This is a genomic window from Spirosoma foliorum (assembly GCF_014117325.1).
Taxonomy (GTDB): domain Bacteria; phylum Bacteroidota; class Bacteroidia; order Cytophagales; family Spirosomataceae; genus Spirosoma; species Spirosoma foliorum.
Genome location: NZ_CP059732.1, coordinates 7,252,672 through 7,368,014, shown reverse-complemented (window position 1 = coordinate 7,368,014; position 115,343 = coordinate 7,252,672). Strand labels below are relative to the sequence as shown.

General features: G+C 46.6%; 100 protein-coding genes and 1 pseudogene (1 of these 101 running past the window's edge). 56 read left to right on the top strand and 45 right to left on the bottom strand.

Annotated features, from left to right (window positions below; translation table 11 throughout):
- The first annotated feature begins 997 nt into the window (after positions 1-997).
- Both H3H32_RS30970 and H3H32_RS30965 read left to right on the top strand, forming a co-directional pair.
- A complete protein-coding gene (locus H3H32_RS30970; RefSeq protein WP_182459606.1) occupies positions 998-4,312 on the top strand; it encodes a coiled-coil domain-containing protein in 3,315 nt (1,104 codons plus the stop codon).
- A gap of 110 nt (positions 4,313-4,422) precedes the next feature.
- Positions 4,423-4,782, top strand: coding sequence for a hypothetical protein (locus H3H32_RS30965; RefSeq protein ID WP_182459605.1), 360 nt, complete (start codon positions 4,423-4,425; stop codon positions 4,780-4,782).
- Between the two features lie 622 nt (positions 4,783-5,404).
- Here the strand turns inward: H3H32_RS30965 and H3H32_RS30960 are convergent.
- On the bottom strand, positions 5,405-5,863 hold the full coding sequence (locus H3H32_RS30960) for a hypothetical protein (protein ID WP_182459604.1): 459 nt from the start codon (positions 5,861-5,863) through the stop codon (positions 5,405-5,407).
- Positions 5,864-6,130: 267 nt separating this feature from the next.
- Between H3H32_RS30960 and H3H32_RS30955 the strand changes: the two genes are divergently transcribed.
- Positions 6,131-6,871, top strand: coding sequence for a hypothetical protein (locus tag H3H32_RS30955; RefSeq protein ID WP_182459603.1), 741 nt, complete (start codon positions 6,131-6,133; stop codon positions 6,869-6,871).
- 40 nt (positions 6,872-6,911) lie between these two features.
- On the opposite strand, the gene H3H32_RS30950 is transcribed toward H3H32_RS30955, so the two are convergent.
- The 3 genes from H3H32_RS30950 to H3H32_RS30940 form a co-directional block, all read right to left on the bottom strand.
- Positions 6,912-7,298 (bottom strand): hypothetical protein, encoded by a 387-nt coding sequence (locus tag H3H32_RS30950; RefSeq protein WP_182459602.1) that lies wholly within the window; start codon positions 7,296-7,298, stop codon positions 6,912-6,914.
- A gap of 541 nt (positions 7,299-7,839) precedes the next feature.
- A complete protein-coding gene (locus H3H32_RS30945; RefSeq protein WP_182459601.1) occupies positions 7,840-8,832 on the bottom strand; it encodes a hypothetical protein in 993 nt (330 codons plus the stop codon).
- Between the two features lie 99 nt (positions 8,833-8,931).
- Positions 8,932-9,351 (bottom strand): hypothetical protein, encoded by a 420-nt coding sequence (locus H3H32_RS30940; RefSeq protein WP_182459600.1) that lies wholly within the window; start codon positions 9,349-9,351, stop codon positions 8,932-8,934.
- Positions 9,352-9,474: 123 nt separating this feature from the next.
- Between H3H32_RS30940 and H3H32_RS30935 the strand changes: the two genes are divergently transcribed.
- From H3H32_RS30935 to H3H32_RS30920, 4 genes are all read left to right on the top strand, one after another.
- Entirely contained in the window at positions 9,475-9,663 is a 189-nt protein-coding gene (locus H3H32_RS30935; protein WP_182459599.1) for a hypothetical protein, read from the top strand.
- Between the two features lie 243 nt (positions 9,664-9,906).
- Entirely contained in the window at positions 9,907-11,301 is a 1,395-nt protein-coding gene (locus H3H32_RS30930) for a hypothetical protein (RefSeq protein WP_182459598.1), read from the top strand.
- The gene (locus H3H32_RS30925; RefSeq protein WP_182459597.1) at positions 11,270-11,485 is read left to right on the top strand and encodes a hypothetical protein; all 216 of its coding nucleotides are present in this window, start codon (positions 11,270-11,272) and stop codon (positions 11,483-11,485) included. The genes H3H32_RS30930 and H3H32_RS30925 overlap by 32 nt, the downstream gene beginning before the upstream one ends.
- Before the next feature lie 121 nt (positions 11,486-11,606).
- Positions 11,607-12,566: an antA/AntB antirepressor family protein gene (locus tag H3H32_RS30920; protein ID WP_182459596.1), complete on the top strand. Its 960-nt coding sequence runs from the start codon at positions 11,607-11,609 to the stop codon at positions 12,564-12,566.
- Between the two features lie 869 nt (positions 12,567-13,435).
- Here H3H32_RS30920 and H3H32_RS30915 read toward each other — a convergent pair.
- The gene (locus H3H32_RS30915; protein WP_182459595.1) at positions 13,436-13,912 is read right to left on the bottom strand and encodes a hypothetical protein; all 477 of its coding nucleotides are present in this window, start codon (positions 13,910-13,912) and stop codon (positions 13,436-13,438) included.
- 371 nt (positions 13,913-14,283) lie between these two features.
- A complete protein-coding gene (locus H3H32_RS30910; protein ID WP_182459594.1) occupies positions 14,284-14,583 on the bottom strand; it encodes a hypothetical protein in 300 nt (99 codons plus the stop codon).
- 146 nt (positions 14,584-14,729) lie between these two features.
- Between H3H32_RS30910 and H3H32_RS30905 the strand changes: the two genes are divergently transcribed.
- From H3H32_RS30905 to H3H32_RS38465, 4 genes are all read left to right on the top strand, one after another.
- Positions 14,730-15,200, top strand: a complete 471-nt coding sequence (locus H3H32_RS30905) for a LexA family protein (RefSeq protein WP_182459593.1) — start codon at positions 14,730-14,732, stop codon at positions 15,198-15,200.
- The gene (locus H3H32_RS30900) at positions 15,184-16,467 is read left to right on the top strand and encodes a Y-family DNA polymerase (protein WP_182459592.1); all 1,284 of its coding nucleotides are present in this window, start codon (positions 15,184-15,186) and stop codon (positions 16,465-16,467) included. The genes H3H32_RS30905 and H3H32_RS30900 overlap by 17 nt, the downstream gene beginning before the upstream one ends.
- A gap of 10 nt (positions 16,468-16,477) precedes the next feature.
- A complete protein-coding gene (locus H3H32_RS30895; protein WP_182459591.1) occupies positions 16,478-16,672 on the top strand; it encodes a hypothetical protein in 195 nt (64 codons plus the stop codon).
- A gap of 66 nt (positions 16,673-16,738) precedes the next feature.
- The gene (locus H3H32_RS38465; protein ID WP_508614167.1) at positions 16,739-16,936 is read left to right on the top strand and encodes a DUF6965 family protein; all 198 of its coding nucleotides are present in this window, start codon (positions 16,739-16,741) and stop codon (positions 16,934-16,936) included.
- 61 nt (positions 16,937-16,997) lie between these two features.
- Here the strand turns inward: H3H32_RS38465 and H3H32_RS30890 are convergent, their stop codons facing one another.
- The 7 genes from H3H32_RS30890 to H3H32_RS30860 form a co-directional block, all read right to left on the bottom strand.
- The gene (locus H3H32_RS30890; protein ID WP_182459590.1) at positions 16,998-17,927 is read right to left on the bottom strand and encodes a DUF5677 domain-containing protein; all 930 of its coding nucleotides are present in this window, start codon (positions 17,925-17,927) and stop codon (positions 16,998-17,000) included.
- 122 nt (positions 17,928-18,049) lie between these two features.
- The gene (locus H3H32_RS30885) at positions 18,050-18,553 is read right to left on the bottom strand and encodes a hypothetical protein (protein WP_182459589.1); all 504 of its coding nucleotides are present in this window, start codon (positions 18,551-18,553) and stop codon (positions 18,050-18,052) included.
- A gap of 218 nt (positions 18,554-18,771) precedes the next feature.
- On the bottom strand, positions 18,772-19,476 hold the full coding sequence (locus H3H32_RS30880) for a TIGR02391 family protein (RefSeq protein ID WP_182459588.1): 705 nt from the start codon (positions 19,474-19,476) through the stop codon (positions 18,772-18,774).
- Positions 19,477-19,585: 109 nt separating this feature from the next.
- Positions 19,586-20,236, bottom strand: coding sequence for a phosphoribosyltransferase (locus H3H32_RS30875; RefSeq protein ID WP_182459587.1), 651 nt, complete (start codon positions 20,234-20,236; stop codon positions 19,586-19,588).
- Positions 20,205-20,927, bottom strand: a complete 723-nt coding sequence (locus H3H32_RS30870; RefSeq protein WP_220472572.1) for a DNA-processing protein DprA — start codon at positions 20,925-20,927, stop codon at positions 20,205-20,207. The genes H3H32_RS30875 and H3H32_RS30870 overlap by 32 nt, the downstream gene beginning before the upstream one ends.
- Positions 20,928-21,004: 77 nt before the next feature.
- Positions 21,005-21,703, bottom strand: a complete 699-nt coding sequence (locus H3H32_RS30865) for a recombinase family protein (protein ID WP_182459586.1) — start codon at positions 21,701-21,703, stop codon at positions 21,005-21,007.
- A 1-nt stretch (position 21,704) separates the two neighbouring features.
- A complete protein-coding gene (locus tag H3H32_RS30860; RefSeq protein ID WP_182459585.1) occupies positions 21,705-22,073 on the bottom strand; it encodes a hypothetical protein in 369 nt (122 codons plus the stop codon).
- Between the two features lie 147 nt (positions 22,074-22,220).
- On the opposite strand from H3H32_RS30860, the gene H3H32_RS30855 reads away from it, so the two are divergent.
- Both H3H32_RS30855 and H3H32_RS30850 read left to right on the top strand, forming a co-directional pair.
- Positions 22,221-22,400, top strand: coding sequence for a hypothetical protein (locus tag H3H32_RS30855; protein ID WP_182459584.1), 180 nt, complete (start codon positions 22,221-22,223; stop codon positions 22,398-22,400).
- A 452-nt stretch (positions 22,401-22,852) separates the two neighbouring features.
- The gene (locus H3H32_RS30850) at positions 22,853-23,227 is read left to right on the top strand and encodes a hypothetical protein (protein ID WP_240543545.1); all 375 of its coding nucleotides are present in this window, start codon (positions 22,853-22,855) and stop codon (positions 23,225-23,227) included.
- Between the two features lie 88 nt (positions 23,228-23,315).
- On the opposite strand, the gene kbl is transcribed toward H3H32_RS30850, so the two are convergent.
- On the bottom strand, positions 23,316-24,524 hold the full coding sequence (kbl, locus tag H3H32_RS30845; RefSeq protein WP_182459583.1) for a glycine C-acetyltransferase: 1,209 nt from the start codon (positions 24,522-24,524) through the stop codon (positions 23,316-23,318).
- A gap of 4 nt (positions 24,525-24,528) precedes the next feature.
- Positions 24,529-25,491, bottom strand: a complete 963-nt coding sequence (locus tag H3H32_RS30840; protein WP_182459582.1) for an NAD-dependent epimerase/dehydratase family protein — start codon at positions 25,489-25,491, stop codon at positions 24,529-24,531.
- A gap of 211 nt (positions 25,492-25,702) precedes the next feature.
- Here H3H32_RS30840 and H3H32_RS30835 point away from each other — a divergent pair, with 211 nt between their 5' ends.
- A complete protein-coding gene (locus H3H32_RS30835; RefSeq protein ID WP_157587033.1) occupies positions 25,703-26,167 on the top strand; it encodes an Lrp/AsnC family transcriptional regulator in 465 nt (154 codons plus the stop codon).
- Positions 26,168-26,180: 13 nt separating this feature from the next.
- Here H3H32_RS30835 and H3H32_RS30830 read toward each other — a convergent pair whose 3' ends face one another.
- Entirely contained in the window at positions 26,181-26,795 is a 615-nt protein-coding gene (locus H3H32_RS30830) for a trimeric intracellular cation channel family protein (RefSeq protein WP_182459581.1), read from the bottom strand.
- Positions 26,796-27,416: 621 nt separating this feature from the next.
- On the opposite strand from H3H32_RS30830, the gene H3H32_RS30825 reads away from it, so the two are divergent.
- Positions 27,417-27,941: a hypothetical protein gene (locus H3H32_RS30825; RefSeq protein WP_182459580.1), complete on the top strand. Its 525-nt coding sequence runs from the start codon at positions 27,417-27,419 to the stop codon at positions 27,939-27,941.
- 269 nt (positions 27,942-28,210) lie between these two features.
- Here H3H32_RS30825 and H3H32_RS30820 read toward each other — a convergent pair whose 3' ends face one another.
- Positions 28,211-30,349, bottom strand: a complete 2,139-nt coding sequence (locus H3H32_RS30820) for a prolyl oligopeptidase family serine peptidase (RefSeq protein WP_240543544.1) — start codon at positions 30,347-30,349, stop codon at positions 28,211-28,213.
- Positions 30,350-30,561: 212 nt separating this feature from the next.
- Here H3H32_RS30820 and H3H32_RS37635 point away from each other — a divergent pair, with 212 nt between their 5' ends.
- Positions 30,562-31,803 carry a ligand-binding sensor domain-containing protein gene (locus H3H32_RS37635; RefSeq protein ID WP_240543543.1) on the top strand — a complete coding sequence of 414 codons (1,242 nt, stop codon included), beginning with the start codon at positions 30,562-30,564 and terminating at the stop codon, positions 31,801-31,803.
- A 105-nt stretch (positions 31,804-31,908) separates the two neighbouring features.
- Positions 31,909-33,792, top strand: coding sequence for a sensor histidine kinase (locus H3H32_RS37630; RefSeq protein WP_240543542.1), 1,884 nt, complete (start codon positions 31,909-31,911; stop codon positions 33,790-33,792).
- Positions 33,793-33,819: 27 nt separating this feature from the next.
- On the opposite strand, the gene H3H32_RS30810 is transcribed toward H3H32_RS37630, so the two are convergent.
- From H3H32_RS30810 to H3H32_RS30795, 4 genes are all read right to left on the bottom strand, one after another.
- Positions 33,820-34,359, bottom strand: a complete 540-nt coding sequence (locus H3H32_RS30810) for a 3'-5' exonuclease (RefSeq protein WP_182459579.1) — start codon at positions 34,357-34,359, stop codon at positions 33,820-33,822.
- 95 nt (positions 34,360-34,454) lie between these two features.
- Positions 34,455-35,972 carry a S41 family peptidase gene (locus H3H32_RS30805; RefSeq protein WP_182459578.1) on the bottom strand — a complete coding sequence of 506 codons (1,518 nt, stop codon included), beginning with the start codon at positions 35,970-35,972 and terminating at the stop codon, positions 34,455-34,457.
- A 186-nt stretch (positions 35,973-36,158) separates the two neighbouring features.
- Positions 36,159-36,368: a hypothetical protein gene (locus H3H32_RS30800; protein WP_182459577.1), complete on the bottom strand. Its 210-nt coding sequence runs from the start codon at positions 36,366-36,368 to the stop codon at positions 36,159-36,161.
- Positions 36,369-36,415: 47 nt separating this feature from the next.
- Positions 36,416-37,321 (bottom strand): DMT family transporter, encoded by a 906-nt coding sequence (locus tag H3H32_RS30795; protein WP_182459576.1) that lies wholly within the window; start codon positions 37,319-37,321, stop codon positions 36,416-36,418.
- Between the two features lie 282 nt (positions 37,322-37,603).
- Between H3H32_RS30795 and H3H32_RS30790 the strand changes: the two genes are divergently transcribed.
- The 11 genes from H3H32_RS30790 to H3H32_RS30740 all read left to right on the top strand — a co-directional run bounded on the left by H3H32_RS30790 (position 37,604) and on the right by H3H32_RS30740 (position 48,593).
- Complete coding sequence (locus tag H3H32_RS30790; protein ID WP_182459575.1) at positions 37,604-38,152, top strand: YceD family protein; 549 nt, start codon at positions 37,604-37,606, stop codon at positions 38,150-38,152.
- A 118-nt stretch (positions 38,153-38,270) separates the two neighbouring features.
- Entirely contained in the window at positions 38,271-38,465 is a 195-nt protein-coding gene (gene rpmF / locus H3H32_RS30785; protein ID WP_111345699.1) for a 50S ribosomal protein L32, read from the top strand.
- 146 nt (positions 38,466-38,611) lie between these two features.
- Positions 38,612-39,553 (top strand): phosphate acyltransferase PlsX, encoded by a 942-nt coding sequence (gene plsX / locus H3H32_RS30780; RefSeq protein ID WP_182459574.1) that lies wholly within the window; start codon positions 38,612-38,614, stop codon positions 39,551-39,553.
- 115 nt (positions 39,554-39,668) lie between these two features.
- Complete coding sequence (locus H3H32_RS30775) at positions 39,669-40,652, top strand: beta-ketoacyl-ACP synthase III (protein WP_182459573.1); 984 nt, start codon at positions 39,669-39,671, stop codon at positions 40,650-40,652.
- An 87-nt stretch (positions 40,653-40,739) separates the two neighbouring features.
- Positions 40,740-41,303 carry an elongation factor P gene (gene efp, locus H3H32_RS30770; protein ID WP_182459572.1) on the top strand — a complete coding sequence of 188 codons (564 nt, stop codon included), beginning with the start codon at positions 40,740-40,742 and terminating at the stop codon, positions 41,301-41,303.
- A 116-nt stretch (positions 41,304-41,419) separates the two neighbouring features.
- A complete protein-coding gene (accB, locus tag H3H32_RS30765) occupies positions 41,420-41,902 on the top strand; it encodes an acetyl-CoA carboxylase biotin carboxyl carrier protein (protein ID WP_182459571.1) in 483 nt (160 codons plus the stop codon).
- Positions 41,903-42,001: 99 nt separating this feature from the next.
- Positions 42,002-43,345, top strand: coding sequence for an acetyl-CoA carboxylase biotin carboxylase subunit (gene accC / locus H3H32_RS30760; protein WP_182459570.1), 1,344 nt, complete (start codon positions 42,002-42,004; stop codon positions 43,343-43,345).
- Between the two features lie 95 nt (positions 43,346-43,440).
- Positions 43,441-45,093 (top strand): sodium:solute symporter family transporter, encoded by a 1,653-nt coding sequence (locus tag H3H32_RS30755; RefSeq protein ID WP_182459569.1) that lies wholly within the window; start codon positions 43,441-43,443, stop codon positions 45,091-45,093.
- Positions 45,094-45,130: 37 nt separating this feature from the next.
- Positions 45,131-46,186, top strand: a complete 1,056-nt coding sequence (locus H3H32_RS30750) for a serine hydrolase domain-containing protein (protein ID WP_240543541.1) — start codon at positions 45,131-45,133, stop codon at positions 46,184-46,186.
- An 85-nt stretch (positions 46,187-46,271) separates the two neighbouring features.
- Positions 46,272-47,126, top strand: a complete 855-nt coding sequence (locus H3H32_RS30745; protein WP_182459567.1) for an inositol oxygenase family protein — start codon at positions 46,272-46,274, stop codon at positions 47,124-47,126.
- A gap of 84 nt (positions 47,127-47,210) precedes the next feature.
- Entirely contained in the window at positions 47,211-48,593 is a 1,383-nt protein-coding gene (locus H3H32_RS30740) for a high affinity choline transporter 1 (protein ID WP_182459566.1), read from the top strand.
- Here H3H32_RS30740 and H3H32_RS30735 read toward each other — a convergent pair.
- The 7 genes and pseudogenes from H3H32_RS30735 to lhgD form a co-directional block, all read right to left on the bottom strand.
- On the bottom strand, positions 48,561-49,097 hold the full coding sequence (locus H3H32_RS30735) for a GNAT family N-acetyltransferase (RefSeq protein ID WP_182459565.1): 537 nt from the start codon (positions 49,095-49,097) through the stop codon (positions 48,561-48,563). The genes H3H32_RS30740 and H3H32_RS30735 overlap by 33 nt on opposite strands.
- Before the next feature lie 42 nt (positions 49,098-49,139).
- Complete coding sequence (locus H3H32_RS30730) at positions 49,140-49,586, bottom strand: DinB family protein (RefSeq protein WP_182459564.1); 447 nt, start codon at positions 49,584-49,586, stop codon at positions 49,140-49,142.
- Between the two features lie 273 nt (positions 49,587-49,859).
- Complete coding sequence (locus tag H3H32_RS30725; RefSeq protein WP_182459563.1) at positions 49,860-50,312, bottom strand: NUDIX domain-containing protein; 453 nt, start codon at positions 50,310-50,312, stop codon at positions 49,860-49,862.
- A 161-nt stretch (positions 50,313-50,473) separates the two neighbouring features.
- Positions 50,474-50,974 (bottom strand): Dps family protein, encoded by a 501-nt coding sequence (locus H3H32_RS30720; RefSeq protein ID WP_182459562.1) that lies wholly within the window; start codon positions 50,972-50,974, stop codon positions 50,474-50,476.
- Between the two features lie 103 nt (positions 50,975-51,077).
- Positions 51,078-51,830: an SDR family oxidoreductase gene (locus tag H3H32_RS30715; RefSeq protein WP_182459561.1), complete on the bottom strand. Its 753-nt coding sequence runs from the start codon at positions 51,828-51,830 to the stop codon at positions 51,078-51,080.
- Between the two features lie 83 nt (positions 51,831-51,913).
- Positions 51,914-52,504: a Crp/Fnr family transcriptional regulator gene (locus tag H3H32_RS30710; protein ID WP_182459560.1), complete on the bottom strand. Its 591-nt coding sequence runs from the start codon at positions 52,502-52,504 to the stop codon at positions 51,914-51,916.
- Positions 52,505-53,702: pseudogene (gene lhgD / locus H3H32_RS30705) on the bottom strand (L-2-hydroxyglutarate dehydrogenase).
- A gap of 281 nt (positions 53,703-53,983) precedes the next feature.
- Between lhgD and H3H32_RS30700 the strand changes: the two are divergent.
- The gene (locus tag H3H32_RS30700; RefSeq protein ID WP_182459559.1) at positions 53,984-55,363 is read left to right on the top strand and encodes a sulfatase-like hydrolase/transferase; all 1,380 of its coding nucleotides are present in this window, start codon (positions 53,984-53,986) and stop codon (positions 55,361-55,363) included.
- 15 nt (positions 55,364-55,378) lie between these two features.
- Here H3H32_RS30700 and H3H32_RS30695 read toward each other — a convergent pair whose 3' ends face one another.
- Positions 55,379-56,638: an anthranilate phosphoribosyltransferase gene (locus H3H32_RS30695; protein WP_182459558.1), complete on the bottom strand. Its 1,260-nt coding sequence runs from the start codon at positions 56,636-56,638 to the stop codon at positions 55,379-55,381.
- Between the two features lie 457 nt (positions 56,639-57,095).
- Between H3H32_RS30695 and H3H32_RS30690 the strand changes: the two genes are divergently transcribed.
- On the top strand, positions 57,096-60,644 hold the full coding sequence (locus H3H32_RS30690; protein WP_182459557.1) for a DEAD/DEAH box helicase: 3,549 nt from the start codon (positions 57,096-57,098) through the stop codon (positions 60,642-60,644).
- Positions 60,645-60,744: 100 nt separating this feature from the next.
- Here the strand turns inward: H3H32_RS30690 and H3H32_RS30685 are convergent, their stop codons facing one another.
- The 4 genes from H3H32_RS30685 to H3H32_RS30670 all read right to left on the bottom strand — a co-directional run bounded on the left by H3H32_RS30685 (position 60,745) and on the right by H3H32_RS30670 (position 64,776).
- Entirely contained in the window at positions 60,745-62,121 is a 1,377-nt protein-coding gene (locus H3H32_RS30685; protein WP_182459556.1) for a Gfo/Idh/MocA family protein, read from the bottom strand.
- 43 nt (positions 62,122-62,164) lie between these two features.
- The gene (locus tag H3H32_RS30680) at positions 62,165-63,334 is read right to left on the bottom strand and encodes an alpha/beta hydrolase family protein (RefSeq protein ID WP_182459555.1); all 1,170 of its coding nucleotides are present in this window, start codon (positions 63,332-63,334) and stop codon (positions 62,165-62,167) included.
- Positions 63,335-63,615: 281 nt separating this feature from the next.
- Entirely contained in the window at positions 63,616-64,011 is a 396-nt protein-coding gene (locus H3H32_RS30675; RefSeq protein WP_182459554.1) for a DoxX family protein, read from the bottom strand.
- Positions 64,012-64,032: 21 nt separating this feature from the next.
- Positions 64,033-64,776, bottom strand: coding sequence for an SDR family oxidoreductase (locus H3H32_RS30670; protein WP_182459553.1), 744 nt, complete (start codon positions 64,774-64,776; stop codon positions 64,033-64,035).
- 96 nt (positions 64,777-64,872) lie between these two features.
- On the opposite strand from H3H32_RS30670, the gene H3H32_RS30665 reads away from it, so the two are divergent.
- Complete coding sequence (locus H3H32_RS30665; protein ID WP_182459552.1) at positions 64,873-65,217, top strand: winged helix-turn-helix transcriptional regulator; 345 nt, start codon at positions 64,873-64,875, stop codon at positions 65,215-65,217.
- 111 nt (positions 65,218-65,328) lie between these two features.
- Here the strand turns inward: H3H32_RS30665 and H3H32_RS30660 are convergent, their stop codons facing one another.
- Complete coding sequence (locus tag H3H32_RS30660; RefSeq protein ID WP_182459551.1) at positions 65,329-66,348, bottom strand: LacI family DNA-binding transcriptional regulator; 1,020 nt, start codon at positions 66,346-66,348, stop codon at positions 65,329-65,331.
- Positions 66,349-66,687: 339 nt separating this feature from the next.
- On the opposite strand from H3H32_RS30660, the gene H3H32_RS30655 reads away from it, so the two are divergent.
- From H3H32_RS30655 to H3H32_RS30615, 9 genes are all read left to right on the top strand, one after another.
- A complete protein-coding gene (locus H3H32_RS30655; protein ID WP_182459550.1) occupies positions 66,688-69,732 on the top strand; it encodes a SusC/RagA family TonB-linked outer membrane protein in 3,045 nt (1,014 codons plus the stop codon).
- Positions 69,733-69,829: 97 nt separating this feature from the next.
- Positions 69,830-71,305 carry a RagB/SusD family nutrient uptake outer membrane protein gene (locus H3H32_RS30650; RefSeq protein ID WP_182459549.1) on the top strand — a complete coding sequence of 492 codons (1,476 nt, stop codon included), beginning with the start codon at positions 69,830-69,832 and terminating at the stop codon, positions 71,303-71,305.
- Positions 71,306-71,461: 156 nt separating this feature from the next.
- The gene (locus tag H3H32_RS30645; protein WP_182459548.1) at positions 71,462-72,571 is read left to right on the top strand and encodes a hypothetical protein; all 1,110 of its coding nucleotides are present in this window, start codon (positions 71,462-71,464) and stop codon (positions 72,569-72,571) included.
- 105 nt (positions 72,572-72,676) lie between these two features.
- Positions 72,677-74,482, top strand: coding sequence for an FAD-dependent oxidoreductase (locus H3H32_RS30640; RefSeq protein ID WP_182459547.1), 1,806 nt, complete (start codon positions 72,677-72,679; stop codon positions 74,480-74,482).
- Between the two features lie 127 nt (positions 74,483-74,609).
- Positions 74,610-75,614 (top strand): FAD:protein FMN transferase, encoded by a 1,005-nt coding sequence (locus H3H32_RS30635; protein WP_182459546.1) that lies wholly within the window; start codon positions 74,610-74,612, stop codon positions 75,612-75,614.
- Positions 75,615-75,695: 81 nt separating this feature from the next.
- The gene (locus tag H3H32_RS30630) at positions 75,696-78,284 is read left to right on the top strand and encodes a glycoside hydrolase family protein (protein WP_182459545.1); all 2,589 of its coding nucleotides are present in this window, start codon (positions 75,696-75,698) and stop codon (positions 78,282-78,284) included.
- Positions 78,285-78,378: 94 nt separating this feature from the next.
- The gene (locus H3H32_RS30625; RefSeq protein WP_182459544.1) at positions 78,379-80,106 is read left to right on the top strand and encodes a sodium:solute symporter family protein; all 1,728 of its coding nucleotides are present in this window, start codon (positions 78,379-78,381) and stop codon (positions 80,104-80,106) included.
- Between the two features lie 3 nt (positions 80,107-80,109).
- The gene (locus tag H3H32_RS30620) at positions 80,110-82,173 is read left to right on the top strand and encodes a glycoside hydrolase family 2 protein (protein ID WP_182459543.1); all 2,064 of its coding nucleotides are present in this window, start codon (positions 80,110-80,112) and stop codon (positions 82,171-82,173) included.
- On the top strand, positions 82,148-84,427 hold the full coding sequence (locus tag H3H32_RS30615; RefSeq protein WP_182459542.1) for an FAD-dependent oxidoreductase: 2,280 nt from the start codon (positions 82,148-82,150) through the stop codon (positions 84,425-84,427). The genes H3H32_RS30620 and H3H32_RS30615 overlap by 26 nt, the downstream gene beginning before the upstream one ends.
- 145 nt (positions 84,428-84,572) lie before the next feature.
- Here the strand turns inward: H3H32_RS30615 and H3H32_RS30610 are convergent, their stop codons facing one another.
- The 4 genes from H3H32_RS30610 to prmA form a co-directional block, all read right to left on the bottom strand.
- Positions 84,573-86,288: a GMC oxidoreductase gene (locus H3H32_RS30610; protein WP_182459541.1), complete on the bottom strand. Its 1,716-nt coding sequence runs from the start codon at positions 86,286-86,288 to the stop codon at positions 84,573-84,575.
- A 60-nt stretch (positions 86,289-86,348) separates the two neighbouring features.
- Entirely contained in the window at positions 86,349-87,284 is a 936-nt protein-coding gene (locus tag H3H32_RS30605; protein ID WP_182459540.1) for a CPBP family intramembrane glutamic endopeptidase, read from the bottom strand.
- Between the two features lie 88 nt (positions 87,285-87,372).
- Positions 87,373-92,427: a hypothetical protein gene (locus H3H32_RS30600; RefSeq protein ID WP_182459539.1), complete on the bottom strand. Its 5,055-nt coding sequence runs from the start codon at positions 92,425-92,427 to the stop codon at positions 87,373-87,375.
- 38 nt (positions 92,428-92,465) lie between these two features.
- Positions 92,466-93,296 (bottom strand): 50S ribosomal protein L11 methyltransferase, encoded by an 831-nt coding sequence (prmA, locus tag H3H32_RS30595; RefSeq protein ID WP_182459538.1) that lies wholly within the window; start codon positions 93,294-93,296, stop codon positions 92,466-92,468.
- 112 nt (positions 93,297-93,408) lie between these two features.
- Here prmA and H3H32_RS30590 point away from each other — a divergent pair, with 112 nt between their 5' ends.
- Positions 93,409-94,194: a cysteine hydrolase family protein gene (locus H3H32_RS30590; RefSeq protein ID WP_182459537.1), complete on the top strand. Its 786-nt coding sequence runs from the start codon at positions 93,409-93,411 to the stop codon at positions 94,192-94,194.
- 21 nt (positions 94,195-94,215) lie between these two features.
- A complete protein-coding gene (locus H3H32_RS30585; protein WP_182459536.1) occupies positions 94,216-94,845 on the top strand; it encodes an LON peptidase substrate-binding domain-containing protein in 630 nt (209 codons plus the stop codon).
- A 79-nt stretch (positions 94,846-94,924) separates the two neighbouring features.
- On the opposite strand, the gene H3H32_RS30580 is transcribed toward H3H32_RS30585, so the two are convergent.
- Positions 94,925-96,076 carry an AI-2E family transporter gene (locus H3H32_RS30580; RefSeq protein WP_182459535.1) on the bottom strand — a complete coding sequence of 384 codons (1,152 nt, stop codon included), beginning with the start codon at positions 96,074-96,076 and terminating at the stop codon, positions 94,925-94,927.
- 295 nt (positions 96,077-96,371) lie between these two features.
- Here H3H32_RS30580 and H3H32_RS30575 point away from each other — a divergent pair, with 295 nt between their 5' ends.
- Positions 96,372-97,079 carry a response regulator gene (locus H3H32_RS30575; protein WP_182459534.1) on the top strand — a complete coding sequence of 236 codons (708 nt, stop codon included), beginning with the start codon at positions 96,372-96,374 and terminating at the stop codon, positions 97,077-97,079.
- Between the two features lie 87 nt (positions 97,080-97,166).
- Positions 97,167-98,201, top strand: a complete 1,035-nt coding sequence (locus tag H3H32_RS30570) for a sensor histidine kinase (RefSeq protein ID WP_182459533.1) — start codon at positions 97,167-97,169, stop codon at positions 98,199-98,201.
- 74 nt (positions 98,202-98,275) lie between these two features.
- Here H3H32_RS30570 and H3H32_RS30565 read toward each other — a convergent pair whose 3' ends face one another.
- Positions 98,276-99,538, bottom strand: coding sequence for an aspartyl protease family protein (locus H3H32_RS30565; RefSeq protein ID WP_182459532.1), 1,263 nt, complete (start codon positions 99,536-99,538; stop codon positions 98,276-98,278).
- 240 nt (positions 99,539-99,778) lie between these two features.
- Here H3H32_RS30565 and tpiA point away from each other — a divergent pair, with 240 nt between their 5' ends.
- Both tpiA and H3H32_RS30555 read left to right on the top strand, forming a co-directional pair.
- The gene (gene tpiA / locus H3H32_RS30560; RefSeq protein WP_182459531.1) at positions 99,779-100,543 is read left to right on the top strand and encodes a triose-phosphate isomerase; all 765 of its coding nucleotides are present in this window, start codon (positions 99,779-99,781) and stop codon (positions 100,541-100,543) included.
- 90 nt (positions 100,544-100,633) lie between these two features.
- On the top strand, positions 100,634-101,131 hold the full coding sequence (locus tag H3H32_RS30555) for a cupin domain-containing protein (RefSeq protein WP_182459530.1): 498 nt from the start codon (positions 100,634-100,636) through the stop codon (positions 101,129-101,131).
- Here the strand turns inward: H3H32_RS30555 and H3H32_RS30550 are convergent.
- The 3 genes from H3H32_RS30550 to H3H32_RS30540 form a co-directional block, all read right to left on the bottom strand.
- Complete coding sequence (locus H3H32_RS30550) at positions 101,124-102,194, bottom strand: DUF4097 family beta strand repeat-containing protein (RefSeq protein ID WP_182459529.1); 1,071 nt, start codon at positions 102,192-102,194, stop codon at positions 101,124-101,126. The two genes, H3H32_RS30555 and H3H32_RS30550, sit on opposite strands and share 8 nt — an antisense overlap.
- Positions 102,175-102,798 (bottom strand): hypothetical protein, encoded by a 624-nt coding sequence (locus H3H32_RS30545; protein ID WP_182459528.1) that lies wholly within the window; start codon positions 102,796-102,798, stop codon positions 102,175-102,177. Before H3H32_RS30545 ends, H3H32_RS30550 begins: the two co-directional genes overlap by 20 nt.
- Positions 102,799-102,872: 74 nt before the next feature.
- On the bottom strand, positions 102,873-103,460 hold the full coding sequence (locus H3H32_RS30540; RefSeq protein ID WP_182464533.1) for an RNA polymerase sigma factor: 588 nt from the start codon (positions 103,458-103,460) through the stop codon (positions 102,873-102,875).
- Positions 103,461-103,626: 166 nt separating this feature from the next.
- On the opposite strand from H3H32_RS30540, the gene H3H32_RS30535 reads away from it, so the two are divergent.
- The 7 genes from H3H32_RS30535 (at position 103,627) to H3H32_RS30505 (ending at position 110,293) form a co-directional block, all read left to right on the top strand.
- Positions 103,627-104,070, top strand: coding sequence for a hypothetical protein (locus H3H32_RS30535; protein WP_182459527.1), 444 nt, complete (start codon positions 103,627-103,629; stop codon positions 104,068-104,070).
- A gap of 126 nt (positions 104,071-104,196) precedes the next feature.
- On the top strand, positions 104,197-106,500 hold the full coding sequence (locus H3H32_RS30530) for an ATP-dependent helicase (protein ID WP_182459526.1): 2,304 nt from the start codon (positions 104,197-104,199) through the stop codon (positions 106,498-106,500).
- A gap of 26 nt (positions 106,501-106,526) precedes the next feature.
- Positions 106,527-106,730 carry a hypothetical protein gene (locus H3H32_RS30525; protein ID WP_182459525.1) on the top strand — a complete coding sequence of 68 codons (204 nt, stop codon included), beginning with the start codon at positions 106,527-106,529 and terminating at the stop codon, positions 106,728-106,730.
- Between the two features lie 3 nt (positions 106,731-106,733).
- Entirely contained in the window at positions 106,734-107,150 is a 417-nt protein-coding gene (locus H3H32_RS30520) for a PIN domain-containing protein (protein WP_182459524.1), read from the top strand.
- Between the two features lie 74 nt (positions 107,151-107,224).
- Positions 107,225-108,847: an OmpA family protein gene (locus H3H32_RS30515; protein WP_182459523.1), complete on the top strand. Its 1,623-nt coding sequence runs from the start codon at positions 107,225-107,227 to the stop codon at positions 108,845-108,847.
- 139 nt (positions 108,848-108,986) lie between these two features.
- Positions 108,987-109,856, top strand: coding sequence for a transglutaminase domain-containing protein (locus tag H3H32_RS30510; protein WP_182459522.1), 870 nt, complete (start codon positions 108,987-108,989; stop codon positions 109,854-109,856).
- Complete coding sequence (locus tag H3H32_RS30505) at positions 109,856-110,293, top strand: hypothetical protein (protein ID WP_182459521.1); 438 nt, start codon at positions 109,856-109,858, stop codon at positions 110,291-110,293. The genes H3H32_RS30510 and H3H32_RS30505 overlap by 1 nt, the downstream gene beginning before the upstream one ends.
- 81 nt (positions 110,294-110,374) lie before the next feature.
- Here the strand turns inward: H3H32_RS30505 and H3H32_RS30500 are convergent, their stop codons facing one another.
- Positions 110,375-111,322 (bottom strand): DUF8428 domain-containing protein, encoded by a 948-nt coding sequence (locus H3H32_RS30500; protein ID WP_182459520.1) that lies wholly within the window; start codon positions 111,320-111,322, stop codon positions 110,375-110,377.
- 379 nt (positions 111,323-111,701) lie between these two features.
- On the opposite strand from H3H32_RS30500, the gene H3H32_RS30495 reads away from it, so the two are divergent.
- Positions 111,702-112,517, top strand: a complete 816-nt coding sequence (locus H3H32_RS30495; RefSeq protein ID WP_182459519.1) for an Fpg/Nei family DNA glycosylase — start codon at positions 111,702-111,704, stop codon at positions 112,515-112,517.
- 54 nt (positions 112,518-112,571) lie between these two features.
- Positions 112,572-113,432: a pirin family protein gene (locus H3H32_RS30490; protein WP_182459518.1), complete on the top strand. Its 861-nt coding sequence runs from the start codon at positions 112,572-112,574 to the stop codon at positions 113,430-113,432.
- 37 nt (positions 113,433-113,469) lie between these two features.
- Here the strand turns inward: H3H32_RS30490 and H3H32_RS30485 are convergent, their stop codons facing one another.
- Positions 113,470-114,735, bottom strand: coding sequence for a DNA polymerase Y family protein (locus H3H32_RS30485; RefSeq protein WP_182459517.1), 1,266 nt, complete (start codon positions 114,733-114,735; stop codon positions 113,470-113,472).
- A gap of 143 nt (positions 114,736-114,878) precedes the next feature.
- Here H3H32_RS30485 and H3H32_RS30480 point away from each other — a divergent pair, with 143 nt between their 5' ends.
- Positions 114,879-115,343: the 5' portion of a LexA family transcriptional regulator gene (locus tag H3H32_RS30480; RefSeq protein ID WP_182464532.1), read on the top strand. 225 nt of this gene lie beyond the right edge of the window; 465 of the gene's 690 nt are visible here — the first part of the coding sequence; its start codon is at positions 114,879-114,881; the stop codon falls past the right edge of the window.

Below are 115,343 nucleotides of genomic sequence, written 5' to 3'. Positions count from 1 at the left end.
TACATTGGTATATTGGATGTAACGAGTCTCTTAGAAAACCGACTTTTCGGAGTTTCCGGAGTCAGTCACCCGCGTACGCGTTAGTGACGACCAGGAAAGTTTTTCTTACTCATAAAAGGGGCTAGAATGTTGGTAAATGTTGGTATTTCGGCAGCAAAAGACGAAACAGTCAGCTGCTTATATGGGCATTGAATGTTAACAATTGTTAACCTTTTGGGTATAATTTCCCTGTTATTGCTGACTACTCCGACCTTTTTTGCCTCAGTCACGCGCACACGCAATGAGAGCGAGCAAGGCTTTTCTACGGTCAATATACATGCATGAGTCTGAGTAAATTTTTCTTACCCGTAAACGCCCGTGTAGATCACTGAAGGTTTTTCTAGCATCATTACACGCATAGAGCGCAACAGAAGATTTTTTGGGGGTCATTACGCGTATATATGGCGATCTGAGCCTTTCCCTCGTTTTGGGCCTCAGTCACGCGCACGCCTATGATGAAGGCTTTGAAGATTTTTCTTACCCGTATAAACGCGAATAGGCCGCACCCTTCGTTTTTTGCCTCGGTCACGCCCGGGCGCGTTAGGAAGTTTTTCTTACTCGTTAAAAAAACTGTGATTCTGGCCAGCCAAAGTTTTAAAGCCCCAGTCCAGGGAGGATTGCTATAGGAGGGCCAAGCCTCATCGATTGAATTCTTTGCCTCAGTCACACACGCACGTATATAGGGTATCGACCTTGACTAAATACAGTGAGAAAACAGTGAGAACGTCGTATTGATCAAATCATTTTCAAATCATTCTTGCCTCCTCAGCCTTGGGAAGATTTTTCTTACCCGTATAAACACGGGACATTAACTATCTGACCTACGCCTGGAGTGAATAAAAGATTTTATGGGGGTCATTACGCGGGTATGGTTCTAGGCATTTTGTCGAATACTATAATATTCAATTGACATAAATCCCCCTATACCTTTCCCCTTTAACTTACTGATAATTAGGCAGTGAATAATTATATTGCTAATAACAAGGTCTATATAAATGGCACCATGGGAGAAGAAAATATTGTCCTGATTCAGATTAAAGTGTCTGAGGAGCAGGTCAAAGAAAAGGTACTGGCTAACCGGGAAGCGCTGATCCGCCTAAAAGCGGAAGCCAAAGCAACCAAAGCAGAATTTGACAAGGGTATTATCACAGCTCGCCAGTACGCCGAGTCTCAACGGGCTATTGAGACTCAGATCAAAGCTGCTAAGGAAGAAGTAAAGAAGGGAGAAGCAACCATAAAAAGTTATGCTGATACCCAGAAGAAAGCAGAAGTAATCACAAAGGGAGTTAGCCAATCGCTCAAAACAGCCATTCCTTTCTTTCGTGAGCTGACCGCTGCTCAAGAAGAACACATCACCTTGACCAAAGCCGTAAGTGATCGCATACAGGAGCTTTCTGATCAGTTCAAAGTAGAGGAGGCTAGTATCAAAGCTAATGTTTCTAGTATTGATACATTAGGCGAAAGTATTGCCGAACTCCGCATGTTGTACAGTGGGCTAAGTCAGGCCCAACGGGAGGATATCAATGTTGGCGGCAAGCTGTTGGCCCTGGAGGCAGATCTGACCCGGCAGGAGGAGAAGCACCAACGCACGATTGACAATTCTAAAAAAACGCTCAAGGACTACATTGGTGATATTGATATTTTAGGGTTCAATGTTGGCCAGACGGTCGAATCGTTTAAGTCAGGCGCTCAGGGAGCCGGACTATTTGCGAAGTCCATCTTTACGAGCCGAGGGGCGTTGATTGCGTTAACAGCGGTTCCAATCATTGCCCTCCTCAGCGGACTCTATATTATCCTGACCAAGAGTCAAAAGGGAATGGATTTCTTAGCCAGGGCGACTGCAGGCTTTTCATCTATCCTATCGGCAATTAGTAGCAAAGTAATTGCTGTTGGCGAAGCGTTAGCCAATGCATGGGATAATCCAACGCAGGCGGTCAAAGACTTTGGCAGTGCCATTGTCAACAGCATCATTAATCGATTTAAGGCTGTTGGCGTTATTATCGACGCACTCAAACAAAAGGACTTTGGCAAACTGGCCGATGGAGTCGTTCAGCTAGGAACTGGCGCAGTAGGCGCAGCTACCAAATTAAAGAACGCTTATGACGCGGGTGCTAAACTGGCCGACCTTAGCATTCAGATCAAAGAGGAGGAAATTAAGCTAAACACGGAGCGGGCGCGGAGTGAAAAGTATATCGAGCGCCAGAAACAGATTGCAGAGGACGCCACCAAATCAACTCAAAAGCGATCAACTGCGGCCAAGGCTGCTTTTGCTGAGAGTCAGAAGATCCAAAATGCAGAAGAGGCATTGCAGAAAAAACGGGTAAAACTTGCCGAGGATGAAGCGAAACAAAATCAAGGCAACCGGGAGTATCGACTGAAAGTATCAGAGGAGCAGGCTAAGTTAGATGAGATCGCTAAGAATCGAATTGGCGAGCGAACCGAACTGCAGAATCAATTAAACTCAATTGAGGCTGAGGGAGCAGCAAAGGCGCTAGAAAATGCTAGAAAGATAGAGGCTGAAAAAGTAGCTATTGCCGAAGAAGCGTTAGTTCAGGCCAAGAAGAACGGGGAAGATACGGTTGAGATTGAAGCCGAAATTCTCAAACGAACCATTGTACTCATTCAAGCCAAAGCAAATGCTGAGAAAGTAGCCGTTGAGGCAGGACGAGGGGCAGCCGCTCAACGTAAACTAATTCAGACGCAGGCGGACGCTGAGATTCTGGAAGCGACCAAACAAACTGCCCAGAAAGTGGCTGAAATCGTCTATTCCGTGAAGATAGCTGAAATTAACTCGACGTTAGCCCTAACCCGGAAAGGCACCAAAGAAGAATTGGACTTGCACCTTGAAAGTATTAACGCTGAAAGGATCAAGCAGCAACAGGCATTATTGCAGCGAGAAACCCAGCTTAAGCAAAATCTGAAAGACAGGCTATTGACGGAAGAACAGTACAAAAATGCTTACAATGATTTGCAGATTGAGATTGGTAATGTAGCTAACACAGCCGCTAGAGCAGCATCTGACGCTCGCTTAGAGTATGAAAAGAGTCTAGTTGGTCGTGAATCTGATTTGGCAAATCAAAAGCTTCAAATCCAACTAGACCTAGGCGATCAAAGTCTGTCCAATGAGCGAGATGTAGCTACGCAGCGAATTGACCTAGAAGAAAAGGTCCAGCTTGATCTATTAGAAATTGAGAAGAAGTATAATCAACTAAGTGATAAAGAATATGAAGTTCATCAGGAAGCGATTAAGGATAAAGCGATTGCCGCCCGAAAGGAACTGAATAAACAGATTGCCGAGGCAGACCTAACTAACGAGAAAGCGATCAATGATGCTAAGTTGCTTATCCTTCGAGACGGATCTAAAGCTCAGTTGAAAGTTCTGTTGGACAATCTGGCGATTGAGCGGCAGCAGAAAATTGATGCAGCTAAAGGTGATGCAAAGGCGATCCAAGCAATTGAGGACGATTACAATAATAAGCGCTTAAAGGCTAATGAAGAGTATCGCAAGAAGTTATCTGAGCAGGTGGTTGATATCGCAAATCAGGCGATATCAACGCTGACTAGTATTGTTGATGCGCAGGTAGCTAGTCAAACCTCAGCTTTAGATCAACGCTATCAGGCAGAGCTATCTAGTGTCGCATTGACTGCTGATGCTCGTGCCAAGATCGAAGCAGAGTATCAGAAAAAGAAAGACGATGTCGAGAAAAAGGCAAACCAGAAAAAAGCGAAGATTGCTACTGCCCAGAATTTAATCAATGGCGCCCTGGCCATCACTAAAGCGTTTGCAGAGCTGGGTCCAATTGGTGGTGCTATTGCAACGGCTTTTATTGCGGCTCAAGTAGTTGCGCAACAAGTAGTCATTGACAACCAGTCTGGCAAATTCGCCAAAGGTGGCTATTTGGAGGGTCCATCCCACGCCGAGGGTGGCATAAAGTACCGCCTGGGCAATCGGAATATTGAACTGGAAGGCGGAGAGGCCATCATCAATAAGAAGTCTACCGCCGAGAATTACGCGTTATTGTCAGCCATCAACTCCAGCAATAATAATGGGCGTGCTTTCCCAGGCATTAGACCATCTATTGGTCGAACCTTCGATATATCTCACGCCGTACCAAAGTTTGCTTACGGTGGCGTAGCGACCAGCCTAGAAACCGAAGCGATCACAAACGCCATCATCAAGGGAATGCAGGGCGTTAATATCCGTGTTGGTGTTGATCAAATAACCCGAGTGCAACGAGATGTAAAACAAGCTGAGGTAAGAGCAGATAGTTAAATTTATTTCATAAATTCGTTTTAAGGCATTTTTTACTCCAGATGATGAATTACCTTACTAAATTATTAAAACGCGCTGAGCGTACTTATTTAAGGGCAAGAATCGCATCTATGCGTCCTGACCTTGCCGGACTGCCATTTGAAACCATGCTTAGGCTCTTTCGGCAGAATGCCGTTGAAGACTATGCGATCTCCTACCAGGATTACCTTGATCAGAAGTTGTCTAAAAAGCCCATTCTTCACTCACTGGTAAAAAGGGCCTATGCTTATGATCCTGACCACTCAATTGGTTATTACCGGCTACAGTATGCGATAATGGAGAAACGGTTAGAGTTGGTTGAGGCCCAAAACATAGATCTGACCGGAGACCATGCCTTGTTGTTGGCGGATAACATTGGCCTTCGTGATGTTGCAAAGCAGGCTGTAGACATAGCTACCAATGCTGTCGGCCCTATTGCTCGACAAAACTAACCGATGGAAGTACCTCAACTGAGTGAAGAGCAAAAGCAGAGGGAGCTAGACCGGCTACTGATCAAAGTTCGATTGGGCGAGGATGTTGAAACAGCTCTAGGCAAGCGTAGGGCGTGGTTTTACAAAGCCTTAACCAGTCAGGAGCGCGGACCGGTACTGTCCGCACATATGGAGAATGTAGAGCGAAAGCAATTAGCTAGTAGATGTACTAATCACTAGTCAATCAAACCCAACACAAGGTATGTTTAATTTATCTCTATGTCTGGATATATTAGCCGTGATACTAGCCTACTTACTTGGTATGTATGGCTATGAGACGCACAACTCAATAGTTGACTGGTTGCGGACTAAAATTAAAGAAAGTACGAAGCAATAGCTTTCTGCAAATGCCCTTTTGATTAAGTCAAGGCTGACAAAGCGAATAAACGCGATATGAGGAGCTTTCTCCCATAGGTGTCTGTCTATATGTAAAACCACAGATCGTTGATCGTAGGAAATGTTTGGGGATGACAATGGAGTTTATTCGACTCTATGCGCAAAAAAAGAAAAGGGTAGCAACTACTACCCCCCTCTATTATTTTCCACCCATGATTATTATATAATTATAAAAGTGATCGATTGATCAATGCTTTCTTTTGGCTGGATCGGGGGGAGTCAGACGAACCCGGTAATTATTATAAACCCATGCGGCTATTTCATCAAAGTATTGAGCTGCGCCCGGGGGGTCCAGATCGGAAAGGGAGCGAACAACGGTAACGACCTGGCCAGCAATTTCGCATTGCTCACATAGAAACAGCGCATTCAGTACCTTATCGGTTTTGTCTCTATCCATCCGAATAAGCCTGCCAACCTCAACAACCAGGTAACTCCAGTAATACCCACGCTGACCATCACCAACCCGCCAACGTTTGCGGATTAGGTCAACAGCATACGTTCCGGCAGGAAGGGCACGAATAGCCCTATACAGCCGCTTACGTGTAGCGGGTTGCGTTGTATCAAGGTCTATGCTCTTTGTTGCTCTCACGCCCTTATTTACGTCTCCTTCTGCCTGATGAATAGCGCTGCTCTTTCGGCATCTCATGTAATACAGGTCGATTAGACTTTGACTTTATTAACAACTCTCTGTGCAAATTGGGGTCGATAGGAGAAAAGATGATAGTCTTCCCGTCTGAGCTTTTCTTTTTGAGTGCCCAATAGACTCGATCCGATGTAGGCGGAATTGAGGTGTAAACAGGCTTACGCCGGGTTGTAGTATCCATGCCACAATATAAGTATTTTTAGTAGTATATATAGCCACTTTTTTGTATTATTACTAAGCCTTTTGCAAACAACTAAAGACAGTAACGACATGCCTACGATTGTCCCATTCAATGACATAGAGAAAACCTTTGAGTTAAAGACCTTTGAACTTACGCTGAGCTGCGGCAAGTGCCCCAAAGGTCAATTAATAGCCAGCGAAAAACCCGCCGAGCCTGGACACATCATTCACGTATGTACGGACTGCCAGCGTGAGCAAGCTATTGAGGGAGTCAGTTACCCTTACACCACTGTTAGAAAGTTTCAGGTTGCTACGCGTAATATCGAACGCCAGGAGGTAATACCTGATAAAGAGCCGGACGATTACAACCAGGCAGATATAAATAAACTGTCAATGCCTGAGCTTATCACTCGCCTAAAGGCAACACGTAACCCTGAGCAGGTAGACTTTATTGAGGTAGGCACTGATTTTCAACTACGCCAGCAGGTTGATTTATGCCGAACGTTGTATGATATGGCTAGGGAAGCGGCTGAGCTTCGGGCTGAAATGGCACCTGTAGAAAAAAGGGGCATCCAATTAACACCCGTAAATATTCTAATGATGAATGCTGAGGCTGTAGCAGATGTACTAACGACAACCCGCTTTTCGACTGACATTGATCTTATTCAGGCGAATCAGGTTCTTAAAATGCTGTTGTTCTCCGCTCCTTTTCGTAAAGCACTCTATACCTCAGCAAGGGAGGTAGTTGCCAGTCGCAATAAAGACGCCAAGCCTCAGTCGGGTAAGCCGACAAAAGGCAGTGGAGCTAAAGCCAAGGTGGAAATGGTATAGTTGTCAAAGAGTAGTTCACTCTTAGTCTGGTAAGAGTGAACTACTCTTTAACGAGTTGAAGGCTATACTTCCCATCATTAATTAGATAGCCTTCGTTATTCTTAGTAATACCCCAATGCTTACTACTTACTCCATTCGCACCCTCACTCGTTAGAATTAACGAGTCATTCTTGACCTCCCAAGTTATAGGGTGATCGTTCGACACGGCCCCGACAACAGAACGAATACTACCTTTCTCATTTTTACCGAAAACGTATTCCATTTTGGTAGCGCCAGATATCAGGCTCCCTAATTCATCGTTGATGTTTGTAGAGTCTAATCGTAAAGTAGCTTGGTAGGTATTCCCTTCAAAAGTTCGGTTAGAAAGGCCGCCATTGCATCCAATCAGGATAAGAACAATTAGGGAGATATATAGTAGTTTAATCATTTGGTATAGGCTGGGATTATTGTGTATGGTCCGTACTCTCTTTCTAGTAGACGCTCAATAATTACCTCTGCATCCGCATAGGAGTCAACTTCCCTTATTGGTTTTCTATCTTCATCAAATACGGGGTAGAATGTGGTAGTCCCCCGAGCATCCATACCTTGGCCACCGCCTAATTTATACACATAGAACACCTGCTTCATAGACCTGTTAGTTTTTGCATCTAATAAATTCATGTGGTGCCTACATCTACTCGGAACGGTCGTAAAATTACCGCCCCATAATAAATACATATAAATAAAAATAAGGTGACACCCCTCCCCTCTTTCTTTTTTGCAGTCACCGGTGGGTATTAAGGGTTTAGGGTCTTAACTATTTAGACCAATACAGACGAAAAAAGATAAGAAAACACACACGCATCGTCCCTCGGCTAGAGGGCGAACTAGAGTCTTTTTCAACTCTTTATTTTATTTCAACTTTTATTTATAGTCTATTTTAATTGGCGGTTTTCCGCTTATCATTTGGCGGTTTTCCTCCTAATGCATTAGGAAGATTTCCGCCGACTGTAAAAATAACCCGAACTGAATTCGCTAGGATTCTGCAAAGCCCAGTCAATGAAATCAGCGGAAATATGGTTTACTCCGGAGCTATGTTCAGCAAAGAAATAGGCGATAGGGTTGCGGATGCTGGACGCATAGTTTACCATATCGTAGTTGTCAATGCGTTCAATTATCTTTCTGAGCGCGTCACTATTGGACGAGGCTTCACAGCTATAGAGAAATAGCGCACCACAGTAAGCACGAAATCCGTTTACAAGCGCGCCAAATCGTCGTTTTGTTTCCTCCTCAGAATGCCGGGCCTCCTCTAATGAGTAGTAGACAAAATATATGGTATCGCGGATATTTAGATAGGTCTTTTCATTGGCTTTCGGCTGCTTTTTCTTAAGATGATACTCGACTGGCACCGTCTGGTTAAAATGTCGCTGCTCCTCATAAAAAATCTCACTGAGTAACTTAAAATAGTCAATTTCAGTCTTATACTCCTTTTGCAGATTTTCTTCTGCTGACTCAATAGAGAGATTAACCACTTTTGCTATTTCGTGATAGTGTGCGGCTAGCTCCTTTAGTCTGGACTCAGAAACTCGAAAGATGGCTTTTAGTGCATTGGGACTAGACAGGCTATCGAACCGGATACGGTAGTGGGTGTTTTTAGGGAAACCCTTTATCTTGGTTTCTACAATACCGTTTTGCTTCAGGTAGGCAACTATCTTTCTTACTCGGTCCTTGCCAATCCCGTATTCCTGTTCTATTCGTTCGTAGGAGTGATAAAAGAACCCTTCTGATGTGCGATCCTCTGCAAAGCGTTTATAACTGTTATAGCAAAGGTATTCAAACAGGACGGCCCCGTCTGACTTAACACACTTATGGTCTAGCCGGTATTCCTGGAAGCGAATAATGTTTGTGGCTAGGCTATCATAGATCAGTTTCTTTTGCTCTTTAGTGAGCTTATTGTTTTGTATATTTGCCGTGTCGCTCATGTTAGGATTTGCGTCTAGCCGGGATCGGTCGCCAAACTTCAACCGGCTAAAGTCATTTATAGCCCTGCCTTATGGCGGGGCATTTTCCTTTGTAATATCTTAGCTTTTAGCGGCAAATGCAGTATAAATAGTAGCTATTGATGAAAGCAATGAGGCTACTTTATTATAAGCATCTACCTGATCAGGCTTAAGTTGCTTTTGTAGATTTTCCAATTCCAGCAATACCTTCTGAATATTCGCTTCATTGAGTGCGTCCATAACGGCGAAGCCACCTTGTTGGAAGAGATTGTGAGCTGACACCTTAAGGACTAAGAACGCACCTGCTCTTGTCGGGTTCAAATCGCTAATTAACCCCATTTCCTCAAAGTCCTCCAAGACAACATTCATTGTCTCTCGATCAACGCCCACAGTCTCTTGTAGTGATTGAGAATTGAACTCAACCATGCGTCCTGGACGCACATGAGCACACAGCCAGTGTAGTGTGTCGTCTTTAATCTTTGTTGTAATTAGAGGCAGCATCTTATGGCTTTTTCTGTTCCCAAATATACGTAATTATGCCCACTCTGTTTCGCTAAGCATACCTATGACTTGCAAAGCATTACAAAGAGTTTTATATTTATCTAAATTATTGAAAAGCAGGACATGGCGAAGCTATCAAGGACCTTCCGAATTTCGGATGATGCCAACAAACAGTTACTTGCCCTAAGTAGCTCATTTAAGGAGAGTGGTGGTGAAATCGTAGAGCGCGCTATAAAGCTACTATACGACAATCGGGAAGTAGAATTGAAGAAAGACAATGATGCCCGTATAGGATCACTCAAGTCAGCGTAATTATTTTTCTGCAATTAAAATCGCTGACGCCTGTTTTTGCATACAACGTAATGCTTTGGCTTGCAAAGAATAAATATAGTTACTATATTCGCTTAACAATCAGGGAAAATAAAAGAAGCTGCACAGTACCGATGAGGTTGCCCGGCTGAACTATGACCTCAGATAAAACAGTAAACCCCTTCGCTTTGCTTTCTCAGGGCCGGAGCGGAGGGGCTAGTGCTAATCATTTAAACTTTCATCTAAATGACAACGGGACAAAATTACGTTGGTGGGGATTCCCATGCAACACCAAATGAGCAAGTGGTCAATTCTGACCCACAGACGGCAAATACAGGTGGTGAAGTTGCCACTAGAACAGCCAGCACTCTAATTCCTCTCCCAAAATACTTTGACCAGGCAACTGATAGCTGGGATAACCTTACCCGATTTAGGCTTTATCTATCAGAAGTATTTATTGGGTATGTGACCTCTCCAGATTACCTCTTTAAAAACAAAGACGAAAAGAAGACTATGCGAGCCTATGCGCTTAACGGCGCAATAGCGAATCTGGTTGAACGGGCCGCCGAACAAAAGCTAGGACCACGTCTTACTCCAATTGAATCTTATGCTGACGTTGAGAAGAATCTGGAAGGGTCTATCTACAACCAGCCGGAGGCCTCCCCTATCTTTATGGATAGCCCTCTGTCCTGCATGGATATTGAGAAGCTACAGCAGTGGGTAGTGACTTTGCAGGACTTGGGCAGCATTCAGTCAAAAACAATTGACAGATTAAGCGGTGTAGTTGTCGAACAGGAAGGGAAACTTGAAGAAAAGAATGATCGCCTTGAGAGTAAGTCTCTGATAATTCAGAGGCAGGCGGAACAATCAACACGCGATACCCAACAGATCGAGCAACTGAAAGCCGAGCTAGCCCAGGCTAAAATTGCCAACACTCCCCCTAAGCCAGTAATCGAAAATAAGGCACCTAAGCCTGAGAGCAGCCATACGATTGGCTTGCACCTGAGCATAAACGGGATTGGTTACTCTTCCGAAGCTGAGGTAGTGCGCAGGGCGCTTATTGAGTACCGGGACGAACGATTAAAGCAGGCGATGCGTGACGTTGCCCGCGACCAGGCCGACGAAGCCTATAACGAATTTAAGGATTATCAAATCATTCAGCAGGTTCTTGATGAAATAGCAGAAGGCTTTGCTGAGTTAGCCGAAGAGAACAGTAGAGCCGCAAGCTACGCCGAGGGACCAAAGCATTACTCACTCTGGTTTAACTCAATAAAAGAGCGTGAGATACAAGATCGTCGAGAGTTTGTTGAGAAGTATTCAAGCCCGTACGAGGAAGAAGAGGAGCAGGAGGAAGGAGAAGAGGACGTAGCCCCTACGGTTGACCTAGAACCGGAATACTTGCAGGGCCTTAGCGAGGTTGATAAACAAATAATTTCAGGACTGAAGGATAAGGGGCTAAAAGAGGGTGGGCTTATTTTAATAGCCGATGGTTTTCGCAAAAGCGCCCTCTCGGGACCAGCCACACTGGACGAGGCTATAGCAAAAATCAACCAGAGCGTAAGTCCCGCCGATAAAGATCAGTCACAGACACAAAGCTCAACGCCAGGCGATGAAAAAGCCGCCGATACCCCCAACGCTTGAGCAGGTACTTACCCACGTACAACGCAACCGCCAACGCAGGCAGGTAGGCCAGGCATTTCATCGACACTTCGAGGCAAGAGGCTGGACTACAAAACGTAGTAAGTCAATCCTACCCCGATGGTGGGAAGAGCTTGATCGATGGATGTCCAGAGATAACGCAGATACCATTAAAAACGGCTTCTAGGTAATGATCAAAAGTAAAATGCAGATGCTGTACTCAGTTTTTGCGGGTATGCCTCCACCACATTTATAAGCACAATTATACTTATATCAATCAATAACTCACACAACTAAATAACAAAACAATGTCAACTCCAATTAAAATAGTCAACCATCCTGCGCTGGGGCTTTCTGTATCTGGTCGGGAATTATACGTCATAATAGGCAACTCTAAATCCAATCGGGATATCTTCTCAGACTGGTTTTTAGAGAAGATCCGTAAGACAGGCATAGTAGAGGGTAAAGACTATGTTCGTAGTACTGTAGTTTTACCTGAAAGTAGTAGTAATCGCAAAGGCGTAGAATACACCCTTTCTATTGCCGCAGCTAAAACGGTGGCTGCAGCACAGTTGGCAGGGCGTGGTAAGGGTGTAATCGCTTATATCAAGGAATATGAGCAATCTCTTTTGCAACATGCCGCAACTAGCGCACCTACTATTGATGCCCCTACACTGCCATTATTGACCTCCTCATTTAAGAATAACGAGTTGCAATCAATTACCCCACAGCCTAACTCTGTGATCATAGAAGCTCCCGATACACTCAGCCCAGCACAACAACTACTAAAGCAGGCACAGGCATTAGTAGAGGCCGAAGAGAAGCGAAAGAACGAGCCATCGCAGCCAACAAAAGAGGTGGGCGAATTAGCGATTCGTATGCTGGCAATGGAAGGCAAACTAAACCGAATTGGGCTGATAGAAGCAAAGGTTGTTTCGATGTTATCAATCTTTCAGCAGGCATCTCAAGTACTGCAAGATTTAGTACCGGCCGACGCGGAACAAATTATCGAGGAGCCTGCTACACCCACAACCCGGAGTACTTTGATTCGCTTAGTCAATAGTTTTGCCGCTGCGGATCGTAAGACAGAGCATGAAACGTGGAAATACCTCTATGGTCAATATGACCTTCGCAATGGGTTCAATGTGTATGCCCACGCGCCTACAAAAGGTGAACGCAATTACCTCAGCGTTATCGAGAAGCATGGGCACATTGATAGTCTGTATGTATTAGCTCGCAGATTACTTGTACTGCCAGAATTAAAATAGTTAGTTGTGTAGAGTGCGTAAAAGCCTGATTCCCTTATTCTGAGTACAATAGGTGGGGTCAGGCTTTATGAAATATACACTGGAAAGTATATTATCAGCGTTGCAAATTGCAACGCTGATAACTTATGTACTCAACCTTGCGTCCTATCTACCAATTTGGGTAACAGTGATTGATCAGTGATAAGGGGTTTTGCAACCCTTTTAAAAGCACCTATAAGGATATTGCTTTTTTGCTCACTTTATTAATCATTTACTCAGTAAGCCAAAAATCAAAGGTTATATTAAGCGCTATTGATAAGTTTTAGAAGTTGCATATACAACTTTATAATTGGGAGTCGCGCAAGCTGGCTTATTACGTATAGATATATGTAATTGTGTATTCTTCAAGCCCTTTTATTCTTTCCTGCAATTCCTCAACAGTAGGTACTTGAGACTTAGCCATTTAGTATGAATAATTATTTATCGGTGTGGGATCTTGTGTCTTACCCTTCTGTTAAAGCATACAACTATGTACTACTACTACAGGCTGAACGATCAGCCATTAAGCATAAGATTTACCTCAAGCCAAATAGTCCATCTCTACCGCCTAACGCTACGCGGGTAATATCATCAGGCAGGCTTTACGTCAACATATCAATTAGCGACGTTATTTATGGCCCCTATGATACCGGTATTACAACAAGGTTCGGCATCTTTGATGGGAGACATCGAATACGTATAACAGAAAGAAGTGCTGCACTTGTAGAAGAAATTCGACAGTATAGCACCTTCCTGGAGCAAGCACATTACAAATTGTTAAAACTAAAGAATCCAATGACCGGCAACGACATGATGGAAATAGTTAATGAGCTTCGTAACGAAGGCATATCTTAAAGGGCATTGATTGCACGTCTAATTTTGATCCCTTTGCCACCAGTCAATTTAGCTACTACTTCCTCTTGATTATTATCGAATTCCTTGGCGGCAAATTGCATAAGCTCCAGGAGCATGAAGAACGAACCTTCGCTGAGTTTGATTTTCAATTGCTTATAGGGTTGCAGAATCTTGCCAACCTCCTTGCCATTGTGTTGATTAATGTATACGTGCCCATTCTTTAGCCGTATCAATTTAAATACTTTCTGGTCGTAAACGTCTGTAACGGCACCATCAGTTACTTCGTGCAGATCGGTTTCGTTCTGCATCCACTCGGTAGACCAACGAATTTTAGCTGGCATGTCCTCGGCCGGGGCATCTTCCGGTAGGTCCAGTATTTTTCGGTTTATCTTCTTCTCGAGAGCGAGTTCGTTTTTTAGTGATTCTATTTGAGCTAAAAGCTCATCAACGGTGGGCTGTTTCGTTTTTGCCATAAATAGTAATGAGAAGGTGTGAGTAGCTAGTCACCATTATGGAAAAGTAAAGTGGGCCTCCATATTACTATTAGGCATAACCAAACAAAGAGGGTAAGTTTCCGACTTATGCCTAAAGGGCCGATTTAATAGCTTTATAGCTGTGATTCTTCTTCCAAACAGGTATTACCTCAGCAAAAAACAACTAAGTAATCAATCTTGCTTACATCGTGTAGTTACGCTATTCGTACAAACACTGTACTTGTGACGGTTCTTCTAGGACTAGCTTTTTTATGTGACCAATCCGCCCAATTACGTCTAATTGGCACGGTGGGTGAAAATCCCTAAAAGGTTGATTGTTAAAAAGTCAGTCTCCTTGGGGCTGGCTTTTCTTATACTAATTCCAGTGACGCCTTGACCGTATTCTTCACTCGATCAAGCGCTTCCTGATTTCCTGTTGCTTGGTACTCGGCCAGCGCCACTTTGCCAAATACATCTATTGTATTCCAGGCAGTCACATACGAATTAGGATCGTCGGCCAACTCGATGTACTCCCAAAGCAATTGCCGAAAGCGAGTAAACTCCTCACTAACCAATTCAGTTTTCTCATCTGTTGTCATTGTTCGCAGCCTGGATTCAGAAAGCATCAACTCAGCCATAGGCGAATTGGCAGCAGGTTCGGGATTACACATAAGAAAGAAGCTAGCTTATTAGGCTACAACCGTACGTAAAACACCCTTGTTCATCAATGACCGAACAGGAAGTTTATTGTATGAGACTTGTATAATATATAGCAAAACTCTATTATAGCGATTCGTTGACTTTTAGACACCGCTATATGATTGAAACCATTGACTTTATTCCTCCCGAAGACATTTTCCTGGTTGACCCCACCCGACGCAAAGACATACCCTACTTTGATATCGCCGTATCGGCAGGATTCGCCAATCCGGCCGATAATTATATCCGGGAACGGCTGAATCTCCAGGATTTATGCGTCCCTCATATCGACTGTACCTATTTCGTCAGGGCTAAGGGGGAATCGATGCTGGGGGACTACATTTTCCCTGGTTCAATCCTGGTTGTGGATTCCACCAGGCCCATTGAGACGGGGATGGTTATTGTCATCTGGGTCAATGAGGGTTGGTGTGTGAAGCGTTATATCGATAAGAATCCAATGATCATGCTTGAATCCAGCAACGAGAAATATGCTCCGATTTATCTGCATCCCGATCGAGACAAGATCAGCGTGCTGGGCGAGGTAACCTACATCGTATCAAAACCTCCTCGGTATGGTCGCCCTCGTTGATGCCAACTCGTTCTATGCCAGTTGCCACCAGATTTTTAGGCCCGATCTGGAAGGCAAACCGATCATCGTGCTCAGTAATCGGGACGGCAATGTGGTTGCCCGCAGCAAAGAAGCCAAGGAGTTGGGCATCAAAATGGGGCAAGCGTTCTTCGAGACGAAGGAATTAGTGAATGAGAAGCAGGTAGTCGTATTCTCATCGAACTACGAACTATACGGGGATATTTCGGCGCGAATGATGAGCGTACTCACCCAGTTTGCTCCCGATGTCGAAGTGTACAGTATTGATGAAGCGTTTCTCCAACTGGAAGACTACACGGGTGTCTATCCAACCTACAAAGGGTTGGGGCAGGCCATACGGACCTCTATCAGGCAGTGGCTACGACTTCCAGTCGGCGTGGGGGTAGGTCCCACTAAAACATTGGCCAAAGTGGCGAATCGACTGGCTAAGATAAAGCCCGAATGCCATGGGGTCTGTGTGCTGGAAACGCAGGCAGATATTGATGAAGCTCTATGGGGTTTTCCGGTCGAGGAGTTATGGGGTGTTGGTGGCCGGTCGGCCAGTAAACTCAAACGAGAGGGCATTCGAACCGCTTATCAATTGCGTGATGTCAATGATGATTGGATTCGTGGCGCCATGACGGTAAACGGCCTGCGGTTAGTACACGAATTGCGGGGGCTCAGCTGTAAGCTGTTGGAGGTCAATCAACCGCCTAGAAAATCAATCTGCACAGAGCCCGGCTTTGGTAAAGTCATTCCCGATCTGGACAATATCCTTGATGCCCTGACTACGCACCTATCCAGGGTTTGCGAAAAACTACGAAAGCAGGAATCGCTTTGTGGGGCGGTTACCGTTTGGCTTCGAACCGATCCACACCGAAGAACACCTGGCAATGGATTGCCCGCCAAGCAGTATAGTACCAGTGTTACGGTCCGTTTACCTCATCCAACCAGTTCGACACTGGAGATTATCAGGTACGCTGAATCCGGGGTGAAAGCCATCTTCAAATTTGGCTATAACTATCTGCGGGTGGGGATTATGCTAACAGACCTGGTGCCTGCTGACTACCGCCAGGTGGGGGTGTTTACGAAAGGGCCAGATGAGCGCTTGATCCGGCTTTCGCAAGTGATGGACAAAGTCAACAAACGCTACGGTCACGACACGCTGCGCATGGCCTCCCAAATGTACAATCCCGAGTGGCCAATGAAACAGAAGTACCTATCACCGCGCTACACCACGCGTTGGGAAGATATACTGGAAGTCAAGTAAGGCTATGGCTATGAATCCTGTTATCTCACCCGGCGACCGGGTCAGCGTGGAAGTATGGGCGAATGGCTTCTATCGCTATTCGCAAAAGGGCACCGTGTTGTATTGGACTAAAAGCGGGCGCATTTCAGTGAAACTAGCCGGAACAGGAGAAGTCAAGAATGTATCACCGGAGCGGGTGAAGAAACTAGCGGACGCAACTCAATAGCTACCGTTTACAAAATTTAGCTTCCTATAAGTTACCAATAAGTACCCATGATTTATATTGGTGAGCATGAACGAGATCAACGACCTACTCAGCTATTTTAAATTCCGCCACCTTCCTGAAACGCCGTTTATAATTTCCCGCTGGGCGAAGACTTGTAACTTGCGACACTGCGTGGATCTGGCGATGAGGAATGCCCAGAATGGCAATAAGACGAGCATCAAAACGCTGCGGCTTATACGAGAGAAGTTGCAAGTGATGAATTAAAAAAGCCCCAATCGGGTGGAAGGGGCTTTTATTGCCAGTAAGATGAGTTTATAGTACTACCCTAGGTTACGTTGATCAGTGGCTCTTTACCGGTTATTCTGATATAATGCTCCCGGACAGTCATATACCAATCTAGGTAGTCTTTTTTCTTATCCGGAATTCGCTTGTCAATGTAATATTCATACATCAACAGGGATAAGTTAAGAGCCCACTGAGCCACTTCCTGTACATTTCCAAAAAACCTTATTTGGTATATTTCGGCAGACCCATCATCGGCAATACTTGCCTTACCTGTAATAACATCGGTCCCATGAATTGGACCTGACCACCTGCGATATATCACATCATATAATCCCATATAATCCAGATGTTCGGCCATTTCTACGATATTTTTTGGGCCTTCGTAGAACCTATACCAAGCAGGGTCCTTTTCCTTTGCCGCCCTTAATCGCTGATATTCCTGCTCTGCCTCCTGATAAATAGGTTTCTGCAATAATGCTTCTATTGCGGCAATTTTTTTTTGCGCATTAGGATCGGTAGGTATAACCAAGCTTTGGGTATGACGATCTTTTCTAAGCTTCGCCCTTAACTGCTTCCCCATCTCAGAATCTTCATCTGTTCTCGTTAAATCCTTAATCTGTTTATGCAAATGCCATACTAAAAAAGCCATACCCCTTTTATCAGTATCCGTTTCAAGCATATATGATAGGCTAAAGTAAGTTTCCAGCATTGCCCTCAGTTGCAACTTGCAAGGGTCAATCGATGATTGCTTAACTTGAACAGATATTGAATCAACCAATTCTAGAAAATGTCGGAAGGACATTATGACCGGTGTATTATAGGCTTCAACCCGCTTTACTTCTGTGTCCCATTTTAAGATGTTAGAACCAAAATCGACAAATCGGTCAAGTACAATGTTTAATTTCTCCATCAGGTCTTTAACCGTTGGATCCATTTCTCTTGGAATAATATCGTCAATCGCGCTATACATAGCCACATTTGGTTTGGTTATAAATTAATAGCCACAAAGGTTAATGCCTACTGCGCTATCTTTTTGCGTAGTAGAAATAATTTTACCCTTCAGCGCAGATTAATTTTATTTCTTGTTTAGTGTTATTTTTTGTCAAGGGTTTGAGCTTCGGCAGGTACTATATAAATAAAATGCGGAACGAATAATATTCCTAGGACTAAAAAGTCTGCCGCTACCAAGTAACGGAATCTCCATTGGGCAACATACCAAACAAAAGTAGTAAGGCCAACAAACCAAAAGGAGCAGAAAGCCACAGTCGAATAGAATATCAGCCAGCCTTTGCTACTTGCTATCCCCAATTCTACTCCCAATTTATCTATATCTCTTGGCCCATATCTACTGCCGTCAATACTATCCGTAAACTGTAATATCGCAAATGTAAAAGTAGCAGTATACCATAACGAGGCAAGTACAAATCCAGTTATAATATAGATATATATGGGCGTTGCATGGAAGAAGCCAGGGACGATTAGATAAATTGCCACTAACCAAGAGCAGGTTAGGATAAGAAGAGAGGATAGTATAGACCAAACATTAAAGGGGATCGAGTCAATGATAGATCTTGAGGCATCAAGTTCTTCTTTCATAAGGTATTACGTTTTATATTTTGGTCTTGATTAACCTTATTACCAGAACCCCAAAGCCTCACAAAACTACTCAACTCCAACACGCTCAAGTATTCGCCGTACCTGTATCGGGTGGAACTCGCATCCCATAGCGGTAGTAAAGCCTGCAGCATTGAGATGGTCGATTATTTGTATATAACCCTTCCATCCTATTCAACGGGGATTGATTATATACTGATTCAGGCTGTACGGTTGGGATTGGGCTGGGACTCGTCCAATATTCTAAACAAGACACTTGCAAATGATAGCCATTCCAGCGTACGTTGTGGATCGTTCTGCTCAACGTTCAAGTGTGCTTTGGGATTTCGAATACCTAGCATTGCTCCGGCAAAAAGAAACATGAATCCCTGTTGCTCATCCTCATTATCACCTACAATCAGATAAGGATTTTTAAACGAAAAAGCTGATTGCATTAGCGGTGTATTGTCCGCTTTGAGGCCTGTCTTTTGCTTAACCGCTATATTTAAAGCTGTATAGGCCCTAAAAATGGCGTCGGCAAAATGACCATTTCGAAACAATTCTGAAGCGGCCGCTCGGACTTGCGGATGCAAATCTTTGAGGGGGTCACCATCAGTTGAGGTCTGAAAAACAACTTTCTGAATCGGTCGCTTTGCTTCTCGTGCTTCTAGATATGGGCGAAAACCACCATCCTCTTTTAAAATATGCGTGAAACTTGTACGAATCAACATAATATTTGTACCACGGATGGACTTTCGATTGAAAGCCTTGGGCGCTAGATTATACATGTCATCTAGCATCAACTCAATTCGTGCTAAATCCTTTTCGGGGAAGTCCGGCAAAAAGTGTTTTATATTATTAGCCGTTGTATTTGCCTTATCTAATATGAGATCCAAAATGGCATCATATACTTCGTATTGTTTCATTGTTTGTGGATTAATTATATTGATCTTTTACAAAACCATTACGTCCGTTATGGCAAGTGTTAGAGGGATTAGCCTAACCTATGACACCCTCCCGTTTACGAATCTTCGATTATGGATGTCTGTTTACATCAGCATTGCCGTCAAACGTGATATCGCCAATGGCTAGCTCGATAAACTGAGTAATATCATGCGTAAGCCCTTGCGTCCGAATAGATGCAAATACCCTTATTGGTGTATCTGGGAAAGCTTCTGCAAGACGAAGCGCACAAGCGAAAGATGTCCTTCCCTTGGTTAAAACATCATCTATTAATGTTATCCGTTCTGGAGGTACAACCTCCAACTCTCTTACAAATAAGCTTTTATATTGATCTTCAACCGTTGGGCGGTTCCCGGGCGATGAGATGGAAGACTTTTTTATTGGGTGAACTCGCTCTAAGTAAGGCTCAACTCTTCCAGCAAGACCAACATCGACAAGCTCATCGGCAATCAATTTAGAGGGCCATAGCCCCCCTGCTACTAAAAGAGAACTTCTTGGAACCGGAACAAGCACAACGTTATCGCCAAAGAAGTCATTAAAAATGTCTGTTCCTTCAAATTGACCCTTCAGATAGTTAGCAAATCTCCTCAGTGCTTCTGCGTTTCCATTTTTAAGCCTGAAACAAGCATCTCTTGAGTCTCTTGATACCTTAGAATTTCCCTTTGGAGAATAATTGGCTACTGTCGCATAGTTAAGCGGGGAAATCTGAGTAGCGTTCTGCATCAATTAGGCCTGAAGGTATGGTGTAAAATAAATCCTCAAAGTTGTCTTTCGATAGCAATTGAGCGCCGTATTTTAACATTTCCTTAGCCCACGATAAATTTCCTTCTTTAACAAGGTTTTCTAATAAATATAGTGGCCTTCCAAGTCTTAAGGCTTCCCAGCCTTGATGAACGGTTCCACTTTTTTCAGAGGCTTCAATAACTATGGTTGCATGACTGATCAAGGCCATAGTCCGGTTACGGATCGGGAAGTTTTTGGGCTGAAAAGGGGTGAGTGAGGGAAACTGCGAGATAACCAACTGCTCACAAGCTAAGATTTCAAAGAGTTCCTGGTTTGATTTTGGGTAAGGACTGTTCAGAGGAGTTCCTAGAACAGCTATTGTACTACCATTATACTTTAATGCAGCTTGGTGAGCAACAGTGTCAATTCCTTCAGCAAGTCCGCTTACTATAGTAATACCATGTTCAATTAAACGTCTTGAAACAATCTCAGCTCTCCTTATTCCATTATGCGTAGGTTTTCGGCTTCCGACCACGGACACGCGGCCCCCTCTTTTTAATAAATCTAGGTGGCCAGAATAGTAAGCTTTATGAGGAGCATGTTTCTTTTCAAATTCATTTAAAGCCCCAAACATGTCTGGGATTGAAAAAACAGGAAACTCTCCGCTCTCTTGCAGGTCTTTTCGATTCATAAAGTCTATCCTGTTAATTGTTAGGCAAAATGTAATTTATTATCTTTTCAATCAAGTTAAAATTATAATATAACTACTTAAGTCATTGCTTTCCGCTTAATCAAGCGCATAACCTGCGTAGCCTGGAATTCGCACCCACGTGCCGTAGTAAAGCCTGCACTATTTAGCTCGGTGGCAATCTCGCTGTAGTTCTTACCCGCCCGGTGCATCATATCGATCATAGAAGTAGCCCTACGATTGTCTTTATTCTCAATAGCGGCTCGCCTGGTTGCCTCAGCCCCCTTTAGCTGTGCTTCGGCCGTAAGGTTCTCCGGTTTGCCTAGTGTAGCGCCCTGGGAAATTTTAGCCTGTAACGCGGACTTCGTGCGGGAGCTGATCAATTCCCGTTCGTGCTGGGCAAGGGTGGCAAATATCCCGATAGTGAGCGTATTTGCATCAGGCATATCGACGCATTGAAAGTTTACCCCCGAATCCCGTAACGTGAAGATAAACGAGGCATTGCGGCTTAGTCGGTCGAGCTTGGCGATAACGAGGATAGCACCTTCTTTCTTCGCTCGATCAATCGCTGAGGCTAACTGCGCCCGTTGGTTATTCTTCCCTGACTCAACTTCTGTGAACTCCGCAATAATAGATCCTTTCACAAATCCCACGACCGAAGCCCGTTGACCTTCCAGTCCCAAACCCGAATCACCTTGCGCCCGGGTGGATACCCGGTAGTAAGCTACGTATTTGGTGGGGACTGAGCTGGCCAGCGTTGAGGTTGATTTCTTAGCCATTTTACCAAATATTATACTCCTTCAGCCTTTCAGTAACGAACTCAAGATTAGCTACAGGCTGTCCCTGTGGGCCATTTGCTGTAAATATGCCAATACCAATAAAAAAGGGGTTGACATTTTGCTGTTCGTCGTAATAACCAATATAAAGCTGGTAATTAAATTCCTCAGTTTCCCCACCTGGGTAAGTTAAAAGTAAGTGTATATCGGCTATAACCCCCAGCTGTCCATCCTCTGACAACGATTCAATTCGCACAGGCCTAGCCAATGCTTCTGTCATAAAAAGATTAGTAGCCTTATACGGCCCTTCTCTCCCAATTAAAGCTAAGAATATAGTAATGACCTGTTCGTGTGATAGTGTTTTTTGATTCATTTTGCCCCTTATTTTACAAGGCTTGAACGTCCGTTTAAGCCTTGTAAAGATAGTGTAATGACATGAGCAATACAAATATTTAGCCATTTTGTATTGATATTATCAATACACTTTATGTATCTTTAATAAACTTAAAATACAACACTAATGGCCAAAGAATCAGCATACTTGCAGGTCAGATTAAGCACTCGGCTAAAAGAAGACTTTCGGGCGATGTGTGAAGATAACGAAATAGACATGTCTGACAAGTTGCGTGAAATTATTGCCAATTTGGTACGAAATCATAAACGACAAGCCACCAAAGGCAATAAAACAGAGAACACATAAGGCAGGTTGGAGTTGGCTACCTGGTCAAAAATAATCCCTATTTGTACCTTAAAATAACTGATTTATTATATTTAATTGACTATCAATCAGTTAACTATACACATTAGGTTTTCAAAGAGAAATTGAAACCTGCTTTACAACACTAAGGCAACTGACAGAAAATAGTGAAAGGCTCCGTAATTGGGGCCTTTTTTGTTTGTACCGTGAAATTATACCGCCCCTTCCTATCTGGTATTTTATTCGCTTTGCGGTCTGATTTCCTTTGCTGTTTGTGGATCAACTCCTCCCTCTTGTTTGTCCGCAAGTGAACAATCTTTGTCCGGTTGTGGACGGCTTATAAAATTGGCACAAAGGCTAATCTATTGGTTATCAATAGAAATCAAAAAGTGGCACGAGCATTGAATTAATGGTATCAACTCAGTAAACAACACAAACACTAAACAACTACTACCATGTTACCACTAATGAGCAAAGTTGCTGCCTCTCTTTTACTAAGCGCTTCAACCCTGTTAAACCCTACAACACCCAAAGTTCTTTCCTTCGATGCGAGCGCCTACATTACCCTCGATCATCAAATCCGGCTGTCGGTTCAAAAGTCGGCCGAGGTACCTGTCGATGTTGTTCTTCGCAACAAAAGCCACGAAGTGCTTTATCAACACAGCATTGGCAAGAGAGAAGGGAAATACGCGGTTAAGTTGAATGTCGATGAACTGGCCGACGGCGAGTATGAACTGGAAATCAAATCGAACGAAGGCAGTATCGTTAAGCAATTAAATTTATCATCGAAACCCGTTCAGAAAGCGGTTCGGACCATTGCGATGAACTAAGATCATCAAGTTGAATCTAACAAAAATAGCCCGACACGTGTCGGGCTTTCTTGTTTTGTAGGCTGACCGGGCTGGCGATCCAGCATCACTAGCTAACAGCTTCCCCTACTTTAATAACGCCAAGCTTCTGCCCTACTTTAGTAAAGGCCGCTACAGCCCGCTCCAGATGTTCCTGCTCATGGCCTGCCGAAATCTGGACACGAATTCGAGCTTTACCAGCTGGCACAACTGGATAAAAGAAACCAATCACATAGATACCTTCTTCGAGCAAACGAGCCGCAAACGCCTGCGCTAAAGGCGCGTCATACAACATGATTGGTACAATTGGATGTTCGCCCGGCAGAATATCGAATCCGGCAGCAGTCATTGCAGTTCGGAAGTAGCTCGTATTGGCTTCCAGTTTGTCGCGCAGAGCAGTAGATGCCTGTAGGATGTCCAATACTTTTAAGGATGCCCCGACAATAGACGGTGCTAATGTATTGGAAAACAGGTACGGACGTGAACGCTGACGGAGTAATTCAACAATTTCTTTGCGGGCAGCTGTAAATCCGCCCGAAGCACCGCCCAATGCTTTTCCGTAAGTTCCTGTAATGATATCAATTCGGCCCAGAACGTTTCGGTATTCGGGCGTTCCGCGACCCGTTTTGCCCATGAATCCACTCGCATGGCATTCATCGACCATCACCATCGCGTTGTATTGATCGGCCAGATCACAGATTTTATCCAATTGTGCAATGGTGCCATCCATCGAGAAAACGCCATCCGAAACTACCAATATCCGGCGTGCCGACGAGGCCGCTTTTAGCTGGGTTTCCAGATCGGCCATGTCGTTGTGTTTGTACCGGAATCGCTTTGCTTTACACAACCGGATGCCGTCGATAATGGACGCGTGGTTAAGTTCGTCGGAAATAATGGCATCCTGTTCATTCAGCAGGGGTTCAAAAACGCCCCCGTTCGCATCGAACGCAGCGGCATACAAAATGCAATCTTCAGCCCCAACAAACTCGGCCGTTCGGCGCTCCAGTTCTTTGTGAATATCCTGCGTTCCACAAATAAATCGTACCGACGACATGCCAAATCCATGAGTGTTCAGTGTCTCGTGGGCGGCTTCAACAACATCTGGATGCGACGAAAGGCCCAGATAATTGTTGGCACAAAAATTCAGCACTTCGCGACCATCTTTAACGACAATAACCGACGATTGTGGCGATACGATGATTCGTTCAGATTTATACAGGCCTGCCTCCTGTATGCTCGTCAACTCCTGTTGAAGTTGTTCTTTTATGGCTCCGTACATGATTTTATAAGGTTGAGACCATCGGCTGATAAACCGCAGTCAGGTGAGTGATCATTTCATGTGTCAGACGAGGCAAATCGAAAGCCGCTTTCCAGCCCCAGTCCTGCCGGGCAACCGAATCATCAATAGTTTTGGGCCACGATTCGGCAATAGCCTGTCGAAAATCAGGTTTGTACTGCGTAACGAAATTTGGGAAATAGGCTTGAATCGACTCTGTCAATTCGGCAGGTGTAAAGCTCATGCCAGCCAGATTATAGGACGTGCGTACGCTAATCTGTGATTCGGGAGCATCCATCAGTTCCAGGGTAGCCCGTAAGGCATCGTCCATGTAAATCATGGGTAGGCGAGTGTCTTTTTCCAGAAAGCACTCAAAAGAGCGCCCTTGAACGGCCTCATGAAAAATAGCAACAGCATAATCGGTTGTACCCCCACCAGGCATCGACTGATGACTAATGACACCTGGATAGCGTACCGAGCGCACATCCAGCCCATATCGTTTATGGTAATATAACGACCAGTTTTCGGCAGCCACTTTACTAATACCATACACCGTAGCGGGGTCCAGTATCGCCGTTTGCGGAGTTTCATACTTGGGCGCATGCTCGCCGAAAGCAGCAATGGAGCTGGGAATGAAAAGCTTACGGATATTATGTAGCCGCGATACTTCCAGTACGTTGAGGGCTGTTTGCATGTTCAGGTTCCAGGCCCACAGTGGATCGCTTTCGCCTTTGGCCGATAGAATAGCCGCCAGATGGTAAATCTGGGTAACCCGATATCGTCGCACAATGTCGGTAAGCGCATCGGGCTTAGTTGCATCCAGAACTTCAAAGAGTCCCGTCTCAGAGGACGGCTTGCGCAGGTCGGCGGCAATCACCTGATTAACCCCAAACTGGACCTGCAATTCGGGCAGAAGGGCTGTGCCGATCTGTCCATTGGCTCCAATAACTAAAATGGTTTCTCGTTGCATAACCAATTAATAGAGCGTAAGAAGATGAATGAAGTGTTTACAATAAGGCCGAAATGAGTAGAACCTTATTTATGGTACAAAGTTAGTTTTGAAGATAATAAGGAGAAAAATCTAGGATAAATCCGTGAATATTGTTGTCAACGCGTTTATTTGCCAATAAATTAACCGAGACAAAAGTTGCTCAAACGGAGTTGGTAGAAAATTTTTCGGCATGGAAAAGTTAGATGATGTTGACAAGCAATTACTGCGCTTATTGCAGCAGGACGCCAAGCTGACAACAAAGGAATTGGCGTCGCAACTGGGCCTGACATTGTCGCCAGTTTACGAACGGATCAAGCGGCTGGAAGGACTAGGTTTTATAAAGCAATATGTGGCCGTATTGGACAAAAGTCTACTTGGACAACCCATTACGACATTCTGCCAGGTGTCTATGCGCTACCACGATAAAGCCTTTATCGACAAGTTTGAAGAGGAGGTGCAGAAACTGGAAGAAGTACAGGAGTGCTACCACATGGCCGGGCAGGTCGATTTTCTACTCAAGATTCACGTTGGCAGTTTAAACGAGTACCACGATTTCGTTAAGTACAAACTCTCTCAGATTGAGAATATTGGCGTACTCAACAGCACTTTTGTCCTGAAGGAAATCAAGCATAACCTGGGTTATTTCATCCCCTAAGCAGATGTAGGTATTAATCCTGGATACGGGGCAGTGACCAGTCGTAACGGATGGCCAGCAGCCGAAACAAAGCAATTATGCCCGCCGATACCAGTAAATTCAGCGTTGAATTGATATCCAGCGATCGCCCAAGTTGGTACAGAATCGCTCCAGTCAGGCAAGGGGTAACGTACAATTGTCGATCAAAAATAATGGGCAGGTCGTTCACCATTGTATCGCGAATAACGCCCCCAAACAGGGCAGAAATGACGCCTAATAGAATAGCAGCCCAGTCATTTACTCCTGTTATAAGTGCTTTCTGCAACCCAAGAATAGTGTACAGCCCGATACCGATTGTATCGAAGAGCAATAAAGGCCGCTGGAGTGCGCCCATCCACCATTTGCGGCAAAACACGGCAATGATAACACTGGCAATAATCACAATCAGGTAATTAGGGTCGCGTATCCAGGCAATGGGATGGGCATTCATAATAACATCACGCACGGTTCCACCACCAATGGCTGTCAGGAAGCCAATAAAAAATACACCGATCAGATCGTGGTACATTTTTTTGCTCAAAGCCGACAGTGCCCCGGAAATAGCAAAGACACTTACGCCAATCAAATCTGTCAGGTACCAAATAGTCATGTATCTACGAACCAATTACCAGGCGTATCAAAAACGCTATAACCTAAAATGCGGCCATAAAAATACGTCTCCGCTTGCTTAACCTTGTTGGGTTATGAAAAAATGAGGCTAATTCCTGACATACTTATAAAAAATGTATGACGCGAAGACCATACCGTTCACTCATAAATTCGCACATCATTAACCCTTACGAATATGATTTATAACCGTTTAAGCGATGTTAATCATTTGTACATAGAACATCCTGGCATTCTCGGGGTGATGTATATACGCAAGTTAATTACCGATTAAAGTATTTATATGTTTATACCTAATAGTCAATGCATTAAGTTAGTTTTTAATTTTACTATTAGCCTTTATAAATAAAATCGCCTACAAAAAAGTAATCTTACGCGCATAACATTTTGTACTAATATCAAGTAGTATAGTAAAAAACCGCGAAAAACACGTCAAAAATGGGCTGATTTTCATCAGTGTATATAGGTTATAATGCCTTGTTCACTATGTTTGCCCCGTAGAGGCAGCTATGACCGATAAATAAGAGGTCTGCCATCTCGTTTGTTAGGCCAATAGATTCGCTTTTACTTTGTCTCAAATTTTAACGCAAACCAATTGAATCAAATGAAAAAAATCCACTTTAGCATCTTACTAGTCCTTGGTCTTTTAGCCGGGACGAAATCGTTTGCCCAAATGTCAATTGACAAAGGGACCAAATTCATCAACCTTGGTATCGGTGTAGGTGGTTATTCCAGCGCAGGTGGTATCGCCTTCGGTGGGTCTGCCGATTTCGGAGTAGCGCCCAACATCACTGTGGGTGGCCAGGTAGCGTACCGCAGTTTTAACTATGGCTATCTTGGCTTCAACGATAAAATCAATTATCTGTATTTCGCTGCTCGTGGCTCTTACCACTTCAATGAAATTCTGAACCTTAGCACCGATAAGGCTGATCTTTACGCTGGTCTTGGTTTAGGGTATGAGAGCGTTTCGTACAGCAATAGCGCTTATGGAGGTAGCACTTTCGGAAGCGGAATTTTCGTACCTATCCACTTAGGAGGTCGTTATATGTTCGCGGAGAAAGTAGGTGCTTTCGCTGAATTAGGAACGGGGATTGCTCCACTCTTGCTGGGCATTACGTTCAAACTGTAAGAATCCAGTTTAACAACCAACAAAAAAGGTCAGCCTCATGAGGCTGACCTTTTTTGTTAACAAACATTTACGACAAGAACCCGCTATTTAATCTGAATAATGGATGATTTACGAATAGAATTATACTAGTTTTTGTCATCCCGACGTCAGGAGGGATCTTCGGCAACTGGTTATTTACCGAAGATCCCTCCTGACGTCGGGATGACAAAAAAAAGATCATAAATAACTGACAATCAGTTAGAAATTTCAGATTCTATCCATTATTCACGCTATTTACTGGCCACTTCTTTCAAACTAGCCACGCCCATATTCCAGAGGATAAAGGAGTAAATATCAGCGGCTGTTTCGATATTCTTTTTGGTGTTGCTGGCACCGTGACCCGAGTTGGTATCAATTCGAATCAATACGGGGTTATTGCCCTTATACACCTCCTGCAAGGTAGCCGCATATTTGAACGAGTGAGCTGGAACCACCCGGTCGTCGTGATCGGCAGTAGTCACTAGCGTAGCGGGATACTTAATGCCGGGCTTGATATTATGGATCGGCGAGTAAGCATGCAGCGCCTTAAACTCGTCGGCATTATCGCTGCTGCCATAATCGGCAATCCAGTTCCAGCCAATCGTGAATTTATGAAACCGGAGCATATCCATTACGCCTACTTGCGGAATCGCCACCCGGAACAGTTCGGGCCGTTGGTTTATGACAGCTCCTACGAGCAAGCCCCCATTCGATCCACCCTGAATGGCCAGTTTGGCCGGACTGGTGTATTTCTGCCCAATCAGATACTCGGCAGCTGCAATGAAATCGTCAAATACATTTTGTTTTTTGAGTTTCATGCCCTGTTCGTGCCATTTCTCGCCATACTCGCTACCTCCTCTCAGGTTGGCCTGCGCATAAACTCCGCCCTGCTCTAAAAACGGAATCCGAAATGGGCTAAACGAAGGCGGCAAACTGATGTTGAATCCACCATAGCCATATAAGAGCGTCGGGTTGGTGCCATCCAGTTTTAATCCTTTACGATACGTCAGAAACATCGGCACCTTCGTTCCATCTTTACTCGTGTAAAATACCTGCTTTGTTTCGTAATCGGCTGGCTTGAAATCGACTTCGGGTGCGCGGAAAACGGTGCTTTTTCGGGTAGCAATATCGTAGCGATAAATGGTTGGTGGAAAGGTAAACGAGGTGAATGTATAGAACACGAACTTATCGTCTTTCTCGCCCCCAAATCCACCAGCGGCACCAACAGCAGGCAGTTGTACTTCGCTTTCGCGTTTCCCCATAAAATCGAACACATCAATTTTTGAGGTCACATCTTTTGAGTATTCAACAAATAACTTTCCGCCAGCGGCACTAACACTGTTTTCGGCAATAGGCTCCGGTTGCTCGGCAATCAGTGTGGAAAACGTGTTCTTTTGGGTGTCGAACGCAACGATTTTGCTATTGGGAGCCTTTTCGTTGGTCAAAATCAAGAGTCGGTCGCCATCATTATCAATCACATTATAGCTGAAATTGGTAATCTCAGCAACAACGGGCACGAAGGTTTTCTGTCCACTCTTCGCATCCATAAAAAACAGGGAGTTACCATCCTTCCCCTGCCCCCGGTCACTTACTGTCAACAACGCAAATCGCTCATCGTCGGTCGTACTGACGATGTGAAAGCGCTGTGGATTTTTTGTATCCTCATACACAAGTCGATCCGCCGACTGAAGTGTATTTAGCTTATGGAAAAACACCTGGTGGTTTTCATTCTTGGCAGCCAACGCGCTTCCTTCTGGCTTCGGATAACGGCTGTAGTAAAATCCATCACCCTGCCAGGCCGCTCCCGATACTTTCACCCACTCGATTTTATCCGGCAAGTACGTTTTAGTAGCCAGTTCCATAACCTGATACTCCTGCCAGTCGGAGCCACCTTTCGACAAACCAACCACCGCATATTTGCCATCCTTCGACAGCGAGAATGCGCCTAAACGAGTTGTTCCGTCGGCCGATAACTTATTCGGATCAATGACCAGCTCCGGTTTGCCCTCGAGCCCTTTTTGCCGATAAAGTACCGCCTGGTTTTGAAGTCCATCGTTTTTCGAGAAATAAAACCACTCGCCTTTGCGGCTAGGCGCGGAATATTTCGGATAGTTGTAGATTTTCTCCAGACGATCCTGGAACTGTTTCCGATACGGAATCTGCGCTAAATAGTCGAAGGTGACTTTGTTTTCGGCTTTAACCCACTCCGCCGTCTCGGCCGAACGGTCATCTTCGAGCCAGCGATATGGGTCGGCAACCTGCGTACCATGATAGGTATCGACCTGATCCGTTTTGCGCGCTTGCGGATACGTTAATGGGTGAGCAGACTGCCCCAATGCAATGGATGAACTCAGCATGAAACACAATTGAATTGAATTAGAAAATCGCATTGTTGATGATTTTTGATGAAGGTTCTACTAAAAGAGATTGAATAGCCCAACGAATTTACAGCAAACCGCCTTCCCTCGTAAAATTCGCGCTACATTATTGCTTTCGGTTGCGCAGGATGGCATAAAAATGGTATTTATTAATTAACAAACTTGTATTTTCAGTAAATAGATAGCTCATTTACAGTACCTTCCTCCAATCCTACTTTAGTACCATGACGCGACTTGGCTGCTTATGCTTCCACCTGCTATGCTGGCTCCTGCTGCCTTGGGCTGGGTGGACACAATCAACCTCGCTGGGTACTACGTTTCGGATCGACCATGTTGGTGTTAGTGATGGACTCACCCAGGGATCGGTTTATTACATGCTGAAAGATACCCGTGGATTTCTGTGGCTGGGTACGCAGGACGGCCTGAATCGCTATGATGGGCATCACTTTCGCACCTATCGGCCATCGTTGGGTAAAGATGGTTCAGTTCAATCTGGCTCTATTCGGGGAATCAATATTTTCGGTATTGTTGAAGATTCGGATGGAAATTTATGGATTGGTACCGAAGATGGGCTAAATCGGTATGATCGAAAAAAAGATCGTTTCGATTGCTTCGCGGTTAGCAAACCCAATGGTAGACGTACGCGTCAGAGCAGTCGTACCATTCCTTTTTCCATCAATCAAAATGAGCTGATCTACCTCAGCGATTCAGAAGGGTTAGTCCAATTCGATTATCGCAAGCGGCACAAGACCATTTTGGCCGCCAACCTACACCCTACCAAAGAATACGATTTGCAAAGTTCAGCCGTGCGCACCCCTTCGGGCGATATCTGGTTGCATTCTTCTACAGGGCTACTGCGCTATAATCCCAAAAGCCATAAACTCTCCCATTATTTCAGTAATCACTCGCACAATTTATTCGGGCCACCTCAGGTCGTTTTTTCATTCTATATTGATTCCGACGATATCGCCTGGCTTGGGACGGGAACGGGCTTAATTCGATTTGATTATCGTCGAGCGTCCTATCAAACATACGCCACTGTCAGAAACAACCCGATTAGCGCAATTTATAGTCTGGCCTCCGACCAACGGGGTCGGCTTTGGCTCGGTACCCAGAATGATGGGGTACTTTATTTCGACAAACGGTCGCGATTGTTTGGTCAGGTATATAGTTTCATGAAGAATACGCCCCGGCTGAGCGAGTTTAAAATCAGTAAAATTTACATCGATAATCTGGGGATTGTCTGGGCTAATACTGATCCAGACGGCCTTGCTCGTATTGTCCCCGATGCCTTTCTCTTCGGAGGGATGATAAAAAATCAGGTTGCTGATACGCTCCCTGCCGATCAAAAGCTAAGTAATTACACCATTCGGGGGTTTCTAGAAGAGCGATACGACCGATTGTGGATACTTACGCAAAATGGCATCAATGTTCTGGACCCACGTACCAATCGAATTGTCGACTGATATCTGGCCAGTCCACCAACCAGCAGTGGCCCTATTAGGGGCATTGCCCGAAGTCTTTACCGCGATCCGCAACGGCGTATTTGGGTCGGCCGACCGGGCGGTGTTATGGCATTTAACCCTAAAACCGAAGTCTTCGAGTCCATATTATTCCCCTCGTCGCCCAGTTTGTTAGGGGCCAATTACGTGCGCAACATGGTCAGTGTTTCTGATACCATGCTTATAGCGGCCACCGAAGACGGCCTTTATGCGCTCAACCCCATTAAACGCAAGTGGTCGAAAGTGCCCGTTCTAACCGGGCAAAATGTTTTTAGTCTTTGGTACGATGCCCCCAATCAACAGTTATGGGTTGGCACCTACCTGAATGGTTATTACTGCTATCAATTATCCCGACCTAGGCCTGGAACGTCTACGAGCGGAACCACTCCATCACAGGGCGACCAATCGCTCAACTGGCGCTTTGTTCGGTCGGGTTTAAAAGGCTATATGATCCTCAACATTCGGCCCGATATTAGCAAGCAGACACTCTGGCTTGCCTGCGATCGGGGCGCGGTGGCGCTCAATGTGCAAACAGGCCAGTTTCGGCTGTACACCGAACGACAGGGTCTGGCCAACTCGTTTGTTTATGGGACCATTACCGACGCTCGGAACAAAATCTGGATGAGTACCAACCGCGGTATCTCGCAGCTTGACCCAAGTACGCAGGCCATCAAAAACTTTACGCCTAATGATGGACTTCAAGGATACGAATTCAATGGAAATGCGTTCGTGCGACTAGCGAATGGGGAATTATATTTTGGGGGAGTCAACGGGTTTAATCGGTTTCGACCCGACGCCTTTCGGAGCAGTTCGTTCAATCCGTACGTCCACATTTATTCGCTGACTATCAACGAAGTGCCCTTTACAATGGATACCTATGTAGGCGAAGCTACCCGCATTGACCTCGATCATACTCAAAATACGCTGTCGTTGGAATTTGCCGCCCTGGATTTTTTCAGTAATGGGCAAAACAACTACCAATATCAACTAACCGGCTACGATCCCCAGTGGGTAGTCGCGGGCGAGCGGAACTATGTACGCTACGCCAACTTACCTCCCGGCGATTATACATTCCAGGTAAAAGCCGCCAATCTGGATGGCCATTGGAGCCACCGAATTCACAAGTTAGCAATTCATATAGAGCCACCTTTCTGGCGAAAGATGTCCTTTATGCTAATCGTTATTTTGTTGATCATTCTGGCAGTTTGGACCTGGATTCGTCAACGGGAAAAGGTTATTCGCCAGCAGGAAGTGGACCGTCTGCGCTTATCGTATGACATACAGGAACAGGTGAAAAAGGAAATTGCACGCGATCTGCACGATGAAATCGGCACGCGGCTGGCCACGATCAAATTGTACACCACTCAGCTTACGCAGCTGGCTGGCGAGAGCCCCAAAATGTCGGCAATCAAATCCACTATATTCCAGTTGATCAACGACACCATTGGTGATATCAGAAACCTGCTTCGCAAGTTGAATCCCCAAACCTTAGAACGACATGGCTACATAGCCGCCGTTGATGAGTTATTCTCCCGCATTAGCGACAGTGGTGTTATCCATGCCCGCTTTCGCCTTAGCGGTACCATAGAAGAGAGCAACCGGTTTCCGACGAACACCGAAGTCATGTTGTATCGAATTACCCAGGAACTGGTCAGTAACTCCCTCAAACATGCCAATGCTAGCCGGATTGATTTAAATGTGCTCTATCAGTCCGATCACCTGATATTAATTTATCAGGACAATGGGCTTGGCTTTAACTATGAACAGGCACAGAAAAAGGCATCAGGCCTGGGTATCAGCAACATCGAATCAAGGGTGGCGTTGCTAGGCGGGCGAATTTCCTGGCAAAGTAAGCCAGCTAACGGTGTTCAGGCGACCATAGAAATTCCTATTGGTCCGATCAATAAGCAACGATTTCGCATAACACCAACGAATATTCCCCACTCAAATTAGCCGACAATCAGGGTAGGACCTTGTGTATTATTGCTCGTCGACTGAGCTTACAACACGCGGAATGATTCCATTCGAATCGTGCTGAAGCAACATTTCAAATAATAAGACGGTAGCTGCCGCATCACCTTTTGCCCGATGGCGGCCATTAAGCGGAATGTTCAGCGAACGGCACAACTTTCCTAAACTATAGGAAGGATAGCCCGGAATCAGCTTACGACTCGTTCGAACAGTACAGAGAGTCCGACGAAAGAAATCGTAGCCTAACCAATTCAACTCTTTTTGAATGAAATTAAAATCGAACCCGACGTTGTGAGCAACAAAAACAGCTCCTTCCGTTATTCGAAGCACCTCTTTAGCCACATCGGCAAATAAAGGGGCATCCTGAACCATTTCTTCAGTAATTCCCGTCAGATGACGGATAAATGGCGGAATTGGACATTCGGGGTTCAGCAACGTGTGGAACGAATCAACAACCTGCTGACCGTCGTGGCGGAAGATGGCAATTTCAGTAAGGCGAGCTGGGCCTTTTACGCCCCCGGTTGTTTCAACGTCAACAATACAATACACTAACGAATCGGTTAGCGCCCAAGTGAATTTCGGCGCGTTTATCAGTAAACAGTTTTCTGATCGGAATCAGTTCGCTTTTCGCCCTCTGACAAAGTCTATTCCTGAACAGGAGGCAACGGCAAAGACGCCTGCAAAGGTCGGAATGGAATTGGTTTTCGAGCAACTACTCCCTGACGAATTAATCGAAGGGTATAATCCAGTACGTAATCACGATTAGTCATCAGGTCATTGTAACTACGCGCAACGGTAAAGTCTGGCTCAACCGTAAAGCCATTAGCCCGATCAGGTCCCACGGCATGGGTTAATTTTTTCAGAGGAATCCGAATTTGAATCCGCGAGTATGGAAGCGTTACGGTTTTAAAATGGCCCGCAAAGTCACCCCAGTACGCGCTCCCGCTGGCTTCGCCAATAAATGTTCCCATACCCGCATCCAGTGTTTTCGCTAATACCGACGTGGTTGCCGAAAAAGAGGCCCCGTTCATCAGGAAGTACAAATTCCCCGTAAAGCTATCTTTAGACCGAGGCCGATAACGTCGTTGAGACGAACGACTGGAAAACCCGCCTGCTTTATCCGATTTATATTGCAGACTAAAATTCAACGCCGACAGTGGGTTCCAACGCGTAACAAGTTCGGCGCGAGCTGCCCGTGTCATTTCCTCCTGCTCCATCATCCGAAACGGTTTGGGCATCCAATAGCGCAATAATCGGGCAGAGTTCAGCACAACACCACCCCCATTCCCCTGCATATCAACCACCAAGTTCTGGATATTATCGCGTTTTATTTGCTTAAAGGCTTGTTTCAGGCGACGGTTAAAGGCCCATTGAAATGGATCTCGCTTTTTCAACCCCATAAATGACGCAACTCGCAATACCGCTGTATGGGTGAGTGTATCCACAACCCGAACGGATAGGTTAGGCTGTTGATTTAGCTCAACGCCGTACCGACGGCGTATAACTGTCCGGAAAGTACTCAGATTTGGACAGCGCAGGCGTGTTTTCCGCACTAACGTATCGCCAGCGAGCCGGTATGAAATCGAAACCGAATCGGCCGAACCATACCAGGCGGCATAGTAATCGGCAAATTGTACCAGACTCCACTGCCGACGGCCTGTCAGATTGTCACCATCGGACCCGGAATGGTCCGACTCCATCAGTTCACGGTGCAAATCGGCTACAGCCCGATCGTTGATCGCAAGCAACTCAGTGCCACGCTGAAGGCTCGTATCAGCCGATACATTGTGGCTAATAAAGTATTTGCTATCGACCGGGCGAATATAAAATGGCAGGAAGCGTGTTTGTTTGCCAATGTAGTTCTTGCGGTGATTCAGATTCGTATGCCCATCCTTAATAGCCGTAACGAATGGGCTCACATTATGGTAAAACGCAAGATAATCCATTGGCGCCGTTAGCCGATTATACAGCGAATCGTAAAGCTGCTCCATACGAGGCCTGGGGGTGTAATAACCCATACCTGGATGGAGTAAATCAAGCTTGCGCTTAAGATAAGTAAAGTCGGTTCGGGCCTGAGCGGCAGTAAGCGTCTGGGCAGGTGCAATCCGGCAGGTCATCCCGATTAGCATGCCCATCAGGCAAAGAGTTTGGCCAATCTTCATCGTCACAGGTTACGGTAGCAATCCTACTTTTTAGGTAGAGTACTATTTGTAATGTGAAGATAAGATTTGGCCTAACTATAATCAAGCGAAAATGTTTAAGGATTGGTTAAAATTTTGCATTGCCATCAAAAAACAACGTATTTAGTAACCTATCAATTTTCGTTAATACATTAATTAAAGACGCTCTTAGCTGTCTTTACGATGCGGGATTACGGTCCAGTGTTTCACACCAGGCAGGTGCTCAGCAACAATGGCAGCCGCTACTTCTTCCAGATTTTCTTCGTTTGTCGTAAAAAACAGGCTTTTCGACTGATCATCATTCTGTGTAGCGTGCACCTCATAATATTCATTGTGGTGCTCGATGGTATGCTTTTCAACAAGTTTATATTGTGCCATAGTAAGAGAATAGTTTGGTAAGCATAACTTATAAGTTGGAAAGATAGTTATCCGAGAACTGTAATTAGTACGGCGCCAGCTACCATAATCCCCGCCCCGATCAATTTCCTTAGGATTCCCTGCTCCCGGAAGAATTGGTAGCCGAATAATACACTCACTAATGCCGATATCTGGAATAGTGCCAGCGCATACCCGACCGGCATACTTGCCAGCACGATATTACTGGCCATTTGTGTTACCCCAACAGCCGCACATAAGGCCAAATAGGTCGTTTTGTGTGTAAACAGTATGTTGATCTGATCTCGCCACGTTGCTCGCATACTTAGCAAAATCCAGACAAGTGTAAACGCAAAACCGAGTACACACCAATAAAAGAAAGCGATGGTTGGGGTCGAGAGAATAATTGCTTTTTTGAGGAAGGCTCCATCAACAGCCGAAAGCACTAAAGCTGCCAACCGTAGTCTGACTTCCGGGCGTTGAAACAAGCCCACGCTTGATAATCCGGCACTTCCGTTACGTTGCCGTTTATCATTCAGGACGACGTAACTTCCAGCCACAATCAGTGCGACGCCAGTCAATCCCCACCATCCGGGAATTTCGTTTAGCAGAAATATACTGAACAGCATCCCAACCACGGCTTTATACGCATTGATAGGCCCCAATACTGATAAATCACCTATATGCATAGCCCGTACCAGAAACACATTCCCAAACATGGCAAATAGGCTACTAAACAGCATACTTTGCCAAAAGGCAGCAGACAAATCGGAAAAACGAAGGTGCGACCAGAAGAAAAACCCAAGTAAGGTTAGAACGCCGTAAGTAGCCGACATGATAAACAGTGGATTGGCCGCCCGCTGTGTCAATTGTTTCTGGAAAACATTAGATAATGGATTTGCTACGATACGTACCAGAACCGCAAATGAGGTAATTGTCAAGATCGTTAAGAGCATATTCAAGTTCCATAAGGCTACAAAAACCGCCGAATAAATGTCTGAAAAGAATCGGTTATTAGGTAATTGAGAAATCAGGCAAATTAAATTTCAAGTACCAACTACTGTTTTTTGACAGGATTACAGGATTTCAGACTCATAAAAGTCCGTTTAATCCTGTAATCCTGTCAAAAAACACCTTGCGATAAACCTTTTTCAACACATCACTTTCCTGATTAACAAACATTTCGTACCTTTGCGGTCTTATTTTTGACAGGCCGCAAAAGCGGCAGAGAAACAAACGTGAATCCATTACGCGCATACGACATTCACATTGTCGGTCTGGACAACAAACGCTACGAGTACGATTTTACATCGGACAGTTCGTTTTTTGCTGCAATGGAGCAGGAGTTGATCAAAACCGGCCAGGTTCAAACGCATTTAGTACTCGAGAAATCGGAAACGATGATTCGGCTGGATTTCCACATCGTAGGTACGGTTGACCAAACCTGCGACCGGAGTCTCGATGAATATGAGGAGCCTGTTGATACAGAACAGACAATGTTACTCAAGTTCGGTGATCACAATGAAGAACTGAGCGACGAAATCGAACTCATCGAGCGGAACACAGCAACAATTAATGTAGCGCACTACATTTTTGAATTTATCAGTCTATCCCTTCCCATGAAACGGCTTCACCCCCGTTTTCGTGACGAAGATGACTACGATGATGACCAGAATGGTAAAGTTATTTATCGTTCGGGCGACGACAAAGCAGAGAATAACGATGCAGACGACCAGCCAGCTATTGATCCTCGCTGGGCCGCTTTGCGAAAACTGAGTGATAATTAAATGAAGTTATAGAGTTATAGACGGTCCGCCGTAGCGGTTGTAGTGTTATAAAGTTAAATAGCCCCTGCAACCACCAACTCTACAACTAAATAACTTGACAACTTTATAACTTAAGACAATGGCACACCCCAAACGACGCCACTCAAGCACCCGTCGCGATAAGCGCAGAACACATTATGTAGCTACTCCAGTAGCTCTTTCAACCGACGCTCAGACTGGTGAAGTGCATCAGCGCCACCATGCTCACGTTTTCGAAGGCAATCTGTTCTACAAAGGGCAAATGATTATCGAGAATTACGCCAAAACGGCCTAAATTGTATTGCTTTTCAAGAAGTATTTCGTTGACGTCTTTCCGAAGATGAACGCGAAATACTTTTTTATTGCCTGCTACCTCCCTATTTTTACGCGTATTTAGTTTATAATCCAGCTTATCTGGGAGATATTGAACCAACCGAGTCAATGAAAATTGCAGTGGACGCAATGGGTGGCGATTTCGCTCCCGAAGCAATTGTGGAAGGAGTTATAATGGCCGCTGCAGAATTGCCGGAGCATGTAACTATTGTGCTGATTGGAAAACAGTCTATCCTGCAGACACTTATTCAAAAGCAGGGTGCTGAGGCCGTTACCAATATCGAATTGGTTAACGCCGATGACGTTATAGAAATGAGTGAGCACCCAACCAAGGCGCTCTCGCAAAAACCCAATTCCAGCATTGGAGTTGGGTTTAAGCTTTTGAAGGATGGCCAGGTCAACGCCTTTTGTAGCGCAGGCAACACGGGCGCTATGCATGTAGGTGCCCTGTTCAGCATTAAAGCAATTGAAGGTATTTTACGACCCTGTATTGCTGGCTTTGTTCCGCAACTTACAGGGGGGTATGCCGTTATGCTCGATATTGGTGCCAATGCCGATTGCAAACCTGAAGTACTCGCTCAATTTGGTATAATAGGCTCAATCTATGCACAATACACCTTTGGTATTGATCAACCTCGTGTAGCCTTAATGAATATCGGTTCAGAAGAGCAGAAAGGCTCACTGGTGGCCCAGGCAGCTCATCAGCTTCTGAAAGAAAATCGTCGGATTAATTTTGTTGGCAATATGGAAGGAGGAGACTTCTTTGAGGGAAAGGCCGACGTAATTATAACCGACGGCTTTACCGGAAACGCCATGTTCAAACTTGGTGAGTCTTTTTATAAGGTTGCCAGCCAACGCGGCTTGAGTGATGAATTTCTGGATAAAACCAATTACGAATCGGTAGGCGGTAGCCCAATTCTGGGTGTCAACGGTAATGTGATTATTGCCCACGGAATTTCGTCGCCATTAGCGATAAAAAATATGATTGGCCTGGCAATCCGGCAGGTTGAATCCAATGCATACACTAAAATTGCACAAGCATTAAGTTAGTTTACGGTTTACGGTGTTCAGTTTACGGTTTACAGTAGGCTGGCGCGTTAATAATTCCTTGCCTCAGCCTGCTGTAAACCGTAACCCGAACACCGTAAACGTTTAAGAATCACTTATGAGTAAAGCTGCCATAACAGGAATCCACGGCTACGTTCCCGACTATGTGCTGACCAATGCTGAATTGGAGCGTATGGTGGATACAAATGATGAATGGATTACAAGTCGCACCGGTATTAAAGAACGACACATTCTGAAAGGCGAAGGCATGGGCTCTTCGCATATGGGTGCAAAGGCGGTGGCAGGTTTGCTCGAAAAGCTCAATATAAAGCCCGAAGAGGTTGATCTACTGATTTGCGCGACCACCACGCCCGATTATGTGTTCCCCTGCACCGCTAATCTTATCTGCGACATGGTTGGCATTCGGAATGTGGGCAGCTTTGATATCCAGGCCGCTTGTTCTGGATTTTTATATGCAATCACAGTAGGTTCTCAATTCATTGAGACAGGTAAATACAAAAAAGTAGTTGTTGTTGGGGCCGATAAAATGTCGGCAATTGTCGATTATACTGACCGAACGACCTGCATATTATTTGGCGATGGGGCCGGAGCTGTTATGCTTGAACCCAACGAAGATGGTTTCGGTATACTCGATTCGATCATTAAATCGGATGGAGTTGGTCAAAATCATTTATTCCAAAAAGCTGGCGGAAGCCGTTACCCACCCACCCACGAGACTGTCGAAAAACGTTGGCATTACGTTTATCAGGATGGTCCATCTGTATTTAAATTCGCAGTTAAAAACATGGCCGACGTATCAGCGGAGATCATGGAACGCAATCAGTTACGTGGCCCCGATGTTGCCTGGCTAGTACCTCACCAGGCAAACAAGCGCATTATTGATGCTACTGCGAACCGAATGGGCATTGAGCCAGAAAAGGTGATGTTGAATATTCATCGATATGGCAACACAACCGCTGCCACAATCCCACTTTGCTTGTTTGATTACGAATCGCAACTAAAAAAAGGCGATAATTTAGTTCTGGCCGCTTTTGGCGGTGGCTTTACCTGGGGAGCCGCTTATGTAAAGTGGGCCTATTAATTTTATATATGATGTATAATATAGGGTGTATGTATTTTCACTGCAAGCTATATCATATATCATACACCTTACATCATACATCTTAACATGGCAACGACCGCAGATATCCGCAACGGACTGGTCTTAAACTACAACAACGACCTTTTTCAAATCACAGAATTTCAGCACGTTAAACCCGGCAAAGGGGCCGCATTCGTGCGTACAAAACTGAAAAGTCTGACAACGGGTCGCGTTATTGATAACACATTCAACTCGGGAGTAACCATTTATCCTGTCCGTGTTGAACGTCGTAAATTCCAGTACCTTTATAAGGATGAGGCCGGCTATAACTTCATGGATCAGGAGTCGTTCGATCAAATTAACCTCGACGAAAAACTTGTTGAAGGTGCCGATCTGATGAAAGAAGGCCAGGAAGTTGAAGTTCTGATTAATGCCGACGCCGAAACTCCCCTTTCTTGTGAATTACCCCCATTCGTTGAACTGGAAGTAACCTACGCTGAGCCTGGTATTAAAGGCGATACAGCTAACAGCCCTAAAAAGCGGGTTGAAGTAGAGTCGGGAGCCAAAATTATGGTGCCTCTCTTTATCGAATCAGGTCAAAAAATTCGGGTTGATACCCGCACACGCGATTACGTAGAACGAGTGAAATAAGTTTTTGAATGATGAATTATAAATGATGAATGATAAGGGTTTAGCCCGCTCATCATTCAGAACTAGGCGGCCTAGCTATTCATCATTCATAATTCATCATTCATCATTCAGAAGCTATGAGCACAAAAGACATTCAACAACTAATCGACTTCATTTCGCAATCGGGCCTGGATGAAGTCAACATCGAGACAACAGACCTGAAAATCAGCGTCAAGCGGTATGGTCAGGGTGCACCAGCAGCTCCTGCGGCACCAGTTGCCCCTGTGGCTGCTGCGCCAGCGGTACAGGCTCCTGTAGCCAGTGCGCCAGCAGCTGTTGCTACACCAGCAGTAGCAGCTCCCAAAGCCGACACATCGAACTACATCACGATCAAATCGCCAATGATTGGCACCTTCTACCGGTCGGCTAACCCCGAATCGCCGATGTTCGTAGAAGTGGGAGATAGCGTGACCGAAGGCAAAGTTGTTTGTATCATCGAAGCCATGAAACTCTTTAACGAGATCGAATCGGAAGTATCGGGTCGTATCGTGAAGATTCTGGTTGAAAATGCCACTCCGGTCGAATATGACCAACCTCTGTTTTTGGTAGAACCCAACTAATTAGTGATTGAGTGATTGAATGATTGAGTGACTGAATAATTAACCTCGCGCCAGCTATTCAATCACTCAATCACTCATTCACTCAATCACTCAGTTTTTATGTTCAAAAAAATATTAATCGCCAACCGGGGAGAAATCGCGTTGCGAATTATCCGTACCTGCCGCGAAATGGGCATTAAAACGGTGGCTGTTTACTCAACTGCCGACCGCGATAGTCTTCATGTACGCTTTGCGGATGAAGCTGTTTGTATTGGTCCTCCTATTAGCAAGCAGTCTTACTTAAGTATTCCCAATATTATTTCGGCAGCCGAGGTAACTGGCGCTGATGCTATCCATCCTGGCTACGGATTTTTATCTGAAAATGCCGAGTTCTCGCAAATCTGCGCAGATTACGGCATTAAGTTTATCGGTGCTACGGCCGAGCAAATCAATGGCATGGGCGACAAAGCTACGGCTAAAGCAACCATGCGGGCGGCTGGTGTTCCGGTAATTCCGGGTTCCGATGGCTTGCTTGAGTCGGTTGAGCAGGGCAAGAAATTGTCGGCCGATATGGGATATCCGGTTATCGTGAAAGCAACTGCCGGTGGTGGTGGTCGTGGTATGCGTATCGTTCGATCAGAGGCCGACTTCGAGAAAGCCTGGAATGATGCCCGTACAGAAGCTGGTGCGGCCTTTGGCAATGACGGGCTGTACCTGGAGAAATTCGTAGAGGAGCCTCGCCATATTGAGATCCAGATTGTGGGTGATCAATATGGTAAAGTTTGCCATTTGTCTGAACGCGATTGTTCAATTCAGCGTCGTCACCAGAAACTGGTCGAAGAAACGCCATCGCCAATTGTATCCGACGATCTTCGTCAGCGAATGGGTGAAGCCGCTATCAAAGGCGCTCAAGCCATTGGTTACGAAGGTGCCGGAACGGTAGAATTTCTGGTTGATAAACACGGGGAGTTCTATTTCATGGAAATGAACACCCGGATTCAGGTAGAGCACCCGATAACGGAAGAAGTTACGGACTTCGACCTGATTAAAGAGCAGATCAAAGTAGCCGCTGGTGCTGAAATCTCTGGCCGGAACTACACCCCGAAACTGTTCGCGATGGAGTGCCGGATCAACGCCGAAGACCCAGCCAACGGTTTCCGCCCATCACCCGGTAAAATTACGAACCTGCATTTCCCTGGTGGACACGGGGTTCGGATTGACAGTCACGTGTATAGTGGGTACACCATTCCGCCAAACTACGACTCGATGATTGCGAAATTGATCGTGTCGGGTCAATCGCGTGATGAGGTAATTACCCGGATGAAACGTGCTTTACAAGAGTTCGTTATCGAAGGGATCAAAACCACGATTCCGTTCCACATTAAGCTGATGGACGATCCAAAATTCCGTTCTGGCCAGTTCACAACGGCCTTTTTGGAAACGTTTGATTTTAGTAAATTGTAGTGTAGCGCGGACAAGATGTCCGCGTTACATTAGAAAAGACTAGGTAACCTGCTTTATTGGCAAGTTACCTAGTCTTTTTTCGTTTACCCACCTGCATGAATCATCTCGCAACAGCCGATTACATCGTTTTCCTGGTTTATTTTATCATCGTTGTTGGCTACGGCTATTGGATCTATCGGCGGAAACGTTCGGCTCAAATGAGCACTACCGATTTCTTTCTGGCCGAAGGTTCCTTAACGTGGTGGGCTATTGGAGCCTCCCTGATCGCTTCTAATATTTCGGCAGAGCATTTCATCGGAATGGCGGGTTCAGGCTTCGCTATGGGGCTGGCCATTTCGTCGTATGAGTGGTTCGCTGCGGCTGTGTTACTAATCGTGGCTGTATTTTTCATTCCGATCTACCTCCGAAATCACATTTATACCATGCCCCAGTTTCTGGCGCAGCGTTACAGCGATACGGTGAGTACGATTCTGGCGGTGTTCTGGCTGGTGGTTTACGTATTGGTTAACCTTGCTTCCATTTTATACCTGGGCGCTATTGCGATCGAATCGCTGGTAGGTATTTCCTTTACAGCCTGTACCATTGGGCTAGCTGTCTTCGCCATTTTCATTACGCTGGGCGGGATGAAGGTAATTGGCTATACCGATGTAATTCAGGTAGTTGTCTTAATTTTCGGCGGTTTAGTCATTACCTACTTAGCGCTCCAGTTAGTAGCTAAAGATGGCGGTGATACTGCCCTCGGCATGACTAGTGTCTGGAATGGCTTACTGTCGCTACGGCAAAAAGCAGATGGCCACTTTCATATGTTCTTCGCCAAAGGGCATCCCTATTACGATGTTCTGCCGGGAATGGCTTTGGTAACGGGGGGTATGTGGCTCAATAACCTCTATTACTGGGGTTGTAATCAATACATTGTACAACGGGCTTTAGGAGCCGACCTGAAGACGGCCAGAAGTGGGATTCTGTTTGCCGCTTTTCTGAAATTGATGATCCCGCTTATTGTTGTTATTCCCGGCATTGCCGCGTTTGTGTTGTACCAAAGTGGGCCTTTCCGGGCAGCCATGACCGATGCATCAGGAGTCGTAAAACCCGATCAGGCTTACCCCGTATTAATGAATCTACTACCCGTCGGCATGAAGGGGCTCGCTTTTGCAGCGCTTACAGCCGCCGTTGTTGCGTCGCTGGCCAGCAAATGCAACTCCATTTCGACCATCTTTACCCTCGATCTTTACAAGAAATATGTCGATAAAGACGCGTCGGATAAAAAGCTGGTGAATGTTGGCAGATGGGCCGTTATCGCATCGTTTGCGATCGCAATCGCCATTGCTCCCATGTTGCGATCGCTCGATCAGGTGTATCAATACATTCAGGAATATACGAACTTCATTACGCCTGGCATATTTGCTATTTTCCTGCTTGGTTTCTTCTGGAAACGCGCGACCAATCGGGCAGCTTTAACTGTCGCGATTCTAACCCTGCCGCTTTCGCTTTTACTTAAATTTTGGCCGGAGGTGATGGACATGGTTGGGGTTCAGGCCGACTCAATTCCTTTTTTACACCGAACAACCTGGGTATTCTGCATTGATGTCCTGCTCATGGTGCTCGTCTCGTTAACTGATCCAGCCAGCCACACACCTCAAAAAGGAATTATTGTCGATAAAAGTCTCTTCCGGGTAACACCCTCCTTTGTGGTTGGATCAGTCGGAATTTTCAGTATTTTGGCAGTATTGTACACTGTCTTCTGGTAGGTAGATGCTGAAATTTTTGCTGGCGGGGCTTCTGCTTATGTCAACCTCTGTAATGGCCCAACTTCGCGAACAGCTCGACTCGCTGATGAAGGCTACTACGCAATCCAATCAACCGGGGACTGCCCTATTGGTTGAGATAGACGGTAAGGTCGTTTATCAGAATGGGTATGGACTGGCCAACGTAAAAACGAAATCGAACATTACGCCCCAAACGAATTTTCGGATGGCGTCAGTTTCGAAACAGTTCACAGCGATGGCGGTTCTCCTACTGGAGAAAGACAAGAAGCTATCGCTTGATGATCCATTGATACGGTTTTTCCCTGAATTTAACAGTCAGGTTGCCCGGAAGGTGCAGGTAAGAAATTTACTGACTCATTCGTCAGGTATTTTGGATTATGAGTCAGTTATGAATCCCAATCAACATGAGCAGCTTTCAGATGCCGATGTACTCACGCTGCTGAAAGATCGTGATTCGCTTTATTTCGAGCCGGGCAGTCAGTTTCGGTACAGTAATTCCGGGTATTGCCTGTTGGCGCTGATTATCGAACGAGTATCTGGGCAATCATTTGCGTCATTTATTCGGGAGCGGATTTTTCAGCCCCTGGGCATGAATAAGTCAGTGGTGTATGAGGCTAGTAAGCCCATCGCGAATCGGGCTATGGGTTATCGCCAACAAGGCAAGACGTTTGTTTTTTCCGACCAGAGCGTAACCAGCGCGACCAAGGGTGATGGGGGTGTTTATACGTCCTTAGTTGATTATCAGAAATGGCAAAATGCCCTCCGAAACGGTACACTGGTTGATCTTAAGTCGGCTCTGATACGGATGAAGCAAGCCATTCCTGACAAGCCGGGCAGTTATTATGGGGCTGGCTGGTTTTTCCGCGAGCCTGCCAATCCAGTCCTGTTTCACTCGGGAAGCACCTGCGGATTTAATAATTTTGTGGTTGCGATACCCTCAAAAAAGTTTCTATTGGCATACTTTTCGAATAAAGCTGACAATAAAGCGAACGCGGCTACCGTCTTAAAATTACTTGTCGATTCGGGTCAACGCGAGCTAGCCGATATACTGGCTTTGGATGACTTAACCAGATAGTATTTTTTGTTGTACTCAGATAATCCTATCGTACTGATTAACAGGAATAAATTTGTAAATTTACCGTCTAAATTTTAGTATCGTCATGATAAGTGAAACTGCCCCCCTTGCCAGCCTAGATCAGTGGGAAGACGACCTGCTAAGTCGCTACCCCGAGCCAGAACATAAGTCGAAAGACGACTACCGGAACTACGATACACCAGAGCGTGATACGGTTCGGGAGTTTTATCGACTGAATCATACCTATCAGACCTATGATTTCGTGCGGGAGAAAGAGCGCGATTTTCTGAAATTCGACAAAAAAGAATTGCCGGTTTGGGGTGTTGCGGAGTTCCTTAACACACTGGTTGACGATTCTGACCCTGATACCGACCTGGATCAGCTTCAGCACTTACTTCAAACGTCGGAGGCCATCCGTGCCGACGGTCATCCAGACTGGTTCGTATTGACAGGCTTCCTGCACGATATGGGCAAAGTTCTGTGTCTGTTCGGTGAGGCTCAGTGGGCCGTAGTGGGTGATACTTTCCCGGTTGGTTGCAAGCATTCCGATAAGATTGTCTATCCCGAGTTCTTCGCTAACAATCCTGACAGCTACGACGAACGCTTTAACACCAAATATGGCGTTTACGAGCCTAATTGTGGTCTGCGCAACGTGCATATGTCGTGGGGGCATGACGAGTACCTGTATCAAATCATGAAAAATTACATGCCAGAACCGGCTTTGTACATGATGCGGTATCACTCGTTCTACTCGCAGCACCGCGAAGAAGCCTATAACCACCTTATGGACGAGCACGATCATGAGATGTTCAAGTGGGTGCGCAAGTTCAATCCGTATGACCTATACTCGAAAAGCCCAAAACCACCGGTTGTCAGCGAATTAAAGCCATACTACGAAGATTTGATTGCCAAATATTTGCCAGCAACGTTGAAGTTGTAGTTTTATAATAAACACAGAGACACGGAGTACACAGAGTATTAAAATCTTTGTGTACTCCGTGTCTCTGTGTTTAACCTACTTACTATGCTCCTCTTTTTCATAAGCCTTTACCTGCTTTCCAACGTCGCGGTTGGGGCGTGGGCGGCCCGACGTGTCACAACATCGCAGGATTTTGTATTGGCTGGTCGTGGATTGCCACTGTTTTTGGCTGCGTCGGTAACCTTCGCCACCTGGTTCGGGTCGGAAACGATTATGGGAGCCCCAGCCATCTTTGTGGAAGGTGGCTTTCTGGCCGTTATCGAAGAGCCTTTTGGATCGGCCTTATGTCTGTTTTTAGTCGGTGCTTTCTTTGCGCGTCCTCTCTATCGGCTCAACATCACCACCTTCTCCGACTACTTCCGTATTCGCTTCGGTCGATCTGCCGAATTACTCTCCGCGATCATTGTAATACCGTCTTATTTTAGCTGGATTGCCGCTCAACTGGTGGCCATTGGTATTGTGCTGAGCGTTGTGACCGATGTTCCGCGCGAGTATTGCATCATTGCCAGTGCTGCCATCGTCATGATTTACACGTTACTGGGCGGCATGTGGTCTATTTCGGTCACGGACTTTTTTCATAACCTGATTATCATTCTCGCCCTCGCCGTACTGGGTGTCATGCTCTGGCAGGAAGTTGGCGGTTGGGAAACCATCGAAAAGCGAACCCCGGCAGGCTTTTTCCGATTACTACCCAACTCGACGGGTAAAGACTGGCTGGCGTATATTGCCGCCTGGATTACTATTGGCCTGGGTTCTATTCCGCAACAGGACGTATTTCAGCGGGTTATGGCGGCTAAAACAGAACAGATTTCGGTTCGGGCTTCCTATCTGGCCTCGGGTATGTATCTGACCATAGCGATGTTGCCGCTGTTCATTGCACTGAGCGCCAAGCTACTTCACCCCGATTTACCGAAAGACAATCAGCTTATTATCCCGAACATGGTGATGCGACATGGTAGTTTGCCATTGCAGGTCTTATTCTTCGGCGCTGTTACCTCGGCCATTTTAAGCGTATCGAGTGGGGCTATTCTGGCTCCGGCAACCGTTTTTGGCGAAAACGTCATGAAGTTTTTCCGACCCGATATCAGTGATCAGGCGCTATTGAAAACCATACGTTGGGCGGTTGTCGTCATTTCGGTTGCCTGTGTCCTGATAAGCACCACCCGCGACACGAACATTTTCGACCTCGTTGGTGAATCATCGGCCTTTAGCCTTGTTTCGCTGTTTGTACCCCTTGCGGCAGGTATTTACTGGAAACGCGCGAATCTGATTGGCTGCCTATGTGCCATGATCATTGGCCTCAGCGTATGGGTCATCTGCATCTGGCAAGCCACCGAAATTTCACCGATGCTTTGGGGATTACTCGCTAGTGCAGTAGCTATGGTGGTGGGGAGTTTAATCCCTTGGGGGAGCGTATCTAAAAACTAAGGTCGTCCGCATCGCCCCTTTTTGCAAAAAATCGTTTTCGATTACCTTATCCTGCACAAAGCCACTCTTTTCCAGCACCCGAATTGAGCCTTTATTGCGTTCATCGCAAGTAGCCTTAATAGTAGTTGCGTTGAACGTATGGATCGCCAGTTCGATCAGTTTACGAGTTACCTCTGTAGCATATCCCTGATTCCAGTAATCGGGATGAAGTATATATCCCAACATGGCTTCAACGGGAGCTTGTTTGCTAATTGCCAGTTCGCAGCCACCTATCTGGCGACCATTTTGTTTTAGTTCAATAGCTAATTCATAAACTAGTCGCGGCTTCTCCGTTTTCCTTTCCTGTACTTCGTCTAAAAACTCCTGCGTATCCTCCAGCGTGTTTGGGCCCCAGGGAGCGTATTGAACGACCACAGGCTGGCTAACATAGGATTGTATCGACTCCAGATCCGTGGGCCGGTAATCCCGAAGAATTAATCTTGATGTTTCAATCTGTTCATCCATACGCTACTGTATGTCAGAATTTCAGCCAAACTATTGCAATACTTAGACATCCAACAATCGCCGATGGTAATTGATTTGGCCACGATGATAGGTCAGGTGCGTAGTTAGATGAACCAGGAAATAGCCCGTTGTTGTCGGCTCTTCGAACACAAGGGTTGGGTATTCAGCCTCAAGTTGTTCGTCAGTTACCATATCGAGTGCTTTATTAACGACATCGATGGTTTCGTCAATCATCCTTAAAAGCTCCGCCTTTGGAATATCCTTTAGTGAAAACTCAAGCTCCCGATGCCGAACGTAGCCTGTTTTACCAAGTTCAGCACCAATGTAGGTATTCAGGTTGCCGATCAAATGCAGGCATAGATTCCCGGCAGAATTGGCGATGCCTTTCTCGATATACCAAAGTTTAGATTCGTCTTTGTACAACTCAATTTCGAGTCTTAACCGCTCAAGGTCTCGGCGGAACAGGGATTTTAGTACTTGTGTAAGCATATGGCTTATTTTTTCAACTTAACACCAGCTATTGAATTCTACAGCTGATTACGACCCCCAATTAAGTGCCGTAGGCACGGGATGTTTGTAGAAAAATGGCCCTCTGAGCCAACTGGCGTGCCATAGGTACGCGATTATGATTAATTATTGCGTACCTACGGCACGCCAGTTGGCTCAGAGGGCCATTTTTCTACAAACATCCGACCGCTATGCGGTCAAAACCTCGTAGTTCACGTTCACTAATATATCAAACAGCCAGAGTCTGTTTGAGCCTTAACCAAAATACTGCTGTTCAATACGCCCAACATAGCCTAGGTACGTCGCTGAAGTAAACCAGGGGAGAATTTTCGCACCGATGTTCGGGTACATATTCAGGCTGGCTAAATCTGATATAGGCTTCCAGACCAGTTCGAGGGCAGTGGTTTCAGCCGGATTCAGCGCGGGATCACCTTGGAGATTTCGAGCGGCAAACACGACGTGCAATACATCGTCGTTGCGCTGGGTGAGTAGCATTTCGCCCGCCAGAACCATTTCGCCAACTTCGACCGATACACCCAGCTCTTCCTGAATCTCACGAACGATGGTTTCAGGGAGGATTTCGCCCCGGTCGGGATTGCCACCCGGCAAGGCAAACACATCCTGATCGCCGTAGCAATAACGCATAAGCAATACTTCGGTTTGATTGGCGTTTTGCCGCCAGATAAGTGCAGATGGACGAACTTTCATAGGGGCAACTTATAAAAGAGCGGTCGTCTTTCCCAATTTATCATCGGAAAAGACGACCGCTCTTTTATTGTCATGCTGACGAAGGAAGCATCTTAAACTTCCCTTACTGACTTGTTAGTGTACCTTAAGATGCTTCCTTCGTCAGCATGACAAAGAAAAAACTAATCCCGCGTGGTTTCAAACAGGAACCAGGTGCGCCGTTCGGTTTCGTCGATGTATACTTCAAGCAGACTTGCGGTAGCTACATCGTTTGCATCATCAGCAATTTTGTGCGCTTCCCGCATCTGCTTCGCCATTTTCCGGTTCTCGCCTTCCAGATCTTTCAGCATGTCATGCGCTGATACGAAATCCTCGTCGTTGTCTTTCACACGCTGTAACTGAGCGATATGCGCGATAGACCGGATGGTATTACCGCCAATCTTTCGAACGCGTTCAGCTAACGGGTCAATGGTGGCGAAGATCTGATCGGCGTGTTCATCGAGCAGCAGGTGATAATCCCGGAAATGCTTACCCGACATATGCCAGTGAAAATTCTTCGTTTTGACATAAAGCGCAAATGCGTCGGCAACCAGTCGATTGAGTGATTCAGCGACTTTTTCGCGACCTTTTTCCTTCAAATCGGAAGGTGTATCTAGTTCATCAATTTCGTTGATAGCTTTCATGAGTCAATCTGTTTTAAGGCACGAAGCCTATTACACAAAGAAAACTCTATGCACCTCGTATTGTTTCTTAAGATGGGATTAAAAACGGATAATTGAAGCCGTATTACAGGTTACTGAAACCGCCATCCAAGATTAAATCACCACCCGTCATGTAGGACGAATCATCGGAAGCCAGAAACAAAAAGCCTTTGGCCATTTCCTCAACGGTACCCGCCCGTTTCATAGGCGTTACGGTAGCAAAAAAGGTATTTATTTCGTCAATCTGCTCGGTTGCCCAGCCTGCCTTTTCAAAGATTGGCGTATCAATCGAACCGGGCGATAACGCATTTACCCGGATGTTTTTGCTAACTAGTTCAGCAGCAAAAGCCCTTACCAACGCTCGTTCCGCTGCTTTTGACGACAAATAGGCTGCTCCACCCGCTATACCTTTATTCGCCACTGTAGACGAAGTAACCACGATTGAAGCGCCGTCATTTAAATAGGGCAGTGCTTTCTGCACCGTAAAAAAGACGCCTTTGTAATTGATATCGCTTATTGTATCAAACATCTCCTCGGTAAAATTTTCCAGTGGAGAAATCATCACGATACCCGCATTCACGATCAGTACATCTATTTTACCGAATGTGCTTTCAACTTTTTTATAGACCGGCTCAATGCTGTTGATATCGGATACATCACTAACGAAGCCAATAGCTCCCTGCCCAATTTCGGCCGTAGCACTCTTAATAGTGGCCTCATTTCGGCCCGTGATCGTAACGTTTGCGCCTTCTTTGGCGAATAATTTGGCGGTTGCAAACCCAATACCGCTATTACCTCCCGTAATTACGGCTACTTTACCTGCTAATTTCTGTGACATTTGTGTGTGTTTTAACGCCACAAAATTGCCAGCAGCGGCAGGGCTTTAAAATGAACTAGCTTAGGAAAAACGCTTGAACCAGTTCAACTTTTTCGCTTAACCTTGTCATGCCTGATTTTAGAAAGAAACTCGGTCGTCATCCCCAAATAGGAAGCAATTGCATATTGTGGCAAACGCTGCGCTGCCGTAGGATAGGCTTCCAGAAAATCAGTATACCGTTCTTCGGCTGTGCGGGTCAGGGCTGAAATAATCCGCCGTTGGTGATAAGCTGCTGTTCGTTCGGCACCAATTCTAAAAAATGTCTCGAATTTATGATTCGCGGCTTTAAGGCGCTGCTCGTTCTCGTAGTCTATTTGCACTAAGGTGCTGTCTTCCAGCGCTACAACGAACAGAGTAGCTGGCTTTTGGTATAAATAGCTGTTATAGTCCGATATCCACCAGTCCTCCAACGCAAACTGTATTGTGTGTTCAGCACCACTTTGATCAACGACATACGATCGTAAGGCACCCTGCAACACATAGCTCCTATGCGTGGCCACAAAATCTGGTTGAATGATAAACTGTTTCTTCTTAACCTTTTTCAGTTTAAAGGCTGCAAGCAGTTCCTGCAGCTCTTCGTCAGTCAACGCAACTCGTGCCTGAATGTGCCGAATGAACGGATCAAGTGCGTCCATTTAAAAACGGGCCATCACCTTCTCCGAAACCGTTTTCCCAATCGACAATGACGAGGTCGCGGCTGGCGACGGGGCATTCACTACATTGATTGCTTTATCGGTTTCCAGGATGGCAAAATCGTCCAGCAAACCACCCGTTCGGTCGCATGCTTGTGCACGAACGCCTGCGCCACCGGGCTCCAAATCGGCTTCCTGAATTTCCGGAATCAATGCCTGTAACGCTTTGGTAAAGGCCGCTTTCGAGAACGACCGATACATCTCGCCCAAACCCGTTTCCCAATATTTAGCAGCTACTTTCTGGAACCCCGGCCACGCGAGTGTTCTCAAATAGCTCTTTTAGATTGATGTCTGACTTTTTATAGCCTTCCCGCTGGAACGCCAGTACCGCATTTGGCCCGGCTTCTACGCCCCCGTGCACCATACGCGTGAAGTGAACGCCCAGGAACGGGAAATTTGGATCAGGAACCGGATAAATCAGGTTTTTAACCAGGTATTCCTTATGTGACTTAATCTTGAAATACTCGCCCCGAAATGGCACAATGCGGACGTCAACGCCACCCGGTTGCGTGAGTTGAGCCATTTTATCAGAATACAACCCAGCGCAGTTAACGACCAGCTTAGTTTCATATCGGCTTTTATTAGTCACAACAATACTCAAACTCGTACCTGGCGTTATATCCTCAACTCGCTCATTAAGACGAATTTCACCACCCAACGCCTGAAACTTCTCAGCGTATTTGTCGGACACCTGCTTATAATCAATGATGCCCGTTTGCGGAACGAACATGCCTGCTACGCCCGTCACGTGTGGTTCAATTTCCCGCATTTCGGCGACTGTCAGCTTTTTCAAACCGCCCAAGCCGTTTTGCTGGCCGCGTTGATAAAGAGTTTCTAGTTGGGGTAGTTCTTCCTGCTTAGTCGCCACGACAATCTTGCCACACAGATCATAGGGGATATTTTCCGCATCACAAAAGTCAATGAGCATTTTATAGCCCTGAATGCAGTTGGTCGCTTTCAGGCTGCCTGGTTTGTAGTACAATCCGGAGTGAATAACCCCACTATTATGGCCGGTCTGGTGGCGGGCTACGGCTGATTCTTTCTCAATCAAAACGACCTTTAGCGCGGGGCGTTGTTGTTTTAGTTGCAAAGCGGTAGCCAATCCTACAATACCACCGCCAATAATGAGTACGTCTGTCATCTCTGGTTAATAAGCAGTTCTGAAGGATTGGTTCGATAGATACGCCATATCTTGGAGATATGGCGTATCTATCGAACCAATCCTTCAGAACAAAGGTACGGCGCAACAGTCAAAAAAAAACGGGTGTGGTTAAACCTCAAAGACTGCGCTCTCTAAGCGATTATTCTTATCGAATACCCATATCGAGTATAAACAACCTTGACTAGTTTCGCGATTGGATTAGTAGGACACTATATCCAACCGCTTATTTCGCTTTACAAGGCAATTGACCCGAGTTTTCTATGACTATTCGACTGGTACTTCCGATAATCGGCCTAGTTCTGCTGTTTAGTAGCTTTGGACCTTCAAGACCAACGACGACGCAGAAGCAAACGAACCGTCCGCCCAATATCATTCTGATTCTGATCGACGATATGGGTTCGGCTGATGTGGGTTGTTATCGATCGAGTAATTCAGCCAGCCAGTTACCACCTACGCCCAACATCGACCGATTGGCCGCCGAGGGCATTAAATTCACCAACTATTATAGCGCGGCCCCGATATGCTCGCCTTCGCGAGTGGGTCTTCTGACGGGAAATGTTCCCGGCAAATGGCGCATTACTTCGTTTCTGGCTGAGCGGAAACACAACCGCACCTGCGAACAAGCCGATTTTCTGGACGCTTCGGCGCCATCGGTAGCCCGTGAACTTAAAACGGCAGGTTATACGACAGCGCATTTTGGCAAATGGCACATGGGAGGTGGGCGCGATGTCGACAATGCGCCCGGTATCCGCCAATACGGTTTCGATGAATATGCCAGTACCTGGGAAAGCCCCGATCCAGATCCACTACTTACGTCGACCAATTGGATTTGGGCTAAATCGGATAGTGTGAAACGTTGGAACCGCACGGCCTACTTTGTTGATAAAACGCTCGATTTCCTGAAGCGTAATCCCAGTAAACCCTGTTATATCAACCTCTGGCCCGACGATGTTCATACACCCTGGGTTCCTGATGAAACAACTCTCAACGAGTTTCCCAAAGGAACCGAAAAGCCGCGCGAATTCAATGCCGTACTAGCCGACCTCGATGTGCAGATTGGTCGGTTGATGGCGGGCTTGAAAGCCTTGGGCATCGACGACAATACGCTTGTTATGTTCACGAGCGACAACGGTGCGCTACCCACTTTTCAGGGAAAACGGTCAGGTGAATTCCGGGGCAGTAAGCTCTCGCTTTACGAAGGTGGCATCCGTATGCCTTTCATTGTTCGCTATCCGGCCAAAACTCCAAAAGGCCGCACTGATAACCAGTCTGTCATAAGTGCAATTGACTTACGGCCTACCTTACTGAGTCTGGCAGGTAAAAAGGGGAGCCGGGGCGACGGCGAGAATGTGGCAGCAGTACTAGTAGGAAAACCAGCTAGTCGAAAAAAGCCCCTTTTCTGGGAATATGGCCGCAATAACGAATCGTTTCGTTATCCGGAAGGTCGCGACAAAAGTCCGAATCTGGCCATGCGAGAAGGAAACTGGAAACTGCTCGTCAACGCCGACGGCTCCGGTGCTGAACTCTATAACCTAAGCACCGACCCCTCCGAACAAACGGATGTATCCAGTCAAAACGCGAAGCTGGTGAACGATTTAAAAGCCAAAGTACTAGCCTGGCGGTCGGGATTGGCAAAATAAACGAGCATAAATACCTTATCGCAACTGGCCTTCGATCCAGTCCAGACCCCGACCGTAGAGCGCGTTGGCAAATCGAACCCGGTTGTCAAAATCAGCATTTGGGGTTTTCCCTTCAGTCATAAACTGGCGAATGAGTCGGGCATTGTCCAGTGCCTGCGGTTGCTCGTAAACTGTTTCTGTTTCGGTACGGAACGTGGCAAAAGCACCTGAGTCCCCTTCAAAATGCTGAAAAAACAAATGTCCTTTCGGGGTTCGAACGGCACATAACACGCCACTCGACCGACTGGTTGACGGAGCCAAACTCCCTTCCAAACCACGTTTTAAGACAATCACACCATCGAAACCGGCCAGCATGGCTAGTTCCGCCATTTTCATTTGGTAGGTAATATGAAATACCGACGTAACCAGAATTTGGGCGTGACAGGGATTCAACACTTTTTCGAGTGTTGCCAGAAAAGGGCGTTTCAGAATAACATGACGACGATCTACCCAACGATTAAGCGCAGGTGACAGGGCTTTTTGATCAAGTACCCAGCCGTAAGACGCCAAGGGCGTATCCAGTTCGTGGTTGCTTTGCAGAAACTGACAACCCAGATTCATGTATAAATCAAGCGCATTGAGCGTAAACTTAGGCCCACCCGAACGGCCAACCAATGAAATAGAGCCATAGCCTCGTCTCTGAAACAACTGAGCCAGCAAAGGCGTAATCAGGTAGCTATTCTCCACACCATCGAAGGGCTCTGCCAATTGAACAAGGGGGCGGTCGGCGCAACTCATCGATCCGAAGCCAGGCGAAAACGTTCGTTCAGCGGCCCGCATCAACCCCTGATACTCCTCATTGGTCTCGTGCCGAACCCGCATGATACTGGCAGCAAGCCCCCGAAACGTTTCGCACCGCCCATCGCTGAATAGATAATCGCCCAGTTGTTCAGCCTCCGTTACCTGAAGGTTGGCACCACGAACCAGTTTGGTAGCAATAGGAAGCATCCCCTCTGGCAAATCGGGGCAAAGTTTGTTAATAAAAAAAGTAGGATGCGAGAAAGCTCCTTTTCCGATTACATCTTCTAGTGTCCGCTCTTCAGGCGTCATTCCTTTCGCTAACAACGCGCCTAAAAAGGCTCCTCGTTGCAAGGGATGAGAAGTAGGATCGGTTAGCGCGACCCGGCATTCAGCTAATAAATCAGGGGTGAGTGGCTTACTACCATACTTACCTATACCAATATGTTTGATACCACGACCAAGCGGAGTATTAGCAGCGGAAACGTCTAGAACCATATTAATAACGGGTTTAATGGGTAATAGGGAGGTAAGTAAAAGTAAGTAAAAAATATTGACTTTTTAACCGATAACCTGGCTAGAATGACCGTTTTACGCCGTTTATTAATCCTTTTATAATTAAAATCCTTTCTCCTAAAGTCGTTGTCCAATTATGACGTCAACAGACTACTTTAGTTTTGGTAGGTCTTGGATAAACTATTCTCTTCGGAGCCTTGTATATCTATTATTTACACGTTTTCTCAGGCCTCTTAGCGTTCATTCTTATCCAGAATAGCCATTCACTTAACCAATTTCGAGCTTTCTTGTTAACTCTTGATGTAGTGGTTAGGCATTCACATCCGTTATAGAAACTGGTTGTCTCATCCTCACCACTCCACAATAATGAAAGAACGACCAAGCTAGAGCAAACCCTCGTACCTTTATCTTCCTAAAAAATAACCATTTCGAACGATTAATGGCAGAACGCATCACCTACGGCAAAACATGGTGGGGCCAGCAGTGGCTAAACGCCCTGACAAGCATCGACATGGCGAACCGCATTCCACGCGGAAAAACCTATGCCAATCAGGGTGCAGTAATGGGGTTACTGATTTCCAATAACCAGATTAGTGCGTCGGTTAAAGGATCAGCGCCCCGACCATATAAAATCAAATTATCAGTCCCTCTCTTTACCAATCAGGAAAAAGACTGGCTACTGACCGAAATTCGTGAGAATCCGGCCATTCTGGCGCAGCTTTTGAACCGCCAGCTACCTCAGGAATTAACCGAGTTTGCCAACAAGCGGGGTATCAAGCTGTTTCCGAAATCGTTTCAGGATTTGACGATGGGCTGCTCCTGTCCTGACTTTGCCATTCCCTGTAAGCATTTAGCGGCTGTTATTTATGTCATTGCCAACGAAATTGACCGAAATCCCTTCCTGGTTTTCCAGCTAAAAGGGTTGGATATTCTGGAAGAAATTCAGAAAGATCAGACCAACGTGCTTGGTGGGAGTATGGGAACCGTTTACTCGTTTAAAGAAATCTGCACCGACGAGCTTCCCGATGACGAAGACTGGCACCCTGATGAAAAAGCCCGTGCCAGTCTGGACTTTTCTGCCATTCCGTCCCTGTCAGAGCAATTATTAGGCTTGCTCTCACCTGATGTTACATTTACTAAAAGTGATTTCCACAAATCACTGACCAAAGCGTATAAGCTATTTAGTAAGCCAATATCCGATATAAAGCCATTCGACCAAGAAGAACACCCCAGCTTCAGCGACAGCATCGAACTACAACTCGATGAGGTGATGGCGGTGAAGAAAATAAGCATGTTCAGTGAGCACGGCGATCCGCGCTCGATCAGTGGTTTTACCTTTAGTGACCTGATTAGCTGGCTCGATACGCTTACCGAAGCCGACTGGCCCGAAATGAGCGACTCGGTGAGGGCGCTGTATCTGACTCGTCAATTCACCGCAGCGTTGCTCCGTCGGGGGGCAATTGTACCTCAATTGTTACGTGTTGGGCCGGCCGAGGAACACTACCGGGTGCGCTGGATTCCGGCAACTCTGAATGAAGCGATCAAACAGGTAACCGATCGGCTCGCCACGCAAATCCCGCCAACGCTCTTAACCGTTCGCTGGCAGAAAGAATGGCTGGCCCTGGCGGATGAGCAACTGGTATTGACGCTCTGTTCGATGTTTCTGCGCAAGGTCATCAAGCCAACAACCATCGAGCTTTGGGAACGATGGCCTCTCGAAGATGCTGATCGCCTATTTTTTGGTATTGAAACCTTACGGTTTGAAGGGTTCGGGCGGAAAGAAATGCCCCTGGCCATGCAACTATGGCTGAACGATTTCTTCCTGACTCACAAGCGATTCGTACCCATTCTGGCCGTAGAAGAGAATGAATATGGCGATGAGTTTCGTATGACCCTGCTCATTCGGGATCGGGAGGCAACTGATACACAAGGGGCAACTACGGCGCCTATTCCGTTGCCGGACTTATTATCTAAGAAAAAGCACGCACCCATTCGCATGGCTGTTTTGCAGGATCTGCTGGTGCTTTCCCGACATTTTCCTGATTTAGCTAAGTTGACCCGGTTGGGTGGAGGTGCTTACCTCTCCTACTCGCCTTCTGAATTTGTACAGGTCCTACTCGATACGTTGCCACGTATGCAGTTGCTGGGCATTGCGCTCTGGTTACCGAAGTCGCTTCAACACTGGGTTCGTCCACAGGTGGGGGCACGGTTGAAAGCGAAAGTCACGGCCGACAATGCCTTCATGCGCTTAGATGATATGCTAACCTTCGACTGGCAGATTGCCCTTGGCGATGAGATGGTCAGCGTAAATGAGTTCCAGAAGCTGGTGGGTCGCACAACGGGTTTGGTTAAAATCAAAGATCAATATGTGCTGATCGACCCAAATGAACTGACCAAACTCTACAAACAACTCGAAAATCCACCCGAGCTAACCGGCTCTGATCTGCTCAAGGCGGCTTTATCGGAGGAATACCGAGGAGGGCGTTTGGGTATTTCGGCCGAAGTTCGAAAGCTGGTCAAACAGTTTACCGAAAGTGCTGCCCAGCCCCTACCCGATGCATTGAACGCTACGCTCCGACCCTATCAGCATCGGGGGTATGACTGGCTCGTCAAGAATACGGCACTTGGCATGGGGAGCTTATTAGCCGATGATATGGGCTTGGGCAAAACACTGCAAATCATTGCGTTGCTGCTCAAATTCAAACAGGAGGGCCGATTTAAAAAGCAGAAAGGGCTGGTTGTTCTGCCAACTACTTTGCTGACGAATTGGCAAAAAGAAATTGCCCGCTTTGCCCCCGATTTACAGGCACAGGTTTATCATGGCCCGAACCGTAAATTACCGGCTACAGGCGATGGATATGATTTACTCCTGACGACGTATGGCGTTGTCCGCAGCGATCAGGACAAGATTAAGAAAACGACCTGGGCAGTGGTGGTTATCGACGAAGCCCAGAATATCAAAAATTCCGATACCGAACAGACAAAAGCGGTGAAAGCCTTAAAAGCCCCCATCCGAATTGCGCTCAGCGGTACGCCCGTCGAGAACCGCTTATCGGAGTTCTGGAGCATTATGGACTTCGTGAACAAAGGTTATTTGGGCGGCCTGAGCAAGTTTAACGAGGAGTTCGGCAAACCCATTCAGCAGGAGCGTGACCACCAGAAACTCGACCAATTCCGACGCATCACCAGCCCCTTTCTGCTACGTCGCGTGAAAACTGACCGAAGCATTATCAGCGACCTGCCCGATAAAATTGAGAATAACCAATTCTGTGCCCTCACCACCGAACAGGCAGCCCTTTACCAAAGCGTTGTTCAGGAGAGCCTACGCGCTATCGAAGAAAAAGACGGCATTGCCCGCCGAGGTCTGGTCCTGAAACTAATGACGGCGCTCAAACAAATCGGCAACCATCCGCAGCAATATCTGAAGAAGAGCAACAGCAAAGATGGCGGCCCATCGCCTGCTCTTTCGGGTAAAGCCACGCTGCTGCTCAGCCTGCTCGAAACAATTTATGCCAACCACGAGAAAGTCCTAATTTTCACCCAATACAAAGAAATGGGTGAGTTGTTATCGCAGTTTATCCAGCAGGCATTCGGTCAACAGCCTCTCTTCCTACACGGCGGAACTTCTCGCCCCGACCGCGATCAGATGGTCGAACAGTTCCAGAAAAATCGTAGCGATCATACGTTTATCCTGTCGCTTAAAGCAGGGGGTACGGGACTGAATCTAACCCAGGCGAACCACGTCATTCACTACGATTTGTGGTGGAATCCAGCCGTCGAATCGCAGGCCACCGACCGGGCTTTCCGCATTGGTCAAACGAAGAACGTATGGGTTTATCGGCTCATGAACCAGGGAACCCTCGAAGAAAAAATCGACGCCATGATCCGCTCCAAACGCGAACTAGCCGACCTCAGCGTCAAAACCGGCGAAACCTGGCTGGGTGATTTGAATGATAAGGAGTTGAAGGAACTGGTGAGTTTAGGGTAAGCTTCCCCAAAACTAAAATTGGTTGAGTCTATTCAGTGAATTAACGTTAATTCACTGAATAGACTCAACCAATTAATGAAATTAGCTTCTAAACCGAGATTTACACCTTCTTCGGATCTGGGTGTACGTAGCCACTACGATACTCTCTGGCAAGCATCTTGGTCGCTTCTTTGTCGCCAACAACCTCGCGCTTCACAGGATCATAGACCATGGGGCGGCCTGTTTCCATCGACATATTCGCAAGGATACAACTAGCCGTTGAAATATGTCCCTGCTCAATATCAGCAATAGGGCGGCTGCTTTTTTCGATAGCATCCAGGAAATTAAGCATGTGCAGGCGCGTAGCCGGAGCAGCATTTAGCTCAATTTTTGGATTGGTGTCTTCCGTAACGTCTTCCGGATATTTCTCTTTTTCATAGACGACATCCATGTGGATTTTCTCGCCCTTTCCATCTGGAATAAAGTCACACTGCATGGTACTACCCCACAAGGTTCCTTTTTCACCGTAGAGCGTAAACGACCAGGGATAATCAGGATTGTTGGCGGTTCCCCAGGTTTTGTGATGCCATACGCAGTTCAGCTCATCATATTCAAACAGAGCAGATTGCGTATCGGAGATGTTCGACTTACCTTCTTTCTGAACATAAATACCGCCGTGCGACGTAATCCGTTTCGGCCAGCCGAGGTTCAGCATCCAGCGAACGGTATCCAACATGTGAACACACATATCGCCCGTGATTCCATTGCCGTACTCTTTGAAAGTCCGCCACCAACGCACGTGGGGTAAGCCATCGTATGGGCGCAGTGGAGCAGGGCCAGTCCACATGTTGTAATCCAGAAAATCGGGGACGGCCTGCACGGGCGGATTTCCATTCGCGCGCATGTGCAAGTCGCAGGACATTTCTACGTGCGATATTTTACCCAGCAGTCCTGCATCAACAATCTCTTTCTTCGCCCTGATCAGGTGAGGGGTGCTTTTGCGTTGCGTACCCACCTGCACAACCTTGTTGTATTTCCGGGCAGCCGCTACCATCGCTTCGCCTTCCATTACGTCTACGCTGATTGGCTTCTGTACATACACGTGTGCGCCCGCTTTTACGCAATCAATCATTTGAAGCGCGTGCCAATGGTCAGGCGTGCCGATCAGGACAATATCCAGTTGGTTTTCGGCCAGCATTTTTTTGTAGTCGCCGTACAGCTTGGGAGTCTGACCCGATTTCTGGCGTTGACTCACCAGTTTGGCCGCACCTGCCAGCATATTTTTATCAACATCGCACAGGGCAACCACCTCTACGGGCGCTACCTGAATCAGGCGAAGTAAATCACTTTTACCGTACCAGCCCGTCCCAATCAAGGCAACTCGATACGCTTTAGGTGGGTGCATCAGATCCAAACCTCTGGCCCCGAAGGCCGTAAGCGCGAGTGAAGCCGTGGTGCCTTGGATAAAACGGCGACGGTTAATATTGAATAGTTCCATGCGAATTAAGAGTTCAGGCAGTAGCCAGGGTTTAAGTGAAATATTAGTTTAAGAGTGCCATGACAGCATCGTTGCCCATAACGGCGCGTGCCGGACGTGGGTGTTCAGGAGTAAAAACTTGCAAATCGGTGGCCGATAATACCGTATTCGGCGTTTCGTCGATTTGACCATCTTTCAGGACACGATTCAAATCCAGTTTCAGGTATTTCGCCAGGAATCGATAGGCCGCAATGCGCTTATTTGGCCCGTAGTCATGGCCTTCGGTTGGCAAATGCACATTTTCGACCTTGTCTTTCGCGCCATAATAACTATATATGTTCTGGACGTATGGGAACTCCACATTCGGCGTATTCTTGGTCCAGTCTTTACCGTCTGATATCATTAACATAGGACGGGGAGCAGCCAGCGCAGCAATGTCGACGTTACTGGTCTGATGCGTAGGTCGTTTATGAATCGGCATTCCACTTTCGCAAGTACAGCCGCCGAAGAAATGTGCCGACACCATCACGGCAGGAACCGAGACTTTTATACGATTATCAAGCGCTGTGAGCAGGAATGTTTGCGTTCCCCCACCCGATTCGCCCGACATCGCAATCTGATCTTTATCAACATCGGGCAAGCTGGTCAGAAAATCCAATGCCCGCATTCCATTTAGCGTTTGTAGTTTCAGAGCTTCTGGAATCTTGTGTTCAGCTTGTTTCGAGTCGCCGTAGCCAATCATATCGTAGGCAAAGACAACCGCGCCCATGCGGGCTAGTGTAGCGCATCGTTGTTGCGTATACTCCATCAGGCGATTGTCCTGATTAGCCCCATGGCCGTGTGGACAAAGAATACCGGGCACTTTCCCCGTTGAATTCAGGGGACGATACAGATTCCCGGTCACGAAAAATCCCGGTAAACTCTCAAAGGCGACATTTTCGATCGTATAGCCATTCATTTTTTTGAGGCTATGACGGATAGGTTGGAGTGAAGCAAACTTCGCTTTTTCGGGTAATTTCATTCCTTCGCGGATACCCTTCCGAATCAACGCTGCCCGAGTTTCCCAACTGGCTTTGTCGTGATAAGTACTGGCAAATGTCTTTAACGCCTGAGCGCCCTCGGCTTCGGTGAAGTAGGCTCCCTGACATAAATCAGGGCGGGCGGGGTTAGGTTGGGCAATGACTCCTGTTAAGCTAATGACGGAACACAAAAGAAAAGCAATCCGGGTTGTCATAGATTTTAGTTCGTTTCGCTAGACACGACAACTAAAAGCGCCCTACTGTAAACTCTTACTCCCTGTATGTCTGGTAATAGAACGCTGATTTTTAGGATTGATATGATTAGTGCCTGTAGCAAAAGTCAGGAAAGAGTCCCTGAACTTAGTTTATTAGCCAAATTCTGACCATGGTAAGTGAGTTTCATAATTTACGTTTATTCGCTTCATAAAGGACCTTTACCATACATAAACTCCGCAGGATCACACCAGCCTGCGGAGTTTACGTATGGTAGAGGTCCTTATTTGGTTACTAAATTGTTTTCGGCGGAGTTGATCGTCAGTCGTCTACTTAATTCTGGAAAACGAATAATGGCCGTTATCCAAACAAAAACTTCTATTGCGGCTGGGAAAGCAATAGCCTGTTGATGTTGTAAATGGGTGGCAATGGCGCCACCTAAATAAGATGACAGCAGTAATGTTCCCAGAATTCCTGTTCTGGGATACAGAAACAGGAAAACCGATAGGATCTCAATGATTCCCAGCAGAGAATATGTTCTGGCAGATAGGCCAAACAAGGCGCTCATCTGTAAAGCATGCCCACTGCCCATAATTTTGTCAATGGCCGATGCGCTAAGCATTAAGCCGATTAGTCCGCTCAATACCCAGCTGATGCTATTTTTTGTCTTTGTTGTCATGCTTTTATTGGTCTGGTTTACTTACAATGCCATACCGCCATCAATAAAAAACGCTCCGCCCGTAATAAACGAGGATACCGTATTATCAGAAAGGTAGGCGACCATTTTTGCTACATCCTCGGGTACACCCATTTTCCGCAAGGGCACCTGACTAATGATCTGTGCTTTCATTCCGCTTAATGTCGCTTCATCCATGCCGAATTTACTTTGCATTTCCGTTTCAGTCGGTCCGGGATTAACCGTATTCACCCTGATCTTTCTTGGCGATAGCTCCTTTGCTGCGATTTTTGCCAAATGGCTTACCGCAGACTTACTGGCCGAATAAACAGAACTACTCTCCATAGCCAAGGCAGTATTACCCGAGGCCAAAAAGACAACAGAAGCACCGTCATTCAGAATAGGAAGGAATTTTTGAAGCGTAAAAAAGCTGCCTTTGAAATTGACATTCACCATCGTGTCAAATTGTTCTTCTGACGTAAATTCAATCGGCGCAAAGAAGGCAACACCGGCGTTGATAAATAAAACATCTACTTTACCGAACGAATCGTTTATGTCCGTTACCAGCTTGTCAATATGCTGCAAATTTGACTGATCCGTTAGGATGCCCTGTACGCCAAGTTCTTTCGACGCTTTCTCCAGGGCCTCTTCCCTTTTTCCTGTTATAATGACAGTAGCACCCTGCGATTTAAATTCTTTTGCGGTTGCATAACCAATACCACTATTGCCTCCGGTGATGACAACCACCTTATTTTCGAATTTTTCCATTTTGAACGAGTTAAATTAGGCTGCAAAAGTGGATCTTTACCAGAGTACATTTGTTACTAATTACAAAAAGGTAACTAGTTACAGTAAGGATAGTATATGAAAGATAAATCAGACGTAACCTGCCAAAACGTGCATTCAGCTATTCAGGACACGCTATATGTTGTGAATGGGAAGTGGAAATTGTTAATTCTTTCCATCTTGATTAATGAGGGAACCAAGCGATTTGGGGAACTGGCCAGAGCGTCAGGCATTTCGCCCAGGATATTATCCAAAGAATTACACGAACTTGAACTCAATCAATTGGTTAGCAGGCAGGTTTGTAATACAAAACCTGTTACCGTCGAGTATTCGTCAACCGATTATGCAGGAACGCTTAAGGAAGTAATTGATGCTATGATTCATTGGGGCCAAAACCACAAAAGAAAGATTGTTGGCAGTTAACTTAATGGATATAAGCTTATATACCAATACTGCTTGTTGACAATCACTTGTTTCTGAAAGCATTATACCATCCCAAGATTATATCAAAAGGAAGAATCCGTGCCCTCTATCTCACTTCACCGTTGATCCACGAATAATCAGATTAGTCGGCAACACGATTCGTTCAGGCTGAAACTCGTCTTCTTTGGTCAGCAACTGCCGAACTAAAACCTGAGCGGCTTGCTGGCCAAGTTCAGTAACAGGTTGGGAAATGGTGGTCAGACCGGGTTCAATAACCGCCGAAATCGGATCATCACTAAACCCAATAAGCGCCAGATCATCAGGAACACGAATACCCCGGCGTTTGGCAACGCTCAACGCTTCGAGCGCGGTGGGATCGTTTATAGCAAACAACGCATCGGGTGGATTGGGCAGATTTAACAGATGGTTTACGTAGATGTTTGCCTTGTCCAGATTCAGATCATAGGAAATGATCAGCTCGGGATCAACGGGGATTCCGTACTTGGTTAAAGCGTCGCGGTAGCCATTGAGCCGATTGCGGCTGTTCGTAAGCGTGTCGGGGCCAGCCAGATGCGCAATGCGTCGTCGACCCGTTTGAATCAGGTGCTCAACCGCCCGGAAAGCACCGTTATAATCATCTACCGTCACATTCGATACGTTCATTTCTTCGCAAACCCGGTTGAAAAACACGACAGGGATTCCTTTGCGCTGAAAAATCTTGAAGTGGTCGAAGTTGCGGGTTTCCTTCGTATGCGACACAATCAGTCCATCCACACGGCTGGCTAATAAGGCTTTCGCGTTCGACACTTCCGTTTCGTAGGATTCATTCGAGTGACAGATAACCACATTGTAGCCTAATCGGGCTAGTTCTTCCTGAGCGCCAATGATCACTTTTGGAAAGAAATAACTGATAAACTCCGGCACAATAATCCCCACCGTACCCGTCCGATTGGTCAGCAGTGAAATGGCCAACTGGTTTCGCTGATAATCCACCTGAGACGCCATATCGAGGATACGCTGTCGTGTTTTCCCGTTCACATTCGGGTGTCCCGTCAATGCTCGCGACACCGTCGATTTAGAAATTCCTAAAGCACGGGCAATGTCAATGATTGTTGTCTGATGCGTTGCCATAATCAGTAAAATATAATTTTTCTAATTTTTAATCTCTCCTTAACTTCACTTAGCTATATCAGCTGTTGCAATTTCAGCAAATTTATTGGGAACATTCCCAAAATTTTGGGAATGTTCCCAATAAAAAAAGTCAATAAATTCTTTGCAGAATCACTACTCAGGGTTAACATCGAATAAGTATTCAAAAAAGTCATCTATTCATGCTATTTCCAGAACAAGTAATACTAGGATCACTTTTTTGACACAAATAGATCTTATCAATCACCACCTGAAATAATTTTGTACTTTTTTAATTTTTAACCATTCCTAAATCGATCGGGCAGTAGTGCTGCTTTACTTATGAAATCTATTCTACTATTACGAAGCATGATCGGGCTGGTTTGTCTACTGCTAATCACGTTGGTGAGTCAGGCACAGTCAACTCGTACCCTGACAGGGCGTATTACCGATGCCACAACCAACGGAGGGCTTCCCGGTGTTAACGTCCTTGTGAAAGGAACCTCGCAAGGAACTACCACCAATGCGGATGGTCAATACACGCTAAACGTGCCAGCCAATGCGGCTACATTAACCTTCTCCTTTATTGGCTATGTATCGCAGGATGTGGAGATTGCCAATCGGAGCACCATCGACGTCAGCTTAAAAGCCGACGACCGGTCACTGAACGAAGTGGTTGTGGTTGGTTACGGAACTCAGCGTAAGATTGAAACCACCGGCTCCATTGCTTCGGTGAAAGCCGCTGACCTGGTACAAACGCCAGTAGCCAACGTGGCACAAGGCTTACAATCGCGGGTTGCCGGGGTTCAGGTAAGCCAGAATACGGGAGCACCGGGTGGTAATATCAGTGTCCGGATTCGGGGCACAAACTCGATCAACGGGAGTTCTGAACCGCTGTATGTTGTGGATGGTATCCAGATTTCCAATAGCGGTGGCATCAATGATGTTAGTCCATTGTCAACTATCAATCCGAACGATATTGAGTCGGTGGAAATCCTGAAAGATGCCTCGGCATCAGCCATCTACGGCTCTCGGGCGGCTAACGGCGTTGTGCTGATTACGACCAAACGGGGTAAAACGGGTGCTACTCGTGTGACATTCGATAGCTATTACGGCGTCCAGAAAGTCAATAAAACCTTACCTGTTTTGAACGCGGCTCAGTTTGCCCAGTTGGAAAACGAGGTGTTCAAAAATAATTTCTATCCCGATCCGGCATCGTTGGGCGAAGGCACGAACTGGCAAAGTCTCATTTTCCGTCAGGCACCCATCCAAAACCACCAGTTGTCGATTAACGGTGGCAACGAAAAAACCCAGGTGGCCCTTTCGGCTAACTATTTCAATCAAGACGGTATTATTATCAACTCGGCCTTCAAACGCTACTCCTACCGACTGAATGTTGACCACCGGGTGAGTAAACTACTGAAAGTAGGAACCAGTCTCTTAGGCAGTTACGCGATTAACTCGGGGGTTACGACAGGTTCTGAAACGATTGGCGATGCAGGCGTTGTAACGGCTTCTATCCTCGGCGCGGCCATTGGCGCACCACCAACACTGGTTCCTTACCGTGCCGACGGAACGCTTTTCCCATTTGGTGAGCAGGCCGGTGGTCAATATCGGGAAGTTACCAATCCGCTGAACTTTGCCAGCGTCCTGAACCGGAACGCTATAAAGCGGACGCTTGTCAATTTATACGCTGACTTTAGTATTCTGAAAGGGTTGACGTACCGGGCATCATTCAACGTGGACCTGCAAAGCAGCCTGCGCGATGGGTATTCGCCCCGGTCAATTGTTAATAAGGCAGATTTGAATGACAATTCAGGTTCTGGGTTTAAAGTGAATACCAACGGGCTGGCGTTGCTCCACGAAAGTATCCTGACGTATAGCACGATCTTCAACCAGCATCATTCGTTTAAAGCGACGGCTGTTGTGGCTTCCCAGTCGGAAGACAATAACTCCAACCAAATCAACGCTACAGGCTTCCCGAACGATGCTACTCAAAACGAAGCTCTGCAACTGGCCCTAACCCGTACGGTTACCAGCAGCCGAAGCCGCACGCGTCTGGATTCGTACCTGGCCCGGATCAATTATGGATATAAAGACAAATACTTCCTGGACTTGACCGCTCGGGTCGATGGGTCGAGCAAATTCGGAGCCAACCACAAGTATGGTCTGTTTCCGGCCGTTTCGGCCGCCTGGCGGATCATCGAGGAACCATTTGCCAAGAACATTTCCTGGCTTTCGGATTTGAAACTGCGGGGTAGTTACGGTATTACCGGAAATGCCGGTGGCCTTAACCCGTATCAATCGCTGGCAACGGTCTCGGCTCCTAACCCTGGCAGTGATTACAACATTAATCACACCTACATGATTGGCATTAACCCATCAGGCATTGCCAACCCCGATTTACGTTGGGAAAAATCGGCTCAGGCGGATATCGGCCTTGACATTGGTTTACTCAATAACCGCATCAGCATCATTGTGGATGCGTACCACAAAAGCACGAAAGACTTACTGTACGTGAAAGGCCTGCCATTGAGTTCGGGCTACGGCACGATTACCGGCAACTTTGCCTCCCTGGAAAACAAGGGGCTGGAGTTCGCCGTAAATGCCCGGATACTGGAAGGCCCACTGAAATGGAGTGTTTCTGGTAACCTGACCATGAACCGGAATAAGGTGCTGGATCTGGATGGCGGCACTACGCAGGAACGGTTCATTACAGCTTATTCAATATTGAAAGTTGGCCAGCCACTCGGCGTTTTCAAGACCTATGTTTACGACGGCATCAACCAGACAGGTGAGTCAATTCTGCCCGGCTACGACGGTCGTTTGGGTGGCTTGAAAGTGAAAGACATCAACGGCGACGGTACTATTTCGGCTGCCGATCAGGTGATTACCGGCAATCCAAATCCGAAATTCATTTATGGATTTTCGACCAACCTGTCCTTCAAAGGCTTTGATCTGAGCATGTTCCTGTCGGGTTCACAGGGTAATGACATTTACAATGCTGCCCGCCTGTCGTTTGAAATGCCATTGGGGCAACGGAATCAGTTGGCAGGACTTGCTAACCGATGGTCAGCCACCAATCCGAGCAATCAATACGTGAGTGGTTTTCAGGCCGGTCGTCTGCCCGTGACGAGTCAGGTAGTTGAAGATGGTTCGTACCTGCGGTGCAAGAACCTGACGCTGGGCTACACACTACCCCGCATCAAAGGACTTCAGCAAATACGAGTGTACGTGAGTACCAACAACCTGTTTACGATCACGAAATACAGCGGTTTCGATCCGGAAGTGAATACCTACGCCGGTTCAAATACCGCCATTGGTATCGACAATCTGGTGTATCCACAAGCTAAATCATTCCTGGGCGGTCTTCAGGTAACATTCTAAACGATTGAATGACTGAGTGATTGAATTGTTGAATGGGTTAAGTGCTCCAACAATTCAATCAGTCAATCATTCGACAATTCAATCATTGACTGATCTCATGAAAAAGATACTCATTCCTATACTAGTTGCCTTTGGTCTGGCTTCCTGCCAGTTGGACGAAACCATTTATTCGTCCATTTACACCGAAGCCTTTTACAAAACGGCCGCCGATGCGGAGAAAGGGCTCATTGCGGCTTACGATCCGTTCGCGGATATGTACAGCGGTCCGGCCGGAACCCTGATCGCTGACTTTAGTGACGATCAGACCTACCCGCGTGGTGTGGTAGGCCGGAATACATTGACGCTCTTTACCTACGACGTAAACTACACGACGCAAAAGAGTAATTCACGGGTTAATGAAGCCCCTCAGCAAATCTGGACATCGGGTTACGACGGCATCGAGAAAGCCAACTGGATCATTGCCAAAGTTCCGGCAGCAGTGATGGACGAAACCCGCAAAAAGCAGATCATCGGCGAAGCCTATTACCTGCGGGCATTCTACCTCTGGATGCTTACCAAAAACTTCGGCGATGTCGTTATCAAAACCACACCCAGCTATTCACAAACGGATGCTATTGTTGGCAAAAGCCCTAAAGCCGATGTTTACAAGCAGATTTATGCCGATTTAGATCAGGCGTTTAACGCTGGTTTACCATCGTATCCGGCGGTTGATAAAGGCCGTCCGTCGAAAGAAGTGGTGAATGCATTGTACGCAAAAGCGGCTTTGTATAACGAAGATTGGGCCAAAGCACTAGAAAAAGCGCAGGCGGTGATCACATCGGGCAAATACTCGCTGATGCCGGATGTCCGCAATGTGTATAAATACGACCAGGAAGATGCAGCTCGCGTCGAGAATATGTGGGCCTATGAGGTTGACCCGGTTTCGCCGGGTCGGTCGCACCAGTTGACGGGTCTGTGTGGCCCCCCTGCCAGCGCCGGACCCGAATACGGCAAAACGACCTTCGGTTCGATGTTCGCCTATCAGTCGTTCTACAATTCATTCAACCCGCAGGACAAGCGCCGACTGTTGCTCGACACGACCTACGTAGATAAAAATGGCAAAACTATTCCCCAGAAGAGCATTACGCCCATTACAACCGACGGTGTATTGATCAAGAAATACCAGGACCCGGTTTCAACGATTGGTTTGATTCCGAACATACCGATTCTCCGTCTGGCCGATATGTACCTGATTGCCGCCGAAGCCGAAGCTCGCTTGAACGGTGCTACAACGGTAGCCTATGGTTACGTCAACACCATTCGCAAACGGGCCGGTCTAGCTGATTTACAAACGGGTCTTAGCAAAGATGCTTTCATCGACGCTGTTCTTCAGGAACGAGCCTGGGAGTTTTTCGCCGAAGGCGACCGCTGGTACGACCTCACCCGTACGGGCAAATACCTGACGGTTATTCCGAAGGCTGTCAACACCGTTTATCCAGTCCGAAACGTAACGGCGAAGAACAAGTATTTCCCGATTCCGCAGGATGAACTGAATGCAAATCCGAAGCTGGAGCAAAACTCAGATTGGAAGTAAGAGGCCTTTTTTGTCATCCCGACGTTAGGAAGGATCCGCTCCGGCGGCCCGGTCAAGTTGCGTAATAGCCAAGCTTGAGATCCCTCCTAACGTCGGGATGACAAAAATGAGCCTCCTTGATACTAGATTAAAAGCAGAGGAAGACCTCATTCAAAAATGATCCGCTCAACGACTTTTCTACTAATCCTCCTTACTCTTTCCGGCTTCTCGGAACGACCAGGAGGTCTTGTTAGAAAGTCGGAGAAAATACGGGAGTTTACTATCGTCGAGAACGATACGACGTCTTATACGCTCAAGCTGGCTTTCGATGAACGGGATCAGCCAGCTTATTTCTTCCGAAATGTGTTTACGCCTGTTTGCCTGACAGGTGAGTGTAAACCGGTCTATATCAATTTCTATTGGGATCTTTTGGGCAATTACACGCGCTACGATTTACCGCCGGGCGAAGTGCTGACCAAAATGGATCACCGGGAATTCAAGCAGGAAGACTACGATAAGCTGCGGGATATTCTGGACAATACGAACTCGTTGTTGAAAGATGTAGCCATGGAAGATTTGGTCGGAAAAGGCACCGAAAACTTGGCGGATTCTGTAGATGCTAAGGCGGGTGCTACATTGAAAACCGTCAAAAATGAGGTGATCGACGGCGCGGTGTATACCTGTTACACGCTTTGGCACATCGCTCACGGAAAGGTGGCCGATGAAATGCAGAAGATAACGGAATCGTATCGGACAGACGACCTATTACATCGTTTCCTGACCAGTAGCAATTACCATTATCAATACTGGGCAATGGACAAAGTGGTCGATAAAGCAGGAAGCATAACCGAATCGTTCACGCCCGATATGCTGCAAATCATTCGGGGGAAAAACGTTTTTACAGCCCGAGCGGCCTTGCAAAAAATTAGCAATCCCTTTTTCGCCAGCAATGCGCGGCAAGTCTGGCTTTGGGAGACCTACCAATCAACGAGTTATCCCTTGCAAATCGCGATTCTCAAAAAGCTGGCACAAATCCCCTTTCAGCCTTCACTGGCCGAAGCAACGGCGAAGGCAATGGTTAACGCCAACCGGGAGCAGTTTACGCTGATGATCAATTTGCTGGCCTCCCAACCCAAACTATCCGAAAAAGCTCTGCTAACGATGGCAAATCAGTTGGATACGTCCAATCAGGAATATGCCACGGAGATCAACCGAGTCCTAACGTCTTTTCACCCAAAAAAACCTGCCGTTTTGGCGAAGATGAACGCCTTTAAAAACAAACGATAGAACGCAGATTATTAAGATTAAATCTGATTTCAAGGGATTTATAAAATTAGATCATAACTAATCATAAGCATCATAATAATCAGCGTTCCAAAAATCAAAAATGAGATGAAATCAATTTATCAACTTCTACTCTTCCTGCTGTTCGCTCTGCCACTGGCGGCCCAGGATCAGGTTTTCGTCGAGACGGAGTCGTTTCAGAATAAAGGCGGCTGGGTCATCGATCAGCAATCCTTTGTTGTTATCGGTTCCTCCTACATGATGGCTCACGGTATGGGACGTCCGGTAAAAGATGCGACAACGACCGTGAGCTTTCCTAAAAAAGGCAAATACCAACTCTGGGTACGTACTAAAGACTGGGCACCTTTTCCGAAAGGCCCCGGAAAATTTCAGGTGGTCGTTGATAATCAGCCGGTAAAGATTGTCTTCGGCGAAAGCGGTTCGGACGAATGGAAATGGTACAACGGCGGAGAAGTCGATATTAAAAATGATCAGACCACTCTGGCGCTGCACGATCTGACTGGCTTCAACGGCCGCTGTGATGCCATTCTGTTTACCAATGCACCCAAATTCACTCCGCCTAATAAGCTAGATGAACTGACCGCTTTTCGGAATAAATTACTCAATCTGACCGGTGCAACGGCCAATGCGGGTCAGTTCGATCTGGTCGTTGTAGGAGGAGGTATTGCTGGCACCTGTGCCGCACTTTCAGCCGCTCGCATGGGTTTAAAAGTGGCTCTGATTCAGGATCGCCCCTTGTTGGGAGGGAATAATAGTTCGGAGGTTCGGGTGCACCTTCGCGGAGAAACCGACCAGAATCATTATCCTAAACTCGGACGTATCGTTCGGGAAATGGACAACGGCGATCCGGGCAATGGAAACCCGAACGGCAACGAGTACGGCGATGCCCGTAAAATTGCCATCGTGAAAGCCGAACGGAACATTAAGCTGTTTTTGAATACTCACGTGTATAAAGCCGAAAAAGAGAAGGATAAAGTGACCGCTGTTGTGGGCCGGGATATTGCCACTAACAAGGAAACCCGCTTCGAAGGCACCTATTTTGCCGATTGTACCGGCGACGGAACACTAGGCTATCTGATTGGTGCCGACTACCGGTTTGGTCGCGAGAGTAAAGCCGAAACGGGTGAATCGTTGGCTAATGACAAATCGGATGATTTTACGCTGGGCACCTCCAATTTATGGGCATCGCTGGAGCGTGATACCGCTTCGTCATTTCCCGAAGTACCCTGGGCGCTGCCTTTTTCGGATGAATATCACATTGACGAAGCCCGCTCTGACTGGCAGTGGGAAACCGGTTTTGGGAATTACAACACCATCACCGACGCCGAGAAAATCCGCGATCATAACCTGCGGGCCATTTATGGCAACTGGTCATATCTGAAAAAGAATAAGCATGAAAAATATGCCAAACGTGAACTCGCCTGGGTGGCCTACATCGGCGGCAAACGCGAATCCCGGCGATTACTTGGCGATCATATTCTGAATCAGATGGATATTCAGGAAGGCAAACAGTATCCAGATGGAACCGTTACGGCCACCTGGACTATTGATCTCCATTTTCCGGACCCCAAGAACAGCAAGTACTTTGAGGGTCAGGAGTTTTTTGCCGGAACCAAACACATCAAAGTGGCACCGTACACGATTCCATACCGCTGTCTGTATTCAAAGAATATTTCCAACCTGTTTATGGCGGGTCGTAACATCAGCACCACACACGTTGCGTTTGGCAGTACGCGCGTCATGCGTACCTGCGGTATGATGGGGGAAGTGGTTGGCTTTGCGGCTTACATGGCGAAAAAATACAGCACGACACCACGGGGAGTCTATCAGGAACACCTGCCGGAATTTATGGCGATCATCAAAGATGAACCAACTGCGAGTAGCAAGCCTTGAGTATAACCTATTGATTACACGATAAACTAAGTTTTTGTCATTTCGACCTTAGGAGGAATCTCAAGTCTCCAAATAGTCAAGCTTGAGATTCCTCCTAAGGTCGGAATGACGAAAAACGTCAATTGACATGATAGAAGGCTTAGTTTATAGTGCATTGATAATCTATCCGCTCTTTGCGGTATTGTCTCCGAGCAATTTACCCTCGGCCACAGACCTGCCAATGATCAATCTGGATGGAGAAGCGCAGGGGACAACGTATCACATAAAATACCGGGATGAGCGGCAACGCAATCTCAAAAAGGAAATTGATTCGGTCCTGATAACGATTGACAAATGCCTGTCGACTTATTTGCCGGACTCCGAGATTTCTCGGTTTAATCGTTCGGAGAGGCACCGGTTTGAACGGCCTTATTTCTATCCGGTTCTAAAAAAATCGGAAGAGGTATTTCGAGAAACAAAGGGAGCTTTTGATCCAACAGTCATGCCGCTGGTCGAAGCGTACGGATTTGGACCTAAAAAAATACGATTAGTAGAGCCGGTAAACAGTGACTCGTTACTACAATTAGTTGGTTTTCAGAAAATTTCATTTGACTCTGTGTCCATTCGGAAGCTAAAGAAAAATATACGTCTGGATTTCAACGGCATTGCGCAGGGCTACTCGGTCGATGTGTTGTCGGAGTTTCTGGAAAGCAAGGGGATTGACCGATACATGGTAGAAATTGGCGGAGAAATTCGCACCAAAGGGAAGAAAGGCGAAAAGCAAGACTGGACAATCGGGATTGAAAATCCACTTCAACCTGGAAAAATGCTGACGACGATGAAACTGGTAAATCGGGCGATGACAACCGCCGGAAACTACCGGAACCATTTCGAATCGAACGGCCAGACATTTAGCCACATCATCAATCCCAAAACGGGTCTAATGGAACAGAGTTCGGTGTTAAGCGTAACGGTTTTCGCACCGGATGCGATTACGGCTGATGGCTATGACACGGCATTTTTTGTGATGGGGCTGGAAGCAACCAAGCACTTTCTGTCCGCCAGAAAAGACCTGGATGTATACATTGTTTACACCGGGGAGGATGGTGAATCAAAGACATTCGTTACTGAGGGATTGAAAAAAGAGCAATAGCCAGTAAATGGATAATGTAAAATGAGTAATGGATAACTGGCGGCTCCGATTATCCATTGTCCATTAGCTTAAAAACCTGACATGAAAAATAAACTAGTAGTTGCTGCCTATCTGCTGACGCTAAGTGCCTTTGGAAGCTTACGCTCTGTCAATGGACAGACTGTTTCACCCCAATTGGCTAACGACCGGATTCGCTTAATCTGGGCGAAAACAGCCCGAGGCTTTGAAGGCAAACAAATTCAAGTGAAGAAAGGTGAACGCTGGCTAACCGTCGGGACGCCTTCTGGCGAAAACACCTTGCTCTATGCAGCCGAAAAACCATCTGACAAGCCCGATACAACGTTTAGAGATCTTACCGGGGCTATTTTCCCAAGCGAGAAATACCATTACCAGCAAGTGCAGTGGGCCGAAAGTACGAATCCGGTTTCACTGAACAAAGCGGGACAGGCCATTCACTTTTTCCCACAGAAAGCAGACCAGATAACCAAAAACAGTATAGTGTTCCGGCAGGAAACCGAAATGGCTACGATTGTTTCTGAGTGGATGCTAGACCCAACATTCGCATCAGATATTGTTGTTAAACAGACGATAACGCCAAAAAAAGCGGGCTATTTCTCTCTCGCCAGCCCAACGCTCACGACTATTTCTGAACAGAACTTAGCTTGGGCAACCGTGCCGGGCTATTTTCAGGGAAATAAGTTTCAGCCAAATTTTGCGCTGGCCTACGCCTACGGACATGGCATTCCGACACTACCCGTCATCTATCGTGAGCGATGCGCCAGTACGCTTAGCCCGATGATTACTACCAAAAATGGGGTTACAATCGCTGTCATTCCTGAACCGGGTTTGGCGCGTGATCCCTGGGCGAACGACAAAATCACACAAATCGACTGGAACATTGGGCTGTCGCATATGAATCGCAAAGCCCAGCTTTCGCCAACGCTTTATTATCCTGTTTTAGGTGAACCCAAGTCGGCGTTAAAAGCGGGCGAACCAATTAGCTATACCTTCCGATACAGCCTTACCGATGGCGACTGGTTCAAGGCGCTGAATCACGCCGTGTATGATGTGTATCGCTTCAAAGAAACATTAGGGTTGCGGCAAAGCAAACAATCGCTGACTGACCGGATCGAAAAAATGCACCATTACCTGACCGACTCGAAAACCTCGTTATGGAACATTGAGGAATTTGAGGGCAAGAAAATCGGGGCGCAGTCATATCTCGGTGGTGTGGTTGGCTCCGACAAAGACGCTATGAAAAACTCCGATTATGGCGCGATGTGGATGCTGGCCAACGCGACGAAAGACCCCTTGCTCACCCAGAATGTGTTGCCCTACGCCGAGAATTTCAAACTCGCCCAGCAGGAAACCGGAAACAGCTTTTTCAAGGGTGCGCCTGAGGGACAATATTATCTGGCGAAAAAGAAAAAATTTGTCGAAGAGTGGGGCGAGGTGGTCGAACCCATTGGCCTCACCTATTACACCATGCTCGACATTGGTAATATGCTGTTGTTCGAGCCAAACAGTACTGAACTCAAAGAACGGCTTCGGTTCGGTGCGGATCGGCTACTAACCTGGCAGAAACCGGATGGTAGTTGGGCCGTCGCCTATGACCGCCATACAGAAAAGGAAATCTTCAAAGACATTCTGGATGTACGTCCAACCTTCTACGGACTGATCGTTGCCTACCGCATTCTGAAAGACCCTAAGTACCTCGCTGCCGCCCGCAAAGGGGCTGACTGGTTTCTGAAAAACGCCATCGAAACGGGCAGCTATCTGGGTGTGTGTGGCGACGCTCGGTATGCTCCCGATTTCGCAACCGGCCAGTCGGCGCAGGCGCTGCTGGATTTGTATGATCTGACTCACGATGCTCGTTACAAAACGGCTGCCATTACAGCTGCCAAAGTATATACCTCTTCTATCTACACGCATCCAATTGCCAGCCATCAACAAAAGAGTGTGAATGGTACTCCCCGCGAAGATTGGGAGATTAGTCAGACAGGGTTGAGTTTTGAACACGGCGGCATTTTCGGTTCGGCAACGCGGCACGGTCCTATCCAGTTGTGCAGCCACGCTGGTCTGTTCATTCGCATGTATGGCTTAACCAAGGAGCCAATTTTTGCCGATATGGCCCGCGCGGGTGCTATTGGGCGAGATGCGTTCGTCGATCCAAAAACCAGCGTTGCGTCTTATTACTGGCAAGCCATGAATCGAGGGGCTGGCCCTTACCCACACCATGCCTGGTGGCAAATTGGCTGGCTAACCGACTACCTGATGGCCGAAGCAGAATTACGATCAATAGGAAAGGTGACCTTTCCACGCGGATTTGTAACGCCTAAAGTTGGTCCACACCAAACGTACGGCTTCAAGGCGGGTATGATTTACGGGCAACCCGCCACCTTATTGATTCAGGAAGGGTTAGTCCAACCCGATAGCCCCGTTATCGACTACATCCTGGCACGATCTGCCGATCAGAAAAAGCTGTATGTCGTTTTGCAAAACAATCGGGCTCAGTCAACGAAATCCAAAATACAAATCAACCCGTCAGTCTTGAAAAAGAACATTGCCAGCGCCAAGTGGCTGCCTACCAACGAAACGGTTGCTCCCGATGCCATCTCGATTGATTTACCGGGTTTTGGACAAAGTGTGCTGGAGATTGATTTACAGTAATTTTTCGACAGGATTACAGGATGAACAGGATTAGCGCCTGCAAATAAAATCCTGTTCATCCTGTAAATCCTGTCGAAAACAGAACTAAGACACTATGAATACAACCATTGATACCGCCGTCATCGTCATTTTCTCTGCCTTTGTGCTGGGAATCGGGATGTTGTTCGCCCGAACGGGCCGGAACCTAAAGTCCTTCTTTGCAGGTGGGGAGGCCGTGCCTTGGTTTATTGGCGGCTTGTCGTTGTTTATGAGCTTCTTCTCGGCGGGCACGTTCGTGGCCTGGGGCTCCATCGCCTATAAACACGGCTGGGTGGCCATTACCATTCAGTGGACCATGTGCATCGGTGCGCTGGTAACTGGACTCTATCTGGCTCCCCGCTGGAAACAAACGGGTGCTTTGACGGCTGCTGAATTCATCCGTGCCCGTTTGGGAACGACCGTTCAGAAGGCGTACATCTTCATTTTTACACTGGTCTCGCTCTTCATTAAAGGCTCGGTACTTTATCCGGTAGCCAAGCTGGTTAGCTCGTCATTGAATTTACCGCTCGTACCCTGCACAATCGGGTTAGGCTTTTTCATGATTGCTTACACGGCGGTTGGGGGTTTGTGGGCCGTCATGGTTACAGATATATTGCAGTTCGTAGTACTATCAGCAGCCGTGTTTATTCTGTTGCCGCTTTCGCTGGACAAAGTGGGCGGGCTGGATGGATTCGTCAAAGCAGTACCCGACGATTTTTTCAATCTCCTCAACGGCGAATATACCTTCGGTTTTATAGCAGCCTTTGTCATTTATCATATCTGCTACATCGGTGGAAACTGGACGTTTGTGCAACGCTACACCAGCGTCGATAGTCCGAAATCGGCGCGCAAAGTGGCGTTTCTATTTGCGGGGCTGTATCTCATCAGCCCCGTTATCTGGATGATGCCCCCCATGATTTATAAGGCCATCAATCCATCCCTAACCGGACTGGATACCGAAAATGCCTATCTCATGATTTGTAAACTCGTACTGCCGCCGGGTCTTCTGGGACTGATGCTAACGGGTATGTATTTCTCAACGTCGGCCAGTGCGAATACAGCTCTGAATGTCGTATCTGCTGTTTTTACGAATGATATTTACAAAGGGCTCATCAATCCGGCGGCTTCCGACAAAAAGCTGATTCGCGTGGCTCGGGGTTCATCCTGGGTCTTTGGATTAGGGATGATCGGAATTGCGTTGATGGTACCCGCAGCCGGTGGCATTGTCGAAGTGGTGCTGAGTATCTCCTCTATTTCGGGCGGGCCACTGCTGGCTCCTCCCTTATGGGCTTTATTCTCCAAACGACTTACCAGCCGGGCAACGCTTTGGGTAACAGGTATCGGCCTAACCGTCAATCTGTTCTTTAAGATACTGACTCCTCTCCTATTCCATTTTAAGCTAACCCGAGGAACGGAAACCATCATTGGCGTGGGACTTCCCCTACTGATTCTGCTAGGTTACGAGTTGTGGGCACGCTCGAAAGACGTAACGGCCAGTGAGTACTATCAGTATCTGATTGCCCGCCAGCAAAAACGGGACGATGCACAAGCCGAGTCGCCCGAAGAAGCGTTGGCGATACGAAAACAGAATCGGTTTGGGTTACAGGTTATTGCTGGTTCCTTAGTCTTCACTGCATTCATGCTAGGCGGGTTAAGCACATTTGCCAGCGTGGGCGGAGGGATTACGGCCTGTCTCGGTGGGGTGGTTCTGCTGGCAGCCTTAATTCCTTATAGGGCTTCCCAGCGAGTTCAGTTGACGGCAGAATCACACCAAAGCGAGAAATTCATCACTACGAATCCTTAATCAATGCAACATACAAAATTCAACATACTATTATTACTGGTAGGACTGACGTTTCCCACCTTCGCCCAGTACACCATTCGCGACCCGAAAGCCATTCCACTCCATGGGCAATGGTCGTTTGCGATGGACCCTCAGGCAGTTGGCGAAAAGGCGAATTGGTATCGGGAAGATGCACCACTAGGCCGCTGGGATAAAGTAACGGTTCCTCACTGTTTCTCGGTTGATCCCCGTTATCAGTTTTATACCGGAACAGTCTGGTACCGCCGGACTTTCCCCTGGAAACCAACTTCGGGCAAACGGGTAATCCTCCATCTCGACGCTTCATATTACGAGACAACCATCTGGATCAACAACCAGAAAGTGGGTACGCACGAAGGTGGCTACACCCCTTTTCAGTTCGACATAACCAGCTATGTAAAGACGAAACAAACCGATGGTTCAGATAACACGATTGCTATTTCAGTAAACAATAATACCTGGGGAGTGGGCACGGTACCCGGTGGTAAAGACAACAATGAACCTAATGACCCCTTTCCAGGCTGGATAAACTACGGTGGCTTGATTAGACCTATTTACATAACCGTCGAGCCTGAAGTTTATGCAGAGAACGTAAAAATTGACGCGGTACCGGACCTTGCAAAAGGCACGGCTATGTTAAAAATCAAAACCCGGATTCGTAATGCGAGTGGGCAATCCATTACACCAAAACTGGCGTTTCGAGTGGAGCAAAATGGCAAACCCATTACGCTTGTCTGGAAACAAACGTCCGGTAATGTAGCCGCGAACCAAACAGCCGTTTTGGAGGCAGAAACCTCTCTGAAAGCAGCCGACGTAAAACTGTGGAGCCTCGACCAGCCTACCTTATACGAGGTCCAGGTTAGTACGGCTACCGACACCGTCCAAACCCATTTCGGCATTCGCAAAGTGGAAGTTCGGAATGCCCAATTACTGCTGAATGGGCAGCCGATTAAAGTAGCAGGGGGTAATCGTGTTGTCGATCATCCCGGCCTGGGTTCGCTGGAACCCGACTGGCTGGTTGAAAAAGATATGCGCCTGATGAAAGAAGCGGGCATGGAGCTTCACCGACTAACCCACTACACGCCTTCTGAAACCATCTACGACTGGGCCGACCGCAACGGGATGCTGATTATCAGCGAAGCTGGAAACTGGCAGCTGACGCCGAGGCAGATGGACAATGATACGATCCGCACGAAATTCCGGCAGCAGTTTCGCGAAATGGCCGAGCGCGACTGGAATCACCCCTGCATCATTGCCTATAGCGTAGGCAATGAATACCTCTCCGAACAACCCGCCGGGCAACGCTGGACGAAAGACATGATCGCCTATGCTCGTGAACTCGACCCAACACGGCTGTACACCTTCGCGTCGATGCGCTTAAATACATTACCCAAAAAGCCTGAAGATGAGGCCAGTCAATATTGTGATTTCATTTCGACCAACACCTATGGTAATCACACAAACGTATTGAAACACATCCATTCTCTCTATCCTGACAAACCAATTTTTATTAGTGAATACGGCACGCGCGCTGATGGTAAAGATGGCGAGGCTGGTCAGGTTACCCATATCGAAAAGTTTCTCGCCGACGTCCGGCAATTGCCTTATGTGATTGGGGCTTCCTGGTGGTCGTTTAACGATTATCTGAGTCGCCATCATGGCACCAATGCCGATGGCACTCGCCCGTGGGGATTGGTCCGCTGGGACCGCTCCAAACGTCCCCTCTATCTGGCTCACCAAGCCGGTATGGCTCCCGTCACCATTGAGAAAATCAGTTGGGAAACCGGTAGCGAAGGCGTGCATACCTTAAAACTGCGCATCACAGCCCGAAAGGATTTCCCAGCTTATGCCCTTAAAAATTACTCCCTAAAAACTGACACCCGAACCATTCCTATCCCTGACCTTCAACCTGGCCAACAGGCCGATCTAAGCATTCCGGTACGTGGTTTCGACAAAACATTATCTGTGGAAATTATGAAGCCGACCGGTTTTTCTATTCTCATCCAAACGATTGATTTAACGAATGATACGCGAACAAGCAGCCGATAAACGAACGCTGAAAACCATTCGCCATGATGCCGACCTGATTGTTGTTGGCGGAGGCCTGTCGGGCGTTTGCTGCGCCATTACGGCTGCCCGGGCGGGCATCCGGGTAGTGCTGGTACAGGATCGACCCGTGTTAGGGGGCAACTCATCGTCCGAGGTTCGGCTGTGGGTATTAGGGGCTACCTCACACATGGGCAACAACAACCGCTGGGCACGCGAAGGCGGGGTGATCGACGAATTACTGCTCGAAAACCTGTACCGCAATCCTGAAGGAAATCCATTGATTTTCGATACGATCTTGTTGGAAAAGGTGGTCCTGGAGCCGAACATCACGCTACTGTTAAACACCGTAGTCTATGAAGTCGAGAAATCGAACCCCGAGACAATTAGCGGTATCAAGGCCTTTTGCAGCCAAAACAGCACAGCCTATGATCTGGTAGCGCCCCTCTTCTGCGATGCCTCGGGTGATGGCATTGTTGGCTTTCAGGCGGGGGCTGCCTTTCGAATGGGAGCCGAACGGCAGGAGGAGTTTGGAGAAAAATTTGCTCCCACCGAAGAGTATGGTGAACTGCTTGGTCATTCCCTCTACTTCTACACCAAAGACACTGGCCGCCCGGTTCGGTTTGTTCCGCCAGCTTATGCGCTGGATGATATTACCCAAATACCGCGCTATAAACGCTTTAACGCCCAGGAATATGGCTGTCAACTCTGGTGGATTGAGTATGGGGGCCGCTTAGACACGGTCCATGATACTGAAACCATCAAGTGGGAACTCTGGAAAGTCGTGTATGGCGTCTGGAATTACATCAAGAATTCCGGCCAGTTTCCTGAATCCGAAACCATGACGCTCGAATGGGTTGGGCAGATTCCCGGCAAGCGGGAAAGTCGCCGATTTGAGGGGGATTACATGCTGACTCAACAGGACGTTGTTGAGCAACGAACGCATCCTGATGCCGTGGCTTTTGGCGGTTGGTCGATTGATTTGCATCCCGCCGATGGTATTTTTTCGGAGAAACCGGGTTGTAATCAGTGGCACAGCAAGGGTATTTATCAGATTCCGTATCGGTGCCTGTATAGCCATAACGTATCGAACCTTTTCCTGGCCGGACGTATCATCAGTGCTTCACACGTAGCTTTCGGTTCGTCTCGGGTGATGGCTACGGGTGCACACGTTGCGCAGGCTGTTGGCATGGCCGCTGCCGTTGCGACGAATAATCACCTGCTTCCACGAGACCTCACGGAGCCTATACACATGCATGTGTTACAACAGGAATTACTGAAAGCGGGCCAGCACATTCCGGGTATTGAGCTTAAGGACGAAAATGACCTTGCCCAACAGGCAAAATTGTCAACGTCCAGCGAATTTGTACTTAGTGAGTTGCCACCCGATGGCCCTTTGCTCCCACTGACCTCTTCAGCCGCCCAGATGTTGCCTTTACCGGTTGGTCCTGTCCCACAGATAACTGCCTTCGTAACCGCCGATCAGGATACAACGCTAATAGTCGAATTGCGACGCAGCAGCAAGCCGTTTAACCATACGCCTGATGTAACGCTGGAAACGGTGAGCATCCCGATTCGCAAAGGCAAACAAGAGGTCCATCTGGATTTTACTAGTCAGCTTTCGGAGGCTCAGTACGTATTTGTCATGTTCATGAAAAATGAACACATCCAGCTGCAATACAGCCAGTTGCGCATTACGGGCATTTTGTCGGTCTTTAATAAAATCAATCCGGCGGTTTCGAATTATGGGAAACAGGAGCCGACAGAAGACATTGGCGTCGACACGTTCGAGTTCTGGTGCCCCGAACGTCGGCCTGCTGGACATAATATTGCCCTAAGAATTCAACCCGGTATTCGGTTGTTTAGCCCGGCAAACGTTCGAAATGGAGTTCAACGGCCAACCAATCAGCCGAATGCCTGGGTAGCCGATGTTCGGGACGCGAACCCAACCTTAACTATAAACTGGCCTACCCGACAAAAAATTAGCCGCGTGGAATTACGGTTCGACACTGATTTTGACCACCCACTGGAAACGGTCATTATGATTCATCCAGAAACCGTCGGCCCGTTCTGCGTGCAAGAGTACGTTGTCTGTAACGACCAGCAGGAACGTATCTATCATCAGGCGCATAATCACCAGAGCAGCAATACCATCCGATTCGAGCAACCGATCGAAACGAGTAGCTTAACAATCCATTTGAAGAAAAAAGACGGGTTAGCGCCGGCATCGCTGATGGAAGTTCGGTGTTACAGCTAGAGCTAGTTTACACTTTTGAAAATAGTTAATCAAAGAGCTTTTGTCATTCTGACGAAGGAAGAATCTTAACGTATCTCCACTCTCAAACAAGTAAACGTGAAGATTCTTCCTTCGTCAGAATGACAAAAAAACACGATCAAATAAGTTATAAATCCCCCCGTTTCAACTCTTTTGCCGCATAGTCTGCCGCTCGGGCGGAGAGCGCCATATAGGTTAACGATGGATTCTGACAAGGCGACGAGGTCATGGCAGCCCCATCCGTACAGAATACGTTTTTGACAACGTGGTGCTGATTGAATTTGTTAAAGACTGAGTTCTTCGGGCTGGTTCCCATGCGAGCCGTGCCCATTTCATGAATGCTTAGACCCGGATGCGCCTGACTGTCGAAACCTTTTATGTTCGAGAACCCCGATTTTTCCAGCATTTGAATGGCCTGATCATGAGCATCCTTCCGCATGAGAGTTTCGTTTTCCCGATAATGAACGTCCATTTTCAGGACGGGCTGGCCCCATTTATCCTTGATTTCATCGGTCAGATAAACCCGATTATCTTCGTAAGGCATACATTCGCCGAAGGCATCGAGGGTAATTTTCCAGGTGCCAAATTGCGTCGCTTTTTCCTTAAAATCAGCGCCAAAACCTTCTTCATGGTAGGCATGATCCCAGTTCTCACGGTTTGTGTATACCTCAAAGCCGTAGCCTCGTTTGAAAGCCTGTTTCTCCTGATTCGGTAGATTTCGGAAGCGCGGAATGTAGAGTCCTGCCGGGTGCCGACCGTAGTAGTATTTATCTAAATCGTGGTCATAATCGGCGTGGGCACCCACATGGAAATGGTGATCCATCAGATTGCGGCCCAGTTGCCCACTATCGTCCATACCATTCGGAAAGCGCTTCGACTTGGAATTCATCAAAATATACGTAGAACCCAGCGCCGACGCATTCAGAAAAATAATACTGGCCTGAAACTCATGCCATTGGTGGGTTTGCTCATCAATGACCCGAACCCCTGTCGCCCGACCCGTCTTTTCATCATAGATAATTGAATTGACAATGGAATGCGGCCGAACGGTCAGCCGTTTGGTTCGGCGAGCAGCGGGTAAAGTGGCCGATTGCGTACTGAAATACGCACCATACGGACAGCCGCGCATACACAAGTTTCGGTATTGACACTTGGCCCGTCCCAGATTCATCTGCTCCTGCGTCGGTGCCGTCAAATGAGCCGCCCGTGCCGAAATCACCTTCCGATCAGGGAATTTTTCATTTACCGTTTTTCGAAGATGGGCCTCCATGCAGTTGTCAGGCATGGCAGGTTGAAATTGACCATCGGGCAGGTGTGGCAATCCATCGCGATTCCCGGCAATTCCGGCAAATTTCTCGACGTAGTCGTACCAGGGCGCGATGTCTTTATACCTGATGGGCCAGTCGGTGGCAATGCCTTCTTTGGCATTCGCTTCAAAATCAAGATCAGAGAATCGAAACGAATAGCGCCCCCACATCAACGACTTCCCCCCTACCTGATAGCCGCGAATCCAGTCAAACGGCTTTTCTTCGACGTAGGGATTTTCCAGGTCATTGACAAAGTACTGGTGCGTCGCTTCGGTAATCGAGAACCCTGTTCGGTTTTGGACTGGGTACTTTTTCAGTAAGTCAAGCGGCATGGCCTGATTATGGTGCGGGAAATCCCACGGATTCATGGTAGCCGTATGGTAATCTTTGACATGCTCAACCATCCGTCCTCGTTCGAGAAGCAGTACGTTGAGCCCTTTTTCACAAAGTTCCTTAGCCGACCACCCTCCGCTAATGCCTGAGCCAACAACAATGGCATCGAATTTCTTACCGGGCGGAATAGATATATTGTTCATCTTTTTAAAACGCAAAGGGCGCAATGATAAGCGCAAAGAACGCAGAGTTTTTTTACAGACTTAATGAGTCGCTTTTTGTAGGAAAGCGGCAATTTCCATGCCCCAGGCGATGCCGATGTGAATAAGTAATCCACCCCAGATACTTCGGGTGCTTAGCGCCAAAACGCCAAGTAAGTACCCGCCGAATAACGAAGAAACAGCCTCTCCTAGTGGCCGACCAAAGTGGATAGCACAATACCAGACAACCATCGGCAACACGGCTCCATGCCCTAATACTCGACTCATACCAATCACGAGGAATCCCCGAAAAAGGAGTTCAGTCGGCACAAAATCCCAGCCATAACAGAGTTCATAGACCAGCGCCGTTACCCACTCAGGTACGCCGAAAAACTCATTCGCGTTGGTATCATGATAGGTTGGGTACGATTGCAGAAAATCCGGCTGAAACGACGCCAGCGTAATCAGCGGAATCATCAGTGCCAGCATAGCTGCATAGAGTGCCAGGCCCTTTCGTTTCGGAGCCATTCCATAGAAACTGCTTGCGTATGGATCGACGAACTTATAGAAAAGAAATAGGGGCAAAACAATTGTCAAGACTGATTGCAGGTTGTGCAGACAGTAATACGCAAACACATAAATCTGTCCATCAAACAGTTTCCGGCTCCACTCGCTGTGTGCGTAAAAACCAGCATAAATCGAATAGGAAATCAGCGCAACCCCGCTACGAAGCCAGAAATCCCGGCTTCGCCAAATATCAGGTCGATGATGGAAATGCGTCCACAGCCAGACGCTGACATAGTAGGCCGTTGCGTATAGACAGAAATAGAGAACCGGCCAGATTGGTTTGCCCTGAAACGAGTCGATGTAAGCGTCTTCTATATCAAAATAGAAATTAGCTGCGAGAAGCAATGAAGCCCAGACAGCAGTGGCCAAATAAAGATCAGGCCGAAAGTCTATTCGAAGGTGGTTGCGTAGGTCTTGCCAGAGGACTTTCATATTTTTTGTCATTCCGACGTCAGGAGGAATCTCAAGTTTCGTATTAATCAAGCTTGGGATTCCTCCTTCGTCGGAATGACAAAAAACGCTAAAATCCTTCTTTCTCCGATTCTTTGTCTTTTTTCTTTTCCTCTTTCTTCTTCTCTTCTTTTACGACCTTCTGACCCGGCTGTAGTTTCGGTTTTGGAGCAGGTTTGGCTTTGGTTTTGTACTGATCGAGGTAACGATCGACGAAGAGCGTTTTTTCATCGACTGTGGCGGGCACTACTTCGAGGGTAGCTTTGGCGGAGTTTTTAGAGCCTGCGATCAAGCGATCATTAATATCCTGTTCTGACGTAATGATAGCCAATTGGCCCAAAGCCGTTGGCGAATTGCCTGGTTTATAATCATAAAACACCCATACCTCGGGCGACGACTCCAGATAGATACTCGTTTCATCACCGTTCGCTGTTTTCCTGATTTCGACAAAGCCGTCCATCTGAGCGTTAATATCTGTCGCCATCATGTTCGACACGCCAAGTCGGCCAGTGCTGTAAAAGGCATTATACTTCGTAGACCAACGTAAGTTCGCATTGGCCAACACAAGCATTGCATTCAACTTGGGCGATGCCTGGCTGAGTGGTACGTGTTGGTTCTGGGCTTTTATACGATAGGTCTCCACCGCCTGTAAGCCAATCAACGGCAGCAACTTATCCGAAAGGCGATTCAGGTCGTCATCAGCCGCTTCGTCATTTTTCTCCTCCTGATTTGCCTTAACGAGTTTATCGGAGATAAGGCCATTAATTGGATCAGGAACCGGGAAGGCAAAAGCTAGTAGCGTATTAAATCGATACAGGCTACTATCAATATTAATACGGGCAGAGCCAGCCGATAACAGGTATTCGTGCGGAGCGGCATTCAGAAGATTCAGTTTGCCTTTGAAAGTCATAACCCCGCGCGCATCGTTGAACGTAAACGCGTTTTCAACCTCATCTTCTACCGCAGCAACAAAAGCTGTGCTGTCAGGTTTGGCACCATCGGTTTTTGTACTGTCGGTTGTAGGCGTTGCGGCTTCCGATTGACTGGTTGTCGGTTCGTTGCCTTTCGACGCTATTCGATATACTTTATCCTTTTCATCGTACCGCATGATCCCCGAGGCCGAAAAGAGATCCGTATCTCTCAAATCCTCTTTGGGCGACAGGAAGGTTGGGTACAAACCAGAGCCATCCGCCCGGAAATGAATTCCGGCTACCAGTTGCTGGGCTCCTTCATTCTTTAGGTTTTTATCGACTTTAATTTCGAGTCGTTCAGCAACTTTTTCTTTGAACGGAATCCAGCCGCCAATCAGATCCTGCCGTTTTTTCAACGCTGGCTTAATAAATCCATCCATGGCCAGATCGCGCGAAGGGGCCTGCATGGCAATGGTGCCCTTAAACAACATTTTTGGTGCCAGTTGCAGATTATCGTCTTCATCTACTTCGGCCCGAGCCACCGTGAAATAGGTGGTTACTGGCTTAGCAGCCGCCGAACGGCGACCCTTGGGGGCTTTCTTGGCATCGGCGGTTAACGAAGCAGACGCCACGGCAGGGGCTTCTTTCAACTCAAAACTACCCATTTTGATACTCGCCGTATCGCCTTTTGCCGTAGCAAACTGGTACGTGGCATCGCCCGCAAAACGAGTCCGGGAAAGAATTTGGATATTCCCGTTTTTAAGTCGGTGAAATAGACTGATTGTGTCTAATTCGAGTTTGGCATTTTTCAGTGCCAGCATTTCACCATTACGTCGGATCGACACCAGACCCTTGTCGGGGAAAATACGGGCATCGGCTGAGGCAATGTAAGGCACACCACTAATGTTCAGGGTTCGCTTTTCAACATCATACAAAGCCGCCGACGCCTTGAATGTCAGGCCTTCCTGCTCCTCGGCAGTAGCAGTAAAGGTTGATGTTTTTACATCACCTTTCATGGCAATAGTCTTGGCATTTACGTTCCACTGAGCCCGGTTAATGCTGGTTTTATAGGCAGCAAATGGGAACTCCATACTAGCCTGCACCGTATCGCCAATCGTTTCCTTCTTATTATTGATCGCTAAGCCAACAATTCCTTTTACCTGATTGAAATCCACATCGACATCTCTTCCCAGTAGAATAGGTTTACCGAGTTGGGCTCCGGGGGTTTCCGTTGCCGATATGATCTTAAACTGAGCATTACTTGCGACAAAACCCTCTTTATTGAACTTAATGCCGTTTGAAACGGTCTCCGAGTCCTTCCGACGCAGGGTTCCGTTCCCGAACAATCCCGACGAACGTAACACCAGTCCACCTTCCAGATTAGTCGTTGCGTTGTAGAGATTGAAGTTATTTTTCTGGGTGGTAATGACCATACTATCAGCCTTGGGCCACCACTTCAGGCTGAAGTTGTTTACCTGAACCTGCGGAAAATAGGCGGCCGTACCCCCGGCCTTCCCAACCAGACTTTCCTTAATTTCACCTTTTTCGCCAGAAGCGAGCAGCGAGTCGGTCATGAATAGAATACCCGTCGTGTTCAGGCTGGCCGTCATATGACTTAGCACACCTTCAGAACGAAGCCCGCTCTTGTCCATAACCACCTCACCCGTGAATTTTACTGTTGAGGGTGTTGTACCTTTCTTGCCAGCATACACCGGATAACCCGTTGGCGGAGCCTTGTGAACAAAGCCGAGGGTATTATCAGGCATAGTTACTAGCTGGGCCTTGAAGGGCGGAAAAATGCCGTCGGAATAGAAAGTTCCCATGAAGGAAATATCGCCTTTTCCGATGCTGTCGTTGTCGATGGCTGGAATCTTGAAATAGACTTTCTGATTGTACGTGATGTTTCCTCGCACAGGTTGGTTAAAATACACCGTCATCCCTTCGGGCATTACCAATCGTTGAGTAGTCTTCTTGCCCGCCACCTGGCCCGATTTGTTATCGGCACTAGCCAGATAAACCGTTCCTGGATTCTCGTATTTGATATCACCCCCAATTTCGCCCTCTTTCCCCTGTGCCGCCAGCTTTTGCGACGAGAAGGTAATGGAGTCAATCTTATTGAGATTCATCGAGAACTTATCGTAATTAAACTTTAAGTCGCGACCGGCGTAGCGCAGCGTTCCCGCCTTAAGCTGGCCGTTGAGCGTGAAATCGCGCCCTTTGCCAATCCTTAATACTTTATCAGATGGGAAGCCAAATACTTTTAGCGAATCTGATATGGTAAAGCGATTAACTCCCCGAATGGTCAGAATTTTATCGTCAAGATTAATACTGGCATTCTTGATACTATCATTTGAGGCAAAGACCGATTGCACCTGGAAGTTATCGTAGTCGCTTTTCTTTGCGTAGGCCAACACATACAATGCACCTTTTCGGCTCAATCGCATCTCTTGGGTAGTTGGGTTTCGCGTGATATAGCCTTCCAGCACCATCCGATTCAACGAACCTCGTAACGATGTTGCGTTAACATTTTTAGCAAACTGGGTAATATCGTCATCGTAGAAGGTCTGTTGCTTTTTGGTCGAGACGAAATTCGCTACGATTTGCAAAGGGTGGAATCCATAGTCAACGGTCAGATCGGCATAGCGCTGCGGCTGAAAATAATCGTACGACTCGAAACGCACAGGAACCTCTCGTTTCGCTCCAACCTGATAGAAGTCAACTTTTCGGCGAGGTAAGTCCCAACGAACAACTTCGGGCAGTATGTAAAATTTATGGTACGAATCGGAATAAGGAACGCGGGCGAAATCGGTACGTTGTTCACGATCAAGCCAGGCGATGCGCTGCTTTTTGTCGTACCGCAACATTACTGATGGATGCGTAATTGAATCGGCATCTACATAGCCAATAAATGAGGCTGATGCAGCAGAAATGGTTGGGCGCGACACGCTTTTTGTAGAAGTAGCCGGTTTTGCCGGTTCGGTGGTATTAAAACCCGATTGCGTTAGTCCTGCCTGCGTTGAATCGACAGCCGTCGTGTCGCTCATGTTGAAATCGAATCGGCGGCTAGTTGCTTTGAAGGCTGGTTTTCCGTTATACTTAACTGTTAGTTGGGCCGGTTGTCCGCTGGCCGATGCACCAACCATCTGCGTGCCCGATAAAGCTAATCCACCACGATAGTCGATATCTGGACCAAGGTCAGGCAGTTTAACGTCGTTCTGCCACGACATGAAGCGTGGATAGGTAACAGGTCCGCCTTTCTTCTTACTGACGTATTCAAATACACCCTTTATTGGCTTGGCAGGTCCGTAGGTCAAGGTAACATCATCGGCCTGCAAGCGCGGGTTCATGGTCGTGAGCGAATACTCGCTTAGCGTTACGAAAATGTCAGGCCGTCCGGCGGTGGCCCAGGTAAACTTACCACCCTGGCCGACCAGGATACCATCTTTAAGCATCATATCGCCACTCGTGTTCGCCAAAATTGCCGAATCGCCATTCGCTACAATCGCCAGCGTTACATCTTTCAACGTAATAACTGGCCCTGAAACCGAAGGAATTGGCCGACGCTGCGGAACGTATTGCGCCCCCAATTGACGTGGTTGAGTAGAATCGGCAGTAGCGGGGGTATCCCATCCATCGAACCGCGACCGATCGGCGGCAGCTTTAGCAGCGGCAATTGAATCTGCCGGTGTCTGAACAGCTCCCGGCTTAGCCGGTTGCAGGGCTTCAATATAGCGCAGCTGAAATGTTCCCCCAAGCGCGTAGAGTTTGTTGTAATTGCTGGCATAGAGTTCATGCCGCTCCATGAATCGCCGGGTTGTTTCGAGGCTTCGGGCAAATGCTTTGGGGTCATTCGCGTCGAATAGCTTTTCGGCAATTGTCAGCAATCCATCAACATTCGTAGCGGGTTGTTGCTGAGTTGTCAGATAAAGCGATTCATAAAAAGGGGCGAAATGCGTAGCTGCTGGAAGCCGCTTCTGATTCATTTTTCGGCTCAATACCATCACCCGCTCCTGTTGTTGTGCCGACAGTCGGTTTTCGGACCAGAGTGCCTGTAAGTTTGTTCCGGCCCGTACAGCAACTGGTCCACCGGTTGCCATTAGTTTTTGCACATCGGCCATGAACTGATCCGGCTTATCGGAAAGCCGAACTGCCTGACCGAACGAAACGGTCAGGGTAGTCAGGGTTACTATCAGGCTATAATAAATACGATTCATATCCAGCAACTGACTGCCGTTCGATTACCCGAACGCGATCAGGGTTTATAAAATGACAAAGATGTCCATTGATTTGTGGTGGCTCGGTTGGCCAGGCTCAATCCGACTTCCACTGCTTTCTGCTCAATATCTGGCGCGTCGTTTTCGTAAAAACCACTTACAATAAGATACCCGTTATTGGTCAATAAGTTTGTGTAGGAGGGAATTTCAGCCAGCAATATATTCCGGTTGATGTTGGCGAGTACGATATCGTATTGGGTCGTCGGGTCAACATCGGCAATCGTCCCCTGAAACACCGTAGTCTTCGGGCAGTCGTTTAGCTCCGCATTTTCACGGGCATTTTCAACGGCCCATTCCTCAATATCGAAAGCAAGTACCGTTTGAGCCCCCATTTTCTCAGCCAGAATCGCCAGAATGCCGGTACCACTACCCACATCGAGCACTGACTTCCCGGCAAAATCAAGGCCAAGCTGTTGTTCCAGCATCATGGCGGTGGTTTCATGATGGCCTGTACCAAACGACATCTTCGGGTTAATGACTATATCGTAACGAAACCGGGCATCCGACTCATGGAAGGACGCCCGGACCCGAACCTGGTCGGCAACTTCTATCGGCTCATAATCGCGTTCCCACTCGGCGTTCCAGTTTCGTTTCTCTAACGAACTAACTTCATAGGCTATTGCGGTCTGACCCTCGTATTTAGCAATCAATTCCTGTACGGCCTTTTCTTCAAAATCCGACTCAACAATGTAAGCACTCAAGCCCTCATCAGTTTCAACAAATGACACAAAACCAAGTTCGGCCAGCTCGGCAGTGAGGATATCGGTATAATCGGGCGACAGGCGCAGTTGGAGTTCCGTATAATTCATACATCAAAGTAACGAAAAAGGGGTAAGTTGTTCGATGTGTATGCGCTTTTTCGCTTATTTCACACATGTAGCGCGGACGGTCGGCCGTCCGGCTACATAAACCAAAGCAACCGTGAAAAACGCTTTTTTAATTATTGATGCTCAATACGATTTCTGTCATCCTGATGGAGCCTTATTTGTGCCGGGGGCAGAACAGGACATTGAGCGAATGGCTACCCTTATCCGGCAACACACCGATCAGATTGATAATATCGTTGTTACGCTCGATACACACCATATTCTAGATATTGCTCATCCTCTATTCTGGCACGATGCAGCGGGTAAAAACCCTGCACCGTTTACCCAAATCACGGGAGTAGATATTGATTCGGAGAAGTGGATACCACGCTTTGCGCCCGATAAAGCCATAAAATACGTTCATGACCTTGAAGCCGATGGACAGTTTACCCATTTCATCTGGCCCGAACACTGCCTGATTGGCTCACGCGGAGCTGCTTTGCATGACACCCTGTTCACGGCCTTGAAAGAATGGTCAAAACAGCGCGAACTTGACTATTTGGCAGTGCCTAAAGGACTATACTCCCTATCCGAACATTTCGGTATTTTTCAGGCGCAGGTGCCTGATCCAGCCATCCCCGAAACCCAGCTTAACACCAGTTTGATTGCCGATTTAGCCCGTTTCGATACCGTTTATCTGATGGGCGAAGCCAAGTCGCACTGTGTGGCCAACAGCCTTAAACAACTGCTGGATTTTGCGCCGGAACTCGTTTCTAAGCTGGTTGTCGTGACCGATTGTATGTCTGACGTAACGGGGCTAGGTTATTTAGGTGATCCTATCTACGCCGAAGCCCAGGCCCGACATGTCCGTTTTATGCCGTCAGACGCTATTTTCAACTAAAACTCGTACCTTTTCTGCGTTATGGAAAAGACGCTCTCTCTGTTCCCTCTTAACCTTATTGTTTACCCTGGCGAAGATTTGAATCTCCATATTTTCGAGCCTCGGTACCGACAGCTCATCAATGAGTGTCTGGAGGAAGAACGCACATTTGGCATTCCCGCCTTTATCAACAACAAGCTTCCCGGTTATGGCACCGAAATGCACGTGACTACGCTCCATAAACGCTATCCCGATGGGCGAATGGACATTAAATCGAAAGGGCTTGGTGTTTTTCGGTTGGTGAATTTCGAGAATCCGATGGCGGGTAAGTTATACGCTGGCGGGGAGGTTGAGTTAGTCGAACCCGGTGATGGATTCAGCGCCCACGCATCGGCACTGGCCGAACGGTTGAAGCGGCTATACACCTTACTGCAACTCGACATTGATTATTCGCCGACAGTCAAAAACCTTTCCTACAAGGTGGCCCATAAAGTTGGCTTATCTGTAGAACAGGAATATGAATTGCTGACACTGGACACCGAAGCCGAACGCCAGCTATTCCTGATTCAACACTTGAATACGGTACTACCCGTCGTGTCAGACATGGAACGCACCAAAGACCGCATCCGGATGAACGGCCATTTCAAGAATCTTGACCCGCTTAATTTTTAATTTTCAATGAGTGAATGATAGAATGATTGAATAGCTGACACGGATTTTATTCACTCAATCGCTCTTTCACTCATTGAATTCAATTCTTCTCCTCTACTTGCCCAATCTTCTTTGCTCGTTTGGGTAATTGTTCGGCCAGCTCTTGCAGGTTTTTTATAGGCGGGCGAGGTTTCTCTGCTTCACCGATCAGAAATCCATATGGCTTGAGTGGCTCCGCGGCATCGAAAATAACTTTTAGTATGGCCGTCAGGGGCAGCGCTAAAACCAGGCCTGGAAGGCCCCAGATATTTTCCCAAAGAATAAGGACAACAATGGCAGCCAGCGGGTTAATACTAACTTTAGAGCCAATAATGTAGGGCGTAATAAAGTTACCTTCCAGCGTCTGTACAAATAGAAATACACCAATGACGCCTAACGCTTTGATTGGATTGTCCTGCGTCACCAGCGTATAGGCCGCTGGCAATAAAGATCCCATCGACAGTCCAAAGTAAGGAATCAGGACCAGACAGGCTCCGAAGAATCCGAAGAAAACGGCATAATCTACGCCCAGAATGAGCAAGCCGACAGTCATCAGCGTGCCAATAATAAGAATTACCAGCACCAGACCAGCCAGATAATCTTTCACCACCTCATAAATTCCCTGCATAACACTATCAATCTTCGACCGGCGGACTTTTCGCAATATTTTGTAAAAGAAAGACCGGAAGAAATCACGATAGAGTAAAAAGAAGAAGGAAAATAATAAGACGAGAAACAGATTGGTGATTATATTAGTGGTAGCCAACAAGGTCGACGTTAAAATGGTACCTCCCTCAGCCAGAGCCTGATTAAGGTATTTTTTCACTTCAGTAACCTGCCGCTGGCGATTTATATTTAGCTGTTTGTCAGCAAATGTCTGGATGCTGTCAATGTACTCATTACCACGGTCAATAAATTTTGGAATCACTTCAGCAAAACTGCTGATCTGAATCGAAATGGCATAGAATAAACCACTTAAGATCGCCAATGCTAATACCAGACAAAGGACAATAGCCAATACGCGGGGCGTTTTCCAGTTCTCGAGTCGTTGTACCAGCGGAAACAACAATACGGAAAACAAAATGGCGAACACCAAAGGAATAAGGATACCTTTCAGCGCATGTAGGCCATAAACAATAATAACGAGTGACAGGAGTACGCTAACAACTTTAACATACGGAGGCAACTTAATCTCCGAAGCGTGATTATTCATAGTAACAGGTAACAACCGAGGGTAGCTTAGTTCTATTTTTCAGCATTTGGCAGAGTTACCTAAGTAGCCAACCATCTGTCATCGGCTTTAGTTTTAACAATAGGCTTCTTTATAATCAATTAACGAACTCGTTTTCAGTTGAAAATTAGGGTCGTTACTTATGAAGTAACTGTTAAGTTTTTGTTAAGTATGCGTTTGTAATTGGTAACGTTGATTATAAGCCACGTAACTTCGGGCTGTTAATGCTATAAGTAAGCTACTAAAAGTAGGTCATTATCACCAACTTCCATCTCGTATGAGTGCTGCAAAAGCCGCTCAACCACTGCATCGCGTTTTAGTCGTTGACGACGACGTTGACATTGTTGAAATGCTCGAATACAACCTTAACAAAGAAGGTTATGAAGTCCGTACAGCAACCGATGGACGAAAAGCCATTGAAATTGCCAAGACGTATCTGCCCGAATTGGTTCTGCTCGACATCATGATGCCCCATCTGGACGGTATCGAAACGGGTCGGCAACTTCGCGATATTGCCGAACTCCGCCAGACGTATATTCTTTACCTGACAGCTCGCTCGGAAGAATACTCCGAAGTAGCCGCTTTCGACGTAGGTGCCGATGATTATCTCACCAAGCCGATTAAGCCACGGGCGCTCATGAGCCGTATTAACGCGCTGTTCCGGCGCGAAGCTCAAAAAGCAGACCCCGGTGAGCAAATTACCATTGCCGACCTGTTGATTAACCGAAAGAATTATTCGGTTAGCCAGAACGACAAGTCGATCATATTGCCGAAAAAAGAATTTGAGTTACTGTTTTTTCTGGCGCAACATCCGAACAAAGTCTGTAGCCGCGAAGAGCTACTTCAGAAGATCTGGGGAGCCGATATCTACGTTCTCGAACGAACTGTCGACGTCCACATCCGCAAACTCCGCGAAAAAATCGGCGACGCCCACATCCGTACACTTAAGGGCGTAGGCTATATGTTTACCGATCAACCAGAATGAGTTCTAGAGTTATAAAGTTGTAAGGTTGTAAAAAGTGCTCTGTGCTTAACAACTATATAACTTTATAACTCTATGACTTTATAACTAATGTCTTTAAGTCCCCGCATTATTGCGCTTTTACTGGCTTGCCTGATTTCGGCACTGACGCTGACCTTTTTAACCTTTGTTGAGGGGGTCACCAGCAGCATGTTGTTTGTGGTGGGCCTTTCGTCGTTTGCTATTTCGTTTTTTCTGGTGCTGTATGCTATTGAGCTACTCGTATTCCGGGAAGTCAATAAGATGTACAAAACCATCCACCAACTCAAAATCCGTGACTTCAGCATCTCCCGAAAATCGATCATCAAGAACACGAATCCGTTCAAAAAATTAAACGATGAGATTTTTGTTTACGTCGCCCGGAAACAACGGGAAATCGATGAATTGAAGCGCTTGGAGCAGTTTCGCCGGGAGTTCCTGGCCGATGTCTCACACGAATTAAAAACGCCCATTTTTGCCGCTCAGGGTTTTATACATACGCTTATTGATGGGGCCGTTGACGACGAAAAAGTTCGAGATAAGTTTCTGTCGAAAGCAGCTAAAAGCCTCGATGGCCTCGACGCCCTGGTAAAAGACCTGGTTGCCCTTTCTCAACTGGAAACCGGCGAAGTAAAAATGAGTTTTGGCCGAGTTGATCTGGCAGAAATCACACAGGAAATTTTTGATCAGCTAGAAACGATTGCCCAAACCAAAGGAACATCGCTCTCGATACGAACAACCCAACCGGGCCCTGTGTGGGTGAAAGCCGACTCTCAGCGTATTTTACAGGTAATGACCAACTTAATAGAAAATGCGGTCAAGTATGGCAATGAGAACGGCCGGGTTGTAGTGAATCTTGAAGAAGACAAGAAGCATATTCTCGTTTCCATTCGGGATAATGGACCGGGTATCCCACCCGAACACCTGAGTCGGATTTTTGAGCGGTTCTATCGCGTCGAGAAAAGTCGCTCCAAAGATCGGGGCGGTACAGGATTGGGGCTCGCCATTGTGAAGCACATCTTAAACGCTCACAAGACTAAAATTACCGTAATGAGCAAGGTCGATAAAGGCACTACGTTCCGGTTCAAACTGGAACGGATGGAGTAGTAATGTAGCGTGGACCTCTGGTCCGCATAGCTAAAAGTTTAAAAGAGCTATGCTGACCAGAGGTCCACGCTACATTAGATTAATCGCTTGAGAAAGAAATGAGCCATTACAATCTGCCCGTTTCGTCGGGCCAGTACGGATACTTCCTTGCCTTCGCCCTTCTGGAATATTTTATAGATGTCGCTAATTGATAAGTCTTTCGTCGAACTGTTGTTGACAAATAGAACTTCATCCCCTTCTTCCAGACCAGCCATAGCTGCGGGAGAATCTTTCAGTACTTTATCTACATAATAATTACGGAAGCTATCTCCTTTGGCACGCAGCTCCATACCACTCATATCGTGTTCGAAACTCTCATGCATCAGACGCTTGATAGGTTTCATCACAATATATTGATCCGGATAATTGAATGTAACGTTGAACCGACGCAATAGCTCACAACCTACGTTACCCTGGCGTTCGGGCATATTGACCAGTTTCATCCCAAAACCCAGGCTATCGGGGAATGAAGCCAGAATGTTATCCATCTCATAGCGGCCAAACCGGATTTTCTGAATACGAGCCAGGCTCCCATTAATTACTCCATTAAGACCACGGCCCAGTTGCGCCCGAATGTTTTTTTCAGGAATTGGCATCGACGCTGTACTGCGTGATCGATCAAGCAACAACGCATGACCTGCACCTGTATCTAAAACAACCCGCAACGGCAAGGTTTTTTGACCATCAAACACCGATAAAGCATCTGTATAGGCTTTCGTATCCTGAATGGTAATGGGATACCGATCACCTTTACGTTTCCGGTAGGTGTATTTTTCGGGCCGCATAATTATCAACTCCCGGCGTTGAAAATCAACGTTTACAACAAAGTTGGCGAAGATTTCATAGCCGAAAATACCGTGCACGGGCGTACCGACGTACTCCGACAGCTTTAGCATATCTTCATCCAGAATAACCAGATTATGATGCGATGCTTTTAGTCCGCCCATAGTAAGACTATTGTTGATGGCAATAGAGGCCGTCAGACTCCCGCCTTCGCCAGCCCCACTAATTTTAACTTTTCGGGTCAAATTCAGAGAGCTTTTCTTCAATGCCGCTGGGTCGGTAATGATTGTGTTACTAACCCCTGTATCCAGAATAAAATGTAGTGTATCCGAATCATTGACCCGTACAGGAACAATGATCAGATTCGAGTGTAGCTGAAAGGGGATGCGAGTCCAGGTGCGATTTCCTGAAATAAAAAAGCCGTATCTATCCTTATCAGGCATGCGCTGAGGATCATCTCCCCGAGCAGCCAGACAGGACAAAAACAGTCCGAAGGCCAGTACCAGCGTTTTCATGTATAGCTTTATTTTATCAAATTAAAATTACGCATTTTTTTATTCAAATAACACAATTAATTAGCGATTGGTTTTAGGCCTTTTAAAATGATAAAACAAGCATATATAAGCCTAAACAAAATTTAGCGTGTACACAAACAACTCGTTCGGTTTAAAACTCCTAATTTCGCCCAGGTTACGAAACGAATGATCTGTTCGTTTGATTTAGAAAACTGATTTTGAACGCCTTACTAATTTATTATGCGGAAGAAAATTGTTGCTGGCAACTGGAAAATGAATAAAACTGCCGATGAAGCTCAGGCCTTATTGTCGGAAGTAATCGATATGGTTAAAGACGAAGTCACGGGTGATGTGAAGGTTGTATTATGTACACCATCACTTTATCTGGCTTCGGCACAACAGCAGTTAACCCCAGGCGGTAAGGTGTCAATTGGTGCCCAGAACTGCCATGAGAAAGCGTCGGGTGCTTATACGGGTGAGATTTCGGCACCAATGCTGCAATCTATTGGTATTGAGTATGTAATTCTGGGTCACAGCGAACGTCGGCAATATTTCGGCGAAACAAATGCCCAACTTGCCGAGAAAGTAAACATCGCTCTTCAAAATGGCCTTGTCCCCATTTTCTGCTGCGGTGAGTCGCGCGATCTTCGCGAAAACGGCGACTACATTGGCTTTGTAAAAGATCAAATCACAGAAAGCCTGTTTCACCTCTCGGCCGAATCGTTTGGGAAAGTCGTGATTGCTTACGAACCCATCTGGGCCATCGGTACAGGTTTAACCGCTTCTTCGGCACAAGCGCAGGATATGCACTTTGAACTACGCCAGCACATTGCGGGTCAATATGGCGATACTGTTGCTCAGGACACGACAATTCTGTACGGAGGTAGCGCCAACGCCCAAAATGCAGCCGAACTCTTCGCTCGTCCTGACGTAGATGGTGGTCTGATTGGTGGTGCTTCGCTCAAAGCGGCCGATTTCTTAACTGTCGTGAAGGCAGCTCAATAACTTTTAATGTTGAATGAGTGAATGATAGACTGATTGAGTGTTTTTCACACCTATTCAATCAGTCTATCATTCACTCATTCAAAACTATTTATGACCGCTACTGATTACGTCCGAACGCTCAACATGCTCCCTCATCCTGAGGGCGGCTATTTTGCAGAAACCTATCGTTCTGCCGAAGCGATTTCGAAGGAAGCTTTACCCAACCGCTTTAGCGGGGATCGGTCAGTTAGCACAGCCATTTACTTTTTGCTCGAGAGTCATCATATCTCGGCGCTTCATCGCATTCAATCCGACGAAGTATGGCATTTGTATGCGGGCGGACCACTGGAGATTTTCGTTATTTCGCCAGATGGAGAGTTGACCGTTATTCGGCTTGGTAACCGCCTGGATCAGGGTGAGGTATTTCAGGCCGTTGTTCCAGCCGGGTGCTGGTTTGGCTCAAAGCCAGCTGTGGGCACCGATTTTTCATTAGTGGGTTGTACGGTAGCTCCTGGCTTCGATTTTGCCGACTTTGAGATGGCAGACCGAGCAACTTTACTACAGGAATTCCCTCAGCACAAGGCTGTAATTGAGCTACTAACTACCTGAAATTCACATTCCCAAATCTGGATACCACTTTTACCTTAGTGCCGTTACCACTTCCTACTTTGCCAATATATTGCTTAGTAAGCTTAGGGCCCCGATGATTGTCATTATCATTTGGCTGACTCGTAAAGTGCATCGTTGAGCCCGAATCATAATTAAAGTTGCCATAACTAACCGTCACATCGAAGTCGCAGTCGTTGTTGTGATCCAGCGGTAGCGCTACGGAAGAGTAAGAAGCCTGAATATCGACGTTATCCACCGTTTTAGGCATCTGATCGATACGGAAACCTCCTGAAAAACCGAGTTTAATCTTCCCGGATTCGCGTAACGTACCAATTTTAGCACCCGAGTAGTCAATATCTGCGTTCAATTTGCCGACGTTGCCGATATTCATTTTACCAAATTTATTGACCAACTCTAACACGTTGACCTTTTCCAATTCGAGGTTGCCGTAGGCAATTCTTAGCTTTCCTTCATCCAACGAACGAATATCGGCCTTACCGTACGCTACATCAATATCGTTCTGGCGACTCGTCAGGTCTTCAGCGCTAAAGTTTCCGTATCGACTATAGATCGTTAAGGGTGCCTGAAAGGCCGGTACACTTGTATTGCCAAACTTATTCCGCACGGTTAATGCATTTCGTTTGGGCATCATCACATCATAGTTAATCTTCACAAAGTTGCGTTCTCCGCCATCTTTCCATTTGCCTAAACTCCAGTTCGACACGCTATTCTGGCTAAAATTGGTTCGAACCAGAATCTGGTCGCCACTGCGTTTTTCTTCAATAGAAACAGCATCTATGAACTTCTGTACACGCTCGTCGGAATCGGAATTAGCGACGATTGTAATTTGTACCCGAATTTCATTTTTATCCCACAACCCAATCTTGACCTCACCAAATTGATTGTCGACAACTAGCTGATCCTTACTATCTACATCAAATAGCTTGATAATGGTCTTTTTCTTTTCAATTGATGTTTCTGTCTCACCGACGTCAATCGGCTCCTCAGCCCAGGTGAGCAATGGGCCAAGTACAAATAAGATACTAAACAGGATTCGTTTCATTGGTTTGTTGTTTAATGCGGTCTATAACGCGCAACTGTTCATTAAGCAGGTTAATCTGAAGTTGTAGATTCTGAATCATCGCCTGAATCAACAGTTCCTGATTCGGATTCTTTGGTAAATCAGCTTTAAGCGCCTTGTATGAGTTCTCCAGCCGATTAAGATCAGTGGCAAACTCCTGATACAATGCCGGATTGTCTTCCGTCATTTGTTTCAGTTCAGAACGCTTATCGTCGATTAGCTGCGTATAATGCACAACTTCTTTGGCATAAGTCGGATTAGCCGCTACAACCTCGGGCTGATGCGCTACCCCATACCGCTGGTTCATATAGAAAAAGCAACCAGCCAGCAATAGGACAGCAATAGAAGCTGCCACCCGCCAATCCAGCGTTGGCCAGCCAATTTGTCGTCCACTCGTCAGCGAACGATTTTTATGCACTTCCAGAAATGGCGAAGCGATGCTCGGTCCAGCCTGTTCAGGTAGCGTCTTATCCAAACTGGATTTGTCAAGACCCGCTTCTAGTTTTTTCCATAGATCAACCGGTGGCTCTCGATCAAAGGCCTCATGGTTGTCTCGTACAAAGCGTTCAAGTTTATCCTTTTTCATATTTGTGTCGACTTCCTTTAGGGTTGTCGCGGTGTTGGTAAGTAAAACGTCTAGTCAATAATCGTTCAGCTTTATCAGAGTAATTCCAGCAAACGTTTTTTTCCTCTCAGGTATTGCGTTCGCGATGTTGTTTCACTTATATTCAGCACGTTACCTATTTCTTCGTGATCGTATCCCTCAAACAAATAGAGTGATAAAACAACCCGATAACCTTCAGGCAACAATTGCATGGCCCGCCGAACACGATCTACTTCTAGTTGAACGCCCTCTTCGTCGTACGGTTCTGTATCGGCAAGATCAGGGCCATCATCTTCGCCGAAACGATGCGACTCTATATCTACCAACTCTAACCGTCGGCTACGGAGATGGTTTATAGCTCGGTTCACAACAATTTGCTTCAACCAGGCCCCAAACGTACTCTGCCCCCGAAACGAATTGATATGGCCAAACGCATCCATAAAAGCCTCCTGTAAAACGTCTTCGGCTTCGGCTTCGTGATTCAGAATCCGCAGGCACACGTTATACATCGCCTTTACGTAATGCTGGTAAAGCTCATATTGAGCCCGTCGCTCGCCCTGTTGGCAGCGTTTGACCAGTTCAGCATGACGGTCAGGGTACGGCGATCGGGAAGCCGAGTCTCCGACGTTTCGGTTCGATTCCAACAGGTTCAGCGTCTCGTTATCGTTTAAGTCAGATTGCAATCAGGAGAAAGATGCAGGAAAGTTGAAGATGTTGCACAATAATTTAGAAAAATTACGCGTTTTTGCATCTCCTCGCTCTAAATGGCGTTTTTCTGTATCTTAGTCGTACAATTTACATACATATATTATGTATACTCCCTCATTTCCCAAGCCACTATTAGTTCAGGAAGACGACGGAACGAATTCACCTCTAGACCATCAGCGTGTCATTAGTAAACTGACAGTAGGCTTGGGTATTTTATTCTATCGCGAACGGGCTATTACTTTAGAACCATTACCAGAAACTCCACTGGGTGAAGGACCGGGGCATCAGGTGCCTGATGTGTTGCTGTTCGATAATGAGATTCAGTTAACTCGTATCATTATTGAGGTGTCACAGCCTAGAACCGCCAATCGCGACTTAAAGAAGGTTATTCACCTTATCGAAGATGATGACTACGGCATTGAAGAGGGTTTCATATATAATTACCATAGCAAAGAATGGCTTCGTTACTGCAAAGGCGACGGAGGAGCCGCAACAGTTTCTTCGATTTCGGATTTGATGGGCGTTGATTTAGGTAAGATGCTCTAAACAAGCCAGCTACAATAACTTCAAAATCCGACGCAGTATCTGCTTGAAGATACCCTTTTTTGAAACGCTCCCCTAGCAAATTTTTTCCTACTTTTACTTGTTATAGAAGGAAGAGAAACGAGCGGAATGGTTGATTATATTTCTGGATTAAATGACCCTCAGCGGGAAGCCGTCATGCACGGCAGTGGCCCGCTAATGATTATAGCTGGTGCTGGCTCGGGAAAAACCCGTGTTCTGACGTACCGGATTGCTCACCTGATTGACAATGGAGTTGATCCCTTTCGGATTTTATCGCTGACGTTTACCAATAAGGCCGCTGGTGAAATGCGCCATCGGATCGAAAAAGTTGTTGGTACAGAAGCACGCAACATCTGGATGGGTACGTTCCACTCAGTGTTTGCCAAGATTTTACGCATCGAAGCCAAAGCGATTGGTTATACCAGCAATTTCTCCATTTATGATAGCGATGACTCTAAATCGCTTTTGCGAAGTATCATTAAAGAAATGGCGCTGGACGACAAGGTCTATCGTGTCAACAGCGTTTTCAGCCGGATTTCAGGTGCCAAGAACCGCCTAATTGGTCCAGATGATTATCTGAACAATTCAGTTATTCAGGCCGATGACGAGTCGGCGCGGATGCCGCACATTGGCAAAATCTATAAACAGTACGCACTTCGCTGTTTTGCGGCCAATGCGATGGATTTTGATGATCTGTTGTTCAACACGAATGTGCTGTTTCGCGATCATTTAGATATTCTGAATAAATACCAGCACAAGTTTCAGTACGTAATGGTCGATGAGTTTCAGGATACTAACGTATCGCAGTATCTCATTACCCGAAAACTGGCGGCTGTTCACCAGAACATTTGTATCGTGGGCGACGATGCCCAGAGTATTTACGCGTTCCGGGGTGCCAACATCGAGAACATCCTGAATTTCCAGCGCGATTATGGCAAAGAAAACGTTAAGATCGTAAAGCTGGAGGAGAATTACCGATCGACCAATACGATTGTACAGGCGGCAAATTCTATTATCGCCCGCAACAAAAATCAGTTAGAAAAGCACGTCTTTACCTCCAATGAAGAAGGCCCGCTGATCGACGTGATTAAGGCATCGTCGGATAACGAAGAAGGGCGTTTGGTAGCCTCGGCCATTTTTGAGACTAAAATGAACGAATCGCTCGTGAACAACGACTTCGCGATTCTATACCGTACCAACGCCCAGTCGCGGGCATTTGAAGAAGCGCTACGAAAAGTGAGCCTTAAATACCGCATTATTGGGGGCTTGTCTTTCTACCAGCGCAAAGAAATTAAAGATCTTATTGCCTACCTACGCTTTGTAGTTAACCAACAGGACGAAGAAGCCTTCAAACGGATTATCAATTTACCCAAACGCGGAATCGGCGACACAACCATTGCTAAACTTAGCGTTATTGCCGCCGAACAGGAGGATTCTATCTGGGAAATTGTGGCCAACATCACCAAGTATGTTGCTGGTCGGGCCTCGTTTGCCATTGAGAACTTCGCCACATTGATCAAGAGTTTCAAACTGCTGCTCGATCAGAAAGATGCGTTTGAAGTAGCCTCGCATATCGCTAAAACGTCGGGCTTATTGAAAGAGCTTTACGATGACAAAACGGTTGAAGGGCTGGCTCGCTACGAAAACGTCCAGGAATTGCTGAACGCCATTAAGGAGTTTGTCGATAATCCCGATAACGAAGACAAGAGCCTTGCCACGTTTCTACAATCGGTCTCGTTGCTTACAACTGCCGATGAGAAGGAAGATGACGGTGATAACGACCGAATAACATTGATGACTATCCACTCCGCTAAAGGACTGGAATTCAAAAACGTGCATATCGTTGGTTTAGAAGAAGATCTCTTCCCAAGCCAGATGATGCTCGAAAGCCGAAATGACCTAGAAGAAGAACGTCGATTGTTTTATGTGGCCATTACCCGTGCCGAAAAGCGGTTGACGATTTCTTACGCCGAAACACGCTACCATTATGGTCGACTAAAAATGTGCGAGCCAAGTCGGTTTCTGATGGAAATCGATCAGAAATACATGAAAGTGTCGAAACAACGATCGGCCCCAAGCCGACTGGACTTCGACCGGCCCGAGCGCCCCAATCGAGATCGTAGCGAAAGTACGTCAACAGGGTCGATGGCCTTTGTTCGCTCCTTAGCGCAGAAAACAGCCCAACGACAAACTCCTCAACAGGCCGCTTCGCATACTCCTTCGCCCGATTTCGCACCCACCAGCACGGCAGAGCTTGCTTCTGGGCAACGCGTTGAACATGCGAAGTTTGGTTTTGGTACGGTAAAAAAAGTAGAGGTTAACGGCACTGAACGTAAAGCCACTATCCAGTTTGAGCAAGTGGGCGAAAAAGTGTTGTTGCTGAGCTTCGCGAAATTGCGGGTTGTAGTATAAATGACGGTAGATAAACGCGCCTAGACATGCAAAAAACAGAAACGAAACTATATACGCCTGACTCTGTACCAGTTGTGAGTCAGGCTAAGATTTATTATTCTGCTGATGTACAGGCCGCAGGTGGTGTAGATGCATTTCTAAAATCGATTGGTAGCGACAAAGCAAAGCAGCTTCCGAAAATAGATTTTTCGGAAGCCGAGTGGGAGCAAATGCTTAAAACCGATTTATAGCATATGCTATTCCTTTTAGATACCAACGTATTAATCAATTTGATTCGTAGAAACGTTGAGCTACCTCCCTATTCAGCTATATCTATTATAACTGTAGCGGAATTGAAAGCATTTGCAACAAAGCGGAAATGGGGTTATCAGAAGCGGCTCGCTTTAGAAAAGATTCTTGGCGAAATTCCAATTTTTGGCATAGAATTTAGTTTAACAGACGTATATGCCACAATTGACGCTTATAGTCAGGGAGAGTTAATGAACGATCCTTTACCTGTTGGTGTATCCGCTCGAAATATGGGGAAGAACGATATTTGGATAGCCGCTACCGCTCTCTTTTATGATGCCGAATTGCATACATCAGATAACGATTTCGATCATCTACCAGCCATTGGCCTTAGATTAAACAAAATTGGTTCAAGCACTTAGCGGAATAGCCTAGATACAAAACTTACGCTTCCTATCGTTCTCCTTCAAAGCACCTCACTATCCGCGTGACTTCCATGAATGCCCTCGGCACCTTTACGACCTGTTTGCTGCTACTCACCCCGCTGTTTACGAATGCCCAACCCAAGCCAGATTCAACCGGCACTAAAGTTGAAAATCTTGGCAATCAGGTCAATTCGGAATACAATGAGATTAATCCGATGATTTCGCCGGATGGCAAAACCTTGTATTACGCCCGGATCAGCCATCCTAATAATACACATGGTGTGAAAGGAAGTCAGGACATTTGGTATTCTGACCTCGATGCAGCCAGTGGCAAATGGGGCCCTGCCCGGCGTATGGGTTTCCCGCTCAATAAGGACGAATACAACTGCGCCTATAGCATAACCCCCGATGGCCAAACAATGCTAATTAAGGGGCAGTACAACAATGGGAATTACGAAACCCGTGGATTTTCGCTAAGCAAGAAAACTGCCAATGGCTGGTCTCCACCGCAGAAAATGGATATTCCGAACTATGTCAACATGAGTAAGGGACAGTTCGACTGTGGGTTTATGTCGGCAGATGGGAAGGTTCTGCTGATGGCCTTTAGCGAGAAGAAGAATAGTAAAGAAGACGATATCTACGTTAGTTTCCGGCAAAAAGACGGCTCCTGGACAAAGCCAATGGAACTAGGTCCAGAGGTAAATACCAAATTTACCGAAACAACCCCATTTCTAGCACCCGATGGCGCTACGCTCTACTTTTCAAGCAACCGGGAAGGGGGTTTAGGTAGCAATGATATTTACGTTTGTAAGCGGGTTGACAAAACCTGGAAGCACTGGTCGAAACCTGTTAATCTCGGGCCAAAAGTGAATACGGATGGCTACGACGCTTATTATACCCTGGCCGCTTCGGGCGATTATGCTTACCTGACTACATTCAAAAATACACTCGGCAAGGGCGATATTGTCCGGGTTAAGCTTAGCGATGATCGTCCGACCAACCAACCAGGTAAATTAGGCGGAGGTGGTGATGATGTGGCTGGTAAAGGAGATGTAACCCGGCCAGATCCGGTTGCCTTGATTAGCGGGAAAGTGGTAGACCAGGTAACAGGCAAGCCTATTGAAGCCAGAATTGTTTATCAGACACTACCCGATGGCACCGAAGCAGGCGAAGCCACATCTGACCCACTTACAGGTGAATACAAAATTATATTGCCCTACGGCCAGAAATATGCGATTCGGGCTATTGCCAAAGATTTCATTGCCGTCGGCGAAAATATTGATCTAACTCAATCCAAAGCGTTTCAGGAGATTAAAGGCAAGGAATTGAAATTGGTCGAAATAAAACCAGGGAATATAATTCCGCTGAACAATATTTTCTTCGACACTGGGAAAGCTGAGTTACGACCAGAATCCAGCCCTGAACTCGACCGACTGGTCACGAATCTGAATGAAGCTCCGAAAATGACTATCGAAGTGCGCGGGCATACGGATAACACAGGATCGAATGAAATAAATAACAAACTCTCACAGGATCGTGCAGATGCTGTTCGGGAGTATTTTATTAGCAAAGGCATTGAGCCTGACCGTATTGCCAGCAAAGGCTTAGGAGAATCGAAACCCATTGCGACGAACGATACCGAAGAAGGTCGTCAGAAAAACCGACGAGTTGAGTTCGTGATTGTAAAGAAGTAATTATCAGTTCAGATAGCTATATGTCGGCGATTTTTGTCAGCAAAACACCAACATCGGGTATCAACTTTCAGTTATCTGGTAAGGCAAGCTGCGCTATCACTGGTTTGCCCCTCTAAACACTCTTCATTTAGATCATACTATGCAACTCAACGCTGGCTGTGAACTTTCATTTCATGCCCAAACGCCAACTCCTTTAGTGTTAATGCTTCGTCCGCGTTCAGGTGCGGGGCAATGGATTATTCGGGAAGAATACCAGATTACGCCCACGGTTAACGTGACCGAATTTACCGATATGTACGGCAATTTATGCCAGCGGGTAGTCGCTCCGGAAGGCCCGTTTTCGATTCACTTTTCGGCCACGGTTCAAACTGCTGATTTGATTGATGTGGCCCCCGGTGCCCCTTATACGCCTGTTGAAGACCTCCCGGATGATGTTCTGCATTATACCTTACCCAGTCGCTATTGCCAGTCGGATCAACTAGGCAATTTGGCCAGCGACATCACGAAAGATGCTGAAGCCGGTTATGACCAGGCCGAAGCCATACGCAAGTGGATTCACGAGAACATCACCTATCAATACGGCACTAGCAATGCCAGCACATCAGCTGTTGATACGGCCAATAGTCGGATTGGAGTTTGCCGTGATTTTACCCATCTTGGTATTTCCCTTTGCCGGGCATTAAATATTCCGGCCCGTATGGTCGTTGGTTATTTATACCAACTCGATCCGATGGATCTACATGCGTGGTTTGAAGCCTACGTAGATGGTCGCTGGTTTACATTTGATGCCACACAGGCGCAACCTCGTGGTAATCGCATTACAGTTGCCTATGGCCGCGATGCAGCCGATGTAGCTTTTACCACCCAATTTGGACCAATGCAGTTGAACGACATGAAAGTATGGGTCGATACAGCGCAGAATGACGCGGACGAAAGTGAGAAAAAGATGGAGGAGTTTCCAACGATTTCTAACTCAGCCGAGTCCATGAACCAAAACAGTAACCAATAATGAAAAAGCAACTGCTTTTCTGTGCGTTTGTCGGAACCATGACCGCTTGTCAGCGCGAGACAGATATTCAGCCCGCATCTGCAACACTGGCAACAGAAGTAGCGGGCACCTATCGGACAAACGTCTACCTTGACCCATCTCGCGTAGCGGTTCCGACAGAGCAGATGCCTTATACAGAACTGAAAGCCGAATCGGATAGTAGTGTAACGTTAGTGTATAATACAAAATATTTAACTCCAACTAGTCAGGCCATTCAGCATGTGCGATTGAGCCGCCAGGCCGATTTAATTCAATTGCTGGTAGCTGATTCAAGCATTGGTACACTACAGACCGATCGAGTCTTCACAAACGATGGCATGGAAAAGCAGGGGAAACTGTTGCGCATTAACGTCCAGACTGATTCGAAAACCCGGCTAAACTTTTCTGGCGTCAAATAGAAATTCACTGATTTTAAAGCCCATAAAAAATGGCGACCCCGTTGGGAGCCGCCATTTTTTATGGGCTTGGTTTCGAAACGCCTATCGAACTGCAAATTCACCTGAACCGATCCGGAAGCCTTCCGAGTACAGTTCAACCGTGTATTTGCCTGGTTTATAAGGCAATCCACGCGAATAAAGCAGTTCAACATTTTGACCGTTGCTTGTGTAGTTCACCGTTTGTTTGGTAGTATAAATGGTTTCATTTCCATCTACCGTAAACGTACCTGAACCGTTAGCCATGTCCGACACAACTGCCCCCGATGGGTCGAGTACGCGCACAAATACATCTTTCGGTTCTTCTTTGGTCAGCGGATTATCCTGCAACGTGTAAACCAGTTTGATCTTGTCTAACCGTTTCGCTTTGTACGAATCATCTTCTTTTACTTTTCCTTTAGCATTAACCGCAAATACTTTTACGTTCTGCGCTTTCAGCGCTGCTGCACGGGTAACTTTAGTGGTTAGATCCTGATTCTGCGATTGCACTTCCGCTACAACGGTAGTTACCGAATCCCGGAACTGCTGTCCTTTCACTTTCAAGCCAGTGTTTTCTTCATCCAATGTTTTCACATTCGATGCCAGCGTTACGTTTTCGCGCTGTAGGTTAGCAATCAGTGTATCTTTTTCAACCAGGAACGCTTCGTACTGCTTGATTTTAGATTCATACTTTGCAATGGAGATACGATTCCCTTTTTTCAGGGTCGCTTTATCTTCTTCCAATTGCACTTTCATTTTTTCTAACTCCGAAACGTCACCACCTAACTTCTGTACTTCGGCAATTTTAGCATCTAACGCTGTCGAGATCGAATCGAGTTTAACCCGAGTGGTTGATAGTTCTTCGACACGTTCTGATATAGTGACTTCCTGATTTTCAGAAACCTTTTTCTGATCGAAATACAGATAACTTGATACTCCGGCTAAACCTGTCATAATAATCAGAGCAGCCAGAAGAGCGCCATTTGTTTTTGGCTTTTGCGAATTATTTTCCATTTCAAATTTTCAGTTTAACGATTAAACATGCACAGACTTGTAAAAAAAGCCGCTTTCGCGGTTGTGTAGAGGTTGTTACATCTAACAAGGATGTTGAATGAAAAAATAAAATCGACTACAGAAAATAGAATTTACCCTTCAAACAATACTAACGGAACGCCATTTAGCAAGCCAGTATTGTAGCCAACAACAGGTTGTACTCGAAAAAGGTTTTTTTTACACTTACCAGAAGCAGCAAAAATAGCCGATGATTATCAGCAAGATAGACCGTAGGATAAATATTAAATTTAGCCATCTATGAGCTATGTAATTCTGTGCTCTAGATTTACTCCTTATAACAACCCGAACCTCAGCTGGTTACTAGGTAAACCCTTTTGCAATGCCAGAACTTCCGGAGGTCGAAATCAGACGTCAATATCTCGAAACCTCATCGCTTCATCAGCCTATTGCTCACATTGAAGTGGAGGATAGAAAACTACTTACAACCGACTATAATACCCTGGTAGCTGCCTTAACCGGACGTCAGTTTGTAGGGACACACCGGGTTGGAAAGAATCTTTTTATCCTGACCGACGCTCCCGATGTGATCGTCCATATGCACTTTGGTATGACCGGCGATCTGGAATATTACCATTCGTCAATTGATCGGCCCAGGTTTGCCCGAATCGTATTCGAGTTTACGAATGGCTTTAACCTTGGTTTCCTGTGTCCCCGGAAATTCGAGCGAGTAGGCTTGATCGACGATATTGACGCATTTCTGAAACGAAAGAAAATCGGGGAAGATGGGCTTTCGATTTCCTTAGACGAGTTAACCGCGAAAATTCTGCCTAAAAAGGCTTTTATAAAGCCAGTTCTGCTTGATCAGCAAGTTGTGGCCGGGTTGGGAAACTGGATCGTCGATGAAGTATTGTTTCAAGCCTACATTCATCCCGAACAACGAGCCAATACACTTACAGAGTCGCAGTTCGGTCAGTTGCACAAGGCTATTCGGCTTGTATTGGAAACGGCTATCCGCTACGAAGCTACGTATCGGGATTTTCCGAGCAGCTTTTTAATTCATGTACGCGAGTGGGACGATTCGCCCTATGATGATGTTGAAGCCCATAAATTTTGTCCTCGTTGTGGCACTCGTATCGAACGCTCGGAAGTGGGTGGTCGAACAACTTTCTTTTGTCCCAAAGAACAGGTCGTTTAAATGAACTTGCCAAAGCAACAGCCTGTTAGTGTATTAAATGTAGATACATTTAATATGGCAACGCAACGAACAATTTCCACTATAAATACCGCTACTCCCAACAGTGTTGGAGATGGTTTTATCGGCTTAAATGCTTTTCACCCACAAGGATCACGCCCGTATAATCCGTTTTTGCTGCTGGATCATCATGGGCCAATGCAAGTGAAACCTTCCAATCGGCCTAAAGGTGTTGATCAACATCCGCATCGAGGCTTTGAGACGGTAACAATTGTTTATGAGGGTGCTTTGGAACATCGCGATTCTGCCGGGAATTACGGAAAACTCTTTGCGGGCGATGTGCAATGGATGACGGCAGCATCGGGCATTATCCACGAAGAAAAACATGAAAAGGAGTTTTCGCGTCAGGGTGGCCAGCTGGATTTCGTACAGTTATGGGTCAATCTACCTGCCAAAGACAAAAAAAGTCCGCCCAAATACCAGGATATTGCGGCATCAAAAATCCAAACGGCAGTGTTACCCAATGGCGGTAAACTTCGGGTTATTGCAGGCGAGTTGGCGGGCCTGAAAGGTCCGGCAGATACGTTTAGCCCGATTGTCGTGGCGGATTTAACACTGAAAAACGGCCAGTCAGAGACGTTAACGATTCCGAAGGAGTATTCGTTGATGGTCTATGTGCTGAGTGGCTCAGCCAATCTGTTTGGCGAAACGATTGATCGTGGTCAAATTGCCCTCATGAATGCCGATGGGGATACAATCACACTGTCGACCAGTACCGACGCCAAATTACTTATTCTGGCTGGTGAGCCTATCCATGAGCCATTGGCGGTTTACGGCCCGTTTGTCATGAATACTCGCGAAGAGATTCTGGAAGCATTTGAAGACTTTCAGAATGGGCGAATGGGCGTATTGAATTAATTGTTGTTTGGGCCAAGCTCTGGCTTGGCCCAAACGTTTACAGATCCTTGATATTCCCGAAACCGATTACATCCCGATAAATGGGATTATCCCGAAGCTCCGTTGCCCGAATCAGTTTATCGGCACCGAATTTCGTTTTGAGGTCATAGAGCGTTTTCCGAAGCGTATTTTTGCGAGTATCCGTCGTGAACAAATTTAGTGGCACCACTTCGGCAGGAATAAACCGAAATACCACTAAAGACATACTCCGCAGATGTTCATTCAAAACGGGTTCACAATTATGAGCTGCCTGAAATTTCGCTAGTCGCTCCCTGATTATCTGATAAAGTTCTGGGCCATCCTGCTTAGGTTCCGAAAAATGCACCTCAAAGTTATAGGTTTTACCGGTGTGGTATCGGCAGGAAAACGACATATCCTGGCAGAAGAGCCCTTTGTTCACCATTCGCCGTTCGAGGGTTAAACACAGCGACTGTAGCAATTCCTCCAAACGCTCGGTCGTTTGCCGTTGCTCGGTTGAGATCGTCCGCATGGCCGACATGCTTTTCAGTTCGTCATTGGTCGACAAATCAACTTCTCCCCCAAAATTCAGCCGCAAATGCCAGTGCCAGCCAACAATACTTTTGCAAATAGCTTGCAAATGGTTGGGTGAGGCATAGCGCAAATCTAACGGGGTATGCACTCCTCCTGTCGCCAGACGAGCAGCCATTCGATGACCAATTCCGGGCAAATCGGTTAGCGTTAACGAACGTAGAACATCATCAATTGTTTCGGGTGTGATAACGGTTAAACCATCAGGCTTCTGCACATCAGAAGCGAGCTTGGCCAGAAACACATTGGGAGCAATACCAATTGAACAACGCAACCAATCGCCCACTTTTTTATTAATAGCCTGTTTGATAGACAGAGCCACCTGCCGCATGTCTTTATAAACCAATTGGTAATTTGTTAAATCTACCACAGCCTCATCGATGCTCTTTGGTACAACATCGTCGGAAAAAGTCCGAAGTACCTCGACGATCTTAACATGATATTCCCGATAACGCCTTGGGTGGGTTTCAACCGGAACCAGCTCCGGGCAGAGCAGAATAGCCTGATCCAGACGCATACCCGTTTTTACACCCTGCAACTTAGCTTCTATTGAAGGCGCAATGACGCATCCGTGTCGCCCCGTATACACGCACACACCAACAGGCCGCCCACGCAACCAGTAATTATCCTGCTGTTCGCAGGAAGCGAAAAAACTATTCATGTCAATAAATAGCACAGTTGGACTAGTTTGTGTACTAATACGGTTCCGATTCATCTATTTTGGCTAAGAATGTGGCTTTCCCCCTAGTCATTCGTCTGTATTTTTAGTATGTTTGCTGTAATACAACCGCAATATATTTTACTTGTATTATATATGTCAACTATCTATCTGATAATGACAGAAATTTGTTAAATAATATTGACACTATTGTGACTATTCAGGACCGACTAAAGCAGGTTTTCGATGCACTGGGGATTACTATTTACCAGATAGCCAAGGAGTTAGGTGAAAACCCATCGAAATTTTATAATATTTTAAATGGCCGGGCTAAACCATCGTACGACACGATTATGAGTTTGCTGGCCTGCTATCCGCAAATCAGTGCAGATTTCCTGATTCGTGGCATTATGCCTGTGCTTAACCCGCCCGAAGGCAATGCTCAGTTGACGATCACCAATGATGATACGATTGAAGTACCGTTTGTGCCCGTAAAATTCTACGCCACCTTTGTTGAGAGTTACTCGGATACCATCAATATGACCGATACGGAGTCATTCCGTGTCCGGAAACCATTGCTAAAAGGGCATAAAAATCCGGTTGTGCTGGAGATTTCGGGAAGTAGTATGACGCCACAGCTTATTCATGGGGCCAAAGTTTTAGCC

Coding starts and splice junctions, on each gene's coding strand:
- H3H32_RS30965 (WP_182459605.1), top strand. CDS start 4,423: ATGCGTCCTGACCTTGCCGGACTGCCATTTGAAACCATGCTTAGGCTC.
- H3H32_RS30960 (WP_182459604.1), bottom strand. CDS start 5,863: ATGAGATGCCGAAAGAGCAGCGCTATTCATCAGGCAGAAGGAGACGTA.
- H3H32_RS30955 (WP_182459603.1), top strand. CDS start 6,131: ATGCCTACGATTGTCCCATTCAATGACATAGAGAAAACCTTTGAGTTA.
- H3H32_RS30950 (WP_182459602.1), bottom strand. CDS start 7,298: ATGATTAAACTACTATATATCTCCCTAATTGTTCTTATCCTGATTGGA.
- H3H32_RS30945 (WP_182459601.1), bottom strand. CDS start 8,832: ATGAGCGACACGGCAAATATACAAAACAATAAGCTCACTAAAGAGCAA.
- H3H32_RS30940 (WP_182459600.1), bottom strand. CDS start 9,351: ATGCTGCCTCTAATTACAACAAAGATTAAAGACGACACACTACACTGG.
- H3H32_RS30935 (WP_182459599.1), top strand. CDS start 9,475: ATGGCGAAGCTATCAAGGACCTTCCGAATTTCGGATGATGCCAACAAA.
- H3H32_RS30930 (WP_182459598.1), top strand. CDS start 9,907: ATGACAACGGGACAAAATTACGTTGGTGGGGATTCCCATGCAACACCA.
- H3H32_RS30925 (WP_182459597.1), top strand. CDS start 11,270: ATGAAAAAGCCGCCGATACCCCCAACGCTTGAGCAGGTACTTACCCAC.
- H3H32_RS30920 (WP_182459596.1), top strand. CDS start 11,607: ATGTCAACTCCAATTAAAATAGTCAACCATCCTGCGCTGGGGCTTTCT.
- H3H32_RS30915 (WP_182459595.1), bottom strand. CDS start 13,912: ATGGCAAAAACGAAACAGCCCACCGTTGATGAGCTTTTAGCTCAAATA.
- H3H32_RS30910 (WP_182459594.1), bottom strand. CDS start 14,583: ATGTGTAATCCCGAACCTGCTGCCAATTCGCCTATGGCTGAGTTGATG.
- H3H32_RS30905 (WP_182459593.1), top strand. CDS start 14,730: ATGATTGAAACCATTGACTTTATTCCTCCCGAAGACATTTTCCTGGTT.
- H3H32_RS30900 (WP_182459592.1), top strand. CDS start 15,184: ATGGTCGCCCTCGTTGATGCCAACTCGTTCTATGCCAGTTGCCACCAG.
- H3H32_RS30895 (WP_182459591.1), top strand. CDS start 16,478: ATGAATCCTGTTATCTCACCCGGCGACCGGGTCAGCGTGGAAGTATGG.
- H3H32_RS38465 (WP_508614167.1), top strand. CDS start 16,739: ATGAACGAGATCAACGACCTACTCAGCTATTTTAAATTCCGCCACCTT.
- H3H32_RS30890 (WP_182459590.1), bottom strand. CDS start 17,927: ATGTATAGCGCGATTGACGATATTATTCCAAGAGAAATGGATCCAACG.
- H3H32_RS30885 (WP_182459589.1), bottom strand. CDS start 18,553: ATGAAAGAAGAACTTGATGCCTCAAGATCTATCATTGACTCGATCCCC.
- H3H32_RS30880 (WP_182459588.1), bottom strand. CDS start 19,476: ATGAAACAATACGAAGTATATGATGCCATTTTGGATCTCATATTAGAT.
- H3H32_RS30875 (WP_182459587.1), bottom strand. CDS start 20,236: ATGCAGAACGCTACTCAGATTTCCCCGCTTAACTATGCGACAGTAGCC.
- H3H32_RS30870 (WP_220472572.1), bottom strand. CDS start 20,927: ATGAATCGAAAAGACCTGCAAGAGAGCGGAGAGTTTCCTGTTTTTTCA.
- H3H32_RS30865 (WP_182459586.1), bottom strand. CDS start 21,703: ATGGCTAAGAAATCAACCTCAACGCTGGCCAGCTCAGTCCCCACCAAA.
- H3H32_RS30860 (WP_182459585.1), bottom strand. CDS start 22,073: ATGAATCAAAAAACACTATCACACGAACAGGTCATTACTATATTCTTA.
- H3H32_RS30855 (WP_182459584.1), top strand. CDS start 22,221: ATGGCCAAAGAATCAGCATACTTGCAGGTCAGATTAAGCACTCGGCTA.
- H3H32_RS30850 (WP_240543545.1), top strand. CDS start 22,853: ATGTTACCACTAATGAGCAAAGTTGCTGCCTCTCTTTTACTAAGCGCT.
- kbl (WP_182459583.1), bottom strand. CDS start 24,524: ATGTACGGAGCCATAAAAGAACAACTTCAACAGGAGTTGACGAGCATA.
- H3H32_RS30840 (WP_182459582.1), bottom strand. CDS start 25,491: ATGCAACGAGAAACCATTTTAGTTATTGGAGCCAATGGACAGATCGGC.
- H3H32_RS30835 (WP_157587033.1), top strand. CDS start 25,703: ATGGAAAAGTTAGATGATGTTGACAAGCAATTACTGCGCTTATTGCAG.
- H3H32_RS30830 (WP_182459581.1), bottom strand. CDS start 26,795: ATGACTATTTGGTACCTGACAGATTTGATTGGCGTAAGTGTCTTTGCT.
- H3H32_RS30825 (WP_182459580.1), top strand. CDS start 27,417: ATGAAAAAAATCCACTTTAGCATCTTACTAGTCCTTGGTCTTTTAGCC.
- H3H32_RS30820 (WP_240543544.1), bottom strand. CDS start 30,349: ATGCGATTTTCTAATTCAATTCAATTGTGTTTCATGCTGAGTTCATCC.
- H3H32_RS37635 (WP_240543543.1), top strand. CDS start 30,562: ATGACGCGACTTGGCTGCTTATGCTTCCACCTGCTATGCTGGCTCCTG.
- H3H32_RS37630 (WP_240543542.1), top strand. CDS start 31,909: ATGGCATTTAACCCTAAAACCGAAGTCTTCGAGTCCATATTATTCCCC.
- H3H32_RS30805 (WP_182459578.1), bottom strand. CDS start 35,972: ATGAAGATTGGCCAAACTCTTTGCCTGATGGGCATGCTAATCGGGATG.
- H3H32_RS30800 (WP_182459577.1), bottom strand. CDS start 36,368: ATGGCACAATATAAACTTGTTGAAAAGCATACCATCGAGCACCACAAT.
- H3H32_RS30795 (WP_182459576.1), bottom strand. CDS start 37,321: ATGCTCTTAACGATCTTGACAATTACCTCATTTGCGGTTCTGGTACGT.
- rpmF (WP_111345699.1), top strand. CDS start 38,271: ATGGCACACCCCAAACGACGCCACTCAAGCACCCGTCGCGATAAGCGC.
- plsX (WP_182459574.1), top strand. CDS start 38,612: ATGAAAATTGCAGTGGACGCAATGGGTGGCGATTTCGCTCCCGAAGCA.
- H3H32_RS30775 (WP_182459573.1), top strand. CDS start 39,669: ATGAGTAAAGCTGCCATAACAGGAATCCACGGCTACGTTCCCGACTAT.
- efp (WP_182459572.1), top strand. CDS start 40,740: ATGGCAACGACCGCAGATATCCGCAACGGACTGGTCTTAAACTACAAC.
- accB (WP_182459571.1), top strand. CDS start 41,420: ATGAGCACAAAAGACATTCAACAACTAATCGACTTCATTTCGCAATCG.
- accC (WP_182459570.1), top strand. CDS start 42,002: ATGTTCAAAAAAATATTAATCGCCAACCGGGGAGAAATCGCGTTGCGA.
- H3H32_RS30755 (WP_182459569.1), top strand. CDS start 43,441: ATGAATCATCTCGCAACAGCCGATTACATCGTTTTCCTGGTTTATTTT.
- H3H32_RS30750 (WP_240543541.1), top strand. CDS start 45,131: ATGTCAACCTCTGTAATGGCCCAACTTCGCGAACAGCTCGACTCGCTG.
- H3H32_RS30745 (WP_182459567.1), top strand. CDS start 46,272: ATGATAAGTGAAACTGCCCCCCTTGCCAGCCTAGATCAGTGGGAAGAC.
- H3H32_RS30740 (WP_182459566.1), top strand. CDS start 47,211: ATGCTCCTCTTTTTCATAAGCCTTTACCTGCTTTCCAACGTCGCGGTT.
- H3H32_RS30735 (WP_182459565.1), bottom strand. CDS start 49,097: ATGGATGAACAGATTGAAACATCAAGATTAATTCTTCGGGATTACCGG.
- H3H32_RS30730 (WP_182459564.1), bottom strand. CDS start 49,586: ATGCTTACACAAGTACTAAAATCCCTGTTCCGCCGAGACCTTGAGCGG.
- H3H32_RS30725 (WP_182459563.1), bottom strand. CDS start 50,312: ATGAAAGTTCGTCCATCTGCACTTATCTGGCGGCAAAACGCCAATCAA.
- H3H32_RS30720 (WP_182459562.1), bottom strand. CDS start 50,974: ATGAAAGCTATCAACGAAATTGATGAACTAGATACACCTTCCGATTTG.
- H3H32_RS30715 (WP_182459561.1), bottom strand. CDS start 51,830: ATGTCACAGAAATTAGCAGGTAAAGTAGCCGTAATTACGGGAGGTAAT.
- H3H32_RS30710 (WP_182459560.1), bottom strand. CDS start 52,504: ATGGACGCACTTGATCCGTTCATTCGGCACATTCAGGCACGAGTTGCG.
- H3H32_RS30700 (WP_182459559.1), top strand. CDS start 53,984: ATGACTATTCGACTGGTACTTCCGATAATCGGCCTAGTTCTGCTGTTT.
- H3H32_RS30695 (WP_182459558.1), bottom strand. CDS start 56,638: ATGGTTCTAGACGTTTCCGCTGCTAATACTCCGCTTGGTCGTGGTATC.
- H3H32_RS30690 (WP_182459557.1), top strand. CDS start 57,096: ATGGCAGAACGCATCACCTACGGCAAAACATGGTGGGGCCAGCAGTGG.
- H3H32_RS30685 (WP_182459556.1), bottom strand. CDS start 62,121: ATGGAACTATTCAATATTAACCGTCGCCGTTTTATCCAAGGCACCACG.
- H3H32_RS30680 (WP_182459555.1), bottom strand. CDS start 63,334: ATGACAACCCGGATTGCTTTTCTTTTGTGTTCCGTCATTAGCTTAACA.
- H3H32_RS30675 (WP_182459554.1), bottom strand. CDS start 64,011: ATGACAACAAAGACAAAAAATAGCATCAGCTGGGTATTGAGCGGACTA.
- H3H32_RS30670 (WP_182459553.1), bottom strand. CDS start 64,776: ATGGAAAAATTCGAAAATAAGGTGGTTGTCATCACCGGAGGCAATAGT.
- H3H32_RS30665 (WP_182459552.1), top strand. CDS start 64,873: ATGAAAGATAAATCAGACGTAACCTGCCAAAACGTGCATTCAGCTATT.
- H3H32_RS30660 (WP_182459551.1), bottom strand. CDS start 66,348: ATGGCAACGCATCAGACAACAATCATTGACATTGCCCGTGCTTTAGGA.
- H3H32_RS30655 (WP_182459550.1), top strand. CDS start 66,688: ATGAAATCTATTCTACTATTACGAAGCATGATCGGGCTGGTTTGTCTA.
- H3H32_RS30650 (WP_182459549.1), top strand. CDS start 69,830: ATGAAAAAGATACTCATTCCTATACTAGTTGCCTTTGGTCTGGCTTCC.
- H3H32_RS30645 (WP_182459548.1), top strand. CDS start 71,462: ATGATCCGCTCAACGACTTTTCTACTAATCCTCCTTACTCTTTCCGGC.
- H3H32_RS30640 (WP_182459547.1), top strand. CDS start 72,677: ATGAAATCAATTTATCAACTTCTACTCTTCCTGCTGTTCGCTCTGCCA.
- H3H32_RS30635 (WP_182459546.1), top strand. CDS start 74,610: ATGATAGAAGGCTTAGTTTATAGTGCATTGATAATCTATCCGCTCTTT.
- H3H32_RS30630 (WP_182459545.1), top strand. CDS start 75,696: ATGAAAAATAAACTAGTAGTTGCTGCCTATCTGCTGACGCTAAGTGCC.
- H3H32_RS30625 (WP_182459544.1), top strand. CDS start 78,379: ATGAATACAACCATTGATACCGCCGTCATCGTCATTTTCTCTGCCTTT.
- H3H32_RS30620 (WP_182459543.1), top strand. CDS start 80,110: ATGCAACATACAAAATTCAACATACTATTATTACTGGTAGGACTGACG.
- H3H32_RS30615 (WP_182459542.1), top strand. CDS start 82,148: ATGATACGCGAACAAGCAGCCGATAAACGAACGCTGAAAACCATTCGC.
- H3H32_RS30610 (WP_182459541.1), bottom strand. CDS start 86,288: ATGAACAATATATCTATTCCGCCCGGTAAGAAATTCGATGCCATTGTT.
- H3H32_RS30605 (WP_182459540.1), bottom strand. CDS start 87,284: ATGAAAGTCCTCTGGCAAGACCTACGCAACCACCTTCGAATAGACTTT.
- H3H32_RS30600 (WP_182459539.1), bottom strand. CDS start 92,427: ATGAATCGTATTTATTATAGCCTGATAGTAACCCTGACTACCCTGACC.
- prmA (WP_182459538.1), bottom strand. CDS start 93,296: ATGAATTATACGGAACTCCAACTGCGCCTGTCGCCCGATTATACCGAT.
- H3H32_RS30585 (WP_182459536.1), top strand. CDS start 94,216: ATGGAAAAGACGCTCTCTCTGTTCCCTCTTAACCTTATTGTTTACCCT.
- H3H32_RS30580 (WP_182459535.1), bottom strand. CDS start 96,076: ATGAATAATCACGCTTCGGAGATTAAGTTGCCTCCGTATGTTAAAGTT.
- H3H32_RS30575 (WP_182459534.1), top strand. CDS start 96,372: ATGAGTGCTGCAAAAGCCGCTCAACCACTGCATCGCGTTTTAGTCGTT.
- H3H32_RS30570 (WP_182459533.1), top strand. CDS start 97,167: ATGTCTTTAAGTCCCCGCATTATTGCGCTTTTACTGGCTTGCCTGATT.
- H3H32_RS30565 (WP_182459532.1), bottom strand. CDS start 99,538: ATGAAAACGCTGGTACTGGCCTTCGGACTGTTTTTGTCCTGTCTGGCT.
- tpiA (WP_182459531.1), top strand. CDS start 99,779: ATGCGGAAGAAAATTGTTGCTGGCAACTGGAAAATGAATAAAACTGCC.
- H3H32_RS30555 (WP_182459530.1), top strand. CDS start 100,634: ATGACCGCTACTGATTACGTCCGAACGCTCAACATGCTCCCTCATCCT.
- H3H32_RS30550 (WP_182459529.1), bottom strand. CDS start 102,194: ATGAAACGAATCCTGTTTAGTATCTTATTTGTACTTGGCCCATTGCTC.
- H3H32_RS30545 (WP_182459528.1), bottom strand. CDS start 102,798: ATGAAAAAGGATAAACTTGAACGCTTTGTACGAGACAACCATGAGGCC.
- H3H32_RS30535 (WP_182459527.1), top strand. CDS start 103,627: ATGTATACTCCCTCATTTCCCAAGCCACTATTAGTTCAGGAAGACGAC.
- H3H32_RS30530 (WP_182459526.1), top strand. CDS start 104,197: ATGGTTGATTATATTTCTGGATTAAATGACCCTCAGCGGGAAGCCGTC.
- H3H32_RS30525 (WP_182459525.1), top strand. CDS start 106,527: ATGCAAAAAACAGAAACGAAACTATATACGCCTGACTCTGTACCAGTT.
- H3H32_RS30520 (WP_182459524.1), top strand. CDS start 106,734: ATGCTATTCCTTTTAGATACCAACGTATTAATCAATTTGATTCGTAGA.
- H3H32_RS30515 (WP_182459523.1), top strand. CDS start 107,225: ATGAATGCCCTCGGCACCTTTACGACCTGTTTGCTGCTACTCACCCCG.
- H3H32_RS30510 (WP_182459522.1), top strand. CDS start 108,987: ATGCAACTCAACGCTGGCTGTGAACTTTCATTTCATGCCCAAACGCCA.
- H3H32_RS30505 (WP_182459521.1), top strand. CDS start 109,856: ATGAAAAAGCAACTGCTTTTCTGTGCGTTTGTCGGAACCATGACCGCT.
- H3H32_RS30500 (WP_182459520.1), bottom strand. CDS start 111,322: ATGGAAAATAATTCGCAAAAGCCAAAAACAAATGGCGCTCTTCTGGCT.
- H3H32_RS30495 (WP_182459519.1), top strand. CDS start 111,702: ATGCCAGAACTTCCGGAGGTCGAAATCAGACGTCAATATCTCGAAACC.
- H3H32_RS30490 (WP_182459518.1), top strand. CDS start 112,572: ATGGCAACGCAACGAACAATTTCCACTATAAATACCGCTACTCCCAAC.
- H3H32_RS30485 (WP_182459517.1), bottom strand. CDS start 114,735: ATGAATCGGAACCGTATTAGTACACAAACTAGTCCAACTGTGCTATTT.